The organism is Peteryoungia wuzhouensis (assembly GCF_003205195.1).
GTDB lineage: Bacteria > Pseudomonadota > Alphaproteobacteria > Rhizobiales > Rhizobiaceae > Allorhizobium > Allorhizobium wuzhouense.
This window is the reverse complement of sequence record NZ_QJRY01000001.1, coordinates 272,665-385,182: the sequence shown is the minus strand read 5'-3', so window position 1 is coordinate 385,182 and position 112,518 is coordinate 272,665. Positions and strand designations below refer to the sequence as shown.

The 112,518-nt window shown below is 61.9% G+C and carries 102 protein-coding genes, 2 tRNA genes and 5 pseudogenes (2 of these 109 cut by a window edge); 68 read left to right on the top strand and 41 right to left on the bottom strand.

Features of this window, described 5'->3' with window-relative positions:
• A protein-coding gene (locus DMY87_RS02015) for an endonuclease/exonuclease/phosphatase family protein (protein WP_165826127.1) crosses the window boundary here: on the top strand, positions 1 to 643 show its 3' portion. Its footprint begins 320 nt before the window's first position; 643 of the gene's 963 nt are visible here — the last part of the coding sequence; the start codon falls outside the window, past its left edge; its stop codon occupies positions 641 to 643.
• Positions 644 to 940: 297 nt separating this feature from the next.
• Here DMY87_RS02015 and DMY87_RS02005 read toward each other — a convergent pair whose 3' ends face one another.
• Together DMY87_RS02005 and DMY87_RS02000 are read right to left on the bottom strand one after the other, a co-directional pair.
• Positions 941 to 1,426, bottom strand: coding sequence for a peroxiredoxin (locus DMY87_RS02005; RefSeq protein ID WP_110789601.1), 486 nt, complete (start codon positions 1,424 to 1,426; stop codon positions 941 to 943).
• 72 nt (positions 1,427 to 1,498) lie between these two features.
• On the bottom strand, positions 1,499 to 2,386 hold the full coding sequence (locus DMY87_RS02000; protein WP_110789600.1) for a protein-disulfide reductase DsbD domain-containing protein: 888 nt from the start codon (positions 2,384 to 2,386) through the stop codon (positions 1,499 to 1,501).
• Between the two features lie 160 nt (positions 2,387 to 2,546).
• Here DMY87_RS02000 and DMY87_RS01995 point away from each other — a divergent pair, with 160 nt between their 5' ends.
• Positions 2,547 to 3,152, top strand: coding sequence for a YqgE/AlgH family protein (locus DMY87_RS01995; RefSeq protein WP_110790340.1), 606 nt, complete (start codon positions 2,547 to 2,549; stop codon positions 3,150 to 3,152).
• A 385-nt stretch (positions 3,153 to 3,537) separates the two neighbouring features.
• The gene (locus DMY87_RS01990; protein ID WP_110789599.1) at positions 3,538 to 4,173 is read left to right on the top strand and encodes a LysE family translocator; all 636 of its coding nucleotides are present in this window, start codon (positions 3,538 to 3,540) and stop codon (positions 4,171 to 4,173) included.
• Positions 4,174 to 4,201: 28 nt separating this feature from the next.
• Here the strand turns inward: DMY87_RS01990 and DMY87_RS01985 are convergent, their stop codons facing one another.
• From DMY87_RS01985 to thrC, 4 genes are all read right to left on the bottom strand, one after another.
• Complete coding sequence (locus tag DMY87_RS01985) at positions 4,202 to 7,111, bottom strand: EAL domain-containing protein (protein WP_110789598.1); 2,910 nt, start codon at positions 7,109 to 7,111, stop codon at positions 4,202 to 4,204.
• Positions 7,108 to 7,719, bottom strand: coding sequence for a GNAT family N-acetyltransferase (locus tag DMY87_RS01980; RefSeq protein ID WP_110789597.1), 612 nt, complete (start codon positions 7,717 to 7,719; stop codon positions 7,108 to 7,110). The genes DMY87_RS01985 and DMY87_RS01980 overlap by 4 nt, the downstream gene beginning before the upstream one ends.
• 61 nt (positions 7,720 to 7,780) lie before the next feature.
• Entirely contained in the window at positions 7,781 to 9,079 is a 1,299-nt protein-coding gene (locus tag DMY87_RS01975; RefSeq protein WP_110789596.1) for a M16 family metallopeptidase, read from the bottom strand.
• 20 nt (positions 9,080 to 9,099) lie between these two features.
• Positions 9,100 to 10,506, bottom strand: coding sequence for a threonine synthase (thrC, locus tag DMY87_RS01970; protein ID WP_110790339.1), 1,407 nt, complete (start codon positions 10,504 to 10,506; stop codon positions 9,100 to 9,102).
• A 304-nt stretch (positions 10,507 to 10,810) separates the two neighbouring features.
• Between thrC and DMY87_RS01965 the strand changes: the two genes are divergently transcribed.
• Positions 10,811 to 11,377, top strand: a complete 567-nt coding sequence (locus DMY87_RS01965; protein WP_110789595.1) for a hypothetical protein — start codon at positions 10,811 to 10,813, stop codon at positions 11,375 to 11,377.
• Positions 11,378 to 11,475: 98 nt separating this feature from the next.
• Positions 11,476 to 12,396, top strand: coding sequence for a diacylglycerol/lipid kinase family protein (locus DMY87_RS01960; RefSeq protein ID WP_110789594.1), 921 nt, complete (start codon positions 11,476 to 11,478; stop codon positions 12,394 to 12,396).
• Positions 12,397 to 12,517: 121 nt separating this feature from the next.
• Here DMY87_RS01960 and DMY87_RS01955 read toward each other — a convergent pair whose 3' ends face one another.
• The 4 genes from DMY87_RS01955 to DMY87_RS01940 form a co-directional block, all read right to left on the bottom strand.
• The gene (locus DMY87_RS01955) at positions 12,518 to 13,207 is read right to left on the bottom strand and encodes an HAD family hydrolase (RefSeq protein WP_110789593.1); all 690 of its coding nucleotides are present in this window, start codon (positions 13,205 to 13,207) and stop codon (positions 12,518 to 12,520) included.
• Between the two features lie 135 nt (positions 13,208 to 13,342).
• Positions 13,343 to 13,933, bottom strand: coding sequence for a TetR/AcrR family transcriptional regulator (locus DMY87_RS01950; RefSeq protein ID WP_110789592.1), 591 nt, complete (start codon positions 13,931 to 13,933; stop codon positions 13,343 to 13,345).
• Entirely contained in the window at positions 13,933 to 14,313 is a 381-nt protein-coding gene (locus DMY87_RS01945) for a DMT family transporter (RefSeq protein WP_483428575.1), read from the bottom strand. Before DMY87_RS01945 ends, DMY87_RS01950 begins: the two co-directional genes overlap by 1 nt.
• 55 nt (positions 14,314 to 14,368) lie before the next feature.
• Positions 14,369 to 15,052, bottom strand: a complete 684-nt coding sequence (locus tag DMY87_RS01940; protein ID WP_110789591.1) for an ArsR/SmtB family transcription factor — start codon at positions 15,050 to 15,052, stop codon at positions 14,369 to 14,371.
• Positions 15,053 to 15,217: 165 nt separating this feature from the next.
• Here DMY87_RS01940 and DMY87_RS01935 point away from each other — a divergent pair, with 165 nt between their 5' ends.
• From DMY87_RS01935 to DMY87_RS01915, 5 genes are all read left to right on the top strand, one after another.
• Positions 15,218 to 15,547: an NIPSNAP family protein gene (locus DMY87_RS01935; protein ID WP_110790337.1), complete on the top strand. Its 330-nt coding sequence runs from the start codon at positions 15,218 to 15,220 to the stop codon at positions 15,545 to 15,547.
• Positions 15,544 to 15,888, top strand: coding sequence for an antibiotic biosynthesis monooxygenase family protein (locus DMY87_RS01930; protein ID WP_110789590.1), 345 nt, complete (start codon positions 15,544 to 15,546; stop codon positions 15,886 to 15,888). Before DMY87_RS01935 ends, DMY87_RS01930 begins: the two co-directional genes overlap by 4 nt.
• Positions 15,889 to 15,951: 63 nt before the next feature.
• Positions 15,952 to 16,197, top strand: a complete 246-nt coding sequence (locus tag DMY87_RS01925) for a type II toxin-antitoxin system ParD family antitoxin (RefSeq protein ID WP_110789589.1) — start codon at positions 15,952 to 15,954, stop codon at positions 16,195 to 16,197.
• Complete coding sequence (locus DMY87_RS01920; RefSeq protein ID WP_110789588.1) at positions 16,184 to 16,498, top strand: type II toxin-antitoxin system RelE/ParE family toxin; 315 nt, start codon at positions 16,184 to 16,186, stop codon at positions 16,496 to 16,498. The genes DMY87_RS01925 and DMY87_RS01920 overlap by 14 nt, the downstream gene beginning before the upstream one ends.
• A 55-nt stretch (positions 16,499 to 16,553) precedes the next feature.
• Positions 16,554 to 17,234: a GntR family transcriptional regulator gene (locus tag DMY87_RS01915; protein WP_110789587.1), complete on the top strand. Its 681-nt coding sequence runs from the start codon at positions 16,554 to 16,556 to the stop codon at positions 17,232 to 17,234.
• Between the two features lie 364 nt (positions 17,235 to 17,598).
• Here DMY87_RS01915 and DMY87_RS01910 read toward each other — a convergent pair whose 3' ends face one another.
• Positions 17,599 to 18,456 carry a carbonic anhydrase gene (locus DMY87_RS01910; RefSeq protein WP_245408803.1) on the bottom strand — a complete coding sequence of 286 codons (858 nt, stop codon included), beginning with the start codon at positions 18,454 to 18,456 and terminating at the stop codon, positions 17,599 to 17,601.
• Between the two features lie 427 nt (positions 18,457 to 18,883).
• Between DMY87_RS01910 and DMY87_RS01905 the strand changes: the two genes are divergently transcribed.
• The 4 genes from DMY87_RS01905 to DMY87_RS01890 all read left to right on the top strand — a co-directional run bounded on the left by DMY87_RS01905 (position 18,884) and on the right by DMY87_RS01890 (position 20,631).
• On the top strand, positions 18,884 to 19,471 hold the full coding sequence (locus DMY87_RS01905; protein ID WP_110789586.1) for a biotin transporter BioY: 588 nt from the start codon (positions 18,884 to 18,886) through the stop codon (positions 19,469 to 19,471).
• 24 nt (positions 19,472 to 19,495) lie between these two features.
• The gene (locus DMY87_RS01900) at positions 19,496 to 19,918 is read left to right on the top strand and encodes a DUF1284 domain-containing protein (protein WP_110789585.1); all 423 of its coding nucleotides are present in this window, start codon (positions 19,496 to 19,498) and stop codon (positions 19,916 to 19,918) included.
• Between the two features lie 154 nt (positions 19,919 to 20,072).
• Positions 20,073 to 20,264 (top strand): DUF1902 domain-containing protein, encoded by a 192-nt coding sequence (locus tag DMY87_RS01895; protein ID WP_205908131.1) that lies wholly within the window; start codon positions 20,073 to 20,075, stop codon positions 20,262 to 20,264.
• A 25-nt stretch (positions 20,265 to 20,289) separates the two neighbouring features.
• Positions 20,290 to 20,631, top strand: a complete 342-nt coding sequence (locus DMY87_RS01890; protein ID WP_110789584.1) for an MmcQ/YjbR family DNA-binding protein — start codon at positions 20,290 to 20,292, stop codon at positions 20,629 to 20,631.
• Between the two features lie 10 nt (positions 20,632 to 20,641).
• Here DMY87_RS01890 and DMY87_RS01885 read toward each other — a convergent pair whose 3' ends face one another.
• Both DMY87_RS01885 and DMY87_RS01880 read right to left on the bottom strand, forming a co-directional pair.
• Positions 20,642 to 20,935, bottom strand: a complete 294-nt coding sequence (locus DMY87_RS01885) for a type II toxin-antitoxin system RelE/ParE family toxin (protein WP_110789583.1) — start codon at positions 20,933 to 20,935, stop codon at positions 20,642 to 20,644.
• Complete coding sequence (locus DMY87_RS01880; RefSeq protein ID WP_110789582.1) at positions 20,932 to 21,180, bottom strand: type II toxin-antitoxin system ParD family antitoxin; 249 nt, start codon at positions 21,178 to 21,180, stop codon at positions 20,932 to 20,934. The genes DMY87_RS01885 and DMY87_RS01880 overlap by 4 nt, the downstream gene beginning before the upstream one ends.
• A 225-nt stretch (positions 21,181 to 21,405) precedes the next feature.
• Here DMY87_RS01880 and DMY87_RS01875 point away from each other — a divergent pair, with 225 nt between their 5' ends.
• A complete protein-coding gene (locus tag DMY87_RS01875; protein WP_110789581.1) occupies positions 21,406 to 22,536 on the top strand; it encodes a site-specific DNA-methyltransferase in 1,131 nt (376 codons plus the stop codon).
• A 224-nt stretch (positions 22,537 to 22,760) separates the two neighbouring features.
• Here DMY87_RS01875 and DMY87_RS01870 read toward each other — a convergent pair whose 3' ends face one another.
• The 3 genes from DMY87_RS01870 to mutY form a co-directional block, all read right to left on the bottom strand.
• Positions 22,761 to 23,123, bottom strand: coding sequence for a nuclear transport factor 2 family protein (locus DMY87_RS01870; protein ID WP_110789580.1), 363 nt, complete (start codon positions 23,121 to 23,123; stop codon positions 22,761 to 22,763).
• Between the two features lie 254 nt (positions 23,124 to 23,377).
• A complete protein-coding gene (locus tag DMY87_RS01865; RefSeq protein WP_110789579.1) occupies positions 23,378 to 23,989 on the bottom strand; it encodes an HAD family hydrolase in 612 nt (203 codons plus the stop codon).
• Between the two features lie 3 nt (positions 23,990 to 23,992).
• Positions 23,993 to 25,069: an A/G-specific adenine glycosylase gene (gene mutY / locus DMY87_RS01860; protein WP_110789578.1), complete on the bottom strand. Its 1,077-nt coding sequence runs from the start codon at positions 25,067 to 25,069 to the stop codon at positions 23,993 to 23,995.
• 72 nt (positions 25,070 to 25,141) lie between these two features.
• Here mutY and DMY87_RS01855 point away from each other — a divergent pair, with 72 nt between their 5' ends.
• Positions 25,142 to 26,368: an O-antigen ligase family protein gene (locus DMY87_RS01855; RefSeq protein ID WP_110789577.1), complete on the top strand. Its 1,227-nt coding sequence runs from the start codon at positions 25,142 to 25,144 to the stop codon at positions 26,366 to 26,368.
• A complete protein-coding gene (locus tag DMY87_RS01850; RefSeq protein ID WP_110789576.1) occupies positions 26,349 to 26,873 on the top strand; it encodes a DUF721 domain-containing protein in 525 nt (174 codons plus the stop codon). Before DMY87_RS01855 ends, DMY87_RS01850 begins: the two co-directional genes overlap by 20 nt.
• 146 nt (positions 26,874 to 27,019) lie before the next feature.
• Here DMY87_RS01850 and DMY87_RS24620 read toward each other — a convergent pair whose 3' ends face one another.
• A complete protein-coding gene (locus DMY87_RS24620) occupies positions 27,020 to 27,310 on the bottom strand; it encodes a 5-carboxymethyl-2-hydroxymuconate Delta-isomerase (RefSeq protein WP_425353465.1) in 291 nt (96 codons plus the stop codon).
• 405 nt (positions 27,311 to 27,715) lie between these two features.
• Here DMY87_RS24620 and DMY87_RS01840 point away from each other — a divergent pair, with 405 nt between their 5' ends.
• Positions 27,716 to 30,022, top strand: coding sequence for a SulP family inorganic anion transporter (locus tag DMY87_RS01840; protein ID WP_165826126.1), 2,307 nt, complete (start codon positions 27,716 to 27,718; stop codon positions 30,020 to 30,022).
• Between the two features lie 165 nt (positions 30,023 to 30,187).
• On the top strand, positions 30,188 to 32,467 hold the full coding sequence (locus DMY87_RS01835) for a SulP family inorganic anion transporter (RefSeq protein WP_205908129.1): 2,280 nt from the start codon (positions 30,188 to 30,190) through the stop codon (positions 32,465 to 32,467).
• Positions 32,468 to 32,504: 37 nt separating this feature from the next.
• Here DMY87_RS01835 and DMY87_RS01830 read toward each other — a convergent pair whose 3' ends face one another.
• The 3 genes from DMY87_RS01830 to DMY87_RS01820 are packed head-to-tail and all read right to left on the bottom strand — an operon-like array spanning position 32,505 to position 38,653.
• A complete protein-coding gene (locus DMY87_RS01830) occupies positions 32,505 to 34,736 on the bottom strand; it encodes a CHASE2 domain-containing protein (protein WP_110789572.1) in 2,232 nt (743 codons plus the stop codon).
• The gene (locus DMY87_RS01825; protein WP_110789571.1) at positions 34,733 to 37,243 is read right to left on the bottom strand and encodes a FecR domain-containing protein; all 2,511 of its coding nucleotides are present in this window, start codon (positions 37,241 to 37,243) and stop codon (positions 34,733 to 34,735) included. The genes DMY87_RS01830 and DMY87_RS01825 overlap by 4 nt, the downstream gene beginning before the upstream one ends.
• Before the next feature lie 9 nt (positions 37,244 to 37,252).
• Complete coding sequence (locus DMY87_RS01820; protein ID WP_165826125.1) at positions 37,253 to 38,653, bottom strand: tetratricopeptide repeat protein; 1,401 nt, start codon at positions 38,651 to 38,653, stop codon at positions 37,253 to 37,255.
• Between the two features lie 338 nt (positions 38,654 to 38,991).
• Here DMY87_RS01820 and DMY87_RS01815 point away from each other — a divergent pair, with 338 nt between their 5' ends.
• The 3 genes from DMY87_RS01815 to DMY87_RS01805 all read left to right on the top strand — a co-directional run bounded on the left by DMY87_RS01815 (position 38,992) and on the right by DMY87_RS01805 (position 44,084).
• Complete coding sequence (locus tag DMY87_RS01815) at positions 38,992 to 39,735, top strand: DsbA family protein (protein ID WP_110789569.1); 744 nt, start codon at positions 38,992 to 38,994, stop codon at positions 39,733 to 39,735.
• Positions 39,736 to 40,191: 456 nt separating this feature from the next.
• Entirely contained in the window at positions 40,192 to 43,656 is a 3,465-nt protein-coding gene (locus tag DMY87_RS01810) for a chromosome segregation SMC family protein (RefSeq protein WP_110789568.1), read from the top strand.
• Positions 43,656 to 44,084, top strand: coding sequence for an Ivy family c-type lysozyme inhibitor (locus DMY87_RS01805; protein WP_110789567.1), 429 nt, complete (start codon positions 43,656 to 43,658; stop codon positions 44,082 to 44,084). Before DMY87_RS01810 ends, DMY87_RS01805 begins: the two co-directional genes overlap by 1 nt.
• A gap of 12 nt (positions 44,085 to 44,096) precedes the next feature.
• On the opposite strand, the gene DMY87_RS01800 is transcribed toward DMY87_RS01805, so the two are convergent.
• From DMY87_RS01800 to DMY87_RS01790, 3 genes are all read right to left on the bottom strand, one after another.
• Entirely contained in the window at positions 44,097 to 45,266 is a 1,170-nt protein-coding gene (locus tag DMY87_RS01800; RefSeq protein WP_110789566.1) for an MFS transporter, read from the bottom strand.
• Positions 45,267 to 45,649: 383 nt separating this feature from the next.
• The gene (locus DMY87_RS01795; protein WP_165826151.1) at positions 45,650 to 46,963 is read right to left on the bottom strand and encodes an enoyl ACP reductase FabMG family protein; all 1,314 of its coding nucleotides are present in this window, start codon (positions 46,961 to 46,963) and stop codon (positions 45,650 to 45,652) included.
• Positions 46,964 to 47,162: 199 nt separating this feature from the next.
• Positions 47,163 to 48,191, bottom strand: a complete 1,029-nt coding sequence (locus tag DMY87_RS01790; protein WP_110789564.1) for a LacI family DNA-binding transcriptional regulator — start codon at positions 48,189 to 48,191, stop codon at positions 47,163 to 47,165.
• Between the two features lie 301 nt (positions 48,192 to 48,492).
• On the opposite strand from DMY87_RS01790, the gene DMY87_RS01785 reads away from it, so the two are divergent.
• From DMY87_RS01785 to DMY87_RS01730, 12 genes are all read left to right on the top strand, one after another.
• Entirely contained in the window at positions 48,493 to 49,827 is a 1,335-nt protein-coding gene (locus DMY87_RS01785; RefSeq protein ID WP_110789563.1) for an ABC transporter substrate-binding protein, read from the top strand.
• A 104-nt stretch (positions 49,828 to 49,931) separates the two neighbouring features.
• Positions 49,932 to 50,879 (top strand): carbohydrate ABC transporter permease, encoded by a 948-nt coding sequence (locus DMY87_RS01780; RefSeq protein WP_110789562.1) that lies wholly within the window; start codon positions 49,932 to 49,934, stop codon positions 50,877 to 50,879.
• Positions 50,876 to 51,814: a carbohydrate ABC transporter permease gene (locus tag DMY87_RS01775; protein ID WP_110789561.1), complete on the top strand. Its 939-nt coding sequence runs from the start codon at positions 50,876 to 50,878 to the stop codon at positions 51,812 to 51,814. The genes DMY87_RS01780 and DMY87_RS01775 overlap by 4 nt, the downstream gene beginning before the upstream one ends.
• The gene (locus DMY87_RS01770; protein WP_110789560.1) at positions 51,811 to 51,999 is read left to right on the top strand and encodes a hypothetical protein; all 189 of its coding nucleotides are present in this window, start codon (positions 51,811 to 51,813) and stop codon (positions 51,997 to 51,999) included. Before DMY87_RS01775 ends, DMY87_RS01770 begins: the two co-directional genes overlap by 4 nt.
• Positions 52,000 to 52,001: 2 nt before the next feature.
• Positions 52,002 to 53,099: an ABC transporter ATP-binding protein gene (locus tag DMY87_RS01765; RefSeq protein WP_110789559.1), complete on the top strand. Its 1,098-nt coding sequence runs from the start codon at positions 52,002 to 52,004 to the stop codon at positions 53,097 to 53,099.
• On the top strand, positions 53,092 to 54,087 hold the full coding sequence (locus DMY87_RS01760; RefSeq protein ID WP_110789558.1) for an ABC transporter ATP-binding protein: 996 nt from the start codon (positions 53,092 to 53,094) through the stop codon (positions 54,085 to 54,087). The genes DMY87_RS01765 and DMY87_RS01760 overlap by 8 nt, the downstream gene beginning before the upstream one ends.
• A 13-nt stretch (positions 54,088 to 54,100) precedes the next feature.
• Entirely contained in the window at positions 54,101 to 55,729 is a 1,629-nt protein-coding gene (locus tag DMY87_RS01755; RefSeq protein WP_110789557.1) for a dihydroxyacetone kinase subunit DhaK, read from the top strand.
• Between the two features lie 222 nt (positions 55,730 to 55,951).
• Complete coding sequence (ppdK, locus tag DMY87_RS01750) at positions 55,952 to 58,618, top strand: pyruvate, phosphate dikinase (protein WP_110789556.1); 2,667 nt, start codon at positions 55,952 to 55,954, stop codon at positions 58,616 to 58,618.
• A 40-nt stretch (positions 58,619 to 58,658) separates the two neighbouring features.
• Positions 58,659 to 58,964 carry a type II toxin-antitoxin system RelE/ParE family toxin gene (locus DMY87_RS01745; protein WP_110789555.1) on the top strand — a complete coding sequence of 102 codons (306 nt, stop codon included), beginning with the start codon at positions 58,659 to 58,661 and terminating at the stop codon, positions 58,962 to 58,964.
• The gene (locus DMY87_RS01740; RefSeq protein ID WP_110789554.1) at positions 58,957 to 59,244 is read left to right on the top strand and encodes an addiction module antidote protein; all 288 of its coding nucleotides are present in this window, start codon (positions 58,957 to 58,959) and stop codon (positions 59,242 to 59,244) included. Before DMY87_RS01745 ends, DMY87_RS01740 begins: the two co-directional genes overlap by 8 nt.
• A 112-nt stretch (positions 59,245 to 59,356) precedes the next feature.
• Positions 59,357 to 59,824 (top strand): carboxymuconolactone decarboxylase family protein, encoded by a 468-nt coding sequence (locus tag DMY87_RS01735; RefSeq protein WP_110789553.1) that lies wholly within the window; start codon positions 59,357 to 59,359, stop codon positions 59,822 to 59,824.
• Positions 59,824 to 60,684: a sigma-70 family RNA polymerase sigma factor gene (locus DMY87_RS01730; RefSeq protein WP_110789552.1), complete on the top strand. Its 861-nt coding sequence runs from the start codon at positions 59,824 to 59,826 to the stop codon at positions 60,682 to 60,684. Before DMY87_RS01735 ends, DMY87_RS01730 begins: the two co-directional genes overlap by 1 nt.
• A 71-nt stretch (positions 60,685 to 60,755) precedes the next feature.
• On the opposite strand, the gene DMY87_RS01725 is transcribed toward DMY87_RS01730, so the two are convergent.
• Entirely contained in the window at positions 60,756 to 61,505 is a 750-nt protein-coding gene (locus DMY87_RS01725; RefSeq protein WP_110789551.1) for an SDR family oxidoreductase, read from the bottom strand.
• Between the two features lie 98 nt (positions 61,506 to 61,603).
• Between DMY87_RS01725 and DMY87_RS01720 the strand changes: the two genes are divergently transcribed.
• The 3 genes from DMY87_RS01720 to DMY87_RS01710 all read left to right on the top strand — a co-directional run bounded on the left by DMY87_RS01720 (position 61,604) and on the right by DMY87_RS01710 (position 63,838).
• Positions 61,604 to 62,539: a helix-turn-helix transcriptional regulator gene (locus tag DMY87_RS01720; protein WP_110789550.1), complete on the top strand. Its 936-nt coding sequence runs from the start codon at positions 61,604 to 61,606 to the stop codon at positions 62,537 to 62,539.
• A gap of 79 nt (positions 62,540 to 62,618) precedes the next feature.
• Positions 62,619 to 62,915, top strand: a complete 297-nt coding sequence (locus DMY87_RS01715) for a cupin domain-containing protein (RefSeq protein ID WP_110789549.1) — start codon at positions 62,619 to 62,621, stop codon at positions 62,913 to 62,915.
• The gene (locus DMY87_RS01710; RefSeq protein WP_110789548.1) at positions 62,912 to 63,838 is read left to right on the top strand and encodes an MBL fold metallo-hydrolase; all 927 of its coding nucleotides are present in this window, start codon (positions 62,912 to 62,914) and stop codon (positions 63,836 to 63,838) included. The genes DMY87_RS01715 and DMY87_RS01710 overlap by 4 nt, the downstream gene beginning before the upstream one ends.
• Positions 63,839 to 64,581: 743 nt before the next feature.
• Here DMY87_RS01710 and DMY87_RS01700 read toward each other — a convergent pair.
• Positions 64,582 to 65,538, bottom strand: a complete 957-nt coding sequence (locus DMY87_RS01700; protein WP_110789546.1) for a DUF1499 domain-containing protein — start codon at positions 65,536 to 65,538, stop codon at positions 64,582 to 64,584.
• A gap of 91 nt (positions 65,539 to 65,629) precedes the next feature.
• Entirely contained in the window at positions 65,630 to 66,604 is a 975-nt protein-coding gene (locus tag DMY87_RS01695) for a hypothetical protein (RefSeq protein WP_205908128.1), read from the bottom strand.
• Positions 66,605 to 66,705: 101 nt separating this feature from the next.
• Here DMY87_RS01695 and DMY87_RS01690 point away from each other — a divergent pair, with 101 nt between their 5' ends.
• Positions 66,706 to 67,029, top strand: a complete 324-nt coding sequence (locus tag DMY87_RS01690) for a hypothetical protein (protein ID WP_110789545.1) — start codon at positions 66,706 to 66,708, stop codon at positions 67,027 to 67,029.
• 444 nt (positions 67,030 to 67,473) lie between these two features.
• Here DMY87_RS01690 and DMY87_RS01685 read toward each other — a convergent pair whose 3' ends face one another.
• Entirely contained in the window at positions 67,474 to 68,034 is a 561-nt protein-coding gene (locus tag DMY87_RS01685) for a type 1 glutamine amidotransferase domain-containing protein (RefSeq protein WP_110789544.1), read from the bottom strand.
• 168 nt (positions 68,035 to 68,202) lie between these two features.
• Between DMY87_RS01685 and DMY87_RS01680 the strand changes: the two genes are divergently transcribed.
• The 3 genes and pseudogenes from DMY87_RS01680 (at position 68,203) to istB (ending at position 70,175) form a co-directional block, all read left to right on the top strand.
• Positions 68,203 to 68,277: transfer RNA gene (locus DMY87_RS01680), tRNA-Gln, on the top strand.
• 530 nt (positions 68,278 to 68,807) lie between these two features.
• A pseudogene (locus DMY87_RS01675) lies at positions 68,808 to 69,391 on the top strand (Mu transposase domain-containing protein); the annotation flags it as partial.
• Positions 69,381 to 70,175, top strand: a complete 795-nt coding sequence (gene istB / locus DMY87_RS01670; protein WP_110789543.1) for an IS21-like element helper ATPase IstB — start codon at positions 69,381 to 69,383, stop codon at positions 70,173 to 70,175. The pseudogene DMY87_RS01675 and the gene istB, both read left to right, overlap by 11 nt.
• A gap of 169 nt (positions 70,176 to 70,344) precedes the next feature.
• Here istB and DMY87_RS01665 read toward each other — a convergent pair whose 3' ends face one another.
• A complete protein-coding gene (locus DMY87_RS01665; RefSeq protein ID WP_165826124.1) occupies positions 70,345 to 71,274 on the bottom strand; it encodes an NAD-dependent epimerase/dehydratase family protein in 930 nt (309 codons plus the stop codon).
• Positions 71,275 to 71,374: 100 nt separating this feature from the next.
• On the opposite strand from DMY87_RS01665, the gene DMY87_RS01660 reads away from it, so the two are divergent.
• The 20 genes from DMY87_RS01660 (at position 71,375) to DMY87_RS01565 (ending at position 95,270) form a co-directional block, all read left to right on the top strand.
• On the top strand, positions 71,375 to 72,541 hold the full coding sequence (locus DMY87_RS01660) for a nucleotide sugar dehydrogenase (protein ID WP_110789541.1): 1,167 nt from the start codon (positions 71,375 to 71,377) through the stop codon (positions 72,539 to 72,541).
• Between the two features lie 152 nt (positions 72,542 to 72,693).
• Positions 72,694 to 73,644 carry a UDP-glucuronic acid decarboxylase family protein gene (locus DMY87_RS01655; RefSeq protein WP_425353458.1) on the top strand — a complete coding sequence of 317 codons (951 nt, stop codon included), beginning with the start codon at positions 72,694 to 72,696 and terminating at the stop codon, positions 73,642 to 73,644.
• Positions 73,641 to 74,324 (top strand): acylneuraminate cytidylyltransferase family protein, encoded by a 684-nt coding sequence (locus DMY87_RS01650; protein WP_110789540.1) that lies wholly within the window; start codon positions 73,641 to 73,643, stop codon positions 74,322 to 74,324. Before DMY87_RS01655 ends, DMY87_RS01650 begins: the two co-directional genes overlap by 4 nt.
• Positions 74,321 to 76,567: an N-acetylneuraminate synthase family protein gene (locus tag DMY87_RS01645; protein WP_110789539.1), complete on the top strand. Its 2,247-nt coding sequence runs from the start codon at positions 74,321 to 74,323 to the stop codon at positions 76,565 to 76,567. Before DMY87_RS01650 ends, DMY87_RS01645 begins: the two co-directional genes overlap by 4 nt.
• Positions 76,567 to 78,090, top strand: coding sequence for a lipopolysaccharide biosynthesis protein (locus DMY87_RS01640; protein ID WP_110789538.1), 1,524 nt, complete (start codon positions 76,567 to 76,569; stop codon positions 78,088 to 78,090). Before DMY87_RS01645 ends, DMY87_RS01640 begins: the two co-directional genes overlap by 1 nt.
• A gap of 33 nt (positions 78,091 to 78,123) precedes the next feature.
• Positions 78,124 to 79,416, top strand: a complete 1,293-nt coding sequence (locus DMY87_RS01635; protein ID WP_110789537.1) for a hypothetical protein — start codon at positions 78,124 to 78,126, stop codon at positions 79,414 to 79,416.
• Positions 79,400 to 80,785: a surface carbohydrate biosynthesis protein gene (locus DMY87_RS01630; protein WP_110789536.1), complete on the top strand. Its 1,386-nt coding sequence runs from the start codon at positions 79,400 to 79,402 to the stop codon at positions 80,783 to 80,785. The genes DMY87_RS01635 and DMY87_RS01630 overlap by 17 nt, the downstream gene beginning before the upstream one ends.
• Positions 80,782 to 82,134, top strand: a complete 1,353-nt coding sequence (locus DMY87_RS01625; RefSeq protein ID WP_165826123.1) for a capsular polysaccharide export protein, LipB/KpsS family — start codon at positions 80,782 to 80,784, stop codon at positions 82,132 to 82,134. Before DMY87_RS01630 ends, DMY87_RS01625 begins: the two co-directional genes overlap by 4 nt.
• 13 nt (positions 82,135 to 82,147) lie before the next feature.
• On the top strand, positions 82,148 to 84,679 hold the full coding sequence (locus tag DMY87_RS01620) for a hypothetical protein (RefSeq protein ID WP_110789534.1): 2,532 nt from the start codon (positions 82,148 to 82,150) through the stop codon (positions 84,677 to 84,679).
• Positions 84,679 to 85,428, top strand: coding sequence for a glycosyltransferase family 2 protein (locus tag DMY87_RS01615; protein ID WP_205908126.1), 750 nt, complete (start codon positions 84,679 to 84,681; stop codon positions 85,426 to 85,428). The genes DMY87_RS01620 and DMY87_RS01615 overlap by 1 nt, the downstream gene beginning before the upstream one ends.
• Positions 85,407 to 86,864, top strand: a complete 1,458-nt coding sequence (locus DMY87_RS01610; RefSeq protein ID WP_245408801.1) for an N-acetyl sugar amidotransferase — start codon at positions 85,407 to 85,409, stop codon at positions 86,862 to 86,864. Before DMY87_RS01615 ends, DMY87_RS01610 begins: the two co-directional genes overlap by 22 nt.
• Positions 86,864 to 87,625 carry an imidazole glycerol phosphate synthase subunit HisF gene (gene hisF / locus DMY87_RS01605; protein ID WP_110789532.1) on the top strand — a complete coding sequence of 254 codons (762 nt, stop codon included), beginning with the start codon at positions 86,864 to 86,866 and terminating at the stop codon, positions 87,623 to 87,625. Before DMY87_RS01610 ends, hisF begins: the two co-directional genes overlap by 1 nt.
• Positions 87,622 to 88,275, top strand: a complete 654-nt coding sequence (gene hisH, locus DMY87_RS01600) for an imidazole glycerol phosphate synthase subunit HisH (RefSeq protein WP_110789531.1) — start codon at positions 87,622 to 87,624, stop codon at positions 88,273 to 88,275. The genes hisF and hisH overlap by 4 nt, the downstream gene beginning before the upstream one ends.
• A 5-nt stretch (positions 88,276 to 88,280) precedes the next feature.
• Positions 88,281 to 89,285: a Gfo/Idh/MocA family protein gene (locus DMY87_RS01595; protein WP_110789530.1), complete on the top strand. Its 1,005-nt coding sequence runs from the start codon at positions 88,281 to 88,283 to the stop codon at positions 89,283 to 89,285.
• A complete protein-coding gene (locus tag DMY87_RS01590; protein ID WP_110789529.1) occupies positions 89,278 to 90,009 on the top strand; it encodes an acylneuraminate cytidylyltransferase family protein in 732 nt (243 codons plus the stop codon). Before DMY87_RS01595 ends, DMY87_RS01590 begins: the two co-directional genes overlap by 8 nt.
• Positions 90,006 to 90,812: an SDR family oxidoreductase gene (locus DMY87_RS01585; protein ID WP_245408800.1), complete on the top strand. Its 807-nt coding sequence runs from the start codon at positions 90,006 to 90,008 to the stop codon at positions 90,810 to 90,812. The genes DMY87_RS01590 and DMY87_RS01585 overlap by 4 nt, the downstream gene beginning before the upstream one ends.
• An 18-nt stretch (positions 90,813 to 90,830) precedes the next feature.
• Positions 90,831 to 91,865 carry an N-acetylneuraminate synthase gene (gene neuB, locus DMY87_RS01580; RefSeq protein WP_110789528.1) on the top strand — a complete coding sequence of 345 codons (1,035 nt, stop codon included), beginning with the start codon at positions 90,831 to 90,833 and terminating at the stop codon, positions 91,863 to 91,865.
• On the top strand, positions 91,865 to 92,998 hold the full coding sequence (gene neuC, locus DMY87_RS01575; protein WP_110789527.1) for a UDP-N-acetylglucosamine 2-epimerase: 1,134 nt from the start codon (positions 91,865 to 91,867) through the stop codon (positions 92,996 to 92,998). Before neuB ends, neuC begins: the two co-directional genes overlap by 1 nt.
• A gap of 11 nt (positions 92,999 to 93,009) precedes the next feature.
• Positions 93,010 to 93,801, top strand: a complete 792-nt coding sequence (locus DMY87_RS01570; protein ID WP_110789526.1) for a formyl transferase — start codon at positions 93,010 to 93,012, stop codon at positions 93,799 to 93,801.
• The gene (locus DMY87_RS01565) at positions 93,798 to 95,270 is read left to right on the top strand and encodes an aminotransferase class I/II-fold pyridoxal phosphate-dependent enzyme (RefSeq protein WP_110789525.1); all 1,473 of its coding nucleotides are present in this window, start codon (positions 93,798 to 93,800) and stop codon (positions 95,268 to 95,270) included. Before DMY87_RS01570 ends, DMY87_RS01565 begins: the two co-directional genes overlap by 4 nt.
• 42 nt (positions 95,271 to 95,312) lie before the next feature.
• Here DMY87_RS01565 and DMY87_RS01560 read toward each other — a convergent pair.
• A pseudogene (locus DMY87_RS01560) lies at positions 95,313 to 95,425 on the bottom strand (IS3 family transposase); the annotation flags it as partial.
• A 64-nt stretch (positions 95,426 to 95,489) separates the two neighbouring features.
• Between DMY87_RS01560 and DMY87_RS01555 the strand changes: the two are divergent.
• Positions 95,490 to 95,720: pseudogene (locus DMY87_RS01555) on the top strand (transposase); the annotation flags it as partial.
• Between the two features lie 98 nt (positions 95,721 to 95,818).
• Here the strand turns inward: DMY87_RS01555 and DMY87_RS01550 are convergent.
• A pseudogene (locus tag DMY87_RS01550) lies at positions 95,819 to 96,921 on the bottom strand (IS3 family transposase).
• Between the two features lie 101 nt (positions 96,922 to 97,022).
• Complete coding sequence (locus tag DMY87_RS24330) at positions 97,023 to 97,319, bottom strand: transposase (protein ID WP_205908125.1); 297 nt, start codon at positions 97,317 to 97,319, stop codon at positions 97,023 to 97,025.
• 331 nt (positions 97,320 to 97,650) lie between these two features.
• Between DMY87_RS24330 and DMY87_RS01540 the strand changes: the two are divergent.
• Positions 97,651 to 97,923 (top strand): annotated as a pseudogene (locus DMY87_RS01540) (IS66 family transposase); the annotation flags it as partial.
• A 51-nt stretch (positions 97,924 to 97,974) separates the two neighbouring features.
• On the opposite strand, the gene DMY87_RS01535 reads toward DMY87_RS01540, so the two are convergent.
• From DMY87_RS01535 to DMY87_RS01520, 4 genes are all read right to left on the bottom strand, one after another.
• A complete protein-coding gene (locus DMY87_RS01535) occupies positions 97,975 to 99,906 on the bottom strand; it encodes a polysaccharide biosynthesis protein (protein ID WP_110789524.1) in 1,932 nt (643 codons plus the stop codon).
• A gap of 19 nt (positions 99,907 to 99,925) precedes the next feature.
• Positions 99,926 to 100,492: a sugar transferase gene (locus DMY87_RS01530; protein ID WP_205908124.1), complete on the bottom strand. Its 567-nt coding sequence runs from the start codon at positions 100,490 to 100,492 to the stop codon at positions 99,926 to 99,928.
• 388 nt (positions 100,493 to 100,880) lie between these two features.
• On the bottom strand, positions 100,881 to 101,159 hold the full coding sequence (locus tag DMY87_RS01525) for a hypothetical protein (RefSeq protein ID WP_133252991.1): 279 nt from the start codon (positions 101,157 to 101,159) through the stop codon (positions 100,881 to 100,883).
• Positions 101,160 to 101,578: 419 nt separating this feature from the next.
• On the bottom strand, positions 101,579 to 101,995 hold the full coding sequence (locus DMY87_RS01520; RefSeq protein ID WP_110789522.1) for a hypothetical protein: 417 nt from the start codon (positions 101,993 to 101,995) through the stop codon (positions 101,579 to 101,581).
• Between the two features lie 430 nt (positions 101,996 to 102,425).
• Here DMY87_RS01520 and DMY87_RS01515 point away from each other — a divergent pair.
• Positions 102,426 to 102,502 (top strand) — tRNA-Pro (locus tag DMY87_RS01515).
• Positions 102,503 to 102,829: 327 nt separating this feature from the next.
• Complete coding sequence (locus DMY87_RS01510; protein WP_110790330.1) at positions 102,830 to 103,888, top strand: LacI family DNA-binding transcriptional regulator; 1,059 nt, start codon at positions 102,830 to 102,832, stop codon at positions 103,886 to 103,888.
• A 128-nt stretch (positions 103,889 to 104,016) separates the two neighbouring features.
• Here the strand turns inward: DMY87_RS01510 and DMY87_RS01505 are convergent, their stop codons facing one another.
• From DMY87_RS01505 to DMY87_RS01490, 4 genes are all read right to left on the bottom strand, one after another.
• Positions 104,017 to 104,910, bottom strand: a complete 894-nt coding sequence (locus tag DMY87_RS01505; protein WP_110789521.1) for a MerR family transcriptional regulator — start codon at positions 104,908 to 104,910, stop codon at positions 104,017 to 104,019.
• A gap of 140 nt (positions 104,911 to 105,050) precedes the next feature.
• On the bottom strand, positions 105,051 to 106,538 hold the full coding sequence (cysN, locus tag DMY87_RS01500) for a sulfate adenylyltransferase subunit CysN (protein WP_110789520.1): 1,488 nt from the start codon (positions 106,536 to 106,538) through the stop codon (positions 105,051 to 105,053).
• A gap of 1 nt (position 106,539) precedes the next feature.
• A complete protein-coding gene (gene cysD, locus DMY87_RS01495) occupies positions 106,540 to 107,496 on the bottom strand; it encodes a sulfate adenylyltransferase subunit CysD (protein ID WP_110789519.1) in 957 nt (318 codons plus the stop codon).
• A 186-nt stretch (positions 107,497 to 107,682) separates the two neighbouring features.
• On the bottom strand, positions 107,683 to 108,429 hold the full coding sequence (locus tag DMY87_RS01490) for a phosphoadenylyl-sulfate reductase (protein WP_165826122.1): 747 nt from the start codon (positions 108,427 to 108,429) through the stop codon (positions 107,683 to 107,685).
• A gap of 378 nt (positions 108,430 to 108,807) precedes the next feature.
• Between DMY87_RS01490 and DMY87_RS01485 the strand changes: the two genes are divergently transcribed.
• Together DMY87_RS01485 and DMY87_RS01480 are read left to right on the top strand one after the other, a co-directional pair.
• Positions 108,808 to 109,179 carry a hypothetical protein gene (locus DMY87_RS01485; protein ID WP_110789517.1) on the top strand — a complete coding sequence of 124 codons (372 nt, stop codon included), beginning with the start codon at positions 108,808 to 108,810 and terminating at the stop codon, positions 109,177 to 109,179.
• A gap of 158 nt (positions 109,180 to 109,337) precedes the next feature.
• Positions 109,338 to 110,357: a phosphotransferase enzyme family protein gene (locus tag DMY87_RS01480; RefSeq protein ID WP_110789516.1), complete on the top strand. Its 1,020-nt coding sequence runs from the start codon at positions 109,338 to 109,340 to the stop codon at positions 110,355 to 110,357.
• A 44-nt stretch (positions 110,358 to 110,401) separates the two neighbouring features.
• Here the strand turns inward: DMY87_RS01480 and DMY87_RS01475 are convergent, their stop codons facing one another.
• Complete coding sequence (locus tag DMY87_RS01475) at positions 110,402 to 111,052, bottom strand: DUF2161 domain-containing phosphodiesterase (RefSeq protein ID WP_110789515.1); 651 nt, start codon at positions 111,050 to 111,052, stop codon at positions 110,402 to 110,404.
• A gap of 153 nt (positions 111,053 to 111,205) precedes the next feature.
• Between DMY87_RS01475 and DMY87_RS01470 the strand changes: the two genes are divergently transcribed.
• Entirely contained in the window at positions 111,206 to 111,484 is a 279-nt protein-coding gene (locus tag DMY87_RS01470) for an Ada metal-binding domain-containing protein (protein ID WP_245408799.1), read from the top strand.
• Here the strand turns inward: DMY87_RS01470 and DMY87_RS01465 are convergent.
• Positions 111,462 to 112,518 carry the 3' portion of a TRAP transporter large permease gene (locus DMY87_RS01465; RefSeq protein WP_110789514.1) on the bottom strand. It continues 254 nt past the right edge of the window, so 1,057 of the gene's 1,311 nt are visible here — the last part of the coding sequence; the start codon falls outside the window, past its right edge; the stop codon is at positions 111,462 to 111,464. The two genes, DMY87_RS01470 and DMY87_RS01465, sit on opposite strands and share 23 nt — an antisense overlap.

The window sequence follows — 112,518 nt, the reverse complement described above, 5'->3', positions numbered from 1 at the left end:
GGCGAATGCCATCCTCAGCCGTTACCCCATCGGCAAGCCGACCCCGCATGATCTCGGTGTCGAAATCGACGTGAAGGGCCGCAAGGTCTATGCCTTCAACCTGCACCTGACCGACTTCCCCTATCAGCCCTACCAGGTGCTCAACATCGAATATGGCAAGGCGCCCTTTCTGAAAACCGCAGCCGAGGCGGAGGCCGCCGCCAAGGCAGCGCGCGGACCCGCACTGGATCTGTTCTTTCAGGATTTGAAACTGGCCGATGGCGCCGATGCCGCCTTCGTCTTCGGTGATTTCAATGAGCCCTCGCATCTCGACTGGACTGAAGCTGCGGTCAAGGCCGGTCACCAGCCGCTTGCGGTCAGCTATCCCTCGGCCCAGCGTTTCGAGACGGCCGGCGGTTTCACCGACCTTTTCCGCGCCGCCTTCCCCGATCCGGTCGCCAAGCCGGCCTTCACATGGACGCCGACCTCGGAGCCGACCGCCAAGGACGATCATCACGACCGCATCGATTATACGCTCGGTCGGGCAAAGACCCTCAAGGTCGTGAAAGCCGGCATCGTCGGCGAAAAGGCGCCCGAAGCTGATGTCGTCGTCACGCCCTGGCCGTCCGATCACCGGGCGACCATGGCTGTGGTGCAGTTTTGAGGGATTGATCGGCTGAGGGGGGGCGTCCATCGGCCTCGCAGACCGCGTTACCCCCTCTGGCCTACCGGCCATCTGCCCCTCAAGGGGGGAGATCGGATAATGGCACCGTTCGCTGCACAGGCCAGCTTTCGGATCATAACTTATCGGACCGGCGGCAACCCGGTCGCGGGGTCCAATCTCCCCCCTTGAGGGGGAGATGGCCGGCAGGCCAGAGGGGGGTACCAAGCCCTCGAACCTATCCGGCAGGCCAGAGGGGCGTGCCACCACCTCCAGCCTCTCCGGACACCCACAATCACATCAAAGCTGCTCGATCATCGTCGCCGCCGACGAGACGGTTGCCTGACCGGGATTTTCCTCGATGTTGAGGCTCTTCACCACGCCGTTTTCGACCAGCATGGAATAACGCTTCGAGCGAAGGCCGAGTGCACCCGCCGACAGGTCCATCTCCAGACCGAGCGCCTTGGTGAAGGAGGCATCCCAGTCGGCGAGGAAGTGGATCTTGCCGAGCCCGCCCGAATGCTGCGCCCAGGCGCCCATCACGTGCCAGTCATTCACCGAGATGACGGCGATGTCGTCGACGCCGCGTTCCTTCAGGGCGTCGCGGTTTTCGAGATAACCCGGAAGGTGGTTCAGTGTGCAGGTCGGGGTAAAGGCGCCCGGCACGGCGAACAGCACCACCTTCTTGCCGGCGAACAGCTCATCCGTGCTGATCTCCACGGGGCCATCCGCCGTCTTTTCCTTGAAGGTCGCCTTGGGTAGCGTGTCGCCGATTGCAATGGTCATGAAATTCGTCCCCGTGGTTCGTCACGCCGGCCTGGTGCCAGTCGTCTCGTCGAGCGCGAATATAGAAGCCGGTTACTCAAAGGCAAGCGTGGTTTCCATGGCGCGCTCGCCCGCCACCACCAGGATGCCCCAGCGCTTGCCGGCCATCGTGTAACCCTTGGGAAGCTTGCCGATCGGCACCGTATAGAGCGTCTCGCCATGGGGCCCCGTTGCAGCCGTTCCCTCGACATAGACATGCCCGCTTGGGCCGCTGACGAAGACCTGTGGGGCAGGGGCGCCCGCCGGCAAACGCAGGGAGACGTGCAGGGATTTCAGATCCGGCTGCATGGCATGCGCCGTCACCCGAAAGTCCTCGCTTGGCCCCGGTGGAACCAGCCGCTTGGCCTTTTCCACCAGCGCCGTTTCGTCCGGATCGCTCCCGATCTCGGCGGCCGGATCGACGGTGAGGTCCGCCTGGAAGGGAATGCAGATGTTCTGGCACACGCCGACAAAGGCCGAAAGCTTGAATGGCCGGTCTGAACCCGCATTGGCGAGCACCAAAGGCAGCGCGACCGAATGGTCGTATCCCACATCCTGCATGTCGCCGGTCGACAGCAGCTTCGGCACCGGAAAATCGACATCCGCCACGGTATAGTCGGATCCGGCTGCCGGAGTGATTGATGGCGGAATGCCGACATCGCCCGGCTCCTTCCAATAGGTGATCCAGCCTTTCTTCGGCTCCACCAGCAACACGCCCTCGCGGGTGCCGTCGGCCTTGGCAGCCAGAAGCACCAGCCGCATTCGCCCCCCTTCGTTCGTCGCCCAGGCGCTGCTGGCCGCCTGTACGGCGCCGGTCAACGCGACGAGACACAGCGGCGCCAGCACGGCAAGGCCAGTCAATCGAGCGCGAACGGCCGGGCGAGAATCCTGGCGAAAGGCCTGGCGAAACAAGGGGTGGAGAGCGGTTGAACTGTCGATCATGTCCAATCATCTAGGCGAACAAATTCGGCTATACCAGTCACGCTTCGGCGAACCGCATCATTTTGGGTTGATCACAGTCCCCTTCTGCCCCATCTTGCTTGGGAGACCACCTGAACCACGCATCACACCGATGGCCGCAAGGCAGACCGAGGAGGCGGGCATGGCATTGTCGTCGAAGACATCCTTGAGAGAGCGCGGCTTTCTGGACGGTCAGTTGCTGATCGCCATGCCCGGCATGGCCGACGGCAATTTTGCCCGCGCCGTCGTCTATATCTGCGCCCATTCGGATGCCGGCGCCATGGGCTTCATCATCAACCGCTCGCAATCGGTGACCTTCGCCGATCTCCTGCTGCATCTGGAACTCATCGACCGCAATGATGCGATCATGCTGCCGGATCACGCTCGCCATTTCCCCATCCAGTGCGGCGGCCCGGTCGAGCAGAACCGCGGCTTCGTGCTGCATTCCGACGACTATCTCTCCGACAGCTCCATCCCCGTCAGCGACGACATCTCGCTCACCGCCACCCTCGACATCGTCCGCGCCATTTCCGACGGCAGAGGACCCCGCTACGCCACCATGCTGCTCGGTTATGCCGGCTGGGGTCCGGGCCAGTTGGAAGAGGAAATCGCCCAGAACGGCTGGCTCAACTGCGCCGCGACCGAAGACCTGATCTTCGACCGTTGCCTTGACGACAAGTATGACCGCGCGCTGGCCCTGATGGGCATCAACCCGGCCATGCTGTCGATGGATGCGGGGCACGCGTGAGGGTATAGGACCACTAGGACGCTGCGGTCCGCTCAGGATAGCATTTGAGGGATATCAGAAGGTCTCATTGCCTACGGGAGGCGCGTCCATCCAATGGCTTTCTTGTTCTGAAATTGGCTGATCCGCATCATGCCCAGCAAGCAGTTCTTCAAGCGAGTATCGTGGCTGCCGAACCTGCGCGCAGGATTTCCCGCTTTCGTCGGAACCTCCTCCAGCAGTCTTGCCTTGAGATTTTTTGTTCGACCTCGCCATCTCACCCGTCCCATTTAATGGAACTAATTGTACGCGATAGGAAATCCTGGGTGCAAGGCTTGCCTTGATCTACCTGAGCGGTCACTCTAAGCCGCATCTGTCCATCGGGTCAGAATGTAACGAGACCCATCCCATGCCCTCCACCGATATCCTCCTCGCCTTCTTCCTCACCACCGCCGTCTTTGCCTTCATCCCCGGTCCGGCCATGCTCTACGTTGCAGCCCGCACTCTGGCCGCCGATCACCGCGCGGGACTGATGGCAACGCTCGGTATCCATGTCGGCTGTTACGTGCATGTGGTGGCCGCAGCCACTGGCCTGTCGATCCTCTTCCACCTCGTGCCGACGCTCTATCTGGCTGTGAAGCTCGCAGGGGCTGGATACCTGATCTATCTGGGGTTCCGCATGATCCGCGCCGCCCGCACGACGGGGGCCGCGAGCGAAGCTCTGCCTGCGCCAAAATCAGCCGGCCCCGCCTTCGTCGAAAGCATGCTGGTGGAAGTGCTCAATCCGAAGACGGCGATCTTCTTCCTCGCCTTCCTGCCGCAATTCATCGATGCAGCGGCAGCCTTTCCCGTCTGGCTGCAGTTCATCATCCTCGGAACGATGGTCAACGCCATGTTTACGGTGGCCGACATCGCCTGCGTGATAGCGGCCAGCACGATCACAAAGCGCCTGGCGCGCGTCTCGTCCCTGCAGCGCAATCTGCAAAGGGCAGGGGGCGCGGTTCTCGTCGGCCTTGGCCTGCATGTCGCCTTTCAGCGGACCTGACGGGCGAACGGCGTGAGGGGTTCGCCTCTCACGCCCGCTTCATCAGCGGAAACCGTTCCTTGAGCAGCCGCAGCACCGATTCCGATCCCAGCGGCGGGCCGAAGAGATAGCTCTGGCCGAATTCGCAGCCCATCATGGCGAGATCGGCAGCGTCCTGGTCGGTCTGGATGCCCTCGGCCACCACCTGCATCTCAAGCCCGCGCGCCATGGCCACGACCGAGCGCAAGAGGACGGCGCGTTTGTCGGACTGATCGCAGACCAGGGCCTTGTCGAGCTTGATCGTGTCGAAGGGGAAACGGGTGAGATAGGCCAGCGACGAATAGCCGGTGCCGAAATCGTCGAGCGCCAGGCTGATGCCCGTATCCTTCAGCTTTTGCAGCATCAGGCGCGCCTGTTCCGGATTTTCCATCACGACGCTCTCGGTCAGCTCCAGCTTGATCCGTTTCGGATCGCACTGGGTCTTGGTCAGCATCGCGCGCACATCATTGTAGATCTCGCTGGAGATCAGCTGCGCCGAGGACAGGTTGACCGAGACGAACAGCGGCAGCTCGCCGGTCTGGCGCTCCCAGTCCATCAGGTCGGTCGAGGCGCGCTCCAGCGCGAACATGCCGAGCGGCTCGATCAGATCGGACATCTCCGCGATCGGGATGAATTCCGTCGGCGGAATGTTGCCGCGCTTCGGATGATCCCAGCGCATCAGCGCCTCAAACCCGGCAATTTCGCCATTCGCCAGCCGGACGATCGGCTGGTAGGCCATCGTCAGCTCCTTGCGTTCGATGGCGCGGCGCAGATCCGTTTCCAGCTGCAGCCGGTCGGTGCTGACGGTGCGGAAGGCCGGGCGGAAGGGTTCGACGCGGTTGCCGCCGGATCGTTTCGCCCGGTACATAGCAAGCTCCGCATCGGCCAGCAGACTGGTCGCACTTTCCTGCTGGTCGACCCAGGAGACGAGGCCGATCGATGCCGTCAGGCTGATTTCGCGATTGGCAAAATTGAGCGGCACCATGATCGCCTTCGATACGGCGTCGGCAAAGTCGGCAATCTTGCCCGGGTCCTTTTCCGACACCAAAATCAGGCCGAACTCGTCGCCGGAGAGACGGGCGAGCGTATCCTGCGGCTTCAGAAGGCGGCGCAGACGGCGGGTAATCGCGATCAGGATATTGTCGCCGGCAGCAATGCCCAGCGCGTCATTCACCTGCTTGTAGCGATCGATATCGATGGCAAGCACGGTCGGCCGCACGCTGTCGGAGGTTGAGGCGAGCGACAGGATCGCCTGCAGCCGGTCGAGGAAGACCTCGCGGTTCGGCAGCCCTGTCAGATTGTCATGCATGGCATCGACCAGCAGCCGGTCGATCGAGTTCTTCTGCTCGGTCACGTCGATGATCGTGCCGACGCAGCGGATGACTTCGCCGTTTGATCCCAGCACGGGGCGGGCGCGGATCTTCAGCCAGTGGAAATGCCCGTCTTCGGCGCGGATGCGGAATTCGTGGCTGAGACGCCCCTTGCGATGTTCCAGCAGCACGTCGAGGGTGGCGCGAAAACGGTCGCGATCATCGGGATGCAGGCGCGGCAGCCAGTTGCGCGCCGGGCCATGCATGGTGCCGGGCGACAGGCCGAGCCGCACGGAAACATCGGGGCTCGTGACGACGCGGTCGCGCGCTACGTCCCAGTCCCAGACGGTGTCGCCGGAGCCGGTCAGCGCCAGCGACTGGCGCTCGAGATCGGAGAACAGCCCCTGCTGATAGGCGCCGCCCGCAAAGGCGTGCTGCATGACCGTGAAGCCGATCAGGAGAACGATGAGAACCAGGCCACCGCCGAGTGCCGGCTGGATGATGTCGTTCGACAATTGTCCGGTCACCGTCATCCAGCCGCCGAACAGCCAGACCAGGATCAAGACCCAGGTCGGCACCAAAAGCACGGCGCGGTCATAGCGGTTGAAGCCGAGATAGATGATCAGGCCGATGCCGACGACACCGGTCAGCGCAAACGAGATGCGCGCGATACCGGCGGCAATGGAGGGATCGACGATGGCAACCCCGAACAGGGCGGCAAGTCCCAGCATCCAGGCAAGCGTCGCATAGCCGAGATGCACATGCCATCGGTTGAGGTTGAGATAGGTGAAGAGGAAGATGACGAGCGACGAGGCGAGCGCGACTTCCGCCCCCGCGCGCCATATTCGCACATCCGACGAGGTGATGGAGATCAGCTTCTCGAGGAAACCGAAGTCGACGCAGATATAGGCAAGCACCGCCCAGGCAAGTGCCGCCGCCGCCGGCAGCATCGACGTGCCCTTCACGACGAAGAGAATGGTCAGGAACACGGCGAGCAGGCCGGCAATGCCGAGCACGATGCCGCGATAGAGCGTGAACGCGTTGACCGTGTCCTTGTAGACGTCGGGTTCCCAGAGATAGATCTGCGGCAGGTTCGGCGAGGCGAGTTCCGCCACGAAGGTGATGACGGTGCCCGGATTGAGCGTGATGCGGAAGACGTCGGCATCCGGGCTTGGTACCCGGTCGAGCGCGAAGCCTTCCGAAGGCGTGATCGCCATGATGCGCTGCGAGCCGAGATCCGGCCAGAACAGCTTGGAGCCGGACAGGCGGAAATGCGGCGCGACAATCACGCGCTCCAGCTGTTCTTCCGAGACATTGGCGAGCGCGAAAACGGCCCAGTCGCCCTGATGGGTATCGGAGCTCGAACGCACCTCGATGCGACGGCGGATGCCATCGGCACCGGCAGCCGTCGAAACCTGGAAGGCGGCGCCCTGGTTTGTGTAGATCCCGGTGGTCGCGGTCAGGTCGAGCGCCGTGTCGTCACGGGCAATCTTGACCGGTTCGACGGCGAAAGCCGGGGCGACGAAGCCGAGGCACAGGGCCGAAAACAGGGCGAGTACGAGGAGTAACAGGCGCTGAGCCCTGCGCGGAGCAATCTGGGTCTGCGTCATGAGCCTGCTTTGCCGTTCCGTCCCCGAGCCGGGGCGATCTTCGAAAACAGCACGTGGTCGCGCCATTCTCCGTTGATTTTCAGATATTCGCGCAAAAGACCTTCTCGCTCAAATCCCGCTTTCTCCAGCAGGTTTACGCTGTTGACGTTGTCGGGAATACAGGCTGCTTCGATACGGTGCAACTCGAGCGGCCCGAAGATGTAGGGAATAGCCAGTTGAAGTGCGGCAAACATATGACCCTTGCCGGCATGTTTTTCGCCCATCCAGTATCCGATCATGCAAGCCTGCGAAGCGCCGCGCCTGATCAGGCCGATGGTCAGCCCCCCGAGAAGCGTGTCCGTTTCCCGTTCGAACAGGAAGAGCGGCACCGCCATGCCGGAATGAAACTCCTGTTCATTCCGCAACACCCGCTGGCGAAAGGCGCGCTCCGTCAGTTCGTCGGTGCGCCAGGTCGGCTCCCAGGGCTGCAGGAAGGCACGGCTGTCGCGGCGAAGAACGTGCCAGGCTTCGAAGTCGCGGTAGCGGGCAAGGCGCAGAAGATGCCGCTCGCCCACGAGTTCCGGAAGCTCCGCCTGTCGCGACAGAAACCGAAAGACCGAGCGCGTCATCCTGGAACCCCCAGAGAAATCCGGCGGCGAGCCCGCCGGATGAATTCATTCGCGATATCCCTCAGCCGGCCGCCTTGCGGGCGCCCTTCTGCTGAACACTGAGGGCGCCTGCGATCTCGTCGAGCGACACCAGCTTGTCCACCGGGCCGATGGCCGAGAGCGTCGGTGCCGTGTCGAAGAACAGGCGTCCGGCAAGGTCGGTCAGGCGCTGCGTGGTGATGCCGGCCAGCCGCTCCATCATCTCCTGGTTCGGAATGGTGCGGCCGTAGAGCATCATCTGCCGGGCGATCTGGCCGGCGCGGGCGGCCGGGCTTTCCTGGCCCATGAGCAGCTGTGCGCGGATCTGGGCCCGCGAGCGCTCGATTTCCTGCTGGTCGATGTGTTCGGACGCCTTGCGGAGTTCGTCGATGATAACAGGCACCAGTTCCGGCAGATTGTCGCCGCCGGTCGCGGCATGAATGCCGAAGATGCCAGTGTCGGAAAAGCCCCAATGGAAGGCATAGACGGAATAGCAGAGGCCGCGGATTTCACGAACTTCCTGGAAGAGGCGGGACGACATGCCCCCGCCCAGGATGTTCGCCAGGATCTGCGAACAGTAGAAATCGCGCATGTGATAGGCCTTGCCCTCGAAGCCGAGCAGGACCTGCGTATCCATCAGGTCGCGTTCCTCGCGGGCTTCGCCGCCGGTGTAGCGGGCGACATCCATCACGGGCGGGGCGGAGGGCTGGGTCGGAAGCGAGGCAAAACGCTGTTCGACCTGCTTGACGAAGGCGTCATGATCGACTGCACCGGCGGCGACCACGAACATCCGGTCCGTCGTGTAGTTGCGCGAGAGATAGGCGCGGATCTGGTCGCTGGAGAAGGATTGCACCGTGTCAGGTGTTCCCAGAATGCTGCGGCCGATCGTCTGGTCCTGGAAGGCCCGTTCGGAGAAGCGGTCGAACACCACGTCGTCGGGTGTATCGTCGGCCGCGCCGATCTCCTGCAGGATGACGTGTTTTTCGCGCTCCAGCTCTTCTTCATCGAAGAGCGAATCCGTCAGGATGTCGGCAAGGATATCGACGGCGAGCGGCACATTGTCCTTGAGAACACGGGCGTAATAGGACGTGGTCTCGGTCGATGTGGCGGCATTCAGCTCGCCCCCGACATTCTCGATCTCTTCGGCGATCTGGCGCGCGCTGCGCTCGTTCGTGCCCTTGAAAGCCATATGCTCGAGCAGATGCGCAATGCCATGCTCGGCTTCGGTCTCATTACGCGAGCCGGACTTGATCCAGGTGCCGAGTGCCACGCTTTCAAGATGTGGCATGTTCTCGGTTACGACAGTCAAACCCGATGGAAGCCGGGTGCACTCAACATTCATGGTCCGTCTTTCTGCGCTTCTCAACTGTCCGCACGGGCATGTGTGCCGACAAAGCTTTCGACGGCCTTAAGGTCCGCGGGCAGGATTTCGAAGCGCTCCTCCCTGTCCATCAGATCAGCAAGCCATGTCGGAAGCGCGGGGTCAATACCGCAGGCCGATTTTACTGCCGCCGGGAATTTCGCCGGATGGGCGGTGGCGAGAACCACCATGGGGCTCTGCGGCTTCTCGAATTTCTTCGCCACATGCACGCCGACGGCCGTATGCGGGTCGAGCAGATAGCCGGTGTCGGCCAGCACAGCCTTGATGGTTTTCGCCACCTCCTTCTGCGTTGCGCGGCCGGCGCGGAACTCGCGGCGGATGGCCTTCAGCGCCTCCGGCTGGATCTCGAACGAACCGGACTGCTTGAGGCCTTCCATCGCAGAGCGGATGGACGCGGCATCGCGGCCGTAGGATTCGAACAGCAGCCGTTCGAAGTTCGAGGATATCTGGATGTCCATCGATGGCGAGGTCGTCGCCATGACGCCCTTCATCTCGTAACGCCCGGTCTTCATCGTGCGCGAAAGAATGTCGTTGTCATTGGTGGCGATGACGAGCTTGTCGATCGGCAGGCCCATTTTCTTCGCCACGTAACCGGCAAAGATGTCGCCGAAATTGCCTGTCGGCACCGTGAACGAGATCTTCCGGTCCGGTGCGCCGAGCGCGACGGCAGACGTGAAATAGTAGACCACCTGCGCCATGATGCGCGCCCAGTTGATCGAGTTGACACCCGAAAGCTTCACCCGGTCGCGGAAGGCGACATCGTTGAACATCGCCTTCACCAGGTTCTGGCAGTCGTCGAAATTGCCCTCGACGGCAATCGCATGCACGTTGTCTTCCGTGCAGGATGTCATCTGGCGCTGCTGCACCGGCGACACCTTGCCATGCGGGAAGAGGATGAAGATGTCGGTGCGCGCGCGCCCGGCAAAGGCGTCGATCGCGGCCCCCCCGGTATCGCCCGAGGTCGCGCCGACGATTGTGGCGCGCTCGCCGCGCTTCTCCAGCACATGGTCCATCAGCCGGGCAAGCAGCTGCATCGCCACGTCCTTGAAGGCGAGCGTCGTGCCGTGGAAGAGTTCCAGCACGAAGGAATTCGGCCCCGTCTGCACCAGTGGGGCGACGGCCGGATGCTTGAAGGTCGCATAGGCCTCGTCGATCATCGCGCGGAAGGTGGCGGGCTCGATCTCGCCATTGGTGAAGGGCAAAAGCACCTCATAGGCAACGTCCTGATAGCTCTTGCCGCGCAGGCCCCGGATCGCCTTTTTCGACATCTGCGGCCATTCGCGCGGCACATAAAGGCCGCCGTCGCGGGCAAGCCCGGCGAGAAGCGCGTCACAAAAGCCGAGGCTGGGGGCCTCTCCGCGGGTCGAGATATATTCCACGTTGCTTATCCTTGGATGTGTGTTGTCCGGATCGATGACGCCCGCAAATCTATGGCGTTTTCGATAAAGAGGTTTGCCATTTTGCGCCAGACCGGAGGTGTGAATTTCGCAAGCCCGGCAATGCCGGCCACGACCGGGGTCGAGGGCGTGAGGCAGGGGCTGGGCTGGCAGATCGAAAATTGACTCAAATTGCCGGCTACCCAATCGATTTTTGTTGTGGCCGCTGGTATAGACCATCCGCAAGGGCGCTGAAAAGCCTCAAGTTTGACTGTTTTCCGGCTTTTTCGGCCGAGCATGCGGAAGGTGAAATCTCGTGTCTGTAAACGTGTCGCGTGGTGTCTTGGTGGTTTCGCTGATGATGGTGCTGGGCGGTTGCAACGCCGGCAGCATGGGGTCGGGCCTCGGCCTGTCTCCGACGGAACCCGCAGCCCAGCCTGCGACGCAGACTGCAGCTGCCGTTCAACCTTTCGTCCAGGGTTTCTGCCCGCAGATCTCGCTGCGTGACGGCACGTCGGTCTACCGCACCTATGCGAAGTCGAAGAGCCAGGACGCCAAGGACGTTGTCTTCCAGGCCTCGCTTGCCGACACGACTCGCGCCTGCTCGCGCACCGACACGACGCTCACCATCACCGCGCTCTTGCAGGGCCGCCTGACCTCCGGACCGCAGGGCAAGGCCGGCTCGATCAACCTGCCGATCCGCGTGACCGTCATGGACGGCGATCAGGAAGTCACCTCCGAGATCGAACAGTATGCGGTCAACCTCGCCGATGTGAACCAGCCGACGCAGTTCGTCTATACCAAGCAGGTCACCGTTCCCGGCAATGTTTCGGGCATGACGCGCGTCTATGTCGGCTTCGACGAAGGTAAAAAGAAAAAGTAACTTCCCCCCTCTATTCTGTGACCGGCGTCGCGGCGGGCTGAACGTTCGCCGCGCCAAGGGCATGCGCCGGCCAGACCGACGGTGGGGGAGCATCAGCGGTGAACGTCGTCATTATCAGGAACCCGGTCGCGGGTGGCCGCAGGCAGAGCGGGGCATGGAAGGCAGCCTACAAGGCTTTTTCAGATCAATTCCCAGGACTGGATGTCCAGGAAAGCCGCTCCGGCGGTGATGCCATACGGCTTGCGCGCGAACAGGCCGACCGAGGCTGTGACCTCCTGATCGTCGCCGGCGGTGATGGCACGATCAGCGATGTGGTTCACGGCATCCTCACCTCGACCCGGCCCGATACGCCGCTTGCATTTCTGCCGATTGGCACGGGATGCGATTTCGTCCGCAATTTCGCGCCTCCGGTCGATCCCGTCGAACTTGCCCGCCGGATCGCGGGCGCCAGCCCCCGCAAGATCGATGCCGGCCTGCTGCTGGCGCGGGACGCACAGGGCCTTGAGCAACGCCGCTACTTCGCCAATATCACAAGCGTCGGGATCTCGGGCGAAATCGTCGACGCGGTCAATGCCGGCGGTCGCCGCAAGATCGTCACCGGTCCGCTGCGCTTCCTGCTCTTCTCGGTCATGGCGATCCTGCGCTATCGCCCCTACCGCTTCGACATTCTGGTCGATGGCATGCGGGTGCATAAGGGACCGCTGGCGATTGCCGCCATCGCGAACGGTGGCTGGTTCGGCGGCGGCATGCACATTACACCGCAGGCGGATGTGGCCGACGGCCTGTTCGATGTGGCGGTGATGCGCGAAGAAAGCGTCTTCGGTCTGCTTGGTTTACTGAAGAGCCTCTATACGGCGGGACATCTCGGCCATCCGCTCTTGAGCTTCCATCGCGGCCGCCGTGTCGAATTGCGCCCGCAGGACCCCGATCGCTTCCCGATCGAGGTCGATGGTGAAAACCCCATTCGCGGCGGTTTCGTCGCGGAAATCGTGCCGGATGCCCTGACGATCAGGTTCTGAGCGGACGGAGCGCCAGGCTTAGAGCAATTCCAGCAAAAGTGCGAAGCGGTTTTGCGTCCGGAATTGCGTGAAAACAAAGACATAGAGCATTGAAGGCGACTCTGATTTCGCCGGAAATTCTCTAGAACGCGCCTTCCCATTCTTCCATGGCGGCAATCACGCCCGGCAGGTCGGTCATGCGGGCAATCACCGTCTCGGCGCCCGCATCGGTCAGCTTGTCGGCATGCGACGGATAGGTATGCGACGCCCCGGTAAAACCGATCACCCGCATGCCGGCTTCCCGAGCGGCATGCACGCCATGCACGGAATCTTCGACCACGACGCAGCGCGACGGGCTGACATTGAACTGCTTGGCGCCGTGCAGGAAGATGTCAGGCTTGGGCTTGACCCGGTCGGGACCGAGATCCTTGGCGGAGAAGATGTGCGGCGCAAAGAATTCCTTGAGGCCGACCTTGCTCAGCATCAGGTCGAGCCGCGCGGTCGACGAATTCGAGCAGATGCAGCGAGGCCCCTTGATGCGGGAAAGGGCAAACTGCACGCCCTCGATCGCCTTCACCTCGCGCGCCAGCTTCTGGTCGAGCAGCTGTTCCGACTTGTCGATCAGGCTGGCCGACAGCGGAATGTCGACTTCCTTCTCGATCGACAGAAGGATGTTCTTCCAGGTCATGCCGGCAAAACGCTCGCCCATTTCCTCGACCGAGATCGGATAACCCGCCTCCGTCAGAAGCTTCGATTCCACCTTGGCGGCGATGATCTCGGAATCGACGAGAACGCCGTCGCAATCGAATAGGGTAAGCTCGAAACTGCTCATGGGGGATCCGTGGTGTCGTGAGGGATGGTCGCTCCCTACACGATCAATGGGCCGAGGACAATCACACCGCTTGCATGGCAGCGTCCCCGCAATGGCAGTCTGCTGCGGGCGGGTTTGCTGGTGCCTGCTCCACAATCATCCGCCGGCCATCTTCAAAAGCTCAGCCTCCAGCGACTGAGGATAACGCCGGAGCCCGTTTTCCTTCTCCAGCACATCCGCGAGCCAGATGCCGTCGGCCGCCAGCCGCACGGTGGTAAAGGCCGGATCGCCATCGGTGTCGTGATGTCGCGACTGCCGCGCATCGAGCCAGCGCGACCACAGCGCCTTGAGCTGCGGTTCCGTCACGATGGCGACCGCGAGCGCTGCCCAGAGACTTTGCGCCCCGAGCGGCCGATCGGCAAAACAGGCCCTGACATAGGCGCGCGTGAAGCGACCTTGCGGCTTCGGGTCCTCCGCCATCGACCGGTCGATTTCCCGGTCGAGCTGGTCGAGCAAATCGGCAAACACGGCAGCCAGCAGCGTCTGTTTGCTGTCGAAATGATGCAGCAGCCCGCCCTTGGTCACGCCCGCCCGCTCCGCCACGGCCTGGATGGTGATGGCGGCGGTCCCTTGTTCGGCGGCGATCCGGGCGGTACAATCAAGCAGTGCCCGGCGCACCTGTTCCGGCTGCTTCTTGCGGCGATGGGCCGAATGCGGCGCCTCGGAAGGGGAGGGGGCAGAAGCCATCAATGCGATACCGAACTCGACAGCGTGTTCATCACGATCACGCCCGCAACGATGAGGCCAATGCCGGCCAGCGCCGCATAATCCAGGCTCTGCTTCAGGACAAAGACGCTGATCAGCGCCGTCAGCACGATGCCGAGCCCGCCCCACATGGCATAGGCAATGCCAAGCGGCAGCCCTTTCAGCGCATGGGTCAGCAGATAGAAGGAGGCGGCATAAAAGACCACCATGCCGGCTGTCGGCAATAGCTTGGTGAACTGCGCCGACTTCTGCAGCAGGGTCGTTCCGATCACTTCGAGCACGATGGCTGCGGTCAGCGCGCTATAGGCGGCAAGGGCGGGATTCATCGAAGACACTCCGGAGGCGGCAATTGTATAAAACATACCGTACGGTTGGTTTCTTTTCAAGGGCTCGGATGGCGCCTCGCGCATCGCATCTTCAAGCCATGGGAAACATTGCGAGAAACCGGCGCTCGCCTTCCGGCGAAAAGCGGATGATCCGGCTTTCCTCGACCCGCCGGGCATGCCCCTGGTCGAGGAAGTGCGAAAGAAGCGCAGCGCCCAGCGAGCCGGCCAGATGCGTGCGCCGCTCGCTCCAGTCGAGGCAGGCGCGGCAGAGCGGGCGGCGTTTGGCCCGCAGGCTGCCGATATCGACACCGTGATCGCTCAGCAGCGCGTCACCGGCCGACGTCAAAGTCAGTGCCTCGTCTTCGGCGCGGATCGCCCCTCGCGCGACTAGGCTGTCCAGCATGCGCACGCCATAATCGCCGGCAAGATGGTCGTAGCAGATGCGGGCTTTCCGGAGCTCCGGCTCTTTCGGCCCGGCGCGATGGCGCAGGTGCCCGCGCGTCGCCGAAAAGCTCATCAGGCTCTCGATCATTGCCCCGACATGGCCATCGGCCAGCGCGAAATAGCGATGCCGGCCCTGCTTGCGTTGCGTAAGCAATCCACCCTCTTCGAGCTTCGACAGATGGGAACTCGCCGTCGGAAGCGTCACGCCCGCAGCCCCCGCCAGTTCCGTCGCCGTCAACGCCTTGCCGCCGAGAAGGGCCAGCAGCATGTTCGAGCGGGCGGGATCGCCGATCAGCGAAGCGATGCGCGCAATGTCGGGTCCTTCGGCCATGAGATGCTCTCCTCTGTCGGTGTTATGATGGAGCAACAATGTAGCCCATGCTTCGATCCCGGTCGAACTGTCGCGGAGAAGAGACCGCCGAAACTTCGACCGCGATCGAAGCATCACCCGATGCCGCCATGCCAGAACCGCCTCGTCAACAACGAGGAGCCAGCCATGATCACCTGCATCATCCGTTACCGCATCGACCCCTTCGGCCGCGATGACTTCGCAACTTACGCCCGCAACTGGGGCGAGGCGATCCCGCGCTGCGGCGCCGATCTCGTCGGCTATTTCGCCCCGCATGAGGGCTCCGCCACGACTGCCTACGGCATCTACCATATCGAGGATCTCGCGGCTTATGAGGCCTATCGCGCAAGGCTTGCAGCCGATCCGCTCGGCAAGGCCAATTACGAATTCGCCAAAAGCGCCCGCTTCATCCTCGAGGAAGACCGGCTCTTCCTGAAGAACGTATCGAACCCGCCATCATCGAAGGTTCAGCCATGATCGCCGTCATCTTCGAGGTCGTGCCCTTCATCGGCGAGCGCCACCGCTATCTTGATCTCGCCGGCGACCTGCGCGCCCGGCTGGAAAAGATCGACGGCTTCATCTCCGTCGAGCGTTTCGAAAGCCTGACCACGCGCGGCAAGCTCTTGTCGCTGTCCTTCTGGCGCGATGAGGAGGCCGTGCGCCGCTGGCGCGAAACCCCGGATCATCGCGCCGCCCAGAGCGCCGGCCGTGGCGGCGTTTTCGCCGACTACCGCCTGCGCGTCGCCCATGTCCTGCGCGACTATGGCCTGACGGAGCGGGAGGAGGCGCCGGAGGATAGCCGCGCGCAGCATGGGTGAGGGGAGAGTTTTGACAGACTTTGCCATAAGCACCATCATTCTCTGAATGACAGGAGGCAGCCCATGGCAACGATGAATGTATCACTGCCCGATCCGATGAAGGCCTGGGTAGAGCGTCAGACCGAGAGCGGTCGCTACGGCAATGCCAGCGATTACATCCGCGACCTGATCCGCAAGGACCAGAAGCGGCTTGCTGCCTTCGAACAACTCCAGGCCGCCATCACCAAGGGCGTCGAAAGCGGCCCACCGGAACCCTTCGATCCGGAGGCGTTCAAGCGGCGCATGCGAGAAAGCCATGGCGCCCGCTAGCGGCACCTATGCGATTGCGCCGGAAGCGCTGCGGGATCTTGAAACCATCTGGACCTATGGTGCGGAAACCTGGTCTGCCGATCAGGCCGATCGGTATCTCGATGAACTCGTCTTGGCATTTGACCGGGTTGGCCGGTCGCCGCCCCTGTTTCGCGAGCGTCTCGAATTCACACCTCCGGTACGGATCTATCTTTTTAGCAGTCACCTGGTCGTCTATATCGGCGTGGGAGGCGAGTTGACCATCCTCCGCCTTCTGGGCGGCCGTCAGGATTGGCAGGCCATCCTGCGGGCCATCGACTGACGCTCCGGTCGTCCCTCCCTCGACAAGCGACCTCCCGCTGACTATGCAGGGAGCCATGCCGAAAAAGCCCGAAGATTCGCCTGAGGATACGATTGCGAGCCGCATCAGCCGTGCGCTGGCCGAGCGTATCATCCATGGCGAGCTCGTGCCCGGATCGCGGCTCGCCCAGGACCATATTGCCGAAGAATTCGGCGCAAGCCACGTGCCCGTGCGCGAAGCCTTTCGCCGGCTGGAGGCGCAAGGCCTCGTCGTCAGCATTCCGCGCCGCGGCGTGCGGGTCGCGAGCTTTGATCTGAAGCAGGTCCGTGAAGTCGCCGAAATGCGCGCGGCCCTCGAAGTCCTGGCGCTCCGTCACGCTGCCCCGAACCTGACGCCCGACGTGCTGGCCGCTGCCGAACGGGCCGCAGCCGATGCTGATGACGCCAAGGACGTGCGAACCTGGGAGGAGGCCAACCGCCGCTTCCACCGTCTGATCGTCTCGACCTGCGGCATGCCGCGCCTGCTCTCTGTCATCGACGACCTGCATGCCGTCTCCGCCCGTTTCCTCTTCGTCGCCTGGCGCGCCACCTGGGAAGCCCGCACCGACCACGATCACCGCGCCATCTTGGAAGCGCTGAAATCCGGCAATGCGACGGAAGCCGCCCGCATCCTGGAACGCCACGTTCAATGGATCGGCCGCGCCCCGATGCCGGTGCCGGGCCGTGCGGAGACCGAAGGCTTTGCGATCGTCGGGTGAGATCTCCCCTACCTCCCCTTGAGGGGGAGGTCGCCGCAAAGCGGCGGGTGGGGTGATTTTCCACGAGTGCCACGGATGGCGGCGGCCACCCTTGCTCACCCCACCCCGGACCTGCGGTCCGACCCTCCCCCTCAAGGGGAGGGTGGTTCCGCCGAAACGCCAGTGTTTGTCAGCCAGAGCATCCGGGATTTGCCTCCGCTGAGATGCCACGCTCTACCCACCTCCCCTTGAGGGGGAGGTCGCCGCAAAGCGGCGGGTGGGGTGATTTTCCATGAGTGCCATGGACGGCGGCGGCCACCTTTGCTCACCCACCCCGGACCTGTGGTCCGACCCTACCCATGAAGGGGAGGGCGCCACTCCGTCCTCAGGCGATCTTGTCGATGAACTGCACTTCGCCCGTCTCAATGTCATAGACGGCAGCAATCACCTTCACCGCCCCGCTATCCACCAGATGCGAGACGATGGCGCTTTCTTCGGTAATGCGCTTGGTCCCGGAAACCGCATTGTTGCGCACCGTCTGGCCGACGAAATCCTCAGATGTGAACAGCGCGGCCAGCGCCACCGGCAGGATCGGCTGCACCATCTTGCCGATCGAGCCTTCGAGCTCAGCCCCCTTCTTCACCACGTCGCAGGCGGCCGCCACCGCCCCGCATTTCTTGTGGCCCATGACCACCACCAGCGGCGCATGCAGATGTTCGGTGCCGTATTCGATCGTGCCCAGCGCGCCGGTATCGAGCACATTCCCGGCATTGCGCACGACAAAGAGTTCGCCAAGTGTCACGCCGCCAAAGATCAGCTCCGGCGTCACCCGGCTGTCGGAACAGGTGAGCACGATCGCCCAGGGGTGTTGCCCGCCGGCAAGCTCGGTGCGGCGTGCGGCAAGATCGGCGGCGCAGGCATTGGCATCCTCGACAAAGCGGCGATTGCCCTCCTTCAGTTTGGCCAGCGCCTGTTTCGGCGTCAGCCCGTCCGCCGGTGCCGCATGCGGGTCCGCGGCCGCCGGCTTGGCCTCGGCTGCCTGGGGCGCGTCATGGCCGCTCTCGGCTGGCGCCTCGGCCGCATGCCCGTCCACGCCATGCGCGTCTGCGGCCGCAGGCTTCTTCGTCTCGGAGGCCTGCGCCATCGGCGCGATCCCGCTTGCGACAAAGCCGAGGCCGGCGAGTTTCATCAGATGGCGGCGCTTCAGACCTTTCATGCCAAGGTCATTGCAGTCGAGACACATCGGTCGGCTCCCGTGTTGAGGTGGAAAGGCGTGCTCGACGCGGATGGCGAGCCACGGAAAATCCGCACCCCGCCAGCCACACGATCGCATTCCGCCTCATCCTGCGGGTTATTTGTAAATGATGGTTTTCGGAAATGCCGTGATTGCCGGACCATTTTTAGGCTAGGTCCTTACCTTGGAATTGGTATACGACGGCAGCTTCAAATTATAGATAATATGTCAGCTGATACTTTGATTGCATGGGTTTCGGAAAATATATCAGAAAAACCAACGGCGTGTCTGTATTTCTATCGCAAAATATCACAGTGCTGGCGATTTTCTGTCCACATGATTGCCGTCTGACTAGCCCGACTTAGACTTGCCGCCCGCCGAAAGCATAGATAAAAGATTCGCCGTGAATAAAATTATCTATAAAATGGAGATTGCGATGACGACTGCTTCCGCCCTGTCCCACCGTTTCGATCCGCTCGGCCTGTCCGGCCGTTCGCTGCCGGTAAAGGCTGCGCTTGTGCTATCCGGCACTGGCATCCTGGCGCTCGCCTCCCAGGTCTCGGTTCCCATGGTGCCGGTCCCGATCACCCTGCAAACCTTTGCCTTGACCATGCTCGGCGTGCTCTATGGTTGGCGCCTCGGCGCGCTCACCGTGCTCGCCTGGCTCGGCGAGGCGATGCTGGGCCTTCCGGTCCTCGCCAATGCCTCCGGCGGCCTTGCCCCCTTTGCCGGCCCGACGGCTGGTTATCTCGTCTCCTTCCCGATCATCGCTGCCCTTGCCGGCTTTCTCGCGGAAAAGGGCTGGACGGGCCGCCAGGTGGTGAAAAGCTTCGTCGCCCATCTCTCCGCCAACATTCTGTGCCTCGCCATTGGCGGCGCCTGGTTGTCTTGGATGATCGGTCTGGAAAAAGGTCTGGCCTTTGGCGTCACGCCCTTCATCCTGGGCGCCGTGATCAAATCGGCGCTCGCCGCTGCCCTGCTGCTGGCCCTTGCCCGCCGCAAGGCACAGCCGCTCGACCTCTGAGCGGCCATCTGCCACGATAGACCGATGACCGTCCGGCTCCGCCCCCACCACCTGCTCTGCATGCTGACCTATGTCGGCAAGGGCTATTCTCCCGCCTTCGTCGAGAACTACGAGGCCATTGCCGCAAGGCTCTCGGCCGGCGAGGAGATCGAACTGGTGGCTGGGCCGGACGACATCTGCGGACCACTGACCGCAGACCCCGAGGCCCATTGCCATGGGACAAGCGTCGTGGAGCGCGATCGCGAGGCGGCGAGAACCGTTGCCCGCCTCATCGGCAGCCCCTTGAACCTCGGCGCTCGCATCACGCCATCCCCAGCGCTTCTCGCCCGCCTCCGAAAAACCTTCGCCACCGGCGAGATCCGCACCGCCTGTTCAGGCTGCGAATGGTCTGGACTGTGCGACAGCGTTGCCGATGGTGGTTATGTCGGCGTGCGGGTTGGGATCTGACGCCGACGGTATCCCCTTCGCCCCGCCTGCGGGGAGACGGTGCCCGAAGGGTCAGGCGCAACTCGTTGCGCCGGGGATGAGGGGCTCATCAGCCGCTTTCGTCTGTCCTTGGTTAGGTGTAGGGTCTCTCCCATCGACACCGGAGAAAGCCGAGATGAACATGCGGTCGATCATCGTGCGCGCCACCTGGGACGACGAGGCCGAGGTCTGGGTGGCCACCAGCAATGATATCGAAGGTCTGGCGGTAGAATCCGACAGCATGGAAAAGCTTCAGCCGAAGGTCATGGCCGCTGTCGCAGATCTTTTGGAACTGAACGGGATTAGGCTGCGGTCAGAGCCCTTCTGAGCCCTTCCCGCCCGGAGGCCCCACCATGACCACCCTCGACACCCTGCGCCAGATCATCCTCGCTTTGCCGACGACGGAGGAAACCACCTCCTGGGGGCATCCCTCCTTCAAAGTCAACGGCAAGGCCATGCTGTTCTGGAACCCGACCCATGACTGTCCGGTCTTCAAGGTGCCCTTCGAGGAGCGCGATCATCTGATCGAGATGGATCCGGAGACCTTCTTCACCACCGACCACCATCGGCCGCATCCGCTGGTGCTCGCCCGCCCGGATCGAGTCGATATCGAATGGGCGCGGCAAAACCTCATCCGGGTGTGGCGGGATCAGGCGAAGAAGGCGGTGGTGAAAGAGTGGGATGCGGGACGCTGACGGCGCATTTTCAGTTCGGCAGATTTTGGCTGACATCCTGCTTCTGATGCAGGATGCGAACGACTTCCACTCGCTCAGGCTTGTCTCGAAAATAGATGATGTGCGATCCGACAGATTGCTTCAGGTATCCTGGGCGCACATCCACCGGACGGCCCCGTGCGGAACCCGAGGCGAGGCGAAAGCAGGTGTCGCGGATATCGTTCGTATAGGTGTCGGCTTGCTCGATACCCCACGTGTCAGCGGTGTAGTCCCAGATATCGTCAAGATCGACAATTGCCGCTGGTAGAAGCGCGAGCGCTTTCATCTGGCCTTGAACTCAGCGCGCTTTCGCGCCTTGAAGGCATCGAAATCGAAAGGTTGTGGCTCGCCGGACTGTTCGCCTTCAATAAGTGCATCCTGTAAGGCCTTGACCTTGGCCTCGTGCTCTTCGAGCAGCCTTAACCCTGCACGCATGACCTCACTCGCCGACCCGTAGCGCCCGGTCTTCACCTGATCGTTGATGAAGCTGGTGAAGTGGTCACCGAGTGTCACGGAGGTGTCGCGGGACATGAGTGTTCCTCTGAATGTTGCATCAAAAATACAATATCGACTCTGGTCAGACAAGGTGTCGGCTTGCCGCCGCCTTTTGGGCGCGCGTGACGATTATCCCGTGATCGGCACTCCCCATTCCCACCCCCGCACAAAATCTCACGCCCTCTTCACGCTTCAGTAACCAACTTCGGTAACCATAAGCCTCGTGTTCCCGTGCTGCGTCAGCGTAAGAGTGAGTAACCAATGGCTTCTGTCTTTCCGATTGCCGAACTCCGCCGTTCGTCCGACCCGCTCGCCTGGGTCGACAGCATCATCAAGGGCGATTGCGTCTCAGCTCTCGAAGCCCTTCCCGACAAATCGGTCGACGTCATCTTTGCGGACCCGCCGTACAACCTGCAGCTCGGCGGCGCGCTGCATCGCCCCGATCAGTCGCTCGTCGATGCCTGCGACGACGAGTGGGACCAGTTCGCCTCCTTCGAGGCCTATGACGCCTTCACCCGCGCCTGGTTGCTCGCCTGCCGCCGCGTGTTGAAGCCGACGGGCACGATCTGGGTCATCGGCAGCTATCACAACATTTTCCGCGTTGGCGCGACGTTGCAGGACATGAATTTCTGGATCCTCAACGACATCGTCTGGCGCAAGACCAACCCGATGCCGAATTTCAAGGGCCGTCGCTTCCAGAACGCCCATGAAACGATGATCTGGGCCTCGCCCGATCCGAAGGCCAAGGGCTATACCTTCAACTACGATGCGATGAAGGCCTCGAACGACGACGTTCAGATGCGTTCCGACTGGCTCTTCCCGATCTGCTCGGGCGGCGAGCGGCTGAAGGGCGACGACGGCAAGAAGGTCCATCCGACCCAGAAGCCGGAAGCGCTGCTCGCCCGCGTCATCATGGCGTCGACCAAGCCGGGTGACATCGTGCTCGATCCCTTCTTTGGCTCCGGCACCACGGGTGCTGTCGCCAAGCGTCTCGGCCGTCATTTCGTCGGCATCGAGCGCGAGCAGGATTATATCGATGCAGCCTCGGCCCGCATCGCCGCCGTCGAACCGCTCGGCAAGGTTGAACTGACCGTGATGACCGGCAAGAAGGGAGAGGCACGCGTCGCCTTCAACACGCTGGTCGAAAGCGGCCTGGTCAAGCCCGGCCAGGTTCTGACCGATGCCAAGCGCCGCCATTCCGCGATCATCCGCGCCGATGGCACGCTGGTCTCGAACGGCGAGGCCGGATCCATCCATCGCCTCGGCGCCAAGGTGCAAGGGCTTGATGCCTGCAATGGCTGGACCTTCTGGCACTTCGAGGAAGAGGGCGCCTTAAAGCCGATCGACGACCTGCGCTCGATTGTCCGCGCCGGCATGGGCAAGCTCGGCTGAGAGCCGAGCCGATCAACCCAATCAAAGACGCCCGCTCATCTCAAGCGGGCGTTTTGCGTTCGGCAACCACGACGTCATCCTCGGCCTTGTGCCGAGGATCTGCCAAGGCTGAATGAGTTCAACGGGTGTAGATGCTCGGGACAAGCCCGAGCATGACGAAATGAGCACGTCAGCCCTCTTCATCCGCTTCATTCGAACATGTGGTCCATCCGCTCTGAGACCCGTCACACCTTGTAGTCGGTCACTTCGACCGAGATGATCTGGCCCTTGTCGTTGAAGGTGATCGTCTCTTCGCCAAAACGCACCAGCGGTTCGCCGGTCTGCGCATGCGTCGCCTTCAGCCGCCACACGGCGCGCGCTGCCATCGGCGACACCGCCTCCGTCAATTCGTCGACGGCCACCTGATCCGGATAGGTATCGAAATAGCGCCGGAACGCCGCCATGATCTCGGCCTTGCCCGAGAGCTGGCCGACCTTCACCGAACCATAGACGGCATCTTCGGCGAAGAAGGCGTCGATGGTGGTGAAATCGAGCGCATTGATCGCCTCATGAAAGGTGCGGGCAGCAGCGACGGGATCGAAAGACATGGGGTCTCCAGGGCAGATTAGCGACAGGGCCGGGGGAGGAAGAGCCGGCAATTGCGTCGGACGGGTTTCGTTTACGGTATCTAGTCATCGAGACCAGTTTCGGACAAGCCGGCAACCGTACCACCACACACACAAACACGGACGACGTCAGTCAATCGACCCGCCCGGAACGCCTTCGGTCGCTTGCGACCGGAACTGGCGCGGGTCGGGGTCCGCCAACTCCACCCGCGCCTATTTTTTTGTCAGCGCTGACTTTACACACCGACGCCCAGCGCCAGAAGATCCGCCTTCAGTTGATCCGCCCCGGTAAAATGCACGGCCTGCCAGCCGGCGGCGCGCGCACCTTCGACATTGGGGAAACTGTCGTCGATGAAGACGCTATGCGCCGGGGACAGGTCGAAATCTTTCGCATGGCGCTGGTAAATCGCCACATCCGGCTTGATCAGGCCGACTTCGCCCGACACGGTGACGCCGCGCGGCGCGTTCAGGAAGGGGTACATCTTGCGCGCTTCGCCAAAGGTGTCGGCGGCAAAATTGGTCAACATCGTCACGTCATGGCCCGATGCGATCAGGCTCGTCATGATCGCGACGCTGTCCTCATAGGCATGCGGGACCATCTCGGCCCAATGGAGCCGGAAAGCGCGGATCTTGTCCTCGTGCTCGGGAAATTCGCCAATGAGCAGGGCCTCCGCCTCGGCCCAGCTGCGGCCGCGATCCTGCTCGATGTTCCAGTCATGGGTGCAGACGGTCGCAAAGAACTTCGCCCGTTCGTCCGGATCGGGAATGATCCGCTGATACGGCAGGTTTGGATCGTAATGGATCAGCACCTTGCCGATGTCGAAGACGATATGGCGAATCTCGGTCATGTTTTATCCCTTAGGAGTTGGAAAGGCTGTCGGAATAGCCGCCACAATTGCCTTCTTCATGACGGTTGGCAGCGCCTCCCCATCAAGTTCGATGACCGGCACCCAGAAACCGTGATCTCCCGGGGGTATGTCGATCGGCCCGGCGCGGAAGATGGAGAGCCGCAGTTCGAAATGGGTGAAGACATGGCTGATGGCGCCGGCCGGCTGCCAGGCGGCGGGGAAGGGGGCGGCATCCACTCCGGTCTCGCCATCCTGCCGCGAGGTCCAGGCTGTCGTCGGCACTTCCGTCATGCCGCCCAGAAGCCCGCTGTCGACACGCTTGCGCAACAGCAACCGCCCGTCGCGGTCCACCGCAATGAAGGCGGCCCCCAGGCGGACGGGTTTTGCCTTCTTCGCCGCCTTGACCGGAAAACGTTCGGGATCATCGGTTGCCAAGGCAAGGCAGTCGCCGTTGAACGGACAGAGCGCGCAGGCGGGTCGCTTGGGCGTGCAGATCGTGGCACCCAGATCCATCATCGCCTGGGCAAAATCGCCCGGCCGGTCGGTTGGGGTCAGGTCTGCAACCTTGGCCTTCATCTGCGGCTTGGATCCCGGCAGCGGCGCATCGATGGCGAAGAGCCGCGAGATCACCCGCTCGACATTGCCGTCCATCACGGCGGAGGGACGGTTGAAGGCGATCGCCGCAATCGCTGCCGAGGTATAGTCGCCGATGCCGGGAAGGGCCCGCAAGCCTTCTTCAGTGTCGGGAAAGGTCCCGCCATGCTCGAAGGCAACGGCTTCCGCACATTTCTTCAGATTGCGCGCCCGGGCATAGTAGCCAAGCCCCGCCCAGGCCGCCATCACATCCTCGTTCGGCGCCTTCGCGAGGTCCGTCACCGTCGGCCAGCGGCTGATGAACTTGGCGAAATACGCCTTCACCGCTGCCACCGTCGTCTGCTGCAGCATGACTTCCGACATCCAGATGTGATAAGGGTCCGGCACCGCCCCGTCTTTGGCTGCAGCAGGCGAAATGCGCCATGGCAGGTCCCTGTGATGCCGGTCATACCAAGCGAGAAGAATGGCGCTCTTGTCTTGCTTCATCGGTTGTGCGGTAGCCTTGATGCGGTTAGACGGTGGCGCGGCCAAAGCCGTAACCAATGACCCGGAGAGATCATGCAGCTACAACGCTCCGACCTGACCCGCAATACGACATGGGCGCTGTTCGCCATCCTGAGCTTGTCTTCCCTTCATAAGGCGGTGATGGATTTCAGTTTTATGGGAACGGCGGGCCTTGCGCTGATTTATCTCCTCATCGGAGTGCTGAAGCCGCGGCTGGATGGTGCGATTGGTTTGTTCGTAGCCCTTTCCGGCCTCTATTTCGCTGTTCAGCTGATCTATTTTCTCATGCACTTCGGGACTTATTTCCCCAAGCCGGACGACGAGTGGAGCCAGCCGCTCAAGCACATCAACTTCCTCCTTCCCTTCTTTGTCGCGGCGCGATTGGCGACGGTTCCGCGCGAAAGTCTTCTGCGCACCATGTGGATCGCGGCGGCCGTTTGGGGGCTGGTGTCGCTTCCAATCGCTCTCTACCAGGGGCTCATCCTCAATATGCGGGTCGAGGGTGGGGCTGGCAACGCTATCCCCTTCGCTGCAATGAGCGCGCTCTTTTCAAGCTTTGCGCTCTTGGGTTTCAACGATCCCGACAGACGCTACCGCTGGCTTGCGGCAGCGGGCTTCTGCGCAGGTTTTCTCTGCGTACTCTTCTCCCAGACCAAGAGCATCATACCAGTCCCCCTCTTCGGGCTCGGCTTGTACTGGTTGATCTTTCTTCGCGGCCGCATGAAAGTTCGGCATGTTTGCCTGGCTGTTGTGGGGATTCTGCTCTTTATGGGAGTGGGATTGTATGTTTCCGATAGCTGGCAGCGCTTTTCCGACATCTGGGCGATCGCGGTCGAGGGCGACGAAACCGCACAACTCGGGGGGTCCTATACCGAGCGCCTGACCATGTGGTCCCAAGGACTTAATGGTGTTCTTGAGGCACCGTGGTCCGGACATGGCTTCCAGAACCGCCGCCATTTCATCGGTCTGCTCGGCTATGACTACAATCATTGGCACAATGGGTTCATTACGGCCGCCTTCGACAATGGCATTCCCGGTCTCGTGGCTTTGGTTCTGCTGCTGTTCTGCCCGGTATGGATCGCATGGCGCTGTCCGCGCGACAAACTGTTCAGCCCGCGCCTGTTCATGGCTACAATTCTTGTTTTCGTTTATGTCTGGGGCGGCGCGGTCAACCAGATCTTTGGTCATGTGATCTACAATGCCCTTTTCCTCTGGGTTGGTCTGGTGATCGCAGTTTCGGCTGCCCCAAAAGCGAGTGACGATGTCCAAGGATCAGCCTAGCCGCAGAGGTGCCCATCAGATCTCCGAGATCGCCAATGGCATCGTTGATCCGGTGCTTGCGCGCCGCGCCGGTATCAACACGGCACTGCTCGGCTCCTGGGAGGACATCGTCGGGGAGAGTTTCGCCGATTGCACCCGGCCGGAAAAGATCGCCTGGCCGCGGCGTGGCGATCTTGCCGAAGACGGCGGCCATCGGCCGGGGGTCTTGACCATCGCCTGCGAGGGCGCACGCGCCCTTTTCCTGTCCCATGCCCAGGGCGAGCTGATCGCCCGCATCAACGGCTTCTTCGGCTACCCGGCGATCGGCCAGATCCGTATCGTGCAGAAGCCGGTCTCGAATGCGGCGCTTCGCCGCCCGACGCTTCAAAAGCTGCAGGGTGAAAAGGCGCGCCGCTTGGAGACGATGATGGACGGCATCGAGGACGACAATCTGCGCCGCGCCATCGAACGCCTCGGCACTGCGGTGCTGTCGAAGGCCAAAGGGCCGTCCGGGCCGGGTCGCTGAGGCCGAGGAAAAAAAGCGGCCATGAATTCGAGCGACCTTCTGACCAGATCTAGCTCAAACCTCCACGTTATCGCCGTTCTGCTAATGTCCGCTTCTCGTTTGAAACCAGAGACGCACAGAAACAGGGTATGCGCGTGCGACAGTGATTAAAACAGATTCTTGAGATAAGTGGCTCGCTCGATTTCCAGATCTTGAACCGTGATGCTACCGACGTCTGGAAGGAGCTCTCTCAATCTCTCAATGATCGTCCGGTTCAGCGTTGTACGCGTTGCCTCATCGCGCCCTTCCATGAGGAGGAGGGTGGCATGGACAAAGGTCTGGGGATCGGTGCCAATGCGAAAATAAGCGACGGGCTTCGCGCGAACTTTAATGTCGGAGGCTTCAAAAACAGGACTCCCCGCAAGTTCCGTGAACAACTTTTCGCAGACCAATTGCATATCGTATTTCCGCTCGATGCCCTCGGAGAACTCAATCGAGAGATGGGGCATATGGTGTCCTTTCCTGGCCAAAAATGTCCAAGTTTCGAGCAGACTGCGTGCGCTGCGGCTCTTTCTGAACAGTCCATTGAGCTGCGGAACATCGAATTTCTTGTTCCTTATCAACGTATTCAGATGATCGTGCAAGCGGACACTGATTGGAGTTATAGCAACGACAGCAATGTCTGCCCCGTGACAAACGCACACTCTTCCCGTCGTGTTGTTTTCGCGTCGCGGCATAAACATGCTGCAATGCGGCGGCCATCTTTGGGCCGATTGCCCCTAAGCGTTGCCGCCTGCCTCGGGTGATGTCTACCATTTGCGCAAGACCAATCCGTGGTCGAGCTCCCCGTTATGGATTCCAAAGTGAATCTTCACAGTCCGACACGCAACGCTGGGTCCCTGAACGACCCGTCAGCCTCACAGGCAACCGCCAAAGCGGCAGACTGTGCAACGACCTCCCGCGTCCTCACTCCCACAGCCTCCCGCAGCTCGGACCGCTTCGCCACGATCACCGCCTCACTCCTCTTTGCCCTCGTTGCCGGCATGGATGGGCTTTCCACCAGCATCGCCTTTGCCGCCCTGATCTTCACGGGCGCGCTTGCCTCGGGCTTCGGCATGGGTGTCGGCCTGATCCTCCTCTCCAGCGTCGTGCTGGTTCTGGCCATGGCGCTGTTCAGCCGTTATCCCTCCAGCATTGGCCAGGTGCGCAAACCAAGCGTTGCCATCCTCGCCTCGGCCATCGCAGCAGCAACCTCGGCGATGACGGATGCGACCGATGAGACGAGGTTGCTGACCGCCTTTGCCGTCTTGGCCGTGAGCGGACTTTCAACCGGTATTGTCTTCTGGCTCTTCGGCGCCTTCGGTTTCGGCAGGCTCATCCGGTTCCTGCCCTTTTCCGTCATCGCCGGCTTCCTGGCAGGCTCCGGCGCGCTGATGGTCGAGGGTGCCGTGATGATGGTGCTGGGTAAGGGAGGGTTTGCCGCGTTGTTGCAACCCCATGAGCTCCCGGTCCTCGGCAATCTGCTGGTGGCCATCATCTTTGCCATCGTCTTGTTGTGGTGCCTCGGCCGTTTTGCCAGTCCCGCCACGGGGCCGCTTGTGATGCTCGGAGGCGGCCTGCTCTTTTACGGATTGCTGGTCGCGATCGGCCTGCCGCTCGAACAGGCCCGCCGCATCCACTGGCTGCCGGCCATGCCACCATCGGGTGGCCTCGACCTGCCATCGCCGCTCGCCGTCTTTTTTGGCGCAGACTGGTGGGCGGTGGCCCATACGCTTCCGGCGGTTTCTTCCGTCATCCTTCTCAGCATGATCGGCCTTCTTCTCAATTCCAGCGGTCTCGAAGTTGCCACCCGCCGGGAAATCGATGCCAACCGCGAGATGCGCACCGCCGGCCTCGCCAATATTGTCGTCGGTCTGATCGGCGGGCCGCCGGGTTTTGCCAGCCTGTCCATGACCATGCTCGCCAACCGCATGGGAGCAAGGACACGGCTTGTCGGCCTCGCCACCGCAGCCGTTTTGCTGTTGATGCTGCCCTTTGCCGGACAGCTCGCCGGCATCATGCCGGTCTTCATCGCCGCCGGCCTGATGATGACGCTTGGCTTTGAAATGCTGCATGACTGGTTGTGGAAATCGCGCCGCCAGTTGAGCCAAAGCGAGTGGCTGACGGTGCTCGCCATCCCGCTCGGCATGGTCGTCATGGGTTTCCTCCCCGGGATGGCGCTTGGCCTCGCCCTCTCCGTCGTCACCTTCGTCTACAACTACGCCAGTCTCTCCGTCATCCGTGTCGAAGCCTCGTCCCGCGAGCGCCGGTCGAGCGTCGATCGCCCGATTGCCGAAAACGCCGTGATCGAGCGGGAAGGGGACCGCGTCCAGCTGCTCGAACTGCAGGAATTCCTCTTCTTCGGCACCGCTGAACAGGTGATGGACCGGATCCGCCAGCGCCTGCGCAATCAGACGCGCCTGCGGCTCGATTATGTGGTCCTCGATTTCCGTCGGGTGAGCGGCATGGATGCCGCCGCCGCGATCACCTTCCTGAAGACCCGCAATCTCGTTGCGGCCGAAGGCGCGGTTCTGATCTTCTGCGGACTGTCCGGCGAGACGGAACGCACCCTGTGCCGCAACGGCATCGATCTGGACGACGACGCGGCGCTGCTCCGTCTACCCGATCTCGACCGCGCCCTGGAGCACTGCGAGCAACATCTGCTCGCAGGCGCCTTGAGGCAACAAGGCTGGCAGAATGTCGAAGACTATCTCGCCCGCACCATCGGGCCGAACGACCGCCTGCACGACCTCGTCGCCATCATGCAGCGCGTCGACGTGGCGCCCGGTGATCGCATCATCCGCGCCGGCGAGATCGGTGACGATCTTTTCCTCCTCTGGAAAGGCCGTGCCAAGATCGAGGCCCGCCTGCCGAATGGCCGCACCTTGCGCCTGCGCACCGTCACACCGGGTGTCGTCCTCGGTGAAATCGCGATCTACCGCGACGGCCCCCGCACCGCCGACGTCGTTGCCGAACTGCCGTCCACGGTCTACAGGCTCGCCCGCAGCGCGTTGCTCCGTCTCGAACAAACCGACCCGCAGCTGGCCGTCCTGGTACACCTGCTCTGCGCCACGACGCTTGCCGAGCGCCTGACCATCGCCAATCGCGTCGTCCAGGCGCTGCACGAATGAGAAGCCAAATTTGCCAACGCGCACAAAGGCTTCCGCCGACATCATCGGCCAAGTTTGGGCGCATCGGATGCCGCCCGTTGTCGGGTGCTGAAGCCGGGTCTACCAATCGGTCAAACTCCTCGCCTCCCTGGTGCATCGACCCGCCAGCTTGCAGGAATGGCCACGGTGAACGTCAGCAATTACAAGTTCCAGCCTGAACTGCCCGCCGATGCCGTCATTCCGGCACGGGAGGCAACGGTGCCGAAAACTCTGCCTAAGGGGCGGCTGGCAAGGCTTGCAGCACCTCTGCTTTTTGCCGGCATTGCTGGCATTGACGGTCTCGGCACCAGCATCGCTTTTGCCGCTCTCATCTTCACCGGCCCGCTTGCCGCCGGTTTCGGCATGGGGGTCGGTGTCATCCTGCTCTCCTGCGTCGTCATCGCGCTGCTGATTGCCCTGCGCAGCCGCTATCCCTCCAGCGTCGGTCAGGTTCAGGAGGCAAGCATCGCGATCCTCGCGACAGCCATCGCCGGAGCCATGGCCCAGCCGTCGCTCCAGTCGGCCTCCGAAGCGGCGCGCATCGACACCGCCTTTGCCATTCTCGGCACAAGCGCGGTGGTCACCGGCGCAATCTTCTGGATTTTCGGCGCCTGCCGCTTTGGCCGGCTGGTGCGTTTCATGCCCTTCTCGGTGGTGGCAGGCTTCCTCGCAGGCTCCGGTTTTCTGCTCATCCAGGGCGCAATCATGATGGTGGTCGGTGATCGCTCGCTGGCACAACTTCTCATCCAGCCTCTTGGCCACCAGGCCCTCGCCAATCTCTATATCGCGCTGATCTTCGCCATTGTGCTGACGCTGGCGTTGAAAAATGCCAGCAACCCCGTAACCGCACCTCTCGTCATGCTCGCGGGCGCGTTGCTGTTCTACGCAATGCTGGCGGTGATCGGCGCCAGTGCGGAACAGGCCCGTATGCTGCAGTGGTTGCCGTCCATGCCGCCGACATCGGGACTGCAATTGCCGTCACCGCTCGCCATCGTCACCGGCGCGGATTGGGGTGTGGTCGCCCATGCGCTTCCGGCCATTGCCTCGGTGGCTCTGCTCAGCATGGTCGGTGTTCTCCTGAACACCAGCGGGCTGGAGGTCGCGACGCGCCGTGAGATCGATGCCGATGCCGAACTGCGCATCGCTGGCCTTGCCAACCTCGTGGCAGGCGGCCTCGGTGGCGCTCCGGGCTTTTCGGGGCTGAGCATGACCCTGCTCGCCAACCGCATGGGCGCGCATGCCCGTTCTGTCGGCATCGCCACGGCCGGCGTCCTGCTTTTGATGCTGCCCTTTGCCAGCCAGCTGGCCGGCGCCATGCCCACCTTCATCGCCGCCGGCCTGATGCTCACCCTCGGTTTCGAGCTGATCCACGACTGGCTCTGGGGTTCGCGCCGCCAGCTGCCTGTCAGCGAATGGCTGGTGGTCCTTGCCATTCCGCTTGGCATGCTGGCCTTCGGCTTCATCGGCGGCATGGCGCTGGGCCTGGCGCTGTCGATTGTCACCTTCGTCTACAACTATGCCCGCCTCTCGGTAATCCGGGCCGATACGTCAGGGCGTCAGCGCCGCTCCAGCATCGATCGTCCCATCGCCGAAAACGCTGTGCTGGATCTCGAGGGCGATCAGGTCCAGGTTCTGGAACTCCAGGAATTCCTCTTCTTCGGCACCGTCGAGCAGATCATCGGCGCCGTTCGCCAGCGGCTTGCCGATCGCACGCGACTGTCGCTGCGCTTCGTCATTCTCGATTTCCGCCGGGTGAGCGGCATGGACGCCGCCGCCTGCGCCGCCTTCGTCAAGATCCGCAACATGCTGGTGGCAAGCGAGGTCGAGCTTCTGGTCTGCGGCTTGAACAAACGGGTCGAGACGGCGCTGCGCCGCAATGGTCTCGATGTCGTGGACGACCCGACCGTCGGTATCGAGCGCGATCTCGATCATGCGCTGGAACGCTGTGAGGAGCGCCTGCTGGCGAGTTTGCCGCGCGAGGTCGACTGGAACGATGTCGAGGACTATCTGGCCCAGACCATCGGCCCCAATGCCAGGCTGCACGATCTGGTTGCCGCGATGGAGCGGATCGATCTTGAGCCCGGTGATCGTTTTATTCGCGCCGGAGAGCCCGGCGACGATCTGTTCCTGTTGTGGAAGGGCAGGGCCAAGGTCGAGGCCCGCCTGCCGGATGGCCGGTCCTTGCGCCTGCGCACGGTGAAGCCCGGTGTCGTGCTCGGGGAAATCGCGATCTATCGGGGCGGTCCGCGCACGGCCGATGTCGTCGCCGAAGTCCCCTCGACCGTCTACCGTCTCGTCAGGCAACAGCTGCGTCATCTGGAAAAGGCGGATCCGCAATTGGCACTTCTCATCCATCGGCTCTGTGCCACGACGCTCGCCGAACGCCTCACCATCGCCAACCGGGTGGTGCAGTCGCTGCACGAGTAGATTTCCGTCGGCACCCGGTGGAGTCCTTGAGGACACGCTACTTGTTCGTCGCCGTAAACACGCCGTCCCAGTCTTCTGTGGCTCTCTCGGGCAGGGCAGACAGCCGGTCGCGGTAGAGCGCATGCGTGCCGGTAAGCGGATTGGCTGGCAAGTTCGCCAAATCCTCGATCATCCGCCGGCACGCGGCAAAATCGCCGGCCTGCCAGGCATCGATAAAGGCATCGTGCCTAGCGAGCACCGGCGCCATGTCGGTAACAGCAGCATCGCTGTTGCGGCCGAGCAGCGTATAGAGCCGCACCGCCGCCCGCCGTCCCATGACCCTCACCCGATCCACCTCGGCAAAGACGAAACCGGGCGCCTGACGGACCACGTCTTCCGTGACCAGGATTGCGACGTCATAGAGCTTGGTCATGCCCTCGACGCGGGACGCGAGATTGACGCTGTCGCCAAGGCAGGAATAGCTGAAGCGCTGATCGGAGCCGAGATTGCCGACGCAGGCCATGCCGGTGTTCAGCCCGATGCCGATCTTGAGCGAGGTGCCCTGCTGGCGGTTCAGCGCCTCCAGAGCCGCAATCATGGCCAGCGAGGCGCCACAGGCCTTCTTCGCATGATCCTCGATATCGAGCGGTGCGTTCCAGAAGGCCATGATCGCATCGCCGATATATTTGTCGATCGTCGCCTCGCGCTCCAGAAGCACGTCGGTCATCGGCGTCAGAAAGCCGTTGAGCAGGGCTGTCAGTTCGGTTGGCGTGAGGCTCTCCGAGAGCGTGGTGAAGCCGCGAATGTCGGAAAACAGGATGGTCAGTTCGCGGTCCTCGCCGCCGAGTTTCAGCCCTTCCGGGTCTTCCGATAGCCGTTCGACCAGCGTCGGTGACAGATAGCGACCAAAACTTTCGCGCACGAAGCGCTTTTCCCGGTGGGTCAGCATCAAGAGCAGGGGGAGCGAGGTGAGCAGCACGGAGGCAAGTCCGGCGAGCGGAAGAAGCGGATCGAACAGCACCAGCGCTTTTGAGAATGCGAGCCAGGAGACAGCCGCGATCCCGGCCGAAAGCAGCACGGCGGAGGCGACGGCGATTGCCGGTGAGCCGAGTGCCAGAACCGCAAGCAACAAAAGCCCCGCAACGACGGCGAGACCGCGTTCCGCACCCGTGATCCAGTCCGGCCGCTGCAGGAACACACCGCTGGCGATCTGGTCGATAATCTCGGCATGCACCTTCACCCCCGGCATGGCCGGATCAACGGGGGTTGCCACGAGATCGCGCAAGCCGACGGCGCTGGTGCCGATCAGCAGAATACGGCCCTCAATCTGGCCGGCAAGTGTGGCCGCCTTGGAAGGATCAAGAAGGTCCGCCGCCGAAATCACCGGCATGGCCGGCAGGCCGGAGTAATAGATCCACATCTCGCCACCGGGGCCGACCGGCACCTCGAGCGCCCCGACACGCAGGTCGGTCATGGCGAGCCGGCCTCCGCTCTGCGCCGAGCGCACGATGAAGGAGCCGGCCTGCTGGGCAATGCGCAGCGTTTCGATCGAGAGGGCGGGATAAAGCGTGCCCCTGGCCGTCGAGACCAGCGGAAAACTCCGGATGATATTGTCGGGCGACGGCGGGAAGGAGAAGTAACCGACAGCCGTGGTCGCCTGCGTCAGAACAGGCAGATTGGAGAGCGCACCGGAAAATCGGTTGAGTGCGGGGCTCGGGTCTTCGCCCAGGAAGGAAAAGCCGGCTTTCGGCGGCGCGACCGGCGCCTGGGTTTCGTTGGTCAGCGCAATGCCGAGCGCCACGGGATGGACGCGTGCTGCCTCGGCCAGGGCGATATCCGGATCAGGCAGGTCGGTTCCCGCCATGTCGAGGAAAACACCCTGGCGGCGCATTTCCGCAATCAGCCGGGAAGGTGCGGTCCGGTCCGGTTCGGAAAACACGATGTCGAAGCCGACCGCCGCAGCCCCGAATGCGCTTGCCCGCGTCACCATGTCGGCCACCACCCGCCGCGACCACGGCCACTGGCCGAGCCTCGCGATCGAGGCCTCGTCGATATCGATGACCGCCACCGGCGGGTCCGTCGCCTCCCGCGGCTTGAAGCTCTGATAGCTGTCGAAGACCAAGGCGGTCAGGCGAAAGGCCTGGTCGGCGAAGACGGCATGGAGCGTGACCACCCCTGTCAACGCCGCCGCTCCGATCAGCATGACGCCGAGCCGCCGACGCTGGGAGGAGGAAAGCCGCCGTGTTGGGCGGGCCTGTGGCCGCCGGGTCTCCGCCATGCGGTCGGTCACGGAACGACGCCCGTGGTGCTTCCGGCAAAGATGCCTGTCGACGACCAGGTGCCGTCGATAGCCGTGAAGTTCCCCATCACGCCCCTGACATTGCCGGACGGAGTGCCGGTGCCATCCGAGGCGAAGGCGCCGGTGACGCTGGTGGCAATGCCGATCGTCGATGAACTGGTAAGCGTCGACACCGGATTGCCGCCGGACTGGAAGCTCACATTGGCGCCGAACGTGCCTTTGCCGTCATAATTGCTGATCTCGACTGTACCGGTGCGCGCGCCGAAATTCATCGTCGCCGCGAGGTTCCCCGTCGCGATGTATTGCGCACCGTTGTTCAGCACCGTCCCGACGGCATTGCCGGTATAGGTCGCGCTGCCCGTTGTGGGAACGGCCGTGTTCGCCGGCCGCTCTCCGATGATCCAGTTGCCGAGATGAACCTTGTAGTCGACTTCGCCGTAAAGGTTTCGACCCCACCAGCCCCAGGTCATGAACTCGCAACTGGTGCAGATCTGCGCCGACGTGTTGCCATTGAAGATCTTTGCCGGAACGGCCGCAGATGAGACCATATAGGTCCCGTCCTTGGAACTGGTCGCCGCCATCAGCGTGTCGCTGAGATAGGTCCGGTCGTCATTACCGTAGAAGTCGGCATAATAATCCCCGCCGACGGACGTGATCCCGCCGGTGAAGGTGCCTTGGGTGGCATCGAAGGTGACGGTCGCCCGTCCCGCGCGGATCGTATTGGAGCCAAACGACCGCAGCACCCACGACGAAAAACCCGTCCGCGTCTGGCTGCCGAAGCTTCTCACTGCCGCAGTTGATGCCGCGTCATTGCGACCCGCGACATGCACATAGTCATAACCCTGGAATTCACCGTCAGGGTCTCCGAAGTCGACGGTCGGGAGGCTGCCGGTCCCGACGACCAAGTACTCGCCGCCGCTACCATAGAACTGGTCGCCTCCGGCCGTCGAACCGATCGTCGTGGTGATCCCCTGACCGTGCGAGGCCTGGCTGTTCGCGGTGTCCCGACCCGAACCCGCAGTCGAGCCGGTCAATCCATATCCGCCACCCTGCAACAAGCCGATGCTGCCTGCCGTGACATTGATCGCACTTGTCTGACTGGTGCCGGCACCGTCGATCAAAAGGGATGCCTGCATGGCACGCCCGATTTTTCCGTTGCTGGTGGAAACACCGGCAACAAGCAGGTCGCTGGCGACTGTCGGCCCGGCGGGAAAACCGCTGGTGAAGGGGATGGTGATGCCATCCGCATTCACCATCGCCGCGTTGAGCACATCCGGCTTCAGCACATAGTGAAGGATCTGCCCGCTCGAAAGCGTGCTTGTGGCATTCGCCGGCGTGCCGCCGATCACATAGAACGGGTCACCGGACCCATTGGTGAGCAGATAGGCGACAAAACCGTTGCTGCCGGTATAGGCGGTGCCGCTGACGGCGGCACCATTGGCTGTGCCGTTGGCCGTCTGCGATATCAGCGACGAGGTCGATGCGAGTGCGGGAAGAATGAAGCTGTCGGCGCCGTAGCTGCCGGTAATGGTCCCGTCCGCATTCTGCGTGACCGTCCCGGAACGCGTGTTCACCTTGCCCGACGAACCGACGCCGACACTGACGCTGGCGCTGCTTGGCACGGGGACTTCGACGCCGGGATTTTCCTCCGGCACCTCAGGCCGCGTATTGTCCCGCGTCGATGTTGCCGCGATCTCGTCCGGCGATGCCACCGGCAAGGGCCGGGGGCGGGGAACGGGTATGTTGTTCCTCGCCACCGGTTGCTGTGAATTGCTGGTCGCCACCTGGCTGTTGCGCACGCTCTGGTCGGTCGGCACCATCTTCGCGCCGCCGGTCAGGCCCGGCCGACCGGCGAGATATTGCTGCAGGCTGCTCACCCAGAGGGATGGTGTCCGCCTGACGCTGTTGCCGCCATCGCCGGCGACGATCGAAAAGCCCGGCCGGAAGACGCGTTCCGAACTGCCGCGGCTGTTCAATTCCACCTGCTTGCCGAACACCAGCGAGACATGCGGCGGGATCACCTGGCCGTCGGCGGTCCGGCCGTCGAGGTTGATGTCGACAACGGCGCCGCGAATGCCGGCGGTGCCGATCGGCGTGTCGATCTTCACGTCACCGCTCGCTTTCGAAGCCTTGCCGCCGATGAAGCGCAGGGCCCCCTTGGTCATGGTGGCGGCGAGCGATGCCGTCTGCTTTTCCGGATCGTAGACGAAGCTGTCGATGACGATGGAGGAGTTTGGCCCGACCGTGAACGACGTGCCGTCGGCAAGCAGGATCTGCACCAGGCCCTCCGGTCCGGTCTCGATGCGCTGGTCGCGCACCACGGGATCGCCAAGCGAGATCAGCTTGCGCTTTCCGCCCGGCTGGAGGGCCGAGGCGGTCGGGTTTACTGCGGCCGTCACACCGGCGACATTGGCCTCGGCACGGCTGGGGGCGGCGGCGGCCATGGACATGGCGACGGAAGCAGCAAGGAGCGCGGAGGTCGACAGGATGCGGTTCATGGTGCTCTCCTAGAAGCTCGACTGGATGCCGAGGGACACGCTGATATTGTCGAAGGCCTTGATGTCGTAGTTCGACCAGACCTTGCGGTAGCCGGCCTCCGCCACCAGTGCCACGCTGTCGGTAAACGGCACGATCTGCCGAAGATTGACGCTGAATTCCGTATCCTGCTGGCGCTCGTCTGCATCGATCATGGCGTCCGGGCCGTCAAAGTTGCGGCGTGACACAGCCGTGTCGAGGGCCAGAACCCAGGCCGGACCATCGCCGATCGGCGCGGCGAAACGCCAGGCACTGCCGATCCCCAGACCAAGTTCCGTCGACGAAAGATAGTCGGTCTCGGCGATGCGCCGTGTGGCCAGCACCCGGCTGGAAATGTTGAAATCCTCGGTGATCTGCCGCGAATAGGAAAGCTGCCCGTCGATGCGGTCGCCTGTCTGATATTCGGCGCTCTGGCGGGACTTTGTATTGTTGTAGTCCTCGTAGCGATATTCGAGCTGTGCAGCCACCCCGTCCGTCGGCGTCACTTGCCAGTTGAATGTGGTCGAGGCGCCGATCGAGGCGAGATAGCGATCGCCCTCGATCAGCACGCCGCTTGACAGAAAGAAGACAGAAAGGGTCCGGTCGTCGAGACCGAAGCGGGCAAGGTCGAAGGTCGGGCCGACATAACCTTCGAGAGCTCCTGTGTTCAAGGCATCCCGGTCGCGATACCCGGCGGTATAGCCGGAAATTCCGGCCTCGATGGCAATGCCCTGTTCGTCCAGCTCGTGGCGATACCGCACGGAGCTGGTAAGAAAGGCGTTGAAATCCTCACCCGCCACGGTCAGCTCGTCGAGCCTGTAGGAAAGGCCGTTCAGGGTCACGGTCGAATTGCCGGGCCCGGCATTGGCATTGCTCTGATAGCGGATGCCGGTGCGCACCATGCCGGTCAGCGACGATGGAGCCGCCTGCTTGTCGATCGCGGCGAGATAGTCCTCGACCTTGGTTTTGACCTCGGACGGCACGTCACCGGCCGATTGGGCGCCCTCGAAATACTGGCGCGCCGTCTCATAGGCCCCGAGCCTGTAATAGAGCACGCCGAGCTCCAGCTGCAGGCGCGGCAGGCCGGGGGCATAGATCAGCATGCGCTCCAGCGTCGAGACCGCCCCTTCGAGGTCGCCGGCCTGGGAGGAGAGGGCGGCATACTGGAAGGCAGTGTCCAGATCGTCGGGATGCGCCATCATCTGGGCGAAGAGCTTTTTGCGCTCGGCCTCGATCACATCCAGCGACTGGCCGCCGGGCCGGGGGCCGACATTCTGCGACGACTGGGCGAGGGCGTCGCCGCAGGTGAGCGGCAGGCCGAAGCAAATCACCATGCCGCCAATGTGGATCGTCCGGGAAAAGAGCCTGCTGAAACTTTTGAATGAATAAAACATGATTGCAACTCTTGGAAACGACCCGAATAAAATCATTTACGGCAAGTTGATCCGAACTATGAAGTGAAGAAACACGCACTGAACGGCCAAGTTTGGTGCCTTCCCGCGCGCTGCGCGGCAAGCGCACATCTGTAAGGCTGCAGTGCAGCAAGGGCAAGTGTCGGGCACGGACTGACGTTCCGCGTGGGATATGCGTCCTGCAGGCAATGGGTGACGCTGTGTCCTTGAAAAGGTCACGGAACTTTGATTTTTCTCATGGCAGCCTGCCTTGTTTGCCGCCATCTGCCGTTATAACGGTTGAGCCCAGAACAACCGTCATTCCAACAGGTAAGAGACCGATGTCGATGTCTGAACTCACGATCACCAAGCGCCGCCTGCTGAGCGGTATTGCCCTGGCTGGCGCCGTTGCCGCCCTGTCGGCCTGCAGCGACGAGAAGTCGGCCAGTGCCGAGCAGCCGGTGCCGGCGGTCAGCAACGAGACCACGGCCTCGACCACGTCTGCCGAAATGCCGAAGGCCGATCGCGATGTCGACATGGAAGCGGCCCTGAAGCCCGGCCCGCTCAAGGAAATGACGCTCGGCGATCCGAACGCCCCGGTCAAGATCATCGAATACATGTCGATGACCTGCCCGCATTGCGCCCATTTCCACGAAACCACCTTCGACGCGATCAAGACCAAATATGTCGACAGCGGCAAGGCTTACTTCGTGCTGCGCGAATTCCCGTTCCCGCAGGACACCGCTTCGCTCGCCGCCTTCATGCTGGCGCGCTGCACCACCGAAGACAAGTTCTTCCCCTTCGTCTCGATGTTCCTGAAGCAGCAGCGCGCCTGGGCCGCCCCTGACAATGGCGATGTGCGCTCCGCCATGCTGCAACTGTCGAAACTCGGCGGTTTTACACAGGAGACCTTCGACGCCTGCTTGACGAACGCGAAGCTTGCCGGTGATGTGTCGGCTGTCCGCGATCGCGGCGCCCAGGAATTCGGTGTCAACTCGACCCCGACCTTCCTGATCAATGGCAAGGCCTATTCGGGGGACATGTCGGTTGACTCCATGTCGGCCCTCATCGACAGCCTGCTATGATCGACGCACCGTTCTGACGACGGGCGCCGGGGAAACCCGTGCGCCCGTTTGTATGTCTGGTGGCCAAATGGGCGAGGGCGGCGTTGATCGCCCTTCTACCCGCCCGCGGGGAGAAGGTGGCGGCAGGTCAGGCGCAAAATTTGCGCCGGGGATGAGGGGCGCATTCGTAAAGCTGCATCTGGCGTTACCCCCCTCTGCCCTGCCGGGCATCTCCCCCACAGGGGGGGAGAGCGGAAATCCGCTTGCTTCCCGCCTCAGGTCCCCGTTCTCCCTTTTCAAACTATCAGCCACGACCTCGACGCCAGCGGCTGCCTCGAAGATAACCGCGCGCGGCTCTCCCCCCTCGTGGGGGAGATGCCCGGCAGGGCAGAGGGGGGCGCTCTCGTTCGACGTTGGCGGTATCACCCCACCCCGGACCTGCGGTCCGACCCTCCCCCTCAAGGGGAGGCTGTGCCGATGAAATTCAACCGCCTGCGTCTTCTCGGCTTCAAGTCCTTCGTCGAGCCCTCCGAATTCGTCATCGAGCGTGGCCTCACCGGCATTGTCGGGCCGAATGGCTGTGGCAAGTCGAACCTCGTCGAGGCGTTGCGCTGGGTGATGGGCGAGAATTCTTACAAGAACATGCGCGCGTCCGGCATGGACGACGTCATCTTCTCCGGCTCCGGCAATCGCCCGGCCCGAAACACGGCGGAAGTCGGCCTCTATCTCGACAATTCCGACCGCACGGCGCCGGCCGCTTTCAACGATGCCGACGAGATCCAGGTCACCCGCCGCATCGAGCGCGGTGCCGGCTCCGTCTACCGCATCAACGGCAAGGAAGCCCGCGCCAAGGATGTCCAGCTTCTCTTCGCCGATGCCTCGACCGGCGCCCGCTCGCCCTCGATGGTCGGCCAGGGCCGCATCGGCGAGCTGATCGCAGCAAAACCCCAGGCCCGCCGGCAATTGCTGGAAGAGGCCGCCGGCATTTCCGGCCTGCATTCCCGCCGCCACGAGGCCGAACTCAGGCTTCGCGCCGCCGAAACCAATCTGGAGCGGCTGGAAGACATCACCGCCCAGCTCGAAAGCCAGATCGAGAGCCTGAAACGCCAGGCCCGCCAGGCCAACCGCTTCAAGCAGCTGTCGGCCGATATCCGCGCCCATGAGGCGATGCTCCTGCATATCCGCTGGGCGCAGGCGAAACAGGCCGAGGGCGAGGCGGAAAGCGCCCTCAACCAGGCCATGTCCATTGTCGCCGAAAAGGCGAACTTCCAGATGGAGGCGGCCAAGCTGCAGGCCGTCGCCAGCCTGAAGATGCCGGAACTGCGTGAGGAGGAGGCGAAATGCGCCGCCGCCCTCCAGCGCCTGCAGATTGCCCGCAGCCAGCTAGACGAGGAGGCCAGCCGCATCCTCCGCCGCCGCGACGAGCTCACCCGCCGGCTCGCCCAGCTCGACGAGGACATCCGCCGCGAGGAGCGTCTGGTTTCCGAAAACGCCGAGGTCATCCAGCGGCTGGCGGAAGAAGAGGCCGAACTCGAGGAAATCCTCGCCGATGCCGGCCGCTTTGCCGAAGAGGCGAAAGAAGCCTTCGACGCGGCTGCGGCGACCCTTGCCGACAGCGAACGCGATTTCACCCGGCTCACCGCCGAGCGCGCCGAAGCCGCCGCCGGCCGCAACCAGCTGGACCGCGCCATCCGCGATCTCGCTGAGCGCCGCGCAAGGCTTGAACGCCAGGTGTCGGACGCTTCCCGCGAACTCTCCGACATCTCCGACCGCATCGCGGCTCTGCCCGATCCGGACGAAAAGCGCGAAATGGTCGAGATCGCCGAACAGGCCGTCGCCGATGCCGAAAGCGCCGCTATGGAAGCCGAGGCAGCGCTTGCCGAGGCGCGCCGCACCGAAAGCCACCTGCGCCAGCCGCTCGAAGCCGCCCGTGCGCGGGTCAACGGTCTGGAGACCGAAGCCCGCACCATCGCCCGCATCCTGGCTTCGACAACAACCGGCGACTTCCCGCCCGTCGCCGACGACCTCTCCGTCGATCGCGGCTATGAAACGGCGCTCGGTGCCGCGCTTGGCGACGACCTCGACAGCGCCCTCGACCCATCCGCCCCCGCCCACTGGCATGGCAATGGCGACGGAGCAGGGGATCCGGCGCTGCCGTCCGGCGCACAGCCGCTCATCGCCCATGTCCGTGCACCCGCAGCCCTCGCCCGAGCGCTCCGCCAGATCGGCGTGGTCGAAGAAGTTGACGCCCTCCGCCTGATGGCGAGCCTCGCGCCCGGCCAGCGCCTCGTCACCCGCGACGGCGCCGTCTATCGCTGGGATGGCCATGTCACCGGCGCCGATGCCCCGAGTGCGGCAGCGCTCCGCCTTGCTCAGAAGAACCGCCTCGCCGAAATCGAGATCGAGACCGAGGAAGCCCGCGACCAGATGGTCGAGGCCGAGGATCGCCTCGCTGAGGCCGCCGACGCCATCCGCACTGAGGAAGCTCGCCTCACGGATGCCCGCGACCGCAGCCGCCTGACGGTGCGCGCGCTCGCCGAAGCCCGCGACGCGCTCGCTCAGGCCGAACGCGCCTCGGGCGATCTCATCCGCCGCCGCGAGGTGATCGAGGAGGCGGTGAACGGCCTGAAAGCTCAGATCGAGGAGATCGTCGAGCAGGAAGAGACCGCCCGCATCGAGATGGAGGAGACGCCCGATCTCTCCGCCCTTGATGCCCGCCTCAGGGAAGCCGAAGCCGTGGTTGCGCGCGACCGTGGCCTGCTCGCCGAAGCCCGTGCCCGGTTCGAAGGGCTTGCCCGCGAAGACGAGATGCGCCGCCGCCGCATTCTTGCGATCCGCCAGGAAAAGCAGAACTGGCAGAACCGCGCCAAATCGGCGCAAGAACACATCGCGACCCTGCGCGAACGCGAGGCAGAAGCCCGCGAGGAGATCACCGATCTCGAAATGGCGCCCGATGAATTCGAGGACAAGCGTCGCGCCTTGATGTCCGCCCTCGACAAGGCCGAAAAGGACCGCCGCGACGCCGCCGACCGCCTGGTCGACGCCGAAACCCGTCAGCGCGAGGCTGACCAGAAGGCCGCCGCCGCGCTCGCCGAACTCGCCGAATCCAGGGAAAAGCGCGGCCGCGCCGAAGAGCGCCTGGTCTCGGCCAAGGAATGGCGCGTCGATGCCGAGGCCCGCATCGCCGAAGCGCTGAACGTGCCCCCGCACGAGGCCTTCCGCCTGACGGGCCTGAAAGACCCCTCGCAGATCGGCGACCTGCGCGAGGTCGAGCGCAATGTCGACCGCCTGAAGATGGAGCGCGAGCGCTTGGGCGCCGTGAACCTCCGCGCCGAAGAAGAGCAGAAGGAACTGTCGGACAAGCTCGCCGCCCTGATCAAGGAGCGCGACGACATCATCGATGCGATCCGCAAGCTGCGCGGCGCGATCCAGAGCCTCAACCGCGAGGGCCGCGAACGCCTGCTCGCCGCTTTCGACGTCGTCAACGCCCAGTTCCAGCGCCTTTTCACCCACCTGTTCAACGGCGGTACCGCCGAGCTGCAGCTGATCGAAAGCGACGACCCGCTGGAAGCCGGTCTCGAAATCCTCGCGCGCCCGCCGGGCAAGAAGCCGCAGACCATGACGCTGCTCTCGGGCGGCGAGCAGGCGCTCACCGCCATGGCGCTCATCTTCGCGGTCTTCCTCACCAACCCCGCGCCGATCTGCGTGCTCGACGAAGTCGACGCACCGCTCGACGACCACAATGTCGAGCGCTACTGCAACCTGATGGACGAGATGGCCGCCTCCACCGAGACCCGCTTCGTCATCATCACCCACAACCCCATCACCATGGCCCGCATGAACCGCCTCTTCGGCGTGACGATGGCTGAACAGGGTGTCAGCCAGCTCGTCTCCGTCGACCTGCAGACGGCAGAGGCGCTGCGCGAGCGGGATCTGGTGTGATGCGACGCTCCATTCTCACCGCTCTGATGGTGTTGTCGCTCGCGGCCCCTGCCGCGACGCAAGACACGGACGGTCTTCCCGACACTTCCCTCTCCGGCAACTTCCTGCCCAAGGTTCTTGAAACCTCGGCGGTTCATCGAGACAGTCTCATGGACATGATCAAGGGCAAACCGGGGCTGCCCTTCTGGGTCCGCACTCTGGTCAGCCAGCCGCGTTATGTGGCGCTCGCATCCGAAGAGGTCGTGGTTTCGGGCGAAAGGCGGCAGCTGTTTCGCGCCTGCGAGGCCGGCCGTTGTGATGCGAGCCGGCTGGTCGCGATCTTTTCCGCCGATGGCAAACATGCGGTCCTCAAGGTTTCCGACGCCGAACTCGGCGTCAAATTCTTCGGCGACCCGACCCCCGACGAACTGGTGGCATTGGCCAACTGACGGCAATGAGCCTCACGCCGCGGCCTCTCGCCCGGCCTTGATCACCCGCACCGGCAGTGCCGAACTGGCCAGGATCGAACCCAGCACCAGCGGCAGGCAGACGAGGTAGGCATTGCGGATGCCGAAGGTTTCCGCAACGAAGCCGAGAAGCGGCGGGCCGAGGAAAAAGACGACAAAGGCCATCTGCGCAATCGCCGCCACGTTGACCACGGCCGGCCGGTCCGTACGCTGGGCAGCGGCGGTCACCGCCATGGGATAGACCGCGCTGCAGCCGGCCCCCATCAGCGCGAAGCCGAGAAGCGCCACATAAGGATGCGGCGCGACCCACGCCAGCGCGATGCCGAATGCGGCCACCGTCAAGAGCACACGCCCGACAAGCCGCGCGCCATGCCGATCAACGACGGGATCGATGGTCAGCCGGGCAAGCGCCATGAAGAAGGCAAACAGGGTGAGGCCCGAGCCGGAGATGAAGGGCGAGACCTCGAAAACCTCATTCATGTAGATCGTCGACCAGTCGATGCCGGCGCCCTCGATCAGGAAGGCCGAGGTGCCGATGATGCAGAGCGGCAGCAGGCCGAGCGTCGGCAGGGCGAAATGCGGCTGGTCTTGCGCGGCGCCGACATGGGGGAGATGCGGCGCATTTTTCATGCCGCCGACCGTCACTGCTCCGATCACGAACATCACGCCCAGCAGTGCATGCATATGCATCTGCATGCTGATCTCGGCCTGGCGCACCAGCGAGGCGGTGATGGCGGTGACGAAGAAACCGAGGCTCCAGCAGCCATGCGCCCGGTTCATGATGCCGAAGCCGATTTCGGCCTCGATCCGTCCGATCTCGACGTTCAGGCAGATTTCCAGCGCGCCGGCGAGCAGGCCCATGACGAAGAGCGTGGCAAAGACCGAGGGTGCATTGGGCAACAGCGGAATGGTCGACAAAAGCGCCATGACGCCGAGCAGCGAAATGGCCAGCGTCGTACGCGTGCCAAGCTTGACGATCAGCGGCGAGGAGAAGGTCAGCGAAATCAGCGACCCGATCGCCATGCCGATCAGCGTCATCCCCAGTTCGGCCTTGTTCACCGACAAATGCGCCTGCAGGTCCGGCAGGCGCGAAAACATCGCGCCGGTGGACATGGCGAACAGGAAGAAGGCGATATAGACGCGAAACTGCGGGGGAATACGCATGGGACGACTCGATTTGTGGACGACTCGATTTGTCAGACAACTGATCACGGACGTGCCAGCATCCGGGCGACAAGTCCAGCCGTGCGAGACGCCGAACGGTTCGCCCCCGCAAAAGGGCTTATGGGGTGGTGCTGAGCGCCGAGCCATCCGGCGGGCAGGAGACCATGCGTGATACAGGCCGTCATCCTCGGCCGTGTGCCGAGGATCTGCAAAGGGTGGCGATGAATGGGAGGCCCGAGGGAAAGGCTATAAACGTCGAGCAAATAGCAGCGGCAGTAGATCCTCGGCACAAGGCCGAGGATGACGATCCCTCGCAAATAAAAAATGCCGGAAGCAAGCTCCCGGCATCCACCTATTGGCTACTGCCTATTCGCTTTGCCCGATCAGCCAGCCTTGTTAATCTGCCGCGCCACCACATCATGGTTCAGCCAGATGACCGGCGCCGAGGGATGCGCGATTTCACCGAAGATCAGAGCGCCGGTTGCCTCGACCACGAGCACGCTCAGATAGTCCGAGATCAGCGCCTTGCCGTCCTTGTGCATCTGGGCAATCTCGGTCGAGGTGCCGATGGTGATGTCGGACTGGCCCTGGCTGTTCGGCATCGGCCACTTGTTGAAGTCGTAGAACGGCTCCATCACATCGCTGACCTGGAAATCGGCGATCTTTTTGAGCACGTCGTCGATGGTAGCACCCTCGACCAGCAGCGCTTCGCAATCGGCCCAGATCTTCTCAGCCCGCGCGCCACCGTTTTCCTTCTTGAGCGCCTTCAGGAGCGGCAGAAGCGGCAGCTCGATGCCGGCGAAGACGTCGGACGAATTGGTGCGGATCTCGGGGCAGTTGAACACGGTCGCCTTGATACCGGAAGCGTAAGCCTCCTCGGCAATCGCCTCGAGCTTCATCTTGGCATAGCCCTGGGTGTAGTTCGTATAGGTCTGCCAGCGATAGTCGTCGCCGATCAGGATGCCGGTGCCGTGATAGCCATAGGCCGAATAACGCACCTGGCCGCCGCTCTTTTCGATGCGGGCGCGGATGGCAGCACTGCCTTCGATCAGGTGGCGGAAGGTGTTGGCCGAGACTTCGTCGAAGTTCTGCAGGATCAGCTTGCCGAGATCGCTTTCCAAGAGCACCTGCGACGACATGTGGCGCGCGCCGCGACCCTTGTAGATGCGGTTGGCAATGACGAGGAAGACCTTGGCCTTCGGAATGCCGCCGGCCATGGTGTGGGCGAAATGCACGTTCTTGCCATCGGCAATCATGCCTTCAAGCTCGGCCATGATCTTGGCGACCGCGTCCTGGAAGCGCTTCACGCCGACATCGCGGCACTTTTCGATATGCGCCCAGTCGAGCTTTTCGGTTTCCCAGTTTTCCAGCGTCAGCGCCGAAAGCAGGTCCGTCAGCGTCGGCTCGCCTTCCGGCGCATCGAGATCGAAGCCGGCCATGGCGGGAATGTTGATGATCCGGCCGCCGAGATTGGCTTCGGCTTGGGCGAGTTCCTCATCGTTCAGCGGACGCAGCTTGTTGTGCTCGTCGCGGCGACCAACGGTGATCCCGATGATCTCCATGCCGGCCTTCTTCGCCTGTTCCAGCAGGCCGGTGACATAACCGCGACCGAACAATTCACCAAAGAGAACGAAGACGTCGCCCTTGCGATACAGGTCGTTATGCGGGATCTGCGTCAGGGGCACCGGGCTTTTCAGGGTCATTTTCGATTCCGGATTACAATACTCGTGCATGCCCACTACCAAAGTCTCGACCGCAGTGCATCATCCTGAAGCGATTTCTTCGGTCATTTTAAGTGACCGTTTATCGCATTGCGTGATGACTTGTAACAATTGCGGGTGCAAACACCCTCTTGTGCTGTCACCAACCCCACCGATGGCGCCGATGCCGGCTGTATCACGGCGTCAGGTTTTCCTTGAGCAGGATCTCGATCCGGATCGTCTCCTGCGAGGCGAGCGGCGCGCGCTGCTCGACCCGAGCCCGCATGATACGCGCGGCACTGCGCACCGCATGGCCAGGATTTTGCGCAATGACGGCGTCGATTCTCTCGTCGCACAACGCCTCCTCGCTGAACGGCGTGCGCTCATGCACCACGACAGTAAACCGTCTTGGATCGGTCACCGCCTCAATGGCCGAGATCGGAATACGCGCTTCCGAACTCAGCACATAGACACCGCCGATATCGGGATTGTGCTCCAGCATCCGCCCGATTACCTGGGCTGCCCGCCGCTCGTCGCCATAGGTCTCCAGCGAGGGCAGGGGGCTTAAGTGTACAAACTGGCCGCGAATAATCTTGTCGAAGCCCAGCCGGCGCTCGATGCTGTCCTGCGCCATCATGGTTTCGGCCACCACCATGATCTTGGCCGGCGTCTGGCCTAAGAAGCGCCCGACGATCTTGCCAGCCGTGGCGCCGGCGGCAAAGTTGTTCACCCCGACGAAATCCGCCGTCGGCAGCTTTTCCTGGCCGGAAAGGAACTGCACCACCTTGATGCCGCGCTCGATCAGGCGGGCCATGGCATCGCGCACCTGCGGCGATTCCGGCGCCATGATCGCGACACCGTCGATCTGCTCCGGGTCGAGGGAGGCGAGATACTTTGCCAGCGCATGCGGATCGCTGACCGGCACTTGGGCCACGTCGATATCGGTGAGGTCGCCGCGCAGCGCCTCCCGCGCTTCCGCCACCTGCGCCAGCAATTCCTGCAGATACTGGTCGCCCGCCAGCGGCAGAACGAAGCGGAAGCGGTAGGTCCGGTTGCGCGCGAGGTTCACCGCTGCCGGATTGCGCACGAAGCCGATCCGGCCGATCGCCTCGTTGACCAGACGTGCCGCCTTCTCGCTCACATTGGGGCGATCGTTCAGCACGCGATCGACCGTGGCGAGGCTGACGCCTGCGGCTTCCGCGAGGTCTTTGGCGGTGGGTCTCATGGGGCCTTTCGAATGTCCGGGCGTGAGGGCTGCAAAAGACTTTTCCAACAAATTCAAACGAAAAGCAAGAAATTGAGGTGCGCACCTCAAAATTAACTTGCGTTGAGGTGCGCACCTCAATTACAAGATATCCAACGTCGAGGAGAGCGGCTGCGCATGCGATGCGTGTGCCGTCGACGTCATCGGATCGGAGGAGAGAAGGCCTCGGATCCCGGAGAATTCCGCATTGCATTTTTGCCCTGGAGGGGGCGTTGCAGGTGTGCCGATGGAGGTCGGGACATCGTTTTGGGAGGAGAACGTCATGACATCCGCATTCCTGAAATCATCAGTCGCGGCCGGCGCCCTTGTCTGGGCAAGCCTATCCGGCGCCAGCGCTGCCAAGGCTGAGGACCTGACCCTGTGCTGGGCCGCCTGGGACCCGGCCAATGCCCTGGTCGAACTATCAAAGGATTTTGAGGCCAAGTCCGGCCACAAGATGAAGTTCGAATTCGTGCCCTGGCCGAATTTCGCCGACCGCATGCTCAACGAGCTGAATTCCGGCGGCAAGCTCTGCGATCTGATGATCGGCGACAGCCAGTGGATCGGCGGTGCGGCCGAAAACGGTCAATATGTGAAGCTCAATGATTTCTTCGAAAAGGAAGGGATCAAGATGGAGGACTTCATCCCGGCAACCGTCGTCGGTTATGCCGAATGGCCGAAGAACTCGCCGAACTACTGGGCACTGCCGGCCTTCGGCGACGTGGTCGGCTGGACCTATCGCAAGGACTGGTTCTCCCGTCCCGAATTGCAGGCCGAATTCAAGACGAAATACGGCCGCGACCTCGCTGTGCCGAAGACCTTCGCTGAACTCAAGGACATCGCCGAGTTCTTCCAGGGTCGCGATATCGACGGCAAGAAGGTCTATGGCGCCGCGATCTACACCGAGCGTGGCTCGGAAGGCATCACCATGGGCGCCATGGACGTGCTCTATTCCTTCGGCTTCCAGTATGACAATCCGGCCAAACCCTACGAACTCGAAGGTTTCGTCAACTCGCCCCAGTCGATCGCCGGCCTCGAATACTACAAGGCCCTCTACGACTGCTGCACGCCGCCCGGCTCCTCCGACACCTATATGTCCGAGAATATCGACGCCTATAAGTCAGGCCAGGTGGCACTGCAGATGAACTTCGCCTTCATCTGGCCCGGCATCCATGCCGACGCCAATGTCGGTGGCGACAAGTCGGGTTATTTCCCCAATCCGGCCGGCCCCGACGGCAAGCAGTTTGCCCAGCTCGGCGGCCAGGGCATCTCGGTGGTCGCAGCCTCCTCCAAGCAGGATGCGGCGCTCGAATACATCAAGTGGTTCGCCCAGCCGGAAATCCAGAACAAGTGGTGGTCGCTCGGCGGCTATTCGGCGCTCCGCTCCGTCGTCGAGGATCCGGGCTTTGCCACCAGCCAGCCCTATGCCCAGACCTTCCTCGATTCCATGGCGATCGTGAAGGACTTCTGGGCTGAGCCGTCTTACGCCTCGCTGCTGCAGGCCTCCCAGAAGCGCTTCCACGATTATGTCGTGGCCGGCCAGGGAACCGCCAAGGAAGCACTCGACGGTCTCGTCAAGGACTGGACCGAAGTCTTCGAGGACGAAGGCAAGCTCTGATCCCGCAATCGCCGCCTGATGAAGGCGGACTAGCTGCAATCGCAGGGCCGGTCACCAAACCGGCCGGCCCTGCCGGATGCAACTGATATGCTTGAGGGAAACCCATGTCCGATACTGCCATCGACCGCATCGCCCGCGCGACGCCCCCGCCTGTGGCGAGACGCCTCTCCGGTCTCTCGGACCGCGCCATCGCCTGGCTCTTCGTCACGCCCTCGATCGTGCTGCTCTTGGCGATCAACATCTTTCCGCTGATCTGGACGGTCCGGCTGAGTTTCACCAATTTTCGCGTCAACCGCCCCAACGAGGCGCCGGAATTCGTCGGGTTGAAAAACTACACCCGTATCCTCACCGATGGCGACATCTGGCTGACCATGCAGGCGACCGCCCATTTCCTGCTCTGGACCATCGCGCTCCAGGTGCTGATCGGCTTTTCGCTCGCCTATCTGATCAACAAGAAGTTTCGCGGCAATGATCTCTGGACGACGATCATCGTGCTGCCGATGATGCTCAGCCCCGCCGTCGTCGGCAATTTCTGGACCTTCCTCTACCAGCCGCAGATCGGCCTGTTCAACTACGTCGTCAGCTTCTTCACCGGCATCGACCCATCCGCCTTTTCGATGATCGGCGACGTGTCGCTCGCCCCCTGGGCGATCGTCATCGTCGACACCTGGATGTGGACGCCCTTCGTCATGCTGATCTGCCTCGCCGGTCTGCGCTCGATCCCCGACAGCATCTATGAAGCCGCCGAATGCGACCGCGCCAGCAAGTGGCGGCAGTTCTGGACCATCACCATTCCGCTCGTCCTGCCTTTCCTGATGCTGGCCATCCTGTTTCGCGGCATCGAGAACTTCAAGATGTTCGATCTCGTCGTGCAATTGACCGGCGGTGGCCCCGGCTCAATCACCGAACTCACCTCGATCAACCTCAAGCGTGAAGCCTTCGAGAAGTGGCGCACCGGTTATGCCTCGGCTTATGCGGTCATCCTTTTCGTCACGGTCTTCGGCCTCGCCTCGATCTATGTGAAGGCGCTGAACAAGGTGAAAGAACGATGAGCTATTCCGTCACCGAACCTTCCGCCCGCCAGAAGTGGTTCGCCGGCATCCTGGTGATCTTCTATGCCGTCGTCACCATCATGCCGCTGGTCTGGATCATCACGACCGGCTTCAAGAGCCCGGCGGATTCGATTGCCTATCCGCCGAAGCTCCTCTTCCAGCCGACGCTGGAAGGCTATGTGAACCTCTTCACCACCCGAACCCGCGTATCCGATGCCGATCTCGTAGCGCTGGGAGAGCCGAAGACCTGGTACGAGGCGCTGGTGCGCAAGGACGGCCTCGTCATTGCCGGCCCCTCACGCTTCGGCGAACGATTCTACAATTCCGTCGTCATCGGCTTCGGCTCCACCTTCCTCTGCATCGTGCTTGGAACGGCGGCAGCCTATGCCTTCTCCCGCTTCAAGGTGCCGCTGAAGGATGATCTCCTGTTCTTCATCCTCTCGACCCGGATGATGCCGCCGATCGCCGTCGCCATCCCGATCTTCCTGATGTACCGCGAGTTAGGCTTGAGCGACACGCATCTCGGCATGATCCTGCTCTATACGGCAGTCAATCTCTCGCTCTCGGTCTGGCTGCTCAAAGGCTTCATCGACGAAATCCCGATCGAATACGAGGAGGCGGCGCTGATCGACGGCTACACCCGCTTCCAGGCCTTCTACAAGGTGGTGCTGCCCCAGGCCGTCACCGGCATCGCCTCGACCGCGATCTTCTGCCTGATCTTCGCCTGGAACGAATATGCCTTCGCCGTGCTCCTGACATCGGGCACCGCCCAGACCGCGCCGCCCTTCATCCCCACCATCATCGGGGTGAGTGGCCAGGACTGGCCGGCGGTTGCCGCCGGCGCCACGCTCTTCCTCATCCCGGTCGTCGTCTTCACCATCCTGTTGCGCAAACATCTCCTGCGCGGGATCACCTTTGGAGCGGTGCGCAAATGAGCCGGTTTTTTGAAGGTCTGCGCCGCCTCAGGCGCAATGAATGGGAATTGCTTGCGTCCGCGCTGATCGCGCTTGGCGTGGTCATGATGATGCAGCCTTTTGCGCTTGTCCTCTATTCCTGGTCTTTCCTCGTGACGCTGGTGGGAACCGTGATGTTCATCATCGTCAGCCATTTCCCGGAGTAACCATGGCGCAGATCCGTATTGAAAACGTGCGCAAGGAATTCGGCAGCTTCACCGCTGTCCAGTCCTCTAGCTTCACCATCGAGGATGGCGAGTTCTTTATGTTGCTCGGCCCTTCCGGCTGCGGCAAGACCACCACCCTGCGCATGATGGCGGGCCTCGAACTGCCGACCAGCGGCGAGATCTATATCGATGGCGAGGAAGTCGGCATGAAGCCGGCGAGCCAGCGCGACATCGCCTTCGTCTTCCAGATGTTTGCGCTCTATCCGCATATGAATGTCCGCCGCAACATCTCCTATCCGCTCCTGAGCCAGGGCGTGCCGAAGACCGAGGTTCGCACCCGCGTTCAGGAGGTCGCCCGCATCCTTAAGATCCAGGATATCCTCGACAAGCCGGTCGGTGGCCTCTCCGGTGGCGACCGCCAGCGCGTGGCCCTCGGCCGCGCCATCGTCCGCAGGCCGAAAGCTTTCTTCATGGATGAGCCGCTCGGCGCACTCGATGCCGAGTTCCGCGAGCACATGGCTGAAGAATTGCGGGCCCTGCACGACCGCATGGGCGCCACCACCGTCTACGTCACCCACGACCAGCTCGAAGCCATGCAGATGGGCGACAAGATCGTCGTCATGAACCATGGCGTCGTCGAGCAGTTCGGCCTGCCACAGCAGATCTACGACTGGCCGGCTACCCTCTTCGTCGCCAATTTCATCGGCTCACCCTCAATGAATTTTCTCGAGTTCGACGGCATGGTCGGCATCGGCAGCGACCACGTCACACTCGACGGCCATCGCTTCGCTATCCCCGTGTTGCGCCAGGGGGCAGAGGGCCGTCTGACGCTCGGGGTCCGCCCCGAACATATCCGCTTCTCGGATGCCGCTCCCTATCGCGGCCGGGTCATCGCCACCGAATATCTCGGCACGACCCAGATCGTTACGCTGAAGACCGCCAATGGCGACATCAAGGCCCGCATTTCCTCAGCTGTCTCGGTAAAGGCCGGCGAGACTGTCGGCCTTGAATTCGACAGCCGAACGCTCACGGTCTTTGCCGGCGAACGCGGCCATGCGCTGGTATCCGCCGGCAATGAGGGAGTGCTGCGCCATGGCTGAGGTCACCCTTCACAACGTCACCAAGCGCTTCGGCACTCACGTCGCTCTCGACAATGTTTCAATGACCGTGCCCGATGGCTCCTTCGTCGTGCTGCTCGGGCCAACAGGCGCCGGCAAGACGACCACGCTGCGGCTGATCTCCGGACTTGAGCGCCCCGACAGTGGCGAGATCCTGATCGATGGCCGCCCGACGCAGGGCTTGACGCCGGCCGAACGCAACGTCGCCATGGTCTTCCAGCAATATTCGCTCTACCCGCATCTGACGGTCCGCGAAAACCTGGAGTTCCCGCTCAAATCGCCGCTGCTCAAGACGCCGAAGGATGAGATCGATCGCAAGGTCAAAGCCATCGCCGATATCCTGCAGATCGGCCACAAGCTCGACAACAAGGCAACGGCTCTCTCCGGCGGCGAGATGCAGCGTGTCTCGATCGGCCGCGCACTGGTGCGCAATCCGCAGATCTACCTGATGGACGAACCCTTGAGCTCGCTCGACGCCAAGCTTCGGGCGGACCTCCGCATCGAACTGAAGAACATTCAGGCCAATCTTGGCGCGACGCTGCTTTACGTTACCCATGACCAGGTCGAGGCCATGACCATGGCGACCCATGTCGGCGTGCTGCATCACGGCCGTCTCGTCCAGTTCGGCTCGCCGCGCGAGGTCTATGAACAGCCGGTCAGCATCTATGCCGCCGCCCGTCTTGGCCAGCCTCGGATCAATATCCTCCCCGCCGACGTTTTCCCAGGTGCGCCCCCGCGTGCCGTCTCCATGGGGCTTCGACCGGAGCATATTCGCCAGGGGCAGGGAGAGGACAGTCTCGTCAACCGCGTCGAGCGGTTGGGTGACCAGACACGCCTGCACCTGTCGTTTAGGGGCTTGAGCCTCGTCACAGTCACGGAACCCCATACGGCCTTGCGCGATGGCGACATCGTCAGGATCGAGCCCAGCAACCCGCTTTATTTCGACGCCGACGGTCTGCGTCTCGCTTGAAGGAGTTTTTCCAATGGCACAGTTCATCAACAAACGGGAAGACGTGGTCATCGAGGCGGTCGAGGGCCTGCTCGCGACCTCCGCCGTGCCGCTCGCAAGGCTGGATGGCTATCCGCATATCCGCGTCGTCGTGCGCGCCGATTGGGACCGCTCGCGGGTGGCACTCGTCTCCGGCGGCGGCTCCGGCCACGAACCGGCCCATGCTGGCTTCGTCGGGGCGGGCATGCTGACCGCCGCCGTCTGCGGCGATGTCTTCGCCTCGCCGAGCGTCGATGCGGTGCTCGCCGGCATCCTCGCCGTGACCGGCCCCGCCGGCTGCCTGCTGATCGTCAAGAACTACACCGGCGACCGCCTCAATTTCGGCCTCGCCGCTGAGCGCGCCCGCGCCTTCGGTTTGAACGTCAACATGGTCATCGTCGACGACGACATCGCGCTTCCGGATCTGCCCCAAGCCCGAGGTGTCGCCGGCACGCTCTTCGTCCACAAGATCGCCGGCGCCTTGGCCGAAAACGGCGCTGATCTCGACACCGTCACCGAAGCCGCCCGCCGCGTCATCTCCGGCACCCGCAGCATCGGCATGTCGCTCGACACCTGCACCGTGCCGGGTTCGCCCAAGGAGGACCGTATCCCCAAGGGCATGGCCGAACTCGGCCTTGGTATCCATGGCGAGGCCGGCGTCGAACAGGTGGATTATTCTGGTGCCCGCTCGGCCATGGCAGCCGTAGTGTCGAAGCTGAAGGCAACCATCTCCGACACGCCCCATGTCGCCCTGATCAACAACCTCGGCGGTACCTCGGTCCTCGAAATGTCCGTGCTTGCCCATGAACTGATCCATTCCGAGATAGGCGCCCATATCAGCCATGTTGTCGGCCCGGCCTCCATGATGACCTCGCTTGACATGCGCGGCTTCTCGATCTCGCTGCTCCCGGCCGATGCGTGGGATATCGACACGCTCGCCCAGCCGGTCGGCCCCGCCGCCTGGCCGGGTCTGGCCGCGGTGCATCCGGTGTCGGTCCTGGCCTTGCCGGATGGTCTCACCCCGATCATGCCGCTCCCCTCCGACCACAAGGATACCCGCGATTTCCTGACCGCCTGCTGCGAGGTGATGATCGCCACCGAACAGGACCTGAACGCGCTCGACGCCAAATCCGGTGACGGCGATACCGGCTCGACGCTGGCGGGTGCGGCCCGGGCGCTGCTCAGCGCCATGGACCGTCTGCCGCTCTCCGATTACACCCAGCTGATGCGGGCGATCGGGTTGGAGCTCAGCCAGACCATGGGCGGCTCCTCCGGCGTGCTGCTCGCCATCTTTTTTGCCGCCGCCGGTGACGGTGCCTCAAGCGGACTGCCGATCCGCGATGCCTTGAAGGCAGGCCTTGCCCGCATGCAGGAGATCGGCGGCGCCCAGGTCGGCGACCGCACCATGGTCGATGCGCTCGCCCCCGCCCTCGACGCGCTCGGGGAAGGCTTGTCGGCCGCAGCCGAGGCCGCCCGCGCCGGTGCCGATCGCACGGCGACCCTCGTCAAGGCCAATGCCGGCCGCGCCGCCTATATCAATGCCAAGCAGCTCCAGGGCCATGCAGACCCCGGTGCCGAAGCCGTGGCTCGCCTGTTCGAATTCCTGGCGAGGCGCGCCGGTTAAGACGATATGACGACCTCTCCCCAGTCTTGATCAGGGCGGCAGGGCAAAGCCTTGCCGCCTTTTTCACTCTCTCCCCCACGATTCACATCGCCGAGACCGGTATCCCCTGTCACTGCCGCAATTATGATGCATTGCAGCATAAACTTGACAAGGTGGCGTTTCCAATCCGTCACATTTGCTGTAAACGGTGGAAAATAAAGCCTGTTTTGGGTGGAGAGGGCGATGCGCAAGTGGGTTTACACCTTCGGCGGAGGAAAGGCCGAGGGGAGTAGGGCCGAGATCGATCAGTTGGGAGGGAAGGGGGCCAATCTCGCCGAAATGGCGGCGCTTGGCCTGCCTGTTCCGCCCGGCCTCACGATCGTGTCAGACGCCTGCGGCATCTATTACAAGAGCGGCAAGACCCTTCCCGACGATCTGAAAGCCCAGGTTCTCCAGGGCATCGAAGGCATCGAGACGGCCACCGGCCGCGCCTTCGGCGACACCAGCCAGCCGCTTTTGCTCTCCGTCCGCTCCGGCGCGCGCACCTCCATGCCCGGCATGATGGACACCGTGCTCAATCTCGGTTTGAACGACCACACGGTCGCCGCACTCGCCCAGCATTCCGGCGATGCCCGCTTCGCCTGGGACAGCTATCGCCGCTTCATCCAGATGTATGGCGATGTCGTGATGGGCCTCGATCACGAGGTCTTCGAGGAGATCCTTGAGGACGAAAAGGCCCGCCTCGGCCACGAGCTCGACACCGAACTGTCGGCCGTCGAGCTGCAGCACATCGTCAGCCTCTACAAGGACCTGCTGGAACAGGACCTCGGCCAGCCCTTTCCGCAGGACCCGCATGTCCAGCTCTGGGGCGCGATCGGCGCCGTCTTTTCCAGCTGGATGAACCCGCGGGCCAAGACCTATCGTCTGCTGCACAACATTCCCGGGGACTGGGGCACGGCGGTGACGGTGCAGACCATGGTCTTCGGCAATCTCGGCTCGACCTCGGCCACCGGCGTTGCCTTCACCCGCAATCCCTCGACCGGTGCCCGGGAATTATACGGCGAGTTCCTGGTCAATGCGCAGGGCGAGGACGTCGTCGCCGGCATCCGCACGCCGCAATCGATCACCGAAGCCGCCCGCATCGACAGTGGCTCCGACAAGCCGTCGCTGGAAAAGCTGATGCCGGAGGCCTTCGCCGAATTCGGCGCCATCTGCGACCGGCTGGAAGCGCATTACCGCGACATGCAGGATCTTGAATTCACCATCGAGCGCGGCAAGCTCTGGATGCTGCAGGCCCGCTCGGGCAAACGCACGACGAAGGCCGCGATGAAGATCGCCGTCGACATGGTCGCGGAAGGCCTGATCACGAAAGAAGAAGCGGTGATGCGCATCGAGCCCTCCTCGCTCGATCAGCTCTTGCACCCGACCATCGACCCGCGCGTCACCCGCCATGTCATCGGCTCCGGCCTTCCCGCCTCGCCGGGGGCGGCGACCGGCGCCATCGTCTTTACGGCGGAAGAGGCGGTCGAGGCCGAAAGCGAAGGCCGCAAGGTCATTCTGGTGCGCGTCGAAACCAGCCCCGAAGACATCCACGGCATGCATGCGGCCCAAGGCATCCTGACGACCCGTGGCGGCATGACCAGCCACGCGGCTGTGGTCGCCCGCGGCATGGGCATCCCTTGCGTTTCCGGTGCCGGCACCATGCGCGTCGATCTGCGCAACGAAAAGCTTGTTGGCCTCGGCGTCACGCTGACCAAGGGCGACATCGTCACCATCGACGGCTCCTCCGGCCAGGTGCTGAAGGGCGAGGTGCCCATGCTGCAGCCGGAGCTTTCGGGCGATTTCGCCCAGTTGATGGTCTGGGCAGATGCGACCCGCCGCATGACCGTGCGCACCAATGCCGACACGCCGGGCGATGCCCGCGCCGCCCGCTCCTTCGGCGCCGAAGGCATCGGCCTTTGCCGCACCGAACACATGTTCTTCGAGGGCGAGCGCATTCACGTCATGCGCGAAATGATCCTCGCCGAAGACGAAGCCGGCCGCCGCGCCGCGCTCGACAAGCTCTTGCCCATGCAGCGCTCCGATTTCACCGAGCTCTTCACCATCATGCATGGCCTGCCGGTGACGATCCGCATGCTCGATCCGCCGCTGCATGAATTCCTGCCGAAGTCCGACGAGGAAATCGAGGAAGTGGCCAATGCCATGGGGCTTGAGCCCGGCTTCATGCGCCGCCGCATCGATGCGCTGCACGAGTTTAACCCCATGCTCGGCCATCGCGGCTGCCGCCTTGCCATCTCCTATCCCGAGATCGCCGAAATGCAGGCCCGCGCCATCTTCGAGGCGGCAGTTAGCGCCGCCCGCGAAACGGGTGCTGCCGTCGTGCCCGAAATCATGGTGCCGCTGGTCGGCCTGCGCTCCGAGCTGGATTATGTGAAGGCCGTCATCGATCGCGTCGCAACCGAAGTCATGGGCGAAGCCGAACTCGAGATCTCTTATCTCGTCGGCACGATGATCGAGCTGCCCCGCGCCGCCATCCGCGCCCATATCATCGCCGAAGCCGCCGAATTCTTCTCCTTCGGCACCAACGACTTGACCCAGACCACCTTCGGCATGTCCCGCGACGACGCCGCCCGCTTCATCCCGACCTACCAGAAGAAGGGCATCATCATCCAGGATCCCTTCGTCTCGCTCGATTTCGACGGCGTTGGCGAACTCATCCGCATCGCCGCCGAACGCGGCCGCAAAACGCGACCCGACATGAAACTCGGCATCTGCGGCGAACACGGCGGCGACCCGACCTCGATCCACTTCTGCGAGGATGTCGGGCTGGATTACGTGTCGTGCTCGCCGTTCCGGGTGCCGATTGCGAGGTTGTCTGCGGCGCAGGCGGCGATCAAGGCGCGGGGATAACTTCGCAGGGCTTGTGCATTTGTAGTTTTTGGACGACAATATGTTCGAGTTGAAGCAAACAGAGACTTTCCGAAAGTGGCGCCTCGGTCTGAAGGACCGGCGAGCCGCAGGTTTGATCGCCGCGCGTATGGACCGCCTCGGCTTCGGCCATTTCGGAGATGCGGCCTCCGTCGGCGAGGGCGTGCAGGAGCTACGCCTGCACTATGGCCCCGGCTACCGCATCTACTTCACGCAACGGGGCGCTGAGATCATCGTCCTCCTCTGTGGCGGAGACAAAGACAGCCAGGTCAGAGACATAGACACAGCAAAACGCCTGGCACGGATCTGGAGAGAGACAGATGACTGAAATCCTGACCGACTACGATCCGGCGGAAGACCTCGATACCCCAGAGGCGATTTCCGTTTTCGTCAATGAGGCCCTGACGACCGACGACGCCGCCTACATCGCCCACGCACTCGGCGTGGTCGCCCGGGCCAAGGGTATGGCCGGCATTGCTCGGGAGGCGGGGCTTTCGCGGGAACAGCTGTATCGGACGCTCTCCAGCGAGGGCAATCCGACGCTCAAGACCACACTCGCGGTGATGAAGGCGCTGGGGATTTCGCTGACGGCGGATGTTGTTACCTGAGTGGTCGCAACGGTCGATTTTTCGCCAACTCCCAACAAAAATCCCCGCCCCATGTCACATTGACCACCCCCCGCTCGTCATGATCTCGTAGCCAACAGAAGGAAACGACATCATGACCGCAACACTCGATCCTTTCGCCGCCGCCCCCACGCTGATGAAGAAGTGGATGGCCGTCTCGACCGACATCGCCGCGAGCCTCGAACCTGGTCTCGTCGAACTCGTCAAGATCCGTTCGTCCCAGATCAATGCCTGCGCCAATTGCCTGAACATGCACGCGGCGGAAGCCCGTGCCCAGGGCGAGACCGAACAACGCATCTATCTCCTCTCGGCCTGGCGCGAGGCGCCGTGTTATACGGAGCGCGAGCGCGCAGCATTGGCCTGGACCGAAGCCCTGACCACGCTTTCAGCCGGCCATCCGCAGGAGACGGCACTCCGGGATCTGCAGGCGGCCTTTACCGAGGAGGAGCAGGTGAAGCTGACGTTGATGATCAATGTCATCAACGGCTGGAACAGACTGGCCGTCGGCTTCGGCCTCTGGATCGAGACACCGGCGACCCGAGCTCAGGGAGTGGCCGCCTGATGTTGCCCTCCGAGCAAACAGATGCGGCAGCGAGTTTCGATCCGTTGAGGCAGAAGCTGATGCGGCTCGCTTATCGCATGCTGGGCTCGGTCACGGATGCCGAAGACATGCTGCAGGAGGCCTTCATCCGCTGGATGAGGGCCGATCGCCGCGAGATCCGCGAGCCCGAGGCGTTTCTCCGCCGCGTCGTGACAAGGCTTTGCCTCGACCAGCTGAAATCGGCCCGCCTGAAGCGCGAGACCTATATCGGCCCCTGGCTGCCGGAACCCGTGGTCGAAGACGAGGACGAGCCCGAGGATGTCACCCTGCCGCTGATGCTGGCGCTGGAGCGGCTGTCACCGCTGGAGCGGGCGGCACTGCTGCTCCACGATGTCTTCGGTCTGCCTTTCGAGGAGATCGCCGAAACCCTGGACCGCGATGTGGCGGCCTGCCGACAGTTGGCAGCCCGCGCACGCCGGAACGTGCGAGACGCGCGGACCCGCTACACGATCGACGCCAAGCGCGGGCTGGAGATGGCAGAGGCCTTCTTCAAGGCGTCGCGCAGCGGCGACATGACGGCGCTTTCCGCCATGCTCGCAGCCGATGTCGGCCTGCATTCCGATGGCGGCGGCAAGCGTTCGGCGGCAATCGCCCCGATCCTCGGGCATCAGGCGGTGATGAAGGTGCACACCTATCTCTCGGAGAAGGTCTGGACGCAGGGGTCAGACCTCCTGCGCGTCGGCCTCGTCAACGGCCTGCCGGGCTTCGTGACCCGCGAGGCGGACGGCGAGTTGCAGACGACAGCGCTGGAGATTGCGGATGGCGCGATCACCGCCATCTATGTCATGCGCAACCCCGACAAGCTCAGGCATCTGCACTGAATGTTGGGGGCTCGGCGGCAGCGGCAGGGTAGGGAGGAACGACCCCGCCGCCCTCCCGCCGAAGCCGAGTCTCAGCCCGCCAGAGCCACTGCATCGGCGCCTGCCGGAATGCGCAACGGCGTTGTTGGATCTGTGGCCGCCAGCCAGATCGCTTCCGCGACATCGCCTGCCTTCGTCACCTCGGCCTCGCTTTCGCTCGCCCAGGCGTCCATCACGGCTTTCACCACGGGCAGATAGGCTTCCGGGAAGCCGCCTTGTTCCTGCACCTTGGTGCGGGCCGTGTCCCCAAAGCCAGTGGCCGGCGCGCGGCCGGGCAGGACGATCCGCACCCGGATATCGAAGGGCGCGAGTTCCAGCGCCGAAACCTCCGTCAGCGCATTCAGCGCCGCCTTGCTCGCCGTATAGGCCGACAGCAGCGGCAGCGGCTTCAGCGTCACGCTGGAGGACACGTTGACGATCACGCCGGAGCGCCGGTCCCGCATCTGCGGCAGAACCGCCTGCATCATTGCCGCCGGCCCGAATGTGTTGGTTTCGAACAGCGCACGCAGCGTGTCTCCACCGGTGCCCTCCACCGCATTCATCCAGCCGATGCCGGCATTGTTGACGAGCACGTCGATCGGCCCGGCCTGTTCGACCGCCGCTTTGATGCTGCCGGGATCGGTCACGTCGAGCGCCACCACCTGCAGCCGGTCGGAAGGCGCAAGCAGGTCCGCGCGCGGTGTCCGCATGCCGGCGATCACCCGCCAGCCGCGATCGAGAAAGAGCTTGGCCGTTGCAAGGCCGAAGCCCGCCGAAGCGCCGGTAATCAGGATACTGTTCATGGTCTTCGTCTCCTGTCTGGTGAACTGACCCCAGGCTATCCGGGCGATGCGAAATCCTCTATCATGCGGAGTGTCCAAATCTTTATCAGGAGTGTCGTTTGAGCGATCCCTTGGCCGAAATCGTCTCGCTGCTGCGTCCGCGCGCCGGCCATGGTAAGATCGCCCGCGGCTTCGGCGCCTGGCAGGTCTCGCGCGAACTGACCGGCGAACCCTTCTATTGCGTGGTGCTGGATGGCTCCGCCCGCCTCACCGTCGGCAGTCTTCCGCCGATGGAGATCGAGGCCGGGGACTTCGTGCTCGTGCCGGCCCTTTTCGATTTTCATGTCCTGGGTCTGCCGGAAAGAGGAGGCATCGCCGCAGACATTCCGGTTGCGCCCGGCGAAGTCTGCCATGGAGATCTCGAAGCGCCGGCCAATGCGCGCCTGCTGGTGGGACATTTCTATTTCGGCTCGCCCGATGCGCACCTGCTGGTCTCGCTTCTGCCGAGCCTCCTGCATGTGCGCGGCGCCGAACGCCTCTCCACCCTTGTCGGCCTCCTGACCGATGAGATCCGCGCGGCGCGTCCGGCACGCGACATGGTTCTCGCCCGCCTGCTCGATGTCATCCTGCTCGAAGCCCTGCGCGTCGCCCCGAGCGAGAAGGCCCCGACCGGCATCCTGCGCGGACTTGCCGATGAACGTCTGGCAGCGAGCCTCCGCCGTCTGCACGCCGATCCCGCGCGCGACTGGACGATCGAAAGCCTGGCCCGGGAAGCGGCGCTCTCCCGCTCCGCCTTCTTCAAGCGCTTTCGCGCCGCGATCGGACTGCCGCCGATGGAATATCTCACCGCCTGGCGCATGGCGCTCGCCAAGGATCACCTGCGCGACCAGGTGCTCGGCATGCAGGAGATCGCCGAGCGCATCGGCTACGGCTCGGCCAGCGCCTTCTCCACCGCCTTCACCCGGTTCGTTGGCGTGCCGCCCTCGCGCTACGAAGTTGAGCAGAAACAGGCGATTGCCTCCTGGCGTCCGATTTCCGCTGTTGTCGCGGGGTAAGGCAGAAGCTAGGCTCGCGCTCCCATGACGCATGCCGTCACGCGCGTCGCCCCTCGTCGGTCCCACACGGAGACACCCCATGCCCGGCTATTCCGCCCGCCCGCCCGCCATCCCCACCGTGATCCTCGACGATGCGGTCACCCGCATCATCCGCTGGGATTTCGAACCCGGTGCCGCGACGGGCCATCACACTCATGGCCTGGGGTATGTCGTCGTGCCGATGACTGACTGCCATTTCCTGATCGAGGATGCCGCCGGCGAACGCCGCGTGACGTCGAAGGCCGGCGAGGCCTATCGCCGCGATGCCGGTGTCGAGCACAATGTCATCAATGGCGGCACCGAGCCCATGAGCTTTGTCGAGATCGAGTATAAATGAGCCGCAGCGACGATCCGTCCTTGCCGCACTTCGTCACCGCCTTCGACCCGCAGCATGGCGTGGCCGTGTCTGTGGCCGAGGGGGTGCAACGGATCACGGTCAACAATCCCGGCCCCTTCACTTTCCACGGCACGAACACCTACATCGTCGGCCAGAAATCCGTCTGCGTCATCGACCCCGGTCCCGATGATGACGCGCATTTCGAGGCGCTGATGGCGGCGCTCGCGGGCAGGGATGTCACCCATATCGCCGTCAGCCACACTCACCGTGACCATTCCCCGCTCGCCCGCCGGCTGAAGCAGGCGACCGGGGCGATCATCGTCGCCGAAGGTCCGCATCGCCCGTCGCGCCCGCTCTTCGAGGGCGAGGTGAACCCCTTCGCCGAAAGCTCCGACACGGATTTTGTGCCCGATCTGGCGCTCGCCGATGGCGAGGCCATCGAGGGGGATGGCTGGCGCCTTACCGCCGTGCACACGCCCGGCCACACGGCCAACCACGCAGCCTTCGCCCTGGAGGGCGCCGGCATCCTCTTCTCCGCCGACCACGTCATGGCCTGGGCCACCTCGATCGTCGCGCCCCCGGATGGCGCGATGAGCGACTACATGGCCTCGCTTGACCGGCTCGTGGAGCGCAGGGACAGTCTTTATCTCCCGGGCCATGGCGGCCCGGTCACTGATCCCCAGACATTCGTCCGCGCGCTGCGCACCCATCGCCTGATGCGCGAGCAAGCGGTGCTTGAGCGTATCCGGCAAGGCGACCGGCTGATATCGGACATGGTCAAGGTCATCTATGCCGCAACCGATCCGCGCCTGCATGGGGCAGCCGCGCTTTCGGTACTCGCCCATATCGAAGATCTGGTGGAGAAGCGCTTGATTGCGACGGATGGGCCGCCGAAGCTGTTGGGCAAGTATTGGCCTGCCTAATCGCACGTGGCCAGCATTCATCCGCTCACCCGCCGTATGAGGAAGATGCCCGGCAGGACAGAGGGGGTCCCATCAGGGACGAGATCAGAAGTCGCTCGCGGGCGCTGTTAGGGGAGTGAAGCAGCGCGATTTTGGTCCGCTGAGGCCCTGGCCTTGAGCGGTGCAGAATAGCGTCAGGCCTTCAATTCCCTATGCCTTGTCATGGCGATGCGAAAATGCGTGGTGCAGAACTCAGGGGGAAAATGGCTGCTTTTGTTGGTATGTATGCGATGGGCCGTGTTCTGCGGTCGTGGTGCAGGCCACCCACTCAAAGACTTTGAACGATAGGAAACACGATGACGCAAGGGTTTCGTAAAAGCATATTATTCCCGATTATTCTCATGTTTGCGGGTGCCGCCGCGTTTCTGCTCCTCCTTTATGTGACGGGGCATGATCCTGACGAAAAGCCACTGACATTGGCCCAATGGATGACGGGAGGAGCGCTGATCGGACCCGGTTTTGCCTATCTCATCAAATGGAGACGAGACAAGGATCGGTCCAAGTTATAAGCGAGCTGCTCGCTTTGGCGACCATCGCAAGGTGATCCAAAGATCGCTTGATAACAAAGAGTTAGATCAGGTCTGTGTTTCCAAGGAAATACGGAATTGATCTAACCCGCGCTCCGAGCCGCCGCCTTGTCCAGTTCGACCCCTCTGGCGGCCGCGCCGACATCTTCCCCACAGATGGGGCGAGTGGGGCCTTCCTCAATTCCCGGCAATCCCCAGCAGTTCGGCATCCAGGGCATGTAGAAATCCTTCGGCGATCTCGTCGCTGAAGCCGAGGTCGTGCGGCCCGTAGCGCGCGGCGACGCGGATGTCGACCAGCGTCATTTCCGCCTCTTCCTTCAGCCGCACCACGGCATCGAAGGGAAGGCCGAGCAGAAAGGTCTTTGTCGCAAGCTGCAGCCGCGCTTCGCCGTCCGGTTCTGCCGGGCCGGCCTCGGCTGCGGCGATCAGGGCCGAGATGGCATCCGGACGCGGCATCGGCAGCGGGCCACTCTCGGGCAGGGCTTCCTCGGCCGGGGGTGTGCCGGTCGCAGCCGATGCCGGAGGTGTCGCAGTCGTGCCGTCTTCCGCCGGCCGCAGCTGCAGGTCCGGCAGGGCTTCCGCTTCGCCGCGGCTGGCGGTCACCACCAGCCCGTTGGCCACCGCCACCTTGCGCACGGCCTCATAGACCCGGTCGATCGCGCCCTCGTAACGCCGGCCGTTGAGGCCCGGGTAATGCTCTGCCTGCAAGGTGCTGGCCACGACCGAAAGCGGCGGGCGGGGCAGGAATTGCTGGTCGGCCTCCGGCACGGAGACCCAGGCCGGGCGGTCGTTGAGATCGGTCGACACCTCCGTCAGCATCGGCCGGCTTTCATAGAGGAAATAGCCATATCCGGGCAGTGCCAGCGGCAGGGCCGCATAGGCGAGCGCCTGAACGGCAGCGATCCCGCCCAGAGCCCCGATCTGCCAGAGCCGCATCAGCCCGATCAGCGCCAGCGGCACGGCAAAGGCGGCCGGCAAAGCCGCAACCAGCACCAGCGCGACGAAGTCCGGCGTCTTCAGGAAGCCGAACCGATGCGCCACGATCACCAGCAACACCATCACCAGCGCAAACAGCGCGAGCCGCCGCGCAAGAAAGGCGGATCGGGACACGGGACGGTCGTAGCGGACGATCATGCAGGCGGCACCGGAATCAGGAGAACGAAGAGCCCCCTTGTGTAACCGCTTGGCCGGGAGGCGTCGATATCCCGATGCCCGTGGCGATCACTCAAGGCGCGGGGTCCTCCTCGCGCGGTAGGAACAGGTCGGAGCCGTCGCCGCCGGGCGCGTCTTCCAGACCCTCCTCGATCGCGGGATCGAGCGGCGCCAGGCTCGGCGAGTCGAGAGAGCCGATGCCGGGCATCATCACGTCAGGTGCGCTCGGATCGCCGAGCGGCATTTGCGGCTCGGGCGTGAGGGGCACGTAAAGCGAGACCGTCACGATGATGGCGATCACCACCAGCCAGGAGCCGATGATGCGCGCCGGGATGATGAGCCACGCCCCGCGAAACGGCCGCAGCAGCAGGCCCGGCGACAGCAGGATCCACAACGCGCCGAGCACGGCGGTGAAGGCAAACTCCTTGATCCCGATGCCGAAATCGTCGAGCCCGATGAACAGCGACAGCGACAGCGCGACGACGGCTGCCGCAAGCGCTGCGCCCACCACGCGAAACCGCTGCGGCAGCCACAAGGCCACGCCCGCCAAGAGAACGGCCACCGGCGCAATCAGGAACAGTTCGTCGCCGAGCGGGCTCTGCAGGATGATCGGAAAGATCGTGTCGAAGAGCAGCAGCATCGGCAGGAGTACGCCGAGAAAGGTGCCGGCGATCCAGCCGATCTCCCGCCCGCGCTCCGCCATGCCGACCACCACCGACAAGCCGAGCATCGCCAGCACCAGATCGTAGATCGACAGGGTGAACAGGAAACCGAGCTCGAAGAAGGCGAAGTCATGCGGGATGGAGAGCGCAAGGGCGACCGGCAGCACGCCCGCAAGGAACAGCGCGAGCGCCAGTTTGAAGCCGCGCGTCTGGATGCCGGCGTGAAAGCGGGCGCCTGCAGCGCTTTGCCCGCTTCGGCCCGCCGCATCTGCGCCGGTCGGCTGCACCGCGTCCACCGTCGCTCCATTGGCGACGGGTATCGTCCCGGCCATCGCCGCTGTCGCCCGTCGCTTCTGTTGTCCGCCGCGCTGCCGCTGTTTCTTCATGCCTGCCGTCCGCCGCTCCGATTGCCTCCAAGCCTATTTCACAATGGACTTGATTTGTCACCGCCGAGCGCCAAACTGCGGGGCGCAAAGGAGATGAGGCGATGGGCGCCATAGTGATGATGACGGGCGTGACACGGCTGGAGCGCAGGCTTGCGACCCAACTGGTCTTCGACACGGTGAACCGGCTTGGCGGCTGGATCGACGACACCAGGATGTATTCCAACCTGATGAACACCATCCGTCTGAACTTGCCCGCCGGTGCATTCCCCGCCTTTGCCGAAGCCCTGAGCGGGGCCGGCATCACGGTCGACGTGCCGCATGACCTGGGCGGCCATCCCGAGGCGGAACGCATGGCAACCCTCCAGCTCACCTTCATCCACGACGAACCGGATCTGCGCCGTGAGGTGCCGGCGATCCCTGGATGATGGGTTCAGGGTGGCGGGCCAGGAATGACGAGACGGTGACCGGGACACGCGTGCCGTCCGGGCAGGCACCTTGGAAGACTGAGGGCGGCGAAGCCGCAGCAGCGGCAGGTGGCAGGTGCGCGCTCCTCCTCGCGGTAAAGCCAATTCATCGCGGTTGGTCTTCACCTGACCGGGTCACGGGAGCGGATGTCGGGCAGAGCCGGCGGCCGGTGCGGCGGGTCGCGGTCGGCCGGTTGTGGCATCCAGATCGCGGTGCCGCTGGGTTCCTCCGAGTGGGGGAGGGCGGAGCGGTCTGTTCGCAGTCAAGCGAAGCGGGCGGATATCGGTCATCCGGGCGGTGGAGCGACCGTCACAAGAACAACGGCCCGGCGAAAATCGCCGAGCCCCATTGGCTCTGGATCAGGCCGCAGATGACCTGCGGCCCGTGCATGGCGCCCGACCGGTTCAGGCCGCGCGGCGCTGATGGCGGCCTTCCTCGATTTCCTCGACGATCTTCGACACAAACGCATCGAGATCGCCGGGATTGCGCGAGGTGACGATACCCTGGTCGGTCACCACAGCCTCGTCGCGCCAGTCGGCACCGGCATTGATCATGTCGGTCTTGATCGAGCTGAACGAGGTTGCCTTGCGGCCCTTGACCGCGCCGGCCTCGATCAGCAGCCACGGCGCATGGCAGACGGCAGCCACGGTCTTGCCGGATGCGACGAAGGCCGAGATGAGGTCGACCGCCTTGCGCTCCTTGCGCAACAGATCCGGATTGATCTGCCCGCCGGGCAAAACGATGGCATCGAAATCCTCGACCGAGACTTCGTCCAGCGTCAGGTCGACCTCGACGGTGTCGCCCCAGTTCTCGTCGTCCCAGCTCTTGATCGGCGCCTTTTCCAGCGAAGCGATCGACACCTGGGCGCCGCGGGCCGAGAGCTTTTCGAGCGGCACGCGCAGCTCGGAACGCTCATATCCATGGGTGGCAAGGATGAGGATGCGTGCGGATGTAATCGACGGCATGATGGGTCCTTTCGTCTCTCGTTGGCTCGGGGGATGACAGGCAAACGACCGACCGCCGTCATCGTTCCGCAAAAATCGCCCGGCCAGTCGACAAGACCTGTTGCCGCTCGGCTCTGCCTTTGCTAATCAGGCGGCGATTTGCGGCGCGACCTTGAGCACGCAATCTGTTGGGGCGTCGCCAAGCGGTAAGGCACCGGTTTTTGGTACCGGCATTCCCAGGTTCGAATCCTGGCGCCCCAGCCATCTTTTAAGCGGTCTGCACCCCGAATTTGGCTGAATCTGCTCGCGGCCACTAAATTTGGGCGACAGAAACGGACAGCAGAATTTTCCGGATTAAAGTCATCGGTCTTGCCTTACGCGATTTCGAAATTCTGCTGTACTTGCTCTCGTTCGCGGACCGCCAAAGAAATTCTCTCACCCGATGCGATACGAAGCAAGAGGTTGTCTATCCACCTCCTCGAGCCGATGCACTCGTGATGCATCCTGGCGGCGGCCGGCCCGAGTCCCTATAGGTCTGCGGACACCGGGGCTGCTTGGCGTTCCGGTCTCTGTAAGCTGCCTGCCGACAAGCGTCGCTGCAGTACAGGCAATCGGCACGCCTCTGCTCCCGTTGTAGCTCCTTGCAGTACGTGCAAAAGATGAGTGGCCTTCCATTGAAGGCCAGCGTGACGATTTCGTGGACCAAGAATGTGTAAAGGTCAGGTGCTTCAAGGACCGGCCGGAAGCCCCTTGGCTCATCTTCTGCAGGGAGTAACCAAAAGCCGAGCTTCATGAAACGGGTCTCCCCCACCTGCCTGATCACCTTCGAACGAAACCGCTACAGCGTGCCCGCATCGTTTGCCAACCGGCCTGTCAGCTTAAGAATCTATCCCGAAGATTGGTCGTTGCTGCCGAGGGCAACGTTCTTTGCGAACATGTGCGGATCATTGAGCGCAGCCACGACAAACCTCCGAGGACGATTTACGACTGGCGACACTACCTTGCGATCATCCAACGCAAGCCCGGAGCTCTTCGTAACGGTGCGCCCTTCCTGGAGTTGCCACTCGCCTTCCGCAAATTACAGGACCAGATGCTCCGCCGCCCCGGCGGTGATCGCGAGATGGCGGACATCCTTGCTCTCGTTCTTCATCACGACGAACCGGTCGTCCTTCGTGCTGTAGAATTGGCTCTGGATGCCGGCGTCGCGACCAAGTCGCATGTGCTGAACCTCCTGCACCGTCTGATCGACGGCAAGACAATCGATGGTCCCGATATCGACACACCACAGGCGCTGACCTTGGTGCGCGAACCCAAGGCCAACGTCGAACGATATGACGGCTTACGTGTCCGCATCGTTGGAGCTCGCCATGCGTCATGATCCTGCCAGCGCCGCCGTCGTCATCATGTTTCGTAGCCTGAAGATGTATGGCATGGCCCAAGCGGTCCTGGATCTAATTGAGCAGGGAGCGCCAGCCTTCGATGCTGCCGTGCCGATCCTGTCCCAGTCGCTGAAAGCCGAGATGGCAGAGCGCGAGGTCCGCTCCATCGCCTATCACGTGAAGGCAGCTCGCTTCCCGGCCTACAAAGACATCTCCGGATATGACTCCGCCGCCAGCGAGATCAACGAAGCCACCGTGCGCCAATTACACCGATGCGAGTTCCTGGATGGAGCTCACAATGTTGTCCTCGTCGGCGGGCCGGGTACGGGAAAAACACATATCGCGACCGCTTTCGGCGTCCAGGCAATCGAGCATCATCGCCGGAAGGTCCGCTTCTTCTCGACCATCGAATTGGTCAATGCACTTGAGCAGGAAAAGGCCAGAGGCAAGGCAGGTCAAATCGCCGAAGCGCTGGTCCGCCTCGATCTGCTGATACTGGATGAGCTCGGATACCTTCCGTTCAGTGCCTCAGGTGGAGCGCTGCTCTTCCATCTGTTGAGCAAGCTCTACGAGCGCACCAGCGTCATCATCACCACCAACCTCAGCTTCAGCGAATGGGCCACAGTCTTCGGCGACGCCAAGATGACCACCGCTCTGCTCGATCGGCTGACACACCGTTGCTACATCCTGGAAACAGGAAATGACAGCTTCCGTTTCAGGGCCAGCTCGGCCGCAGCGGCACAGAAGAGAGGAGAAAAGGCCAGCCCATTGACCAAATCCTGATCAGAAAACCATACTCAGAGGTGGCTCACTTCTCGGTGGAAAAACCGGCGCAGTTCTGCGCGGAAACCACCACCAGAATTGATTTCCGCATCGGAGAAGACTGAGAGAACGGATCCGTCGCGCTGGAAAGCATCCCGCGCAACTTCGCCAGAACTTGTTGGGTCAGTTGCTACTCAGGCGTTTCGATCCTGCCGCTTACTGCGTTCAACAGCCCAATATCAAAAGACAGCGGTGGCCTCCATTGAAGGGTTCTGCATGTGAACTCGATATCGATCTCAAGTGATCCCAACAAGCGTTTGGCAAGTTCTTCATTCCCACTATATCGCAGCCCGGCTTTAAGTATAATTGGGGGAACTGGTAGTAAAAACGCTGTCTTTCCCATTGCGGTTGCCGTGCGCTTCAGAAGGTCTTTTGTCGAAATATCTTTGCCGTCCGCAACCAAAAAGGTGCGATTGGCCGCGGCAGGGTGGTCAATCGAGGTGATTATTAGGTCGACTAAGTTTTCAACTCCAACTAGACTTCGACGATTTTCTACTAATCCAAAAGGTAGAGGTAGGCCTCGACTTAGCCACCTCACCATAGTCGCGAAATTTCCTTTGGCATCTGCACCATAGACCATGGGCGGACGGATAACTACATACTCCATCCCTGTCTCTTCCGCGACCTTACGGAGCTCTATCTCCGCTTCCAGCTTAGACTGTGTATACTCATTTCGCGGATCGGGAGCGCTTTTGTGGGTGAAGGGAAGGTTTGGTTGGGTTTCGTCACCCAAGACCCCGATAGAGGAGATAAAGATGAAACGCCGAGTACCCTTCAGTCCGAATGCACCTGCGATGTCAATTAAGTATTGGACGTTGGCCGATCGGAACTTTTCTCTCGACTCGAGAGAGGCGTCTCGCGGTACATGAGCGCGCCCGGCTAGGTGTACAACACAGTCGATATGGCCCGCCACGTCAACTAGATGTTCAGCCGAGATAAAATCTCCCCGAAGGCGCGTGGGCTTACTTCGCCCAGAGCTGACGATCGCACGCTTTTTTTCATGCAGCGCTTGAATGAGGTGAGTTGCGATGAACCCTGAAGCGCCAGTGACAAGGATCAAGATATTTTCTCCACAGCTATGAATTATCTGACAATCGCAATTGAGTTAGCCAAACAACATAGCTATGGCTAGCAGCCAATTTGAAACCGGTTATATAGAAATGAAGATCACCGTTGTAGGGACCGGCTATGTCGGCTTCTCGCTCGCCATTCTCTTGGCGCGACATCACACCGTTATAGCACTAGACGTCTCGGGTGAACGCGTCGATTCCATCAATAGGCGACGCTCCCCGATTGCAGATGACGATATCACGATGTTGCTGCAAGATGCCAGCATTGCTCTAAGAGCAACGCTGAATGCGCACGAAGCGTTCGCTGAAGCCGATTTCATAATCGTGGCGACTCCGACAGACTACGATTTATCCAGTAATGCTTTCGATACTAGTTCAGTCGACAGCGTTGTAGCTTCCGCGCTTCATTGGAATAAATGTGCAACGGTGGTTATCAAGTCGACCATACCTATTGGGCATACACGGAAACTTTCGGAGCTGCACAGGACAGATAGAATTATTTTTTCACCTGAGTTCCTCCGCGAGGGAAAGTCGCTTTACGACAACCTGTATCCGTCACGGATCGTAGTGGGCTCAAAGAGTGCCGCTGCTGTGTCGTTCGCCAATCTACTGAAGGCCTGTGCGTTAGTCCCAGAAGTTCCGGTCTACTTCACGGGGCCCGACGAAGCGGAGGCAGTGAAGCTGTTTGCTAATAGTTATTTGGCAATGAGGGTAGCCTTTTTTAACGAACTCGACAATTTCGCGATAGTAAATCAATTAAGCAGTGCCGAGATGATTCGGGCAGTAGGCGCGGATCCGCGGATTGGAATGTCCTATAATAACCCCTCGTTTGGTTATGGTGGCTACTGCTTGCCGAAGGATACTCGCCAACTGATGGCGAGCTACGGCGAGTTACCTCAGGCATTGATATCCGCCACCATCAAATCGAACGAAGTACGATGTGCGATTTTAGTCGATGACATTGCTAGAAGGAGTCCCGGTGTGATCGGCGTCTTCCGAACCATCATGAAGTCAGGATCTGATAATCATCGTTCTTCTGCCGTCTTCAATGTAATCGAAGGATTGAGGGCGAAAGGAATGCAGATGCTCATTTACGAGCCGACGGTGACCTCCAGCACCCTGTGCGGTGTATCAGTCGAGGTTGATATCGAGCGGTTTAAGAACATTTGCGATCTGATAATCTGCAATCGTATGGACCCCTTGCTAGAGGACGTAGCCTCGAAGGTCTATTCGCGGGACGTGTTCGGAGAGAACTAATTCAAACCGAACCGTTGCCCTTCACATCTTGTAGACAACCTCGTCGTTAATGCTTATCAGCCACACGCATCTGTTCACGAATCTATGGGTTGGCTGGGCCATACAGCCGAGACGGATCCTGGTGGCATTATGCCTTAGCAAGGGGGCTCGAAATGAAGCGAATAGCCAATCGCAAAAGGATTCTCGTTACGGGTGGGGCGGGATTTCTAGGCTCCCACCTTTGCGAACGGCTCCTTGCTGACGGCGCGGAGGTTCTATGCATTGACAGCTTCTACTCTGGCACGCGGGACAACGTGCGACACCTGCTAGGCCATCCTAATTTTGAGATGCTGCGTCACGATGTGACCGAGCCCTTGATGGTGGAAGTTGACGAAATCTACAACCTCGCTTGTCCTGCTTCGCCGATCCATTATCAGCGCGATCCCATCTACACTATGAAAACCAGCGTGCTGGGGGCCCAGAACATGCTTGGTTTGGCGAAGCGGACAGGTGCCAAGATTTTTCAAGCGTCCACGAGCGAAGTTTACGGCGATCCGCAGGTCCACCCGCAGGTCGAGAGCTACTGGGGTCATGTCAATCCCATCGGGCTTCGCGCCTGTTACGACGAGGGTAAGCGTGCGGCCGAAACTCTCTTCTTCGATTACCAGCGCATGCACGGAGTGAGGATAAAGGTTGCGCGCATCTTCAATACCTACGGACCGCGCATGCATCCTAATGACGGTCGGGTCGTTTCGAACTTCGTTGTGCAGGCTCTAAGTGGGGAGGCGCTGACGATCTATGGGGAAGGTATGCAAACACGCTCGTTCTGCTATGTCGATGACTTGATAGAGGGCTTTGTTCGGCTCATGAATTCTGGTGACGACGTCAGCGGTCCGATTAACCTCGGCAATCCGGATGAATTTACGATCCGCGAGCTGGCGGACCTAGTCGCGAACCTTGCCGGTTCCGCCTCGGTTGTGCGCTCTCTTCCGCTTCCTTCCGATGATCCAGCGCAGAGGCGGCCTGATATTGAGCGGGCGCGCGCATCGCTCGGCTGGCACCCGAAGGTCGCCCTTCGCGAGGGCCTAGAGAAAACGATCAATTATTTCAGGACGCTTGCATGACCTATCTCGCGATCATTCCGGCGCGTGGCGGCTCAAAAGGGGTGCCGGGCAAGAATATCCGAAACATTTCTGGTCGCCCGTTGATTGCCTGGAGCATTGCAGCCGCCCTTGGGGTCGAGGATGTGAGAGTCGTTGTCTCCACAGACAGCGAGGAGATTGCCGCCGTCGCCGCGGCTTATGGAGCTGAAGTTCCCTTCCTGCGGCCGGCTGAGCTTGCCACCGACACGATGGCAACCGAGCCGGTACTGCTTCACGCGCTCAACCATTATGAGGCGAAAGGGCAATGCTTCGAAGCGGTCATCCTCTTGCAGCCAACGTCGCCCTTCCGAAAGCCGGGTGCAGTGAAGGCGGCGATTTCGACCTTCGAGACGGAAGGTGCGGACAGCCTGCTCTCCGTCTGCGAGAACCACCACTTCTTCTGGCGTAATCCTGCCGCCCCCGAGGCTCTTTATGATTTCCGCGACCGTCCTCGCAGGCAGGACATCCGCTCCGTGGACCGATGGTATCGCGAGACTGGCTCTATCTACATTACGAAAACCGACCTCTTCCGTAAGGAAAAGAATCGCCTCGGTGGCAAAATTGCCATGTTTATGATGACCGAGGAAGAAAGCTGGGAAATCGATAGCTTATCGGACTTTCAGATTGTCTCCGCCTTCATGTCAGGAGCTAGCGCGTTATGATTATCGAAAGAAATCTTTCGAAATATATTGTCTTTTGTGAGGACTCGCTAGTAAGCGCCTTGCGGCGGATGAACGAGAATAAGAGCCGTGTCGTCTTTTCAGTCTCTGAGACCGGTAAGCTGGAAGGTGTACTGACAGACGGTGACGTCAGGCGCTGGTTGACCGGTTCCCATCATGTGAATCTGGACGTTGCAGTCAGCCTCGTCAGCAACAAGCAGTTTACGAGCCTACCGCTCGACGCCTCGCACGACGAGATCGAGGCGACCTTCAGCGAGCGCATCCAGGTCATCCCGTTGCTCGACAAGCACCACCATCTTGTCGCCATCGCCAAGCGCGAGCCGGCGGAGATGCGCATAGGCGATTTCGTGATCGCCGACGACCAGCCCGCCTTCATCATCGCCGAGATCGGCAACAACCACAACGGCAGCCTTGAGCTTGCCTATCGCATGGTCGACGAGGCGATCGGGACGGGCGCGGACTGCGCGAAGTTCCAGATGCGCGACATGGCCTCGCTCTACCGCAACGAGGGCAATCCCACCGATTCCAGCGAGGATCTCGGTGCGCAGTATACGCTTGACCTGCTCTCGCGCTTCCAGCTTTCCTCGGACGACATGTTCAAGGTCTTCGACTACTGCAAGCAAAGGGGCATCATGCCCCTTTGCACGCCGTGGGACCGCGAGAGTCTGGAGCGTCTCGACCGCTACGGCATGCCGGCGTTCAAGCTCGCCTCGGCGGACCTCACCAATCACGATTTGCTGGAGGCGATGGCGCGCACCGGCAGGCCGCTGATCTGCTCGACGGGCATGTCCAACGAGGGCGAAATCGTCGATGCGGTGCGCGTCCTGCGGCGCCTCAATGCTAAATACGTGCTCCTGCACTGCAATTCGACCTATCCGGCGCCGTTCAAGGACATCCACCTCAACTATATCGACCGGCTGAAGCGCATCGGCGATTGCCCGGTCGGCTATTCGGGACATGAGCGCGGCATCGCCGTGGCCATCGCGGCCGTCGCCAAGGGCGCGCGCGTCGTCGAGAAACATTTCACGCTCGACCGCAACATGGAGGGCAACGACCACCGCGTCAGCCTGCTGCCGGACGAGTTCAAGGCGATGGTGCAGGGCATCCGCGAGGTCGAGGAGGCGCTGGGCGCCAAGGAGACTCGCCGCGTCACCCAGGGCGAGATGATGAACCGCGAGGTTCTGGGAAAGAGCCTCGTCATCAACCGCGATCTCAAGCGCGGCGAGACCATTGCCGACGAGATGATCGAGACGCGCAGCCCGGGCAAGGGCCTAACGCCTTACCGCAAGCGCGAGCTTGTCGGCCTTGCCGCGCGGCGCGATTTCAAGGCGGGCGACTTCTTCTTTCCGTCCGACGTGGACGCGGTCGCGGTTTCGGCACGGAACTACCGGTTCAACCGGCCGTTCGGCATTCCCGTGCGCTATCACGACATGGGCAGGATGGCTGCCGCGTCGAACTTCGACCTGCTGGAGTTCCATCTCAGCTATAAGGATCTCGACGAGCCGCTGGAGAAGTATTTCTCCGGTACCTACGACCTCGATCTGGTCGTGCACAGCCCGGAGCTTTTTGCGGGCGATCACATCATGGACCTTTGTTCGCCGGACCCCGCCTATCGCGAGCATTCGATCCGCGAACTCCAGCGCGTCGTGGACGTCACGCGCCGCCTCGCACCCTATTTCTCCCGCGCGAGGCGCCCGCCGATCATCATCAATGCCGGTGGGTTCAGCCTGGACGGGTTCATCCCGAAGGAGCAGCACGGCGAACTTTACGACCTGATCGCGCAGAGCCTGTCACAGGTCGACAGCGCCGGCGTCGAGATTATCCCGCAGACCATGCCGCCCTATCCGTGGCATTTCGGGGGCCAGCGCTACCACAACCTCCTCGTCAGCGCCGACGACATCAAGGCCTTCTGCGAGAAGCACGGCTACCGCATCTGCCTCGACGTCTCGCATTCGCAGCTCTCGTGCAGCCATCTCGGCGTCTCCTTCAAAGATTTTCTGGAAGAGGTCGCCGGCTATTCGGCCCATCTCCACATCGTCGATGCGGAAGGCGTGGATGGCGAAGGCCTGCAGATCGGCGAGGGCAGCATGGATTTCGGCATGGTGGCGGATGTCCTCAAGCGCAAGGCGCCGGATGCGTCCTTCATCCCCGAGATCTGGCAGGGGCACAAGAATGAGGGCGAGGGCTTCTGGGTCGCCCTCGACCGTCTCGAAACGTGGTTCTGATGGGTTCGCTCGCGCGAAATACCTATTACAACATTTCGGCTTTCGGCCTAAACACGATCCTGTCGCTCGTCGCCGTCACGGTGCTCGTGCGGGGCTACGGCCTCGACGGCTACGGCCTCATCATCTTGGCAAGGCTGCTGCTGCCGAGCGGCGTTCTCGGCCTATTGGAGGCGGGCTTACCGGAGGTGACGACGCGGGCAGTCGCCGCAGCGCGCGCGACCGGGGACCTGACGCAGATCGCCCGCCGGGTCTTGGCCGCCAGCCTGATGGCCGCCGCCATCGGTGCGGTTGCCGCCGCCGTGCTGTGGCTTTTCGCCGGCGGCATCGTCGATCTCATCTTCCATTCGGCAAATGCGGGCCGACCGGCTCTCGAACAGCTCGTACTCGTCAGTGCGCTGTCGCTGCCGCTGCAGCTTACGGGCAGCGTCCTCCGAGGCGCCTTCGAGGGCAGCGAGCGGTTCGCCCTGGTGCGCTCCGTCGAGGTGCTGGGCAATCTCAGCTATCTCGCCGTCGTTGCCGTCATGCTCGTCGCCTACGATACGACGAGCGTCGATGCCGCGCTCGCCTATGTCTGGATCTGGAATGTCAGGAGCGCGCTTTACGTCGGGCTCGTGCTTTTCGGCGGCGGCAGTGGCGTGTCCTTCGGGGCACGGGACATCTGGTCCGGCAATGCGGCCTTCCTTGCGCACGCTTTCCAGCTCTTCTCCGGCAAGTTCTTCTCCATGCTGCTCAATTTCGGGCCGTCCATTGTGCTCGGCATTTTCTCCACCGTGGCGACCGTCGGCAGCTACGAGATCGTCATGCGCATTCCGAAGGTGCTGAAGACGGTGAGCGGCATGTTCAACGGCGCGCTGCTGCCGTTTGCGGCGCGCGCCGATGCGCTTGGCGACCGGGCATCGGCGCGGCGCGTCGTCGAAGAGGGGACAACGCTGGTCGTGGGTCTCGTAGCGATGCTGTCCGTGACCATCATGATCTTCAGCGCTGACGTGCTGCGCTACTGGATCGGCATCACCGATGCGGAGCTGTCCCTCTACCTTCGAGTTGCGCTCGTCTGGCCGATCCTTGTCGCCACGATCGGGATTGGATCGACCATGCTCATGTCGCGCCGCTCGGCAGCCGGTGCGATAAACCGGCTGTCCATGCTGACGACCGTGGGCTACTTCATGCTTGCGATCGGCCTCTATCCCTGGTTGACCTGGCGGGCCTTCGTCGTCGCGCTCGTCGTCTCGCAGGCGCTCACCATACCCGCCTACTGGCGGCTGCAGGTGCGGGAGTATGAGGTGAACCTTGCCATGTGGAGCGCTTTTGCGGCCAGATTCCTCCTCGTCGCGGTGTTTGCGTTCTTGCTGAGCCTGGGAATTCGGTCTATCGCTCCGGTAGATGGGGTGCTTGTGCTCGTCGCACAGGCTGCGTTCGTCGCGCTTCTCATCGGAGCCGGCATCTATTATCTCGCGGTCCCCCCGGATTTGCGCCGGGCGAACGAAGAGTTTTTGAAACGAAGCCTGGGCCGGCTGCGGTCGTGAACCGCTGAGGGGCCCCTGAGCCGGGAAAGACGCATGCAGGAACTGCCTTGGGACGCCCGCGTGCGTCGGTTGGTCGAGAAGCTGAAGATCACCGCCCTTTCCACCGCCTGCCGCCTGGCGGGACCCCGCTTTGCTGCGCAGTTCATCGTCGGGCGGGCGGATTTCGGCGGGTACGTGCCCGGCCGGCCGACGGTCGTTGCGCTGACGCGGCCGCTCTTCAGCAAGGACCTCATCGAACTCAGGAAGAGGACGGACCTGAACTGGGTCTACGTCAACAACGAGTTTCTCGGTCATGCCCAGAGCGCCTGGTGCCCGCCCGAGATGCGCTTCCAGACCAAGTACCAGGCGTTCCGCGGAGACCGCTATGCGCGCGCCTGGAGCCGGCTCGATGCTTTCGGCGATGAGCTCGTCCGTGCGCTTCGCGCCCGCACGCCGGTCGATGCGTTCATGACATCCCATATCGACTACTGGCAGGCGGAAAGCGCAAGACTGGGGGCGAAGCGCCACGGCGTCCCCTTCCTCGGCCTCTGCCGCGAGCACATGTGCCTTCCCATCGAGCAGCGCACGGTGCGCGCATACTATACGGGCTTTCGCTACGAGGGGAACTCCATCGCGCTCTTTGGCGATTCGACGCGCCGGATTTTCATTGAGAGCGGCGCCTGTACACCGGACCAGATCGTCGTCACGGGACCGCCCAGGCTTGATATCTGGCGCGACATCGACGTCGAGAGGGTCAAGCGCGACACGATCGTCCTGCTCAGCTACCGCGACCCCGATTATCGCGCGCCGAACTCCTTCAAGGAGGTCCTGCGCCTGTTCCTCGCGGCGGCGCAGCGCCATGCCGGCTCGGGCGTGCGGTTCGTCGTCAAGGCCAAGAATATCGGCGACAGCGACGAGATCCGCAGCGCTGGGGAGCCGCTGGAGCATTTCGTGGAGATCGACCATCAGGTCCCGCTGACGTCCCTCCTGCCGCGCGCGCGCCTCGTTGTCGGGTTCAATTCCCTCTCCGTGCTGGAAGCACAGTTCTGCAAGGGCCGGACTGCGGTACCCTATTGGGGCGATGCCATGCGGCCTTCCGAAGAGCTCATGTTCGATCCGGCCGATCCGGTCGCGGCGAAAGTCATCGACTTCCCGCGCGGGCCGGAGGCGTTCGACGCGCTCATCGACGAGGCGGCGCGGGGCGATTTGCAGACGACCGCGTCCGCGGAAGAGCGATATGCCGTCATCCGCGGCATCTTCCACATACCGGCCGATCGCTCCTGCTCGAAGGAAGTCGAGCGCTATGTTCTGAACGCGATTGGAAAGAACGATGCCGCAGCCCAATAGCGTCGCCCTGGTCGTCGACAATCCGAAGCGGGACCTGCGCGGCGTCGTCCTGACGGCCTACCAGCTTGCCCGCAAGGGCTGCCGCGCGCATGTCGTGCCGATGTATGCGCAGGGATACGACATTCCGCTGCTGGCGCCGGATTTCGTGCTGCTGAATTATATTCGCCAGAGCAACGAGGAACTTGCCCGCTCCTATCGGGAACTCGGCATCCGCGTCGCCGTGATGGATACGGAAGGCGGCATCCTGTCGCGCAAGGGCCTGCGCGAGCCGAACACCTGGGCAGCCTCGCTGCGGGACTCGGGCCTTTCCGCTCTGGTTGACCATTACTTCTTCTGGGGCGACGCCGTCCGGAAGGCCTTTCTGCAAAACGGCGGATTTCGGCCCGAACAGCTCCATCTCACGGGATGTCCGCGCTACGACCTCTGCGCGCCGCCGTGGAATGTCGCCCTTGCCTACCAGCGCTCGGGCTTCGTGCTGGTGAACACGAACTTCTCCGCCATCAATCCCGCCTTCACGCGGTCCAGCGAAGCCGAAAAGCAGATCTTCCGGTCGCTCGGCTGGTCCGACGCCTACATCACGCAATGGTTCCGCGAACTGGAAGACGTCTTCCCGCGCTACCTGGACGAGATCGAGGCCATGGCGGGGGCCATGCCGCAGCAGCCCGTTATCGTGCGCCCCCACCCCTTCGAGAACTTGGAGCGCTACCAGCGCCGCTTCGCCGGCATCGCCAATATCGAGGTGGATGGAAGCGGCGACGTGCTCAACATGATCCACGAGGCCAAGTGCGTCGTGCATCTCAATTGCGGAACGTCCGTCGATGCGCTTCTGCAGAGGAAGGTGCCGGTCTCGCTTGAATATCTCAACACCGATCTGCTTCTCGACCATACGCCGCTGCCCTCGCGCCTCAGCCTCAGGCCCCGCTCGCGCCAGGAGCTGGTCGAGACGGTGCAAGGCCTCGTCGAAAGCAGGACGGCGTTCGACCACGATGAGGCCTTCGCCGAGATCGAGCCGTGGTTCCACCGCGCGGACGGAGCGGCGGCCGAATGTGTCGCGTCCACGCTGGCGGGGCTTCCCGCCGGCACGCCGCGCGCCAGCTTTTCCCATGCGATACGCGGAGGGCGAGCGGCTCCCTCCGCCGGCCAAGCCCTGCAGGGAATGGCGTCCGCCGCGTTCGGCAGCCGTCTCGTCGGCACGTTGCGCGGCCGGTTCGCGGCCTCGCGCAAGGGAAAGGACATCCAGTCGGAGGATGTGCAATCCCTGCTCGACCTTTACGCACGGGTCTCCGGCGGCCCCCGCTATCGCGCCCGGCCGGCGCGCAACAGGCTGACCGGCATGGCGCTCAGCACAATCGAGATACTTCCCGCATGAGCGACACCGTCGTCTTCGTCAGCCTTGCTGGCAACCAGTCTGCGTTCTTCGCCGCGCTCGAACCCTCTGTGCGCGCGGCCGGCAGGGACGTTGTGCATGTCTGCTTCCACGAGGGCTCGGTAAGCGAACTCAGGAAGGCCGCACACCGGGTGTTCAATCCGTTCGAGCTTTCCCGCAGCGGCGATCTACCGTCTTTCGAAGCCTATGGCATCGAGAACCCGGCGCTGCTGATCGCCCACGAGAAGGCCGCCTACGAGATCCGCGACACGCAGGCGCTGCTCTTGAAGTTCCGCCGGCATCTTGCCGCGATGGAGGCGGTGTTCGCGACGCTCGCCGGCGAGGGACGCAGAATCGTCGTGGTGCAGGAACTCGGCGGCTTCACCTCGGTTCTTGCCGCCTACTTCGTCGCGCAACGCCACGGCGTCTCGAACTACTTCATCGAGCCGTCCTTCTTCAAGGGACGCTTCTTCCTGACGCGCGACAGCTTCTCCGCTCCGCGCATCGGGCGCAGCGCCGGTAGCGCGGGCGCCGAGGTTCTGGCCGTGCTCGGCCGTATCCGCGACAGCCAGACGGTCGTCATCCCGGTGAAGGATGCGCTGCATTACCGCGGCGCCATGCGCAAGCTCACCGATCCCAAGAACTGGCGGCGGCTGGTGGAAAAACTGGTCCAGAAGCATGTGCTGAAGCAGCAGGAGGAATTCCAGCATATCGGCGGCCATGTCCGCCGGCATGTGCGCATGACGATGAACGCCGCGAAGCTGCGTAAATTCTATGCGCAGATCCCGGACGAAAGCCCGTTCCTCTACTATCCGCTGCATGTTCCCGCCGATTTCGCCCTGACGATCCGCTCGCCGGAATATCTCGATCAGCTCTCGCTCATCGATTTCCTCTGCCGGGTGGCGCCGGGTGGCCGCAAGGTCGTCATCAAAGAGCACCCCGCGCTGATTGGCGCGCTGCCGGCCGCCCGCGTGGTCGAGCTGATGCGCCGCCACGACAATCTCGTCCTGCTCTCACCGGGCATCAACAACCATGAGGTACTGCGCCGGGCGGAGACCGTCGTCACGGTCAATTCCAAGGCGGGCGCGGAGGCGCTGCTCTATTGCCGGCCGGTGCTTGCGCTCGGCGATTCTTTCTATCGCGACAGCGGGCTCGTGACGGTGGTGGATGCGTTGCGGGATCTTCCCGACCGCCTTGCCGGCGCCGCATTGCCCGACGAAGAGGACGTAAACCGCTTCCTTCAGGATGTCTGGTCGGCGAGCGTGCCCGGCGAGCTCTACGACGTGCGGGAAGAAAACGTCGCCGAATTCGCCGCTTCGCTGCTCGGCGTGCTCGACGCCGAAAAAAGGTAAGGAGCGCAACAGGGTGAACCGCCCACTCGCCATCATCGTGCTTCTGCTCTTGGCCGGCGTCCTGCCAGTGGTCCGGCCGATGCCGTCGCTGGCGGCCGTCCTCCTGACGGCGCCCAGCCTCCTGTTGCTGCCGACCGGGCTCGGTCTTTGCGCGGCCTATGGCGTGACCGGCCGCCGGCCGGCAGGCCTGACCGCGCTCCAGGCTCTTCTTCTTGCCTATTTCGTCGGCCTCTTTCTGTTCATCCTCCTCTTCGTCGCCTCCGAGCGCCTCCTGGCCGATCCGCCGAGGCCGGGCCTGCTGATGGCGGGGCTGTGGCTTTCCGCCCTTGCCGGCTGGCTGCGCATGCGCCCGCTGCTCGCCATCCCGCGCGAGGCGGTTTCGCCGCTGTTGCTTGTCTGTGCAATTGCGCTGCCGCTCGTCGTCTTGCGCTATGCTTATGGTATTTGGATTTATTCCGACTATCCGATAACTGACCTGTTCCAACGCAGCCATTTCCATGGCGCCGCCTTCGAATTTGCGCGTTCCCAGATTCTTAACCCCTTTGCTGCAAATTCCTACATTCCGTTCCAGCAGTTGTTTCTAGGTATGCTGATGCGGCTAACGGGCGCCGATCCGCTGGACGCGGAGTGGGTTTGGCCACTAGCTATGGCTCCGCTTCAGATCGCAACGTTGCTCTGCTGTATCGAACGCCTACTGCCGAATCGCCGCATGGCCTTCAGTGCGCTGGCGATCGCACTGGCGCAGTTCCCCCTATCTAATCCTACCAATAGTTCAATGGCCGAGATGGTGGTGATCGTGCTGCTCTCGGTGCTGCTGCCGCAGCGTGACCGCACGATGTCAAGCGCGGTCACCAGCGTGAAGCTTCTGGCCGTGGTACCCGCACTGCTGATCGGCTTTGCCGTGACGAAGGTGCCGGTCGAGATGGCGATTTCTCTCACAGTCGTCCTTGTGCTGGCGGGCAATCTGACGCGGCCATCACTTTTGGTTCAGATTTGGCCGGTTGTAGTGCTAACCGTTATTGCCTTGCCCTTCCACCGAGGTGCACTACTCTTTATCGCGTTTGTGCTGATACTTGTCTGCGGCCTGTCACTGCTATCCAGCCTCCGCCTACGCTTCATCGCGGTAAGCCGGGGCGTGGTGCTTGCAACGGTCGGGGTGCTCAGTCTGTTGGCGGCGATGTGTCTAAAGATTCTCGTATTTAGCCGCAGAGAAAGCGATATTTTTGGCCTATTCCGTCTTTTCGATCTGGTGCTAACGCCGATCACGGGTAAAAGCCTTGCTAATGTCGCCATAGATGGTGATCTTGCCCCGGGCGTCGGCGCGCGCGTTGCCCTGTTTGAGGTGGCGCGCACAATCTCGCCGCTCGCGGTGTTACTGATGGTAATCGGCGTGTTTGTCATGCTGCGGCTATTCGTTTGGCGGCGGGTGCCCGGGCCGAGTCCTTCGGAAGATGTGCGCGAGATTCATCTTCTGGCAGATATCACCCTTCTGTTTTTCGGCTTCATTGTACTGATCCTCACCGGTTTTCCTTTTGTCCATAGGGCGGCTTTCCTCGTCACGCTGCTCGCGTCCGTCGCACTTGCCATCATAGTTTCTAACGACTCGATGGCGCTAAAAAGCTATCGCAGCCTATTGAGCCTAGTACTTTCCTATTTGCTGCTATTGATCGCGATACCCTTCCTCGTTTCTAGCGAACGCGCGGAGCCCTACTTGATGCGAGCGCTGCCGCTGCTACTCGTCACGTTATGTGTTGGGCTTTTTGCGGTGTTGCTGGCGCTTTCCTGGGGCCGCCGGCGAAACCTACCCCTGGTTCTCGCCGTAGTCGTGGCTGTGGCAATGGAGTTTGCTGTATCTCGTAGCTATTTCAAGTCTTATGCCTTCCAGAACCAGCCGCCGCCGGCAAACGCGTCGCTTGCGGCCTATGACCGGACTGATCTCGAAACGGCGCGCCGGGTGCTTACGCTGTCCGGAGGCGGGGAGGTCCTCGTCTCCGATCCTAAGACAATGACGATCATGCGCTCGCGCACTGGGCTTTATCCGCTAGTGGCGAGTTCCAATCTCGACACGCTGTCAAGCGAAGCGAGCAGTCAACTAATGGCGGTACTAACCACGGTACTTTCCCCGTCGCCGCTCGCCGAGACATGCCATCGACTAATGCAGGTCGCCAGCAGCAATGCCTCGGGCCTCTACAATTACGGCAGTATTCGGCGGTTGTCGCCAGCGGCTGACGGTGTCGGCATCCTAACGACGCTCGGATACAACAACCGGCTAGTGCCAACCTATGACCCGGTGATTGCAGCAGTCCAGCGCAAGGAGGCGGTGGCTTCGATAGTACAGCTCAAGGAGGCGGAGGCTTCGATTCAACGACAGTTCCTAATCCTGGTGAATGGGTCGACGGTCTACTGGCTGGCAAATCACAGAACGTTGAGTTATTTCCCGATTCACAGAGCACTGTCGAATGACCTGTTATCCGTGCTCGCGCAGAAATATCCCGGTGGGCATCTGATGGAAGAAACTTTTGTGGCCAGACTGGAGTGCCGATGATGGCCCCTCTCATTTCCATCATCACCCCAGCCTACAAGGCGATGGCGTATATAGGAGAGACCATCCGGTCGGTTCAGGCGCAGAGCTTTACCCGCTGGGAGATGCTAATCGTCGAGGACGGCTCTCCCGATGATACCGCAGCAGTGGTTAAGGAGTTTGCCGATACCGATCCGCGCATACAACTGATTCGGCAGGCGAATGCCGGGCCGGCAATGGCGCGGCAGAAGGCATTGGATCATGCTCGCGGACGTTATATTGCCTTTCTTGATGCCGATGACCTATGGCTACCGGAAAAGCTTTCGCGGCAGCTTGCCTTCATGCAGGCGCACGACGCGGTGATCTCTTTCACCGCCTTCCGCCGCATTACTGCCGACGGCAAGGGGACCGGTCGGCTGATTCATGTTCCTGAGAGACTTGGCTACCATGACCTTCTTGGCAACACTGCGATTGCCACTTCCACAGTTCTGATTGACAGCTCGAAGTCCGGGCCGCTAGCAATGACCAAAACGTATTACGACGATTTTGTACTATGGCTCGGCATCCTTAAGCGGGGACATGTTGCGCTCGGCTATGACGAGGACCTGATGCGATACCGTGTACTCGAGCAATCAATCTCTCGTAATAAGTGGCGATCCGTGCGAATGGTGTGGAAGACATATAGGGACGTCGAAAATCTCAGCATTTTCCGCTCTGCCGTCGCCTTCGGTGGCTATGCTTGGAATGCTTGGTGGAAATATCGCGGATTCTGAAGACCGCCACCGACCTTTTAGGGGTTGGTTTTAGAGATGTTTGCCTGCGGGCGAAAATGGGCGGACGCCAAGACGAGGATGGACTGAAAGGCATGAAACGAATTCCGGTACCCACTAGTATTGATAAGGCCCTTTTCGAGGGCGAGGCACACGCGCATGAAACCCGTTACGGCCTGCCCTCGCAAGTGCGCTTCTGCGTCCGTTGCGTCATCTCTAATCAGAGGCCCAACTCGGCCGTCGAATATAAACACACCAAGGACAGTAAGAAAGCGACGATCCATTTCGACGCTGAAGGTGTATGTGATGCCTGCCGTTTCACTGAGAAGAAGCAGAGGGAAATTGATTGGGAGGCGCGAGAGCATGCGCTGAGGGTCCTCTGCGATGCGCACCGCAGCCGGAACGGCAGCTACGATTGCATCGTACCTGGCTCGGGTGGAAAAGACAGCTTCTACGCATCGCATATTCTGCGCACGAAATATGGTATGCATCCGCTGACGGTCACTTGGGCGCCGCATATTTATACCGAATGGGGTTGGAAGAATTTCCAGAGCTGGATTCATGCCGGACACGATAATCTGCTGAACACGCCGAACGGCCGTATCCACCGGCTGCTGACGCGGCTGGCAGTGGACAATATCTTCCACCCGTTCCAAGCCTTCATGTTCGGCCAGAAGTCACTCGCGCCTAAAATGGCGCTGTTACACAAAATTCCGCTGGTATTCTTCGGAGAGAATGAGGCCGAATATGGCAACCCGATCGGCGATACCGAGACGGCTAAGCGAGATTGGTCTTACTTCACCTCAGACGATCAGTCCAAAGTCAGTTTAGGCGGGGTCCCTGTGCCGGCTTTGAAAGCACATTTCGGTGTCGAGCAGCAGGATCTTATCCCTTATCTGCCGGCGGATCCGTCCGAGATCGAACGCCAAGGCGTCGAAGTGCACTATCTCGGCTACTATCTCAGATGGCATCCGCAGAGCTGTTATTACTATGCAGTCGAGCACGGTGGCTTCCAGGCATCGCCTGAGCGGACACCCGGAACCTACAGCAAGTATAACAGCATTGACGACCGCATCGATGATTTCCACTACTTCACGACTGGCGTTAAGTTCGGCCTTGGTCGCGCCAGCTACGACGCAGCGCAGGAAATCCGGTCTGGAGATATCACGAGGGAAGAGGGGATCGCACTTGTGAAGCGGTTCGACCACGAGTGGCCGGAGCGTTTTGCCGATGAGATATTCCGCTATCTCAGCATTACGCCGGAGGAGTTCCCTGAAGCCAGCCGCATGTTCGAAGAACCGATCATGACACGCGACTATTTCGATACGCTTGCAGACACTTTTCGTAGTCCACATCTTTGGAAGTGGGAAGGCAACCGCTGGCAACTGCGGCATGCCGTTTGGCACGGGGTAGGTAGTGTGACGGCCGGGGCTCAGTAATGAAGTCAGTTCGGATCATCCCGCGCCTTGACATCAAGGGCCCTAACCTAATCAAGGGTATCCACCTTGAGGGATTGCGTGTGGTTGGTGACCCCCACAGCTTTGCGTTGCGCTACTATGAGGAGGGGGCCGACGAACTCGTTTTCATGGATATCGTAGCGAGCCTTTATGGGCGCAATAATCTCAGCAGGATCATCGAACAGGCAGCTGACCGTGTCTTCATTCCGATTACCGTGGGAGGGGGGATCCGGTCCGTGGAAGATGCGCGGCACATTTTGCGCTCCGGCGCGGACAAAGTTGCGATCAATACGGCCGCCGTACAGCGCCCGGAACTGATTGGAGAGATTTCGCGCGAGTTCGGCTCCCAGGCCACGGTTCTGTCGATCGAAGCGAAGCTGGTTGGTCCCGGACGGTGGGAAGCATATACAGATAACGGGCGGGAGCGCACAGGACTGGACGTCGTTGAATGGACAAAGCGTGCCATCGAGCTTGGGGCAGGCGAGGTGTTGCTAACCTCCATAGACCAGGAGGGTACACGCAAAGGCTATGATCTCGACCTGATCGATCAGGTTACGCAAGCCGCACCCGTTCCGGTGATCGCCAGCGGCGGGCTCGGCGCCTTGGCGCACGTCAGTAGTGTCCTGGCCTTGCCGCGCTGCTCCGCAGTGTCAATGGCCGACGTATTACACTACAAGCGGTTATCGCTCTCCGATATTAGGAAGACGGTTCGCGATGCTGGCATGACGACGAGGATTGCATGACGAAAGAGTCCGAGATCACATTGGTCGACTACGGCATGGCCAACATGCTGAACGTCGCCCGTGCGTTCCGTCATTGCGGTGCCAAGGTTCGCGTGGTCGAGAAGGCGGCGGACGCCAGCACGTCGGATCGTCTTGTCGTACCCGGCGTCGGTGCGTTCGAGAAAAGCATTCGAGCGGTGCGCGAAAAGGGCTTCGACGACCTGATCCGGCGGCATGCCGAGACAGGCCGCCCGTTCCTTGGTGTCTGCGTCGGTATGCAGATGCTCTTCGAGGCGAGCGAGGAGTTCGGCGAGCACCAAGGTCTCGGCATTCTACCCGGCAGGGTCGTCAAGGTTCCTGCGGCGGATACGACCGGAGAACTGCAGCTGGTTCCGCATATCGGCTGGAGTGCTCTCGTCCAACCGCGGACGGGGCGCAACTGGAGCGATACCCTGCTGTCCGGACACCAGTCCGGGATGGGGAGCGTCTATTTCGTACATTCCTTTGCGGCTTGCCCCTCGGAGGAAAGCGACATGCTTGCCGACTGCCTCTACGGAGGCTATCGCATCTGTGCTGCGGTTCAGCGTGGCAATATTTGCGCGACGCAGTTCCATCCCGAGCGCAGCGGCGAGATCGGTCTTTCCGTTATCCGCCGCTTCCTGAGCCTGTGACGAATATGGTGGAAAAGCTGCTCCAGAAGGTGCTTATCGTCAGCCTCGGCAGCATCGGGCGCCGGCATTTGCGCAATCTGCGTCTTTTGCTGCCGGATGCCGAGCTTGCTGTTTTGCGCCGCCAAGGTGCGGCGGAAGACGCTGATCGCGTCTTTCACGACCTGCCGTCAGCGCTCGCCTTCAAGCCAGATGCCGCTATTGTCGCCTCGCCGGCGAGCGCGCATCTCGCCTCGGCGAGCGCATTGGTGAAGCAGGCTGTGCCGGTGCTGGTCGAGAAGCCTTTCGCTGACCGACTTGACGGCCTTCCACAACTCGTGGCCGACGCGGAGGCGGCAGGGGTGCCGCTTTTCGTCGCTTACAATCTTCGCTTCCACCCCCTCCTGCAGAAGGTGCGTGGGATCCTGGCGGTAAACGGCATCGGGCGCGTTCTGTCGGTCCGGTCGGAAGTCGGGCAGTATCTTCCGGACTGGCGTCCTGGAAAGCCCTACCGGACGGGCGTATCGGCCCGGCGCGATCTCGGTGGAGGTGCGCTGCTCGAACTCAGTCACGAACTCGACTACATCTGTTGGCTCTTCGGTCGTCCGGCGCTAGTATTCGCCGCCGGCGGGCCGCTTGGCGATCTTGGTATCGATGTCGAGGATACCGTTTCACTGACGCTACGTTATGGCGATGCCGCACCGATCGTGAATGTTCATCTCGACTTTCTCCAGCGCGCTGTCACCCGCCAGTTTCGGATCGTGGGGAGCGAGGGGACCATCGTCGGCAACATGATCACCGGCGAACTCGACCTCTATCTCGCGCAAACTGGTAACTGGATGCGGGAGATATGCCGCCCGGCCGAACCGAACCAGCTCTATCTGGATGAGATCGGGGATTTCTTCTCCGCCGTGCAGGATGGCGATGCTATCGTCTTGCCCGATGGACGGCAGGGCATGGATGTGATTTGCCTGGTCGAGGCCGCGCGGCGGTCCATGGCCGAGCGAAAAGAGGTAAAGATCGACTATGTCTGATGCGGCACTGCGCACTATCGTCTTCATCTTTGCGCGAGGGGGATCCAAGGGGGTCCCGCGCAAGAATGTCCGCCTGCTGGACGGCAAACCGCTGATCGCCCACTCGATCGAGACTGGCTTTGCCACGCCCGGTGTCGAGACGGTTATCGTCTCGACTGATGACGAAGAAATCTCTTCGATCGCCCGTGCGTATGGCGCGGAGGTTCCCTTCCTGCGCCCGGCAGAACTCGCGCGGGACGACTCGCCGGAATGGCTGGCCTGGCGACACGCCGTTTCTTGGTTCAAAGAAGAGCGGGGTCCTTTCGACTGCTTCGTCAGCCTACCGGCGACGTCCCCCTTCCGGGCCGTCGAGGACGTCGTCGCTTGCATTGACAGGATTCAGCACGACCCGGCGACGGACGCGGTGATTACCGTCACCGAAGCCAGCCGAAACCCTTACTTCAATATGGTGCGCCTCGACGGGGAGCAGCGTGCCGACATCGTCATACCGTCCGACGGGGCTATTGTTCGCCGTCAGGACGTGCCGCCCGTCTACGATATGACCACCGTGGCCTATGCAGTTCGACCCCGGTTCATCCTTACGGCTGAACGCCTGTTTGCCGGCCAAGTGAGTGCGGTTAAGGTGCCCGTTGAGCGCGCCGCCGACATCGACACCGAGTTCGATTTTCGTCTTGCTGAAGCCGTTGCGACCATTCGGCGGGATGTAGGGAGGAATGCGCCGTGAGATCGTTCACGCAGATGATGTCGCTTAAAGGGCGGGTTGCAGTCGTCACTGGCGGCGCGGGCCATATCGGCAGGGCCGTCGCCGCTGGGTTGGCTGAGCTCGGGGCGACGGTATGCCTTCTCGACCGTTCGGCCGAGGCCGCCGATACCGCGGCCGACGGCATCCGGAACGATCTTGTTGGGGCCCGGGTCGAATGCCTATGCATCGATCTCGAAAGCGAGGATGACCGCAACCAGGTGGCACGCGAGGTGATGGATCGCTTCGGCCGGCTCGATATCCTGGTCAACAATGCTGGCTTCGTCGGCGACAGCCGACTGGCTGGGTGGGTGACAGATTTCGAGCAACAGTCCATCGAGACTTGGCGCCGTGCGATCGAAGTCAACCTTACGGCGGCCTTCCACATCAGCCAATCGCTCAGCGGACTGTTGCGCGCCTCGGGCCATGGTTCGATCGTGAACGTCTCGTCGATCTACGGCAATGTCGGGCCGGACATGTCGCTCTACGATGGTACGGCCATGGGGAACCCTGCTGCTTATGCCGTCAGCAAAGGCGGCGTCGTGCAGATGACGCGCTGGCTCTCTACCGTCCTTGCGCCGGACATCCGCGTGAACTGCGTGAGCCCGGGCGGCGTCTCACGGGGTCAGCCGGCGCCCTTTATCGAGCGCTATATTGCGCGCACACCGCTGAGGCGCATGGGTAGGGAAGACGACTTCGTTGGCGCGGTGTGCTACTTTGCGAGTGATCTTTCGGATTGGGTCACTGGCCAGAACCTCATGGTCGACGGCGGCTGGACGGCTTGGTGAAGAAGGACGACAATAACGATGCAAGACAAGGTTTTTATCATCGCCGAAGCGGGCGTGAATCATAACGGCAATCCAGAGCTTCTGAAAAAGCTTGTCGAGATCGCCTCTGAGGCCGGGGCCGACGCGATCAAGTTTCAAACCTTCAATGCCGACCGTCTCGCCATGCCCGGTGCCGATACCGCCACCTATCAGAAGCGTGAGACCGGCGAGGGCGACCAGCACAGCATGCTGCGCAAGCTGGAACTCAGCGATGAAATGCACCATCTTGCGATTTCGCATTGCGCCAAATTCGGCATCGAATTCATGTCGACGCCCTTTGACGAGGAAGCACTAGAATACCTGTGCGGCCTGGGCATAAACCGCGTCAAGATACCTTCCGGCGAGATCAGCAACCTACCATTCCTGCGCGCCTGCGCGCAAACGGCGCTGCCACTCATCCTGTCGACCGGCATGGCAACGCTGGAAGAGGTTGTCGATGCGGTTGCCTGCGTGCGCGAAGAATGGGCGGCGGCCGGCCATCGGGAACGGCCCGGCGACCTGACGGTGCTGCACTGCACATCTAACTATCCCGCGAAGACCGAGGAATCAAACCTGCGGGCCATGGCGACAATTGCCAAGACCGTGAACACGTCCGTCGGCTATTCGGATCATACCGAAGGCCTCACCGTCGCGGTCGCGGCGGTCGCTTTGGGCGCGTCTGTCGTCGAAAAGCACTTCACCGTCGATCGCACGCTGCCGGGACCGGACCATAAGGCCTCGCTCGAGCCGCGGGAACTTTCTGACATGGTGAGGCAAATCCGCATCGTTGAAGGTGCGCTTGGCGACGGCGTTAAGAAACCGAACGCTTCCGAATTGGCAGTGCGCGACGTTGTGCGCAAGAGCGCCAGCCTGAGCCGGCCGGTTGCCGCTGGCGAGACAATCACAAGAGAAAACCTCATCTTCCTGCGGCCGGGTACGGGCATAGCACCCGTTCATGCGGAGAAGATCCTCGGCATGAAGGCCGCGCGGGACTTGAAACCCCGGGTTCTGCTGACCTGGGAGGACCTTGCTTGATGAAGCGCCAGATCCTCTATGTCACAGGGACTCGTGCGGATTTCGGTCTTATGGCGCGCACGTTGAGGGAGATAGATGCCGATAGCGCTCTCGAGCTTTCGATCCTAATAACCGGCATGCACCTCTCTCCCATCTATGGATCTACGGTCAAAGAGATCGTTGCCGAGGGCCTGAGGATCGCTGCCGAAGTGCCAGTGGACCTTAACACCAGCACTGGTGCAGGCATGGCGCGCAATCTTGGCGAGATGGTCATCCGCTTCACCGACGTTATGGAGCGCGAGCGGCCGGACGTAGTGCTTTTGCTCGGAGATCGCGGCGAGATGCTTGCGGGTGCCATCAGCGCACTGCATCTCAACATTCCTTGCGCACATGTACACGGCGGCGAGCGGTCAGGCACGGTGGACGAGCCGGTCCGTCATGCCATTTCCAAGCTTTCACACATCCATTTCACAACTTCGGACGATGCGGCGACCCGCCTCGCCCGCATGGGTGAGGACCCGTCCCGTATCTTCGTTTCTGGCGCGCCGGGCCTTGACGGCCTGACAGAATTGGCGAGCAAGGATCGCGCGGCGCTTGCCGGCGAATACGGTCTCGATCCCGCTCGGCCGACCGCTCTAATGGTCTTCCATCCGGTGCTCCAGGAGCAAGTAACGGCCTTCGATGACACGGTCTCAATCGTCGAGGCGCTACAGGCGAGGGGCTTACAAGCAGTTATAATCGCGCCCAATTCGGACGCCGGTGCGGACGAGGTGCGGTATGCCCTCAAGCGTTATGATTCGCACGAGGGCTTTCTCATCCTGCCGCATTTACCGCGCGGCGATTTTGTCTCTTGGATGGCGGTTTGTGACGTGATGATCGGTAATTCGAGCAGCGGCATAATCGAAGCCGCTACCTTCGGCACGCCCGTTATTAATGTCGGCACGCGGCAGAACCTGCGGCTGCGGAACGACAATGTGAAAGACGTCGCGTTGTCCCGCGGCGCTCTTGAAGTGGCGCTCGGCGAAGCGCTCAGCGCTGGAAAGCTGTCGCGCCGGAACGTATACGGAAAAGGTACAGCCTTCGAGACTATTACCCGCACCCTCAAGAGCATCGATCTAGGACCAGCCACGCTCTCGAAAGTCAATTCCTTCTGAGGAGACATCGCATGAAGGTACTGTTTGCCGGCCGTAAGAGCGTTTCCGCGGACCTTTTGACTGCCCTCAGCGCGATGGAGCAAGTTGAGGTCGTGGGCGTGTTGACCGACAATCACCTCGCGGTATCGCCTACTTCGCGGGTGGCCGAGGCGCTGTCGGTACCGATTCTCGATTTCAAGCAGACGCTGGAGAAGGCAGATTCGGGCGAGCTGGAATTCGATCTCGTGCTATCCGTTCTATACTGGCGGCGCATGCGTGGTGGGCTCCTATCGAACGCGCGGTTGGGAGCGATCAACTTCCATCCGGCGCCCCTGCCGGAATACAAAGGTACCGCCGGCTACAATTTAGCGATCCTCGATGGCCTCAGCGAATGGGGCGTCACCGCTCATTACATGGACGAACATATCGATACAGGTGAGATCATCGAGGTTGACCGCTTCGTCATTGACCAGGAGGCGGAGACTGTTCGCTCGTTGGAGCTCGTATGCATGAAGCGCATCCATGAGCAGTTTCTGCGAGTCGTGGGCGCGACAGTTGCCACCGATGCAAGGCTGCCGACGAGTGCAAACAAGGGCGGGCGCTATGTCTCGCGGGTGGAGATGGAGGCGATGAAGGAAATTCAGCCGGGCGACGACGTCGCTCGGAAGATTCGGGCTTTCTGGTATCCGCCCTATGACGGCGCCTTTGTCACTATCAACGGCGAGAGGTACTCGCTGGTCGATCGGACGCTGCTGCAGCAGCTCGCCGATCCCAACTCGAGCAGCCTTTTCAGCTCGGTAGCGAAAGAGAGTGTGAAGACATGAACAAGGATCTGCTGTCGGCCCTCGAGGTCACGTCCGGGTCCACGCTAAAGGAAGCCCTCGCCAAGCTTGAAAGGAGTGGATGCGGCATCCTCACACTCGTAGGCGAGGGTAGGCGTTTCGAGCGCACCATTACCGATGGGGACCTGCGCCGGCTAATCCTTGAGGGGAGCGCACTCACGGATCGCCTGGACCTGCTTCAGGCGATCAAGTCTCATACGGCGAGCGAGGGCATGAGCCGGCGGGACGCGTTGGAGCTGATGAACCGTCACGCAATCCACAGCCTTCCGGTCATCGGGGTGGACGGTGTTGTGGTGGACGTGATCTTCCGCCGTGACATCGACGAGCAGGTCCTGTTATCGACGCCGCATATCGGCGATGCCGAGCGGGAATTCGTTGAACAGGCCTTCCTCACAAACTGGATCGCGCCGCTTGGCCCAAATGTTGATGCCTTCGAGACTGAGTTGTGCACTTTTGTCGGTTCGGCCCACGGGGCCGCTGTTTCCTCAGGTACGGCCGCCATCCACCTCGGCCTCCGTCTTCTCGGAGTTGGCCCCGGAGATCGGGTCTTCTGCTCCACACTTACCTTTGCCGCGAGTGCCAATCCCATCGTTTATCAAGGAGCCGAGCCGGTCTTCATCGACTCAGAGATGAGTAGCTGGAACATGTGTCCAACAGCGCTTGAGCGTGCATTCGCGATCGCCGCATCCGAGGGATGGAGTCCTAAGGCTGTAATCGTAGTGAATCTTTACGGTCAGAGCGCAGATATGGATCCGATTCGGGAAATCTGTTCCTCATACGATGTTCCGATCCTTGAGGATGCTGCAGAATCACTTGGTGCAACCTATAAAGGACGTCATAGCGGTACAATTGGCAAAATTGGTATTTACTCCTTCAATGGTAATAAGATCATCACGACTTCTGGCGGCGGCATGTTGATTTCGGATGATAGGGAGATAGTTGATCGTGCGCGTTTTCTTGCGACTCAGGCGCGTGATCCTGCACCTTATTATCAACACAGCGAAGTGGGCTACAACTACAGAATGAGTAACATACTAGCTGGCGTCGGGCGAGGGCAACTCCATGTCCTGAAATCTCGGGTGGAAAGACGACGTAGAATCTTCGATCAGTATCGCGAGGGTCTGGCGGGTCTTCAAAGCCTAGAATGGATGCCGGAACCTGAGTGGAGTTTCTCGAATCGTTGGCTTACTACCGCAACCATTTCTGCAGATGCAGCGATATCCAGCACCGAGCTAATACAACGGCTCGCTAGCGAACTTATCGAAGCTCGGCCAGTTTGGAAGCCAATGCACTTACAACCTGTCTTTGCGGGGACTAGGTACTTTACCGCTGGCAATAGTTCCGTTTCTGATGATTTGTTTGAACGGGGCATTTGTCTTCCGTCAAGCTCGAACATGACTAGTAGCCAACTTGATCGCGTTATAGATACAATCAAGAGGATTTTCACATAGCTGAGAGGACAGCGGTTAATTGGGCGGAAGCTGCAACTGACCATCGTTCGGTCTAACGGCCATTTGCCGATCTTCCCGCAGCTTGGCTTTGCCCCGTCGCTTCGACCTTCGCGTTCCAGGAGTACATGTACACGACGATAATCATAGCGGACACGGTGGCCTTGCCCCGTTAAAGTAATCCATTTTGAAGTAAGCTCTGGCCATCGAGAGGACCAGAGAATGAAGCGCAACCGTTTCACCGACGAACAGATCATCGGCATTCTGAAGGAGCACGAGGCGGGCACGCCGGTCTCGGAGCTTTGCCGCAAGCACGGTGTCAGCGATGCCAGCATCTATAAATGGAAAGCGAAGTTCGGCGGCATGGACGTGTCCGAAGCCAAGAGGCTGAAGACGCTGGAAGACGAGAACGCGAAGCTGAAGCGGCTCCTGGCGGACGCGATGCTCGATGACCTGAGACCCGACTTCCCTCCAAATTTCGGGAGAGTCTTGGGTTTTCTGCTCTGGGACCAAACCTTGGACCGCCGGAAGCTGGAGTTTTCCGGCTCTGATCACGATGGCTGGCTGGTTGCGCCACCGGGATTATGTAGGGCGATCGGGACATTATATCCGACCGCCGAGTGAGGACGTTCCTCGTTGTAGTACCTGCGCCAAGTCTCCAACTTTTCGCGGGAATCCGCAAGTGTCAGGAACCAATGAGCGTTCAGGCACTCCGACCGCAGCTTGCTGTTGAAGGCCTCGATGAAGCCGTTGTCAGTTGGTTTGCCAGGCCGTGAGAAGTCCAGGGTGACGTTGTTGGCATAAGCCCAGAGGTCGAGATCACGGGAGATGAATTCGCTGCCATTGTCTACCCTGATCGTCTTCGGATAGCCGGTCTTCCGACAGATGCCTTCCAGGGTCTGGACGACATTCTCGCCCCGGTAGGTGAAGCGTGCGTCGGCGGCCGGGCAGTAACGCGAGTGCGTGTCGACCACGGTCAGGATGCGCAGCTTTTTGCCAGTCGCGAGCTGGTCGTGAACGAAATCCATCGCCCAGACATCATTCGGCCCGGCAGCCTCCTAGCGATCGTCTCTGAGCTTTGCCTTCACCCGGCGCTTGGGATGCTTGTTGCGCAGTTGAAGTCCTAACTCGCTGTAAATCCTGCGTGTCTTCTTCATGTTGATCTTCCAACCATCTCGGCGCAGATGCACATGGACGCGGCGGTAGCCATACCGCACACGTGTCTCGCAAATCTCCTTGATGCGTCTTTCGAGGGGGGCCTGTCCGGTGCGGCGAGATTTGTAGTGGTAGGTCGATGTATCGAACTTCAGGACCTTGCAGGCCCGTCGGATCGAAATGCCCCAGTCCACCAGCATCCCGTCGATCAGCTTGCGCTTCCGAACAGGCCTCAGAGCTTTCGGCGGATGACGTCCTGCAGCATCTCCCGGTCCAGAGTTAGGTCTGCGACAATTTTCTTCAGCCTGGAATTCTCATCCTCCAGAGCCTTCAATCGACGCATCTCATCGGGCAGCAGACCCGCATACTTCTTGCGCCAATTGAAATACGTCGCCTGGCTGATCCCCGCCTTCCGGCAAATCTCTGCCACCGGCACGCCGTCGTCGCCCTGCTTCAAAATGAACGCCTTCTGGGCGTCCGAGAACTTCGATGCCTTCATGCTTCCGCTCCTATTCCCAGCCGGGAAAATACCGCGGAAAACTACAGTTATGAACGGTCCAGTTTTTGGGGATCAGAGCACAGAGCAGATCAGAGCAGGGATCAGAGCACCGAGGAAAATCTCCGCCTCGCGGTCTCACCGGTCTTGCCGTCGACGATCGGCAGCGTCTTGCCGGAATAGTCGATGAACACCTTGTCACCGGGAACATGTTTCTGGCGCATCGTGGACGAAAGCCGCTGCACGAAACTGCGGAACAGCTCGCAGAACCGGCTGTAGCCGTAGCCATCAGGATGAATCGCGCGATATTCCTCGCAAAGGATCTTTAGGGTCACGGCCGGCTTCTTCAGCTCGACCGCCAGCGCGCTCCAATCGGGTTCCACCCCGCCGACGCAGGCCATGCTTGACGCCCTGTCGGTAGAATAGCCGGCGCTCGATGACTGCGTCCGTCAGGTCTCCCGGTAAGGGCCAGCTCAGTCCGGCCGCTCTCGCACGCTCAAGGTTATCCTGCACCGTGCTGCGGGTAAGCCCCAGCATCATGACAACATCGCGCACGCTCGCGTCGTCCGCGCAAAGCCGAAGCATTTGTCGTAGTTGTCTCATCGTCAGCCTTCTCTTCGCCGGCATCAACATCTCCTCGTTCGTCACGAGGAAATACACGCCAAGGTTGCCGACCCAAAGGCATCGGTGGACCGCCTAGACTGTCCGGTCATTCCCGGAATCCGCACGCTCACCAGACGCGAGGCGCTCGAACGCTTCCTGACGGACAGCCGTATCGAAATCGACTCAAACATTGTCGAACGCTCGATCAGGCCTCAAACAATTACGAGAAAGAACAGTCTATTCGCCGGAAACGAGAGCGGTGGACGCACATGGGCCACGCTGGCCGCCTTGCTTCGGACCTCCAGAATGAACAGCATCGATCCGCTCCACTGGCTATCCCAGACATTGACCCGCATCGCTCAAAGTTGGCCGGAAGCCGATATCCGGGCGCTTATGCCATGGAAACTCAGCCCCAACGCTGTCGTTGACCGCTTACATCCATTCTTTCGATCGTCAGCTATGTGCAACTGCTTGACCGGCGCTTTCATCGGTCGAAATCAGCGCAAACAATACTTTCCTAGCCTGTTCCTCATTCTCCGCGACGATTTCATGTTCAAGTTTGCGGAGCCAGGAGGCTATATCATAACTGGCGATAGCTGCGGAATCGGCGCGCATAATCTTCGGATGACGGGTCGGCTTGGCATTCTTACGATCGTAGAAAAGCTCTTCGAAGAGCTTTTCACCCGGCCGTTTGCCGATCACCTCAATGGCGATGCCATTATCGGGATTCTTGCTATCCCGAATATTGAAACCCGCGAGCCGGATCATGTTTTCCGCAAGATCTCCTATGCGCACGGGCTCGCCCATATCCAGCAGGAAGACGTCGCCGCCTGCTGAAAGAGCCCCAGCCTGGACGATCAGCTCTGCAGCTTCAGGAATCGCCATGAAGTAACGGGTCATGTCCGGGTCGGTGATCGTTACCGGCCCGCCTTTGGCGATCTGCTGCTTGAACAAGGGCACAACCGAACCGTTCGAGCCGATGACATTGCCGAAGCGAACGGCACAGAAGACTTGCTTCTTCTGTTTGTCCCGCGCTTCAATCGCCATTTGCCGCACGACAAGTTCTGCCCAGCGCTTCGTCGCGCCCATGACATTGGTCGGTCGGACTGCCTTGTCGGATGAAATCAGGACAAAGTGCTCAACCTTCTGCGTAGCAGCGACGGTCGCCACGGTCAGCGTGCCGAAGACGTTGTTGCGGATCCCTTCGAGAACATTCGCTTCGACAAGTGGAACATGCTTGTGGGCTGCAGCGTGATACAGCACTTGAACATTGTGTGTCTGAATGGCTCGCGCTACCGTCTTGGCGTCCGTCACGGAGCCGAGGACCGGTACGACCGCATGATTTCCTGTAGCCAAAAGCTCCTGTTCGATCCGGTAAAGTGCGTATTCGTTCGCTTCGAAGAGAATGAGCTTTTCCGGCCCACGGCGAATGATCAGGCGGCAGAGTTCTGAGCCGATGGAGCCGCCCGCGCCGGTGACCATGACAGTCTTGCCGGCGAGTGCCTGGTCGAGCAGTCCCGCGTCGGCCGGCACGCAAGAGCGGCCGAGGAGTTCGTCGATCTCTATCTCTCGAATCTGGTTGACAATGTAGCGGCCGTCCACGAGATCCGAGATATCTGGTAGGCTGCGCACTTTCACGCCCAGACCAGTGACGCGAGCAAGCACAGCCTGGCGCTTGTCCATGGGTATGGACGACATGCTGAGAACAATTTCCTGAATGCCGTAGCGATCAACCAGTGACGGGAGGTCGCTGGACGGAAAGACGCGGTAACCGCCGATATCCCGCCCGTGATTGGCGGAGTCGTCATCGATCAACCCCATCACATAGCGATTGCCGTGGCCTCTAAGAGCCCGTGCGAGTTGGGCTGCTGCGGGTCCTGCGCCATAGATGAAGATCGGCTCCTCGTCACGACGCAGACCCGTGCCAGACATAAGGATCCATTTGGCGGCAAAGCGCGTACCGCCAATCAGGAGCGTTCCGAGAATTAAATAAAGGAAGGGGACAGAGCGAGGTACGATGCCTTGGCCTGCCATCTCCATCAGGAAGATGATGATGACCCAACTCGTTGTGGCGATCAGCATTGCCTTGATGATGGTCCAGATCGCAGCTTCTGGCAGATAGCGGATCACGGATCGATAGAGACCTAGCCGAATGAATATGGGTATAGCTACTATAGGAGCGAAGGCAGCAAGAATCAGGCGCTCGCTCGTAATAGCCGGCGTCCACACGGACAGCCGGATAGCATAGCTCGCCCACAGGGCGATTATCAAGGCAATGACGTCAAGGCTCATCATGACGGCTCGCTTCCAGAAGCGGGGCGCCTTGATAATCTTCTCTCTGATGCGCTTGACCAGAGGCTGATTAATCCAATCGGAAGCTAACATGATCCTACCAATGAACTCACTAATGCTGGACGCCGGCCGCGCCCACTACCCTTATGGCGGTCAGGCTTAAAATGCGCAAATCGAAAAGGAAGCTCCGACGTTCAAGATACTCGGCATCGAATGTGACCTTATCCTGGATTGTCAATTCATCTCGGCCGTTCACCTGGGCCCAACCTGTGAGCCCCGGCAGTAGCGAATGCACATTCCTAGCCGTGCGCGCGGCGATGAGGTCGTCTTGATTGAAAAGCGCCGGACGAGGACCGACGAAACTCATGTCTCCCTTCAGGATGCACCAGAGCTGCGGAAGTTCGTCCAGGCTTGTCTTGCGCAGGAAACTGCCGATAGGCGTGAGATGTCGTGCTGCATCACCAAGAAGATGCGTGGCAACGACAGGCGTGTCGGTTCGCATGGTGCGAAATTTCGGCATCGAGAACATGCCGTTGCCGCGGCCCACGCGCTGCGACCAATAGAGCACGGGGCCCTGTGACGTGGCGCGCACGGCGAGCGCGACAATGGCCATTGGCACGGCAAAGATAATCAGCGCCAGGAGGACGCCGACGATGTCGCATGTTCGCTTCAAAAACATGAATGACTGGCCCGAACTGAACTTACGAAACTCGATGCCGCGTCATTACGGCAGATCGCTGCAAATCGCCAGCGCTGAACGCATAAATCGGTTCTTGTCCCGTAGATTTCCCTCGTCGATTTTCGCGACGATGCTGCCCACGCAAAATGATACCGGACTGTAGTCACGAATTGTCGTAAAGGACTGCCGTAATGGCATTTTAGTTGAATTGGAATTAGCGACCACCTCAAGGGCTTGCAAAGGCGGAAATTTCTTAGCTGGAAATCCTGGCGCCCCAGCCACGTCCTCTTGTGACCGTGCGGCCCTCATACCGAAGCCACGGACTTGAAACCGACTGCCCGGCAAAACACCGTCAGCCGTTGATCCCCTTTTTTAATCCCCCCATCCCTCAAAGCTTCACCTTGACCGGCCGCCAGACGACCGTCTCGGGTGTGCGATCGTAAGGACTCTCCATCAGCGTGATCTTGCAATTGTGCCTGTCGCACGCTGTGCAGCGGAATTTCAGCGAATGCGGGTCGCGACCTTGGCCGTAGAAGGCGGCGAGGTCGCGGGCGAGGAAGCGGGCTTGGCGTTCGCAGTCGCGACAGGTTGCCACGACCAGCATGTTGTGGCGGAGCGCTTTGCCGAGGGTATCGAGTGTCCGGGTCATGTGAGAAGATGCGAACATTCCATGAACATCATCAAGCCGAAATCGAAACGAAGCCGCGACTTTTCCCGGATTTGAGCGCATTTAAACCCCAAGGGGGACCTGAAGAGCCATGCCGGCCGTCAATCCCGCACGCCGCCCGATCTCGCGCGCAAGTCACGGAAAATTAACTATAAAATCCACCGTATGTAAGGATAGTGTTAACCTTGATCTCGCTATAACCATACCGCTTCCATCAGGGTATAGCGTCGAGAAGCGCATCGGTTTCAGTCTCGCGTATCGGGGGAGGGCGTCATCCACGGCGTCCTCCCGTTGCGGGCTCCACCGACTGACACCGGCATGCAGCCGGTCCTCTCCCATCGATGACGACTGCCCGTAAGGGCAAAAAAGCCTCCGGCCCGTGATGGACCGGAGGCTTTGAATTTTGGGTTGCCGGAGGCTCAGTCGGCGGCGAGGAATTCGGCGCAGTAGCTCTTGCCGCCATTGATGCCGGGCCGGTCGACGACGGTGCGGATGCTGCGGATGACGTAATCCGAAGAGACCGTCAGCTGCACTTCGCACCGCATATACTGCGTGCGCGCCTGGGTCAGCAGCTTGCCCTTCTTGCCATTGCCGAGATCCTCGTAGGTCGCCGGGATCACGCGGGTCTTGTTGCCGCCGCGCCAGGTATAGAGGGTCGAATTGCCGGCAACGGCGTCGGTGACGGGAGGTCCGAACCGGGCGAAGAACGCGCCGGCCTGCTGGCCGTTCCAGCGGGCCTCGACCTCGTTCTGGGGAACGCCGGTGGTCGTGCAGCCTGTGGCTGCCAGTCCGAGAGCGGCCATGAGGCCTGCCGTCAGCATGTTGCGGAATGTCATTGTTGCTGCCCCTTGCACCCTGAATGTGCGGTCTTCCGGCCTGGTCCTGCGGCGCGCTGCCGGTCGCGCGATCCACACCTGCCTTAGCGTCAAACGACGGCAGGGGAAATTGTCCCGGCCGTTCGCACACCGCAAAATTTCCAGCTGATGCGTCTGCGCAACGTAACGGAAGGCCGGGTTGTTCCACACAGCGCCGGTCCGCGACACCTCGATCGTGCCATACGCCCCAAATTCTCCGAGGAAGCGGACCGGGCGGAATGCCGACAGTAAGGAAGTCATCCCGGTTTGCACTCGGGTTTGATCCCTCAAGATCCTGGAAATACGGGGCTTTCGATAGCTGCCGTGAAAAAAAAACATCTTTCTGTCGTGATTTTGTCGTGTCCCTGCTTGTACTCGCAAAATCGCTGGTCTATAGAGGCGCCGCTGGTCACGGAGTGTAGCGCAGTCTGGTAGCGCACCACGTTCGGGACGTGGGGGTCGAGTGTTCGAATCACTCCACTCCGACCAGCTTGAAAACCCTGCTTCGGCAGGGTTTTTTCGTTTTTGCCATTTGTAGCCGTCTCAGATGACGCGATGCGTCCCGCGACGACCCGCAGGCGCCATCCCCGGATGACCGCGCCGGCTTGCTCGGGCAAGCCAAGCAATATTGGTGTGTCCGACCCACAGTTGTATTCGATAACGAAGCCGTGGTGGAGCTAACCCGGGATTTAGAGCGTCAACCTATTGCACGCACGGGTATTTAAGAAGTCGCTTTATTGTTTGGCATCTGTCAATTCGCAGGGATGTCTTCAGATTGGCCTACCATCGGTTGAATAATCTGCTAAATTGACGATCATGATTCCAGGCACGCGACGGCGGCGTCACCGCCATGAAAAAGTTACGCTTTCCGATGTCGCCCAGGCTGCTGGTGTGAGTGCGATCACCGTATCGCGTGCCCTGCGAGAGCCGGAGAAAGTGTCGCCGGCGCTGCGCGAGACGATCCTGCGCGTCGTCGAGCAGATGGGTTATGTGCCGGACATGGCGGCGCGGGCGCTCGCCAGCAAGGACAGCGGCCTGATCGGGGTCCTGACGCCGGGTCTCACCAGCTATGCCTTCATCGCCGTCATGCGCGGCATCGAGGACCGCGTTCGCTCCACCGATTTGCGCATCCAGTATGCCAACCCCGGTGACGGACGGAATGACGATGGCCGCAAGCTGCGCTTCTTCTTCTCCCAGAACCCGGCCGGCATCATTTATGTCGGCCTGCAGCATGATTCGGCCCTGGACGACCTGCTGCGCCGTGCGCCCTGTCCGGTGGTCGAGATCATGGATGTCAGCCACGCGCCGGCGGAAATGGCTGTCGGCATCGATCACCGCCTGGCCGCCGAGGCGGCCACCCGCCATCTGCTGGAGCAGGGCTACCGGCGCATCGCCATGCTGGGCGCCAGCTGGGACAACAGGTCCAAGCGGCGTCTTGAAGGCTTTCAGTCGGTCCTGGAGGCAGAAGGCCTGTTCGATCCGTCCCTTGTCCTGTCGATCGACAGCTATACCAGCGTCGGGCTCGGCGCTCATTTGCTCGATCGCCTGCTCAGCGATCATCCGGATGCGGACGCTGCCTTCTGCCATAGCGACGATCTTGCGCTCGGCGCCCTGTTCGAATGCCAAAGGCGTGGCCGTTCCGTTCCGAACGAATTCGGCATCTGCGGTTTCAACGATTTCGACTATGCCGGCGTCGCATTTCCCTCGCTCACCTCGGTGCGCCTGCCGCGCTACGAGATCGGCTACCGGGCGGCCGACATGCTGATCCGTGCGACGGGTGGCGGCCGCCAGGCGCCAACCGTGGTGGATCTCGGCTTCCAGCTGATCGCCCGCCAGTCGACGGCCCGCAACGCGCCGAAGGGGCCGACAGGCTGATCGGGCAGGTCTGGCGGCGCCAAGGCATCGCGCGCCGGCCCCGTCGTCCGGTCTCCCTAAATTTGCAGAAGGCTTTCTCTGCCGCCTGTCACGGCTGCGCTGACCCTGGTTCTGACGACCAGTCGCGCTCAGCGTTCGGCTTCGACCATCTGCCGAAAAGCGTCGAAATGCGGCAGGTAGGAAACGCCGTCGAGTGCCGGCATCGCGGCATAGGCGGGTCCGCCCGTCACCAGGCGTATCGTCCTGGGCAGCGCACCGCGCAACTGGCGAAGGCCGGCCTCCAGCCGGGCCGGCTTGCCATGCACGGCGCTGATGCACACCATGCGCGCCTGTCGTGTCTCAGCTGCTGCTGCAACTTCTTCCGGCGGCAGATTGGGCCCGAGACACAGGCTGTCCCACCCATGCAGGCGGGCGATCCATGCGGCGGCGAGCGCCCCGATCTCGTGCTCCTCGCCGGACAGTGTCGCCGTGATCAGGCGGGGAGCGTCCGCGCCCGGTCGGGGGCTGGTGTCAAACATGGTTCCGAGCAGCCGCTTGAGCGTCGCGGTCGCCAGATGTTCGGCGGCAATCGACAGTTCGTCTTCCGACCACAGGTTTCCGATGTCCCGCAACAAGGGGAGGGCGGTTGTGTCGAGGAAGACGTCCGGACCTTCGCTCTCGGCCCGGGCCAGAAGCAGGTTGCGAAACGCCTCCCCGTCCATGGCCCGGATGGCCGCGATCAGCGGTGCATTCCGTTCGCGCTCGATTTGCGTGGTCTCGATCCGCTGCAGTTCGTCCAAGGGCAGCGTGATCAGATTGCCGATCCGATGCCCGGCATCGCTGCAGACTTTGAGAAGTCGCAGCCGTTCGGCCTGTTCGGCGGTGTAGAAGCGTCGGCCGGTCCCGCTGCGTTGCGTCGGCTCTATGCCGTAGCGGCGTTCCCAGGCATGCAGGACCAGCTTCGTGATGCCGCTGATGGAAAGAACCTCGGCGAGGCTCAGCAGCGCCTGACCACAATTCTCTCCGCCTTGACCCGAATGCATTCGTCCCGCCGTCTCCTTGCAACGAGGCTAAGTGATAGCTCGGAAAACTTGCGTGGAGGTGTACGGGCAATTCTTGATATATATCAAAAATGGCCTGCGCGGGGCAGGCCATCTGTTCTGTCGGTCAAATGGCCTGAGCCTCAGCCGTCGATGTCGTCGAGCAGCTGGCGCGCGGCGGATGTGGTGACCCGGCGGGTCTCCACCTCGTCGCGGCGGTTGGCGAGCAGCTCGGTTGCCAGCAATTGTTCGGCAAGATCCGCCGGCAGCGACAGGATCACGCGTCCCTCATGGGTATTCAGCCCGCCAAGATCGGTCCGTTTGGCTGATATCATGCCACCGGCCACGGTGTTGTTGGTATCGGGATCGATCAGGATGAAGGCGCCGGTGCCGCGGTTGAGCTCGTAAGGGTCGAAGATCGCGGTTTCGTCAAAGGCGAGATGCACCTTGCCGATCGCGTTCATCTGCAGCATCTCGGCCGCCAGCCATTTGCCGGACTTGAGATCGAGCTGCTGCACCGGCTGCACCTGCACGCGCTGGCGGCGCGAACCCGCCTTCAGCCAGTAACGCTTGCCGGGCACGATGCCGTCGGGCTGCAACGCGACGAGCTGGGCATCGAAGGCGAGCCCCGTCTGCGGCTGGGCGTCGAGCGAGACGATCATGTCGCCGCGCGCCACGTCCACCTGGCGGTCGAGCACCAGCGTGATCGCGTCACCGGCAACGGCCGCATTGCGCACCAGGTCGAAGGTGACGATCTGCTTGACGTTCGCCACCTGACCGGAGGGCAGGATGGCAACGCTGTCGCCGGGCTTTACCGCGCCACCGGCCACGGTGCCCTGATAGCCGCGAAAACTTTCGCCCGGACGCGAAACGCGCTGGACGGGCAGGCGGAAGCCGGTCGACTGGCCGGAGCGCAGTGTCGCGAGTTCCAGCGTTTCCACCAGTGTCGGGCCTTCATACCACGGGATCACGGCACCGGCGGAGTAGACGACGTTTTCGCCCTTCAGCGCCGACATCGGAATGGCCGTCACCTGGCGCACGCCAAGCGTCAGGGCGAGGGCCTTGAACTCGGTGCTGATCTGGTCGAACACCGCCTTGTCGTAGGAAACGAGGTCGAACTTGTTCACCGCCAGCACGAACTGCTTGATGCCCATCAGCGAGGCGATGGTGGCATGCCGCCGGGTCTGTTCGAGAAGGCCCGCGCGGGCATCGACCAGCAGGATCGCCAGATCCGCCGTCGAGGCACCGGTTGCCATGTTGCGGGTATACTGTTCGTGGCCGGGGGTGTCGGCAACGATGAAGGAGCGGCGGTCGGTGGCGAAATAGCGATAGGCGACATCGATGGTGATGCCCTGTTCGCGCTCGGCCTGAAGTCCGTCGAGCAGAAGCGCGAAATCCGGCAGGCCGAGATCGTTTTGTTGCCCGGAATCGCGACGCAGGCTGGCGGCCTGGTCTTCCTTGACGGCCTTGGTATCCCAGAGCAGGCGTCCGATCAGCGTCGACTTGCCGTCGTCGACCGAGCCGCAGGTGATCAGCCGCAACGGGCGCGAATCGCGCACGAGAGGCGCTGCGTCGGCCTGGGGAGCCTCGAGGAGTTCAACGGCGAGGGCGGTATTGGCAGCTGCGGTCATCTCAGAAATATCCTTCGCGCTTCTTCTTTTCCATCGAGCCGGCCTGGTCGCGGTCGATGGCGCGGCCCTGGCGTTCGGAGACGGTGGCGATTTCGAGTTCGGCGATCACCTCGTCGAGGGTGGTCGCATGGGAGCGGATGCCGCCGGTGAGCGGCCAGCAACCGAGCGTGCGGAAGCGCAGCATGCCTTCCTGGATCTGTTCGCCGGGCAATGCTTCGAAGCGCGGATCTTCCGCCCACATCAGCATGCCGTCGCGCTCGACGTATTTTTGGCGCTTGGCGTAGTAGAGCGGCGGCAATTCGATGTTTTCGGCCTGGATGTAGCGCCAGATGTCCACCTCAGTCCAGTTCGACAGCGGGAAGGCGCGCACGCTTTCGCCGCGGCGGATCATGCCGTTATAGATGTTCCACAGTTCCGGGCGCTGGTTGCGCGGGTCCCATTTGTGGTCGGGCGTGCGGAAGGAATAGATACGCTCCTTGGCACGCGAAGCTTCCTCGTCGCGGCGCGCGCCACCGAAGGCGGCATCATACTTGCCGGCATCCAGCGCCTGGCGCAGCGCCTCCGTCTTCATCACATCGGTATGATAGGCCGAGCCATGGCTGAACGGACCGATGCCCTCTTGCCTGCCGCGCGGATTGGTGTGCACGATCAGGTCGAGATCGAACTTCTCTGCCGTCGCATCGCGAAACGCGATCATCTCGGGGAATTTCCAGCCGGTGTCGATGTGAAGAAGCGGGAAGGGCACGCGGCCGGGGAAGAAGGCCTTGCGCGCCAGATGCAGGAGCACCGACGAATCCTTGCCGATCGAATAGAGCATCACCGGCTTTTCAAACTCGGCGGCCACTTCGCGGAAAATATAGATCGCCTCGTTTTCCAGCGCCTTCAGATGCGGATCGAGCGGCGGCTTGGTGACGGGATCCTTCGAATGCGGATCGAATTCGGATGTGTGTACGTGCATTTTTCTTCCTTTGGGCTTTCGCCCGCATTGTCTTCTGGGGTTGCCCCTCATCCGGCTGCCGCCACCTTCTCCCCGCAAGCGGGGAGAAGAGACTCGCGGCGCCGTCGGCGGCTCCCGCCTTCTCCCCGCCTGCGGGGAGAAGGTCCCGGCAGGGGGATGAGGGGCAGCTACCGGAGCAAAATCAGTTCAAGCCGGCGTCGGGATCGCGGAGGCCGCAGCCTCCGGAACGTGCAACCCGCATTCGCGCTTCTCGTCATTCTCCCACCACCAGCGCCCGGCGCGCTCCGGCTCTCCCGGCTTGATGGCGCGGGTACAGGGCTCGCAGCCGATCGAGGGATAGCCTCTGCGGTGCAGCGGATTGATCGGCACGCTCTCGACCTCGACGTAAGCGTTGATCTCGTCGAGTGACCAGTCGGCCAGCGGGTTCACCTTGATCAGGTCACGCTCGGCATCGTATTCGGCAAACGGCGTGGCGGCGCGATTGCCGGACTGCGAGCGGCGAAGGCCGGTAATCCAGAAGCGGGCGCCGTCAAGCGCCTCGGCGAGAGGCACCAGCTTGCGCACATGACAGCAGGCGTGACGGGCTTCGACGCTCTCGTAGAAGCCGTTGAGCCCATACTTCGCCGCATAGGCATCGATGTCGTCAGGCTTGGGATGAAAGCGCGTGATGGCGATGCCGAAGCGCTCTTCGGTCTCGGCAATCAGATCGACCGTTTCCTTGAACAGGCGCCCGGTCTCCAGCGTCGAAACGTCGATCGGCAGCCCTGCAAGGCCGATGGCGGCGGTGATCACCTGATCCTCGATCCCGAGCGACGTGGTGAACACGGCGCGGCCGTCAAGCCCCGCCACGAGGCGCAGCCGTTCCGGAAGCGAGAGCGAGGCGAGTTGGCGATCGAGGGAGGAGGCAAACTCTGCGGCACGGGTGGATGGCATCACGATAATCCTGCTGACTGTGCTGAATTATCACCGCGAACGCATCCACAAGACAGGAATCGCCTTTCAACTGCGCACGGGTGGAGAGCAAATCTCTCTACGCAGATGAGCATATGCGCGATAACGTCCCGTCGGTCCCGGCACGACCGGGGTACGGCCGCTGGCGAGGACGATAAGAATGCCTTCTATCGCTTAAATTCTATAAAATCAATAGACAAATATCTATCCGGCGCTTCCCGGTCGATGGTTGTGGCAGATGCGCGCCCGGCGTTGCGGGGGATCCTGGGCATCATGCTTCAGCATTTGACGATGATCAGATCTGTTGCGCGGCGCGCGGGTGGTGCTAATCTCAATAGGCTTCTGGAGGGGGAGAACACCATGCCACAACTGTCCGTCTGGTATTTCCGGACCGCAATCCTGTTTCTGATCGCCGGCATCTGTGTCGGTCTTTACATGTCTATCACGCACCAGTTCGAGGCGACCGGCGCGCATGCGCATATCAACCTGCTCGGCTGGGTCACCATGTCGATCTTCGGCCTCTACTACGCGTTCAATCCGATGCAGGCCGCAAGCCGGATCGCGAAGATCCAGTACATGGTCTACACGCTCGGCATCCTGGTCATGGGCCCATCGCTCTTCCTGATGTTGACCGGAAATACCGCGCTCGAGCCCGTCGTTGCGGTCTCGTCGCTGGTCACCTTCGCCGGTGTTTTGCTGTTTGCCGTGATCCTGTTTACGCGAAAGGCGTGAGGGGAAGGGACACCGGGGGCGGCAATACTGTCTGAATGCTTTGGTTCACGGTGCAATGTGAGAGCATTGCAACGGAGGCCTGATGCAACATCCTGGGTTGTGCGGCATTCCTTCGCCGTGTCAGGATGAGTCATCACCGATTTGCCAGGACATGCCAGATGCTCGACTTTCATCCGCTCTATTCGACAACGAAGATTGCGGATCTCGAGAACGTCATCGACCGGAACTATGATCTGGGCGGCCCGGTGTCCTGCAGGCTGCTGCAGCGCGGCTTCAATGATGTCTACCTGGCCAAGACGCCGGGCGGGGACCGGTATGTGTTTCGCCTGTCGCAGCGTCGGGCACGCGGGCCAGCCGATGTGCGGAGCGAAACGGCGTTTATCGAGCACCTCGCAGGCTTGGGTGTTCCTGTCGCACAGCCGATCGCGACGCGCGACGGGACATTTTTCATCGAGGGCCGTGCGCCGGAAGGGGTGCGTGAAGGCGTGCTGTTTCGCGCGGTCATAGGCCGCGACGTGGACGCGAATTCCGCCGGCGATGCCAGAGCCAACGGCAAGACCCTGGCTTTGGTCCATCAGGCGGCAGAGACATTCGAAGCCGGAGAACCGCGCTATCGGCTCGACCTCGATCATCTGTTGTGGCGGCCGCTGATGCGCATCCGAGACAGCGGCTTGGTCGAGGATCCAGCGATTCTCCTCCGGATCGAGGGCGTCGCCGAGCGAACAGCCGCTGCCATCCGGGCGATGGACAGTCTGACCTGGACCTATTGCCACGGCGATTGCCATGGGTTCAACGCATGCATCGACGAGGCGGGTGAGGCCGTCTTTTTCGATTTCGACGACAGCGGACCCGGCTACCTCGCCTATGACCTCGCAGTCTTCCTGTGGGCAAAGGTGTCCTTCGGCCGCGAATTGATCGCAATGTGGCACGAATTTTTGGACGGATACCAATCCGTTCGGACCATCCCCGAAGCGGATCTGCAGGCCGTCACGCGCTTCGTGATCGTCCGTCACATCTGGCTCATGGGGGAATATGCGAGCAGAACGCAGGAATGGGGAAGCAATGCGGTCGGATGGATCGCTGGCGAGGCCGACACACTGGCGCGATGGGAACGAGAACACCTTGCCCTTCCCGTGAGATCAGCGCCACCGGATGAGGTAGCAGACGCTACGGCATAGCCGTGGCGGCCCCGCCCGGTGCCACTGTGGCGCGATGAGGTCAGTTAGGCCTGCGCCCACCGCGCCAGCGCCTCATGCCCCGAAGGCGTCAATCCATAGACACCCCGTTCCACCCGCTCGAACCAGCCATAGACATTGCCCTGCAATATCTTGGCCGCCTCGGGAACGCTGCCCCTGATCTCGCGCACCTTGAGAGGCCCTCCAGCCAGAGCGGAAGCGCAACCGAGAGCCTGCTGGCGATAGGCCGTCATCAGCGGCGTCCTTGTGCTGCCGCCGACAGCCGGATCGCCCTTGCGCCGCTGGTGCTCGCGCATCAGCCGCGAGCGCCGTTTCGGATTGGTCCGGGGCATCGGCGTCACCGAGCCGACGATGACGCTGACCTCGCCCTTATCGGTAATGCCGAGCATGCCGAACCCCAGCCGCCGGCAGAGATCGCGGTACCGCTTGTCGGCCTCGCGTCCCTTTCCCTTGGCCGAGACACGTGCCGCAATCCACACTTCGTCTGCGACCGAGGCACGGTCCACCGCCTGCAGGATGAGCTCAAGGTTGAAGCTGAGTTTCAATTCGCAGATCACCACGATGGAAGGGTCCTCGTCGCTGAGGCCGACCAGATCGCAACCGCCGATCTCGCCCTTGACGGTATAGCCGGCCGTTTCGAGGAAGCCTTTGACCGGCAGATAGAGCGACGTTTCCATGGGCCTCGGATTCGGTTGTGCACAAAACCGATACCTACAGCGCTTCTTCTGCCGGCGTCATCCGAAAACTGCCGATGATCAGCGCAGGAAACGGGTGGCCTTCTGCACCGTCTCTGAGCATGCTCGGGCCACAAAGCTGCAAGGAGGCCCTGCGTGAGCCATGACCCGACCGAAGATGCCCGCTGGACAGCGATCCAAACCCGCGACAGATCCATGGACGGTCACTTCGTCTATGGCGTCCTCTCCACCGGCATCGTCTGCCGCCCGTCCTGTCCCTCACGCCCGGCAAGGCCGGAAAACGTCGTCTTCCATGAAACGGTCGAAGCCGCCCGTGAAGGCGGCTTCCGTCCGTGTCTGCGCTGCCGTCCGGACCAACCGGAGACGTGGGGAAAGCTTGAGCGACCCGCCCTCACACCAGGAAGATCGAGATGATCGGAAACGACGTGAGCAGCACGATGCGCAACAGGTCGGCCGTGACGAAGGGCACGATCGCCTTGTAGGTGTCGCGGATCGGCACGTCGCGCGCCATGGCCGAGATGATGAAGAGGTTCAAGCCCACCGGTGGCGTGATCATGCCGATCTCGGCCACCATCAGCACCAGGATGCCGAACCAGATGGCGAAATGTTCGGGGCTCATGCCGAAATCCATCGCCGTCACGATCGGGAAGAAGATCGGAATGGTCAGCACGATCATGGAAAGCGAATCCATGATGCAGCCGAAGACGATGTAGAGCAGGAGAATGATGATTAGCACCGTCATCGGCGCATAACCCTGCGCCGTCACCCATTCCGCTCCGACCTGCGGCAGACGCGAGAAGGCGAGGAAGGAGTTGAAGACCGAAGCACCGAGAATGATGAAGAAGATCATGCCGGTCGAAACCGCCGTCTCCTTGAAGCAGTCGAACAGCGATTTGCGGTCGAGCCCGCCATTGATGAAGGCGACGAGGCCCGCACCGGCCGCCCCGATGGCTGCAGCCTGGGTCGGTGTGAACCAGCCGAGATAGATCCCGCCGACGACGAGGAAGAAGATCGCGACCACGGGCCAGACGGCGATCAGGGCCGGAACCCGCGCGCCCCAGGGAATCCGCGCGGCGTTGCCGGCGCTTTCCGGTTTCACCCGGACATAGATGGCGATGACCAGAAGATAGGACAGCGCCGCGATGATGCCGGGCACGAAGGCCGCAAGGAAGAGCTTGGCGATGTTCTGTTCGGCCAGGATCGCATAGATGACGAGAACGACAGACGGCGGGATGAGGATGCCGAGCGTGCCGCCGGCCGCAAGCGTCGCGGTGGCAAGCCCGCCGGCATAGCCGTTGCGCTTCAGTTCCGGCAGCGCCACCTGCGCCATGGTTGCAGCGGTTGCGAGCGACGAGCCGCAGATCGAGCCGAAGCCCGCACAGGCGCCGACGGCGGCCATGGCGACGCCCCCCTTGCGATGCCCGAGGAACGCGGCGGCCGCGTTGAAC

Bases quoted from the DNA above. Each gene is read 5' to 3' on its own strand.
- DMY87_RS02005 (WP_110789601.1), bottom strand. From the start codon at position 1,426: ATGACCATTGCAATCGGCGACACGCTACCCAAGGCGACCTTCAAGGAA.
- DMY87_RS02000 (WP_110789600.1), bottom strand. From the start codon at position 2,386: ATGATCGACAGTTCAACCGCTCTCCACCCCTTGTTTCGCCAGGCCTTT.
- DMY87_RS01995 (WP_110790340.1), top strand. From the start codon at position 2,547: ATGGCATTGTCGTCGAAGACATCCTTGAGAGAGCGCGGCTTTCTGGAC.
- DMY87_RS01990 (WP_110789599.1), top strand. From the start codon at position 3,538: ATGCCCTCCACCGATATCCTCCTCGCCTTCTTCCTCACCACCGCCGTC.
- DMY87_RS01985 (WP_110789598.1), bottom strand. From the start codon at position 7,111: ATGACGCAGACCCAGATTGCTCCGCGCAGGGCTCAGCGCCTGTTACTC.
- DMY87_RS01980 (WP_110789597.1), bottom strand. From the start codon at position 7,719: ATGACGCGCTCGGTCTTTCGGTTTCTGTCGCGACAGGCGGAGCTTCCG.
- DMY87_RS01975 (WP_110789596.1), bottom strand. From the start codon at position 9,079: ATGAATGTTGAGTGCACCCGGCTTCCATCGGGTTTGACTGTCGTAACC.
- DMY87_RS01955 (WP_110789593.1), bottom strand. From the start codon at position 13,207: ATGAGCAGTTTCGAGCTTACCCTATTCGATTGCGACGGCGTTCTCGTC.
- DMY87_RS01950 (WP_110789592.1), bottom strand. From the start codon at position 13,933: ATGGCTTCTGCCCCCTCCCCTTCCGAGGCGCCGCATTCGGCCCATCGC.
- DMY87_RS01945 (WP_483428575.1), bottom strand. From the start codon at position 14,313: ATGTTTTATACAATTGCCGCCTCCGGAGTGTCTTCGATGAATCCCGCC.
- DMY87_RS01940 (WP_110789591.1), bottom strand. From the start codon at position 15,052: ATGGCCGAAGGACCCGACATTGCGCGCATCGCTTCGCTGATCGGCGAT.
- DMY87_RS01935 (WP_110790337.1), top strand. From the start codon at position 15,218: ATGATCACCTGCATCATCCGTTACCGCATCGACCCCTTCGGCCGCGAT.
- DMY87_RS01930 (WP_110789590.1), top strand. From the start codon at position 15,544: ATGATCGCCGTCATCTTCGAGGTCGTGCCCTTCATCGGCGAGCGCCAC.
- DMY87_RS01925 (WP_110789589.1), top strand. From the start codon at position 15,952: ATGGCAACGATGAATGTATCACTGCCCGATCCGATGAAGGCCTGGGTA.
- DMY87_RS01920 (WP_110789588.1), top strand. From the start codon at position 16,184: ATGGCGCCCGCTAGCGGCACCTATGCGATTGCGCCGGAAGCGCTGCGG.
- DMY87_RS01915 (WP_110789587.1), top strand. From the start codon at position 16,554: ATGCCGAAAAAGCCCGAAGATTCGCCTGAGGATACGATTGCGAGCCGC.
- DMY87_RS01910 (WP_245408803.1), bottom strand. From the start codon at position 18,456: ATGTGTCTCGACTGCAATGACCTTGGCATGAAAGGTCTGAAGCGCCGC.
- DMY87_RS01905 (WP_110789586.1), top strand. From the start codon at position 18,884: ATGACGACTGCTTCCGCCCTGTCCCACCGTTTCGATCCGCTCGGCCTG.
- DMY87_RS01900 (WP_110789585.1), top strand. From the start codon at position 19,496: ATGACCGTCCGGCTCCGCCCCCACCACCTGCTCTGCATGCTGACCTAT.
- DMY87_RS01895 (WP_205908131.1), top strand. From the start codon at position 20,073: ATGAACATGCGGTCGATCATCGTGCGCGCCACCTGGGACGACGAGGCC.
- DMY87_RS01890 (WP_110789584.1), top strand. From the start codon at position 20,290: ATGACCACCCTCGACACCCTGCGCCAGATCATCCTCGCTTTGCCGACG.
- DMY87_RS01885 (WP_110789583.1), bottom strand. From the start codon at position 20,935: ATGAAAGCGCTCGCGCTTCTACCAGCGGCAATTGTCGATCTTGACGAT.
- DMY87_RS01880 (WP_110789582.1), bottom strand. From the start codon at position 21,180: ATGTCCCGCGACACCTCCGTGACACTCGGTGACCACTTCACCAGCTTC.
- DMY87_RS01875 (WP_110789581.1), top strand. From the start codon at position 21,406: ATGGCTTCTGTCTTTCCGATTGCCGAACTCCGCCGTTCGTCCGACCCG.
- DMY87_RS01870 (WP_110789580.1), bottom strand. From the start codon at position 23,123: ATGTCTTTCGATCCCGTCGCTGCTGCCCGCACCTTTCATGAGGCGATC.
- DMY87_RS01865 (WP_110789579.1), bottom strand. From the start codon at position 23,989: ATGACCGAGATTCGCCATATCGTCTTCGACATCGGCAAGGTGCTGATC.
- mutY (WP_110789578.1), bottom strand. From the start codon at position 25,069: ATGAAGCAAGACAAGAGCGCCATTCTTCTCGCTTGGTATGACCGGCAT.
- DMY87_RS01855 (WP_110789577.1), top strand. From the start codon at position 25,142: ATGCAGCTACAACGCTCCGACCTGACCCGCAATACGACATGGGCGCTG.
- DMY87_RS01850 (WP_110789576.1), top strand. From the start codon at position 26,349: ATGTCCAAGGATCAGCCTAGCCGCAGAGGTGCCCATCAGATCTCCGAG.
- DMY87_RS24620 (WP_425353465.1), bottom strand. From the start codon at position 27,310: ATGCAATTGGTCTGCGAAAAGTTGTTCACGGAACTTGCGGGGAGTCCT.
- DMY87_RS01825 (WP_110789571.1), bottom strand. From the start codon at position 37,243: ATGAACCGCATCCTGTCGACCTCCGCGCTCCTTGCTGCTTCCGTCGCC.
- DMY87_RS01820 (WP_165826125.1), bottom strand. From the start codon at position 38,653: ATGTTTTATTCATTCAAAAGTTTCAGCAGGCTCTTTTCCCGGACGATC.
- DMY87_RS01815 (WP_110789569.1), top strand. From the start codon at position 38,992: ATGTCGATGTCTGAACTCACGATCACCAAGCGCCGCCTGCTGAGCGGT.
- DMY87_RS01810 (WP_110789568.1), top strand. From the start codon at position 40,192: ATGAAATTCAACCGCCTGCGTCTTCTCGGCTTCAAGTCCTTCGTCGAG.
- DMY87_RS01805 (WP_110789567.1), top strand. From the start codon at position 43,656: ATGCGACGCTCCATTCTCACCGCTCTGATGGTGTTGTCGCTCGCGGCC.
- DMY87_RS01800 (WP_110789566.1), bottom strand. From the start codon at position 45,266: ATGCGTATTCCCCCGCAGTTTCGCGTCTATATCGCCTTCTTCCTGTTC.
- DMY87_RS01790 (WP_110789564.1), bottom strand. From the start codon at position 48,191: ATGAGACCCACCGCCAAAGACCTCGCGGAAGCCGCAGGCGTCAGCCTC.
- DMY87_RS01785 (WP_110789563.1), top strand. From the start codon at position 48,493: ATGACATCCGCATTCCTGAAATCATCAGTCGCGGCCGGCGCCCTTGTC.
- DMY87_RS01780 (WP_110789562.1), top strand. From the start codon at position 49,932: ATGTCCGATACTGCCATCGACCGCATCGCCCGCGCGACGCCCCCGCCT.
- DMY87_RS01775 (WP_110789561.1), top strand. From the start codon at position 50,876: ATGAGCTATTCCGTCACCGAACCTTCCGCCCGCCAGAAGTGGTTCGCC.
- DMY87_RS01770 (WP_110789560.1), top strand. From the start codon at position 51,811: ATGAGCCGGTTTTTTGAAGGTCTGCGCCGCCTCAGGCGCAATGAATGG.
- DMY87_RS01765 (WP_110789559.1), top strand. From the start codon at position 52,002: ATGGCGCAGATCCGTATTGAAAACGTGCGCAAGGAATTCGGCAGCTTC.
- DMY87_RS01760 (WP_110789558.1), top strand. From the start codon at position 53,092: ATGGCTGAGGTCACCCTTCACAACGTCACCAAGCGCTTCGGCACTCAC.
- DMY87_RS01755 (WP_110789557.1), top strand. From the start codon at position 54,101: ATGGCACAGTTCATCAACAAACGGGAAGACGTGGTCATCGAGGCGGTC.
- ppdK (WP_110789556.1), top strand. From the start codon at position 55,952: ATGCGCAAGTGGGTTTACACCTTCGGCGGAGGAAAGGCCGAGGGGAGT.
- DMY87_RS01745 (WP_110789555.1), top strand. From the start codon at position 58,659: ATGTTCGAGTTGAAGCAAACAGAGACTTTCCGAAAGTGGCGCCTCGGT.
- DMY87_RS01740 (WP_110789554.1), top strand. From the start codon at position 58,957: ATGACTGAAATCCTGACCGACTACGATCCGGCGGAAGACCTCGATACC.
- DMY87_RS01735 (WP_110789553.1), top strand. From the start codon at position 59,357: ATGACCGCAACACTCGATCCTTTCGCCGCCGCCCCCACGCTGATGAAG.
- DMY87_RS01730 (WP_110789552.1), top strand. From the start codon at position 59,824: ATGTTGCCCTCCGAGCAAACAGATGCGGCAGCGAGTTTCGATCCGTTG.
- DMY87_RS01725 (WP_110789551.1), bottom strand. From the start codon at position 61,505: ATGAACAGTATCCTGATTACCGGCGCTTCGGCGGGCTTCGGCCTTGCA.
- DMY87_RS01715 (WP_110789549.1), top strand. From the start codon at position 62,619: ATGCCCGGCTATTCCGCCCGCCCGCCCGCCATCCCCACCGTGATCCTC.
- DMY87_RS01710 (WP_110789548.1), top strand. From the start codon at position 62,912: ATGAGCCGCAGCGACGATCCGTCCTTGCCGCACTTCGTCACCGCCTTC.
- DMY87_RS01700 (WP_110789546.1), bottom strand. From the start codon at position 65,538: ATGATCGTCCGCTACGACCGTCCCGTGTCCCGATCCGCCTTTCTTGCG.
- DMY87_RS01695 (WP_205908128.1), bottom strand. From the start codon at position 66,604: ATGAAGAAACAGCGGCAGCGCGGCGGACAACAGAAGCGACGGGCGACA.
- DMY87_RS01690 (WP_110789545.1), top strand. From the start codon at position 66,706: ATGGGCGCCATAGTGATGATGACGGGCGTGACACGGCTGGAGCGCAGG.
- DMY87_RS01685 (WP_110789544.1), bottom strand. From the start codon at position 68,034: ATGCCGTCGATTACATCCGCACGCATCCTCATCCTTGCCACCCATGGA.
- istB (WP_110789543.1), top strand. From the start codon at position 69,381: ATGCGTCATGATCCTGCCAGCGCCGCCGTCGTCATCATGTTTCGTAGC.
- DMY87_RS01660 (WP_110789541.1), top strand. From the start codon at position 71,375: ATGAAGATCACCGTTGTAGGGACCGGCTATGTCGGCTTCTCGCTCGCC.
- DMY87_RS01655 (WP_425353458.1), top strand. From the start codon at position 72,694: ATGAAGCGAATAGCCAATCGCAAAAGGATTCTCGTTACGGGTGGGGCG.
- DMY87_RS01650 (WP_110789540.1), top strand. From the start codon at position 73,641: ATGACCTATCTCGCGATCATTCCGGCGCGTGGCGGCTCAAAAGGGGTG.
- DMY87_RS01645 (WP_110789539.1), top strand. From the start codon at position 74,321: ATGATTATCGAAAGAAATCTTTCGAAATATATTGTCTTTTGTGAGGAC.
- DMY87_RS01640 (WP_110789538.1), top strand. From the start codon at position 76,567: ATGGGTTCGCTCGCGCGAAATACCTATTACAACATTTCGGCTTTCGGC.
- DMY87_RS01635 (WP_110789537.1), top strand. From the start codon at position 78,124: ATGCAGGAACTGCCTTGGGACGCCCGCGTGCGTCGGTTGGTCGAGAAG.
- DMY87_RS01630 (WP_110789536.1), top strand. From the start codon at position 79,400: ATGCCGCAGCCCAATAGCGTCGCCCTGGTCGTCGACAATCCGAAGCGG.
- DMY87_RS01625 (WP_165826123.1), top strand. From the start codon at position 80,782: ATGAGCGACACCGTCGTCTTCGTCAGCCTTGCTGGCAACCAGTCTGCG.
- DMY87_RS01615 (WP_205908126.1), top strand. From the start codon at position 84,679: ATGGCCCCTCTCATTTCCATCATCACCCCAGCCTACAAGGCGATGGCG.
- hisF (WP_110789532.1), top strand. From the start codon at position 86,864: ATGAAGTCAGTTCGGATCATCCCGCGCCTTGACATCAAGGGCCCTAAC.
- hisH (WP_110789531.1), top strand. From the start codon at position 87,622: ATGACGAAAGAGTCCGAGATCACATTGGTCGACTACGGCATGGCCAAC.
- DMY87_RS01595 (WP_110789530.1), top strand. From the start codon at position 88,281: ATGGTGGAAAAGCTGCTCCAGAAGGTGCTTATCGTCAGCCTCGGCAGC.
- DMY87_RS01590 (WP_110789529.1), top strand. From the start codon at position 89,278: ATGTCTGATGCGGCACTGCGCACTATCGTCTTCATCTTTGCGCGAGGG.
- neuB (WP_110789528.1), top strand. From the start codon at position 90,831: ATGCAAGACAAGGTTTTTATCATCGCCGAAGCGGGCGTGAATCATAAC.
- neuC (WP_110789527.1), top strand. From the start codon at position 91,865: ATGAAGCGCCAGATCCTCTATGTCACAGGGACTCGTGCGGATTTCGGT.
- DMY87_RS01570 (WP_110789526.1), top strand. From the start codon at position 93,010: ATGAAGGTACTGTTTGCCGGCCGTAAGAGCGTTTCCGCGGACCTTTTG.
- DMY87_RS01565 (WP_110789525.1), top strand. From the start codon at position 93,798: ATGAACAAGGATCTGCTGTCGGCCCTCGAGGTCACGTCCGGGTCCACG.
- DMY87_RS24330 (WP_205908125.1), bottom strand. From the start codon at position 97,319: ATGGCCTGCGTCGGCGGGGTGGAACCCGATTGGAGCGCGCTGGCGGTC.
- DMY87_RS01535 (WP_110789524.1), bottom strand. From the start codon at position 99,906: ATGTTAGCTTCCGATTGGATTAATCAGCCTCTGGTCAAGCGCATCAGA.
- DMY87_RS01530 (WP_205908124.1), bottom strand. From the start codon at position 100,492: ATGTTTTTGAAGCGAACATGCGACATCGTCGGCGTCCTCCTGGCGCTG.
- DMY87_RS01525 (WP_133252991.1), bottom strand. From the start codon at position 101,159: ATGTTCGCATCTTCTCACATGACCCGGACACTCGATACCCTCGGCAAA.
- DMY87_RS01520 (WP_110789522.1), bottom strand. From the start codon at position 101,995: ATGACATTCCGCAACATGCTGACGGCAGGCCTCATGGCCGCTCTCGGA.
- DMY87_RS01510 (WP_110790330.1), top strand. From the start codon at position 102,830: ATGATTCCAGGCACGCGACGGCGGCGTCACCGCCATGAAAAAGTTACG.
- DMY87_RS01505 (WP_110789521.1), bottom strand. From the start codon at position 104,910: ATGCATTCGGGTCAAGGCGGAGAGAATTGTGGTCAGGCGCTGCTGAGC.
- cysN (WP_110789520.1), bottom strand. From the start codon at position 106,538: ATGACCGCAGCTGCCAATACCGCCCTCGCCGTTGAACTCCTCGAGGCT.
- cysD (WP_110789519.1), bottom strand. From the start codon at position 107,496: ATGCACGTACACACATCCGAATTCGATCCGCATTCGAAGGATCCCGTC.
- DMY87_RS01490 (WP_165826122.1), bottom strand. From the start codon at position 108,429: ATGCCATCCACCCGTGCCGCAGAGTTTGCCTCCTCCCTCGATCGCCAA.
- DMY87_RS01485 (WP_110789517.1), top strand. From the start codon at position 108,808: ATGCCACAACTGTCCGTCTGGTATTTCCGGACCGCAATCCTGTTTCTG.
- DMY87_RS01480 (WP_110789516.1), top strand. From the start codon at position 109,338: ATGCTCGACTTTCATCCGCTCTATTCGACAACGAAGATTGCGGATCTC.
- DMY87_RS01475 (WP_110789515.1), bottom strand. From the start codon at position 111,052: ATGGAAACGTCGCTCTATCTGCCGGTCAAAGGCTTCCTCGAAACGGCC.